This is a genomic window from Desulfoscipio geothermicus DSM 3669 (assembly GCF_900115975.1).
Classification (GTDB): domain Bacteria; phylum Bacillota; class Desulfotomaculia; order Desulfotomaculales; family Desulfallaceae; genus Desulfoscipio; species Desulfoscipio geothermicus.
Genome location: NZ_FOYM01000001.1, coordinates 57,672 through 173,014, shown reverse-complemented (window position 1 = coordinate 173,014; position 115,343 = coordinate 57,672). Strand labels below are relative to the sequence as shown.

General features: G+C 52.9%; 110 protein-coding genes, 1 pseudogene, 4 riboswitches and 1 other annotated feature (2 of these 116 cut by a window edge). Of the genes and pseudogenes, 70 read left to right on the top strand and 41 right to left on the bottom strand.

Going from position 1 to position 115,343, the window contains the following annotated elements; all coding sequences use genetic code 11:
- From BM299_RS00815 to BM299_RS00785, 7 genes are all read left to right on the top strand, one after another.
- Window positions 1–465, top strand: partial view of an ArsB/NhaD family transporter gene (locus tag BM299_RS00815; RefSeq protein WP_092481561.1) — the 3' end only. 936 nt of this gene lie to the left of the window's left edge; only the last 465 of its 1,401 coding nucleotides appear in the window; its start codon lies off the left edge, out of view; it ends in the stop codon at window positions 463–465.
- 83 nt (window positions 466–548) lie between these two features.
- A riboswitch (TPP riboswitch) is annotated at window positions 549–657 on the top strand.
- A 57-nt stretch (window positions 658–714) separates the two neighbouring features.
- Window positions 715–915, top strand: a complete 201-nt coding sequence (gene thiS, locus BM299_RS00810) for a sulfur carrier protein ThiS (protein WP_092481560.1) — start codon at window positions 715–717, stop codon at window positions 913–915.
- A gap of 4 nt (window positions 916–919) precedes the next feature.
- Entirely contained in the window at window positions 920–1,696 is a 777-nt protein-coding gene (locus BM299_RS00805; protein WP_092481559.1) for a thiazole synthase, read from the top strand.
- Between the two features lie 36 nt (window positions 1,697–1,732).
- Entirely contained in the window at window positions 1,733–2,836 is a 1,104-nt protein-coding gene (gene thiH / locus BM299_RS00800; RefSeq protein ID WP_092481558.1) for a 2-iminoacetate synthase ThiH, read from the top strand.
- 163 nt (window positions 2,837–2,999) lie between these two features.
- Window positions 3,000–3,662, top strand: coding sequence for a thiamine phosphate synthase (thiE, locus tag BM299_RS00795; RefSeq protein WP_092481557.1), 663 nt, complete (start codon window positions 3,000–3,002; stop codon window positions 3,660–3,662).
- Entirely contained in the window at window positions 3,659–4,942 is a 1,284-nt protein-coding gene (gene thiC / locus BM299_RS00790; protein ID WP_092481556.1) for a phosphomethylpyrimidine synthase ThiC, read from the top strand. The genes thiE and thiC (BM299_RS00790) overlap by 4 nt, the downstream gene beginning before the upstream one ends.
- Before the next feature lie 47 nt (window positions 4,943–4,989).
- Entirely contained in the window at window positions 4,990–5,412 is a 423-nt protein-coding gene (locus BM299_RS00785) for a hypothetical protein (RefSeq protein WP_245779597.1), read from the top strand.
- An 88-nt stretch (window positions 5,413–5,500) separates the two neighbouring features.
- Here the strand turns inward: BM299_RS00785 and BM299_RS00780 are convergent, their stop codons facing one another.
- The 5 genes from BM299_RS00780 to BM299_RS00760 all read right to left on the bottom strand — a co-directional run bounded on the left by BM299_RS00780 (window position 5,501) and on the right by BM299_RS00760 (window position 9,873).
- Entirely contained in the window at window positions 5,501–7,483 is a 1,983-nt protein-coding gene (locus BM299_RS00780; protein ID WP_092481554.1) for a CoB--CoM heterodisulfide reductase iron-sulfur subunit A family protein, read from the bottom strand.
- 24 nt (window positions 7,484–7,507) lie between these two features.
- Window positions 7,508–8,368, bottom strand: a complete 861-nt coding sequence (locus BM299_RS00775; protein WP_092481553.1) for a CoB--CoM heterodisulfide reductase iron-sulfur subunit B family protein — start codon at window positions 8,366–8,368, stop codon at window positions 7,508–7,510.
- Complete coding sequence (locus tag BM299_RS00770; RefSeq protein WP_092481552.1) at window positions 8,365–8,946, bottom strand: 4Fe-4S dicluster domain-containing protein; 582 nt, start codon at window positions 8,944–8,946, stop codon at window positions 8,365–8,367. The genes BM299_RS00775 and BM299_RS00770 overlap by 4 nt, the downstream gene beginning before the upstream one ends.
- 310 nt (window positions 8,947–9,256) lie before the next feature.
- Window positions 9,257–9,363, top strand: a riboswitch (TPP riboswitch).
- A gap of 47 nt (window positions 9,364–9,410) precedes the next feature.
- Complete coding sequence (locus tag BM299_RS00765; RefSeq protein ID WP_092481551.1) at window positions 9,411–9,605, bottom strand: spore coat protein; 195 nt, start codon at window positions 9,603–9,605, stop codon at window positions 9,411–9,413.
- 7 nt (window positions 9,606–9,612) lie between these two features.
- A complete protein-coding gene (locus BM299_RS00760) occupies window positions 9,613–9,873 on the bottom strand; it encodes a hypothetical protein (protein WP_245779582.1) in 261 nt (86 codons plus the stop codon).
- Window positions 9,874–9,969: 96 nt separating this feature from the next.
- Here BM299_RS00760 and BM299_RS00755 point away from each other — a divergent pair, with 96 nt between their 5' ends.
- The 5 genes from BM299_RS00755 to BM299_RS00735 are packed head-to-tail and all read left to right on the top strand — an operon-like array spanning window position 9,970 to window position 13,483.
- The gene (locus tag BM299_RS00755; RefSeq protein ID WP_092481550.1) at window positions 9,970–10,623 is read left to right on the top strand and encodes a thiamine diphosphokinase; all 654 of its coding nucleotides are present in this window, start codon (window positions 9,970–9,972) and stop codon (window positions 10,621–10,623) included.
- A complete protein-coding gene (locus BM299_RS00750) occupies window positions 10,624–10,923 on the top strand; it encodes a thiamine-binding protein (RefSeq protein WP_092481549.1) in 300 nt (99 codons plus the stop codon). It abuts the gene before it with no gap.
- Window positions 10,910–11,671, top strand: coding sequence for an ABC transporter permease (locus tag BM299_RS00745; protein ID WP_092481548.1), 762 nt, complete (start codon window positions 10,910–10,912; stop codon window positions 11,669–11,671). Before BM299_RS00750 ends, BM299_RS00745 begins: the two co-directional genes overlap by 14 nt.
- On the top strand, window positions 11,672–12,667 hold the full coding sequence (locus BM299_RS00740; protein ID WP_092481547.1) for an ABC transporter substrate-binding protein: 996 nt from the start codon (window positions 11,672–11,674) through the stop codon (window positions 12,665–12,667). It begins immediately after the preceding gene.
- Window positions 12,668–12,718: 51 nt separating this feature from the next.
- Window positions 12,719–13,483 carry an ABC transporter ATP-binding protein gene (locus BM299_RS00735; protein WP_092481546.1) on the top strand — a complete coding sequence of 255 codons (765 nt, stop codon included), beginning with the start codon at window positions 12,719–12,721 and terminating at the stop codon, window positions 13,481–13,483.
- Here the strand turns inward: BM299_RS00735 and BM299_RS00730 are convergent.
- From BM299_RS00730 to BM299_RS00720, 3 genes are all read right to left on the bottom strand, one after another.
- A complete protein-coding gene (locus tag BM299_RS00730; RefSeq protein ID WP_092481545.1) occupies window positions 13,463–13,921 on the bottom strand; it encodes a DUF188 domain-containing protein in 459 nt (152 codons plus the stop codon). The two genes, BM299_RS00735 and BM299_RS00730, sit on opposite strands and share 21 nt — an antisense overlap.
- Before the next feature lie 37 nt (window positions 13,922–13,958).
- Complete coding sequence (locus tag BM299_RS00725; protein ID WP_092481544.1) at window positions 13,959–14,813, bottom strand: DegV family protein; 855 nt, start codon at window positions 14,811–14,813, stop codon at window positions 13,959–13,961.
- A gap of 260 nt (window positions 14,814–15,073) precedes the next feature.
- Complete coding sequence (locus BM299_RS00720) at window positions 15,074–16,618, bottom strand: phosphoenolpyruvate carboxykinase (ATP) (protein ID WP_092481543.1); 1,545 nt, start codon at window positions 16,616–16,618, stop codon at window positions 15,074–15,076.
- A gap of 205 nt (window positions 16,619–16,823) precedes the next feature.
- Here BM299_RS00720 and BM299_RS00715 point away from each other — a divergent pair, with 205 nt between their 5' ends.
- The 5 genes from BM299_RS00715 (at window position 16,824) to BM299_RS00695 (ending at window position 22,529) form a co-directional block, all read left to right on the top strand.
- Window positions 16,824–17,363, top strand: coding sequence for a hypothetical protein (locus tag BM299_RS00715; RefSeq protein WP_092481542.1), 540 nt, complete (start codon window positions 16,824–16,826; stop codon window positions 17,361–17,363).
- 169 nt (window positions 17,364–17,532) lie between these two features.
- Entirely contained in the window at window positions 17,533–17,841 is a 309-nt protein-coding gene (locus BM299_RS00710; RefSeq protein ID WP_092481672.1) for a zinc-ribbon domain containing protein, read from the top strand.
- Window positions 17,842–18,105: 264 nt separating this feature from the next.
- Entirely contained in the window at window positions 18,106–20,652 is a 2,547-nt protein-coding gene (glgP, locus tag BM299_RS00705) for an alpha-glucan family phosphorylase (protein ID WP_092481541.1), read from the top strand.
- 123 nt (window positions 20,653–20,775) lie between these two features.
- The gene (locus tag BM299_RS00700; RefSeq protein ID WP_092481540.1) at window positions 20,776–21,753 is read left to right on the top strand and encodes an ATP-binding cassette domain-containing protein; all 978 of its coding nucleotides are present in this window, start codon (window positions 20,776–20,778) and stop codon (window positions 21,751–21,753) included.
- Window positions 21,750–22,529, top strand: coding sequence for an ABC transporter permease (locus tag BM299_RS00695; RefSeq protein WP_092481539.1), 780 nt, complete (start codon window positions 21,750–21,752; stop codon window positions 22,527–22,529). Before BM299_RS00700 ends, BM299_RS00695 begins: the two co-directional genes overlap by 4 nt.
- A 343-nt stretch (window positions 22,530–22,872) precedes the next feature.
- On the opposite strand, the gene BM299_RS00690 is transcribed toward BM299_RS00695, so the two are convergent.
- Both BM299_RS00690 and BM299_RS20365 read right to left on the bottom strand, forming a co-directional pair.
- Window positions 22,873–24,966 carry a RecQ family ATP-dependent DNA helicase gene (locus BM299_RS00690; protein WP_092481538.1) on the bottom strand — a complete coding sequence of 698 codons (2,094 nt, stop codon included), beginning with the start codon at window positions 24,964–24,966 and terminating at the stop codon, window positions 22,873–22,875.
- A 79-nt stretch (window positions 24,967–25,045) separates the two neighbouring features.
- Window positions 25,046–25,201 (bottom strand): hypothetical protein, encoded by a 156-nt coding sequence (locus tag BM299_RS20365; protein ID WP_425429451.1) that lies wholly within the window; start codon window positions 25,199–25,201, stop codon window positions 25,046–25,048.
- A gap of 311 nt (window positions 25,202–25,512) precedes the next feature.
- Between BM299_RS20365 and BM299_RS00680 the strand changes: the two genes are divergently transcribed.
- The 6 genes and pseudogenes from BM299_RS00680 to BM299_RS00655 all read left to right on the top strand — a co-directional run bounded on the left by BM299_RS00680 (window position 25,513) and on the right by BM299_RS00655 (window position 33,736).
- Entirely contained in the window at window positions 25,513–26,307 is a 795-nt protein-coding gene (locus BM299_RS00680; protein WP_092481536.1) for an REP-associated tyrosine transposase, read from the top strand.
- A 200-nt stretch (window positions 26,308–26,507) separates the two neighbouring features.
- Window positions 26,508–28,136 (top strand): annotated as a pseudogene (gene hcp, locus BM299_RS00675) (hydroxylamine reductase); the annotation flags it as partial.
- 584 nt (window positions 28,137–28,720) lie between these two features.
- Entirely contained in the window at window positions 28,721–29,434 is a 714-nt protein-coding gene (locus BM299_RS00670) for a GntR family transcriptional regulator (RefSeq protein ID WP_092481534.1), read from the top strand.
- Between the two features lie 11 nt (window positions 29,435–29,445).
- Window positions 29,446–31,359, top strand: coding sequence for an aconitate hydratase (locus BM299_RS00665; protein ID WP_092481533.1), 1,914 nt, complete (start codon window positions 29,446–29,448; stop codon window positions 31,357–31,359).
- 401 nt (window positions 31,360–31,760) lie between these two features.
- Window positions 31,761–33,188, top strand: coding sequence for a sigma-54 interaction domain-containing protein (locus BM299_RS00660; RefSeq protein ID WP_245779596.1), 1,428 nt, complete (start codon window positions 31,761–31,763; stop codon window positions 33,186–33,188).
- A gap of 191 nt (window positions 33,189–33,379) precedes the next feature.
- A complete protein-coding gene (locus BM299_RS00655; RefSeq protein ID WP_092481531.1) occupies window positions 33,380–33,736 on the top strand; it encodes a hypothetical protein in 357 nt (118 codons plus the stop codon).
- Window positions 33,737–33,898: 162 nt separating this feature from the next.
- Here BM299_RS00655 and BM299_RS00650 read toward each other — a convergent pair whose 3' ends face one another.
- Complete coding sequence (locus BM299_RS00650; RefSeq protein WP_092481530.1) at window positions 33,899–35,527, bottom strand: NAD+ synthase; 1,629 nt, start codon at window positions 35,525–35,527, stop codon at window positions 33,899–33,901.
- Between the two features lie 630 nt (window positions 35,528–36,157).
- Between BM299_RS00650 and BM299_RS00645 the strand changes: the two genes are divergently transcribed.
- The 12 genes from BM299_RS00645 to bioA all read left to right on the top strand — a co-directional run bounded on the left by BM299_RS00645 (window position 36,158) and on the right by bioA (window position 48,364).
- On the top strand, window positions 36,158–37,441 hold the full coding sequence (locus tag BM299_RS00645) for an ammonium transporter (RefSeq protein WP_092481529.1): 1,284 nt from the start codon (window positions 36,158–36,160) through the stop codon (window positions 37,439–37,441).
- 48 nt (window positions 37,442–37,489) lie between these two features.
- A complete protein-coding gene (locus BM299_RS00640) occupies window positions 37,490–37,828 on the top strand; it encodes a P-II family nitrogen regulator (RefSeq protein WP_092481528.1) in 339 nt (112 codons plus the stop codon).
- Window positions 37,829–38,811: 983 nt separating this feature from the next.
- Window positions 38,812–39,807, top strand: coding sequence for an ABC transporter substrate-binding protein (locus BM299_RS00635; protein ID WP_092481527.1), 996 nt, complete (start codon window positions 38,812–38,814; stop codon window positions 39,805–39,807).
- A gap of 27 nt (window positions 39,808–39,834) precedes the next feature.
- Window positions 39,835–40,746, top strand: coding sequence for an ABC transporter permease (locus tag BM299_RS00630; RefSeq protein ID WP_092481526.1), 912 nt, complete (start codon window positions 39,835–39,837; stop codon window positions 40,744–40,746).
- Window positions 40,733–41,527 carry an ABC transporter ATP-binding protein gene (locus BM299_RS00625; protein WP_092481525.1) on the top strand — a complete coding sequence of 265 codons (795 nt, stop codon included), beginning with the start codon at window positions 40,733–40,735 and terminating at the stop codon, window positions 41,525–41,527. Before BM299_RS00630 ends, BM299_RS00625 begins: the two co-directional genes overlap by 14 nt.
- 222 nt (window positions 41,528–41,749) lie before the next feature.
- Window positions 41,750–42,601 (top strand): 6-carboxyhexanoate--CoA ligase, encoded by an 852-nt coding sequence (locus BM299_RS00620; protein WP_092481524.1) that lies wholly within the window; start codon window positions 41,750–41,752, stop codon window positions 42,599–42,601.
- On the top strand, window positions 42,598–43,764 hold the full coding sequence (gene bioF / locus BM299_RS00615) for an 8-amino-7-oxononanoate synthase (protein ID WP_092481523.1): 1,167 nt from the start codon (window positions 42,598–42,600) through the stop codon (window positions 43,762–43,764). The genes BM299_RS00620 and bioF overlap by 4 nt, the downstream gene beginning before the upstream one ends.
- A 19-nt stretch (window positions 43,765–43,783) precedes the next feature.
- Window positions 43,784–44,548 (top strand): dethiobiotin synthase, encoded by a 765-nt coding sequence (bioD, locus tag BM299_RS00610; RefSeq protein ID WP_245779581.1) that lies wholly within the window; start codon window positions 43,784–43,786, stop codon window positions 44,546–44,548.
- Window positions 44,535–44,954: a 3-hydroxyacyl-ACP dehydratase FabZ gene (gene fabZ / locus BM299_RS00605; protein ID WP_092481522.1), complete on the top strand. Its 420-nt coding sequence runs from the start codon at window positions 44,535–44,537 to the stop codon at window positions 44,952–44,954. Before bioD ends, fabZ begins: the two co-directional genes overlap by 14 nt.
- A gap of 22 nt (window positions 44,955–44,976) precedes the next feature.
- Window positions 44,977–45,720 carry a 3-oxoacyl-[acyl-carrier-protein] reductase gene (gene fabG, locus BM299_RS00600; RefSeq protein WP_092481521.1) on the top strand — a complete coding sequence of 248 codons (744 nt, stop codon included), beginning with the start codon at window positions 44,977–44,979 and terminating at the stop codon, window positions 45,718–45,720.
- 9 nt (window positions 45,721–45,729) lie between these two features.
- Window positions 45,730–46,971, top strand: a complete 1,242-nt coding sequence (gene fabF / locus BM299_RS00595; protein ID WP_092481520.1) for a beta-ketoacyl-ACP synthase II — start codon at window positions 45,730–45,732, stop codon at window positions 46,969–46,971.
- 19 nt (window positions 46,972–46,990) lie between these two features.
- Entirely contained in the window at window positions 46,991–48,364 is a 1,374-nt protein-coding gene (bioA, locus tag BM299_RS00590) for an adenosylmethionine--8-amino-7-oxononanoate transaminase (RefSeq protein WP_092481519.1), read from the top strand.
- Between the two features lie 123 nt (window positions 48,365–48,487).
- Here bioA and BM299_RS00585 read toward each other — a convergent pair whose 3' ends face one another.
- The 8 genes from BM299_RS00585 to BM299_RS20145 all read right to left on the bottom strand — a co-directional run bounded on the left by BM299_RS00585 (window position 48,488) and on the right by BM299_RS20145 (window position 57,579).
- Window positions 48,488–49,990: a B12-binding domain-containing radical SAM protein gene (locus BM299_RS00585; RefSeq protein ID WP_092481518.1), complete on the bottom strand. Its 1,503-nt coding sequence runs from the start codon at window positions 49,988–49,990 to the stop codon at window positions 48,488–48,490.
- 4 nt (window positions 49,991–49,994) lie between these two features.
- Window positions 49,995–51,317, bottom strand: coding sequence for a B12 lower ligand biosynthesis radical SAM protein BzaD (gene bzaD, locus BM299_RS00580; RefSeq protein WP_092481517.1), 1,323 nt, complete (start codon window positions 51,315–51,317; stop codon window positions 49,995–49,997).
- Between the two features lie 5 nt (window positions 51,318–51,322).
- The gene (locus tag BM299_RS00575) at window positions 51,323–52,876 is read right to left on the bottom strand and encodes a DUF2284 domain-containing protein (RefSeq protein WP_092481516.1); all 1,554 of its coding nucleotides are present in this window, start codon (window positions 52,874–52,876) and stop codon (window positions 51,323–51,325) included.
- Complete coding sequence (cobT, locus tag BM299_RS00570; protein WP_092481515.1) at window positions 52,873–53,952, bottom strand: nicotinate-nucleotide--dimethylbenzimidazole phosphoribosyltransferase; 1,080 nt, start codon at window positions 53,950–53,952, stop codon at window positions 52,873–52,875. The genes BM299_RS00575 and cobT overlap by 4 nt, the downstream gene beginning before the upstream one ends.
- Before the next feature lie 17 nt (window positions 53,953–53,969).
- On the bottom strand, window positions 53,970–54,725 hold the full coding sequence (cobS, locus tag BM299_RS00565) for an adenosylcobinamide-GDP ribazoletransferase (RefSeq protein ID WP_092481514.1): 756 nt from the start codon (window positions 54,723–54,725) through the stop codon (window positions 53,970–53,972).
- Window positions 54,726–54,742: 17 nt separating this feature from the next.
- Window positions 54,743–56,023, bottom strand: a complete 1,281-nt coding sequence (bzaB, locus tag BM299_RS00560; protein ID WP_092481513.1) for a B12 lower ligand biosynthesis ThiC-like protein BzaB — start codon at window positions 56,021–56,023, stop codon at window positions 54,743–54,745.
- 26 nt (window positions 56,024–56,049) lie between these two features.
- Window positions 56,050–57,348 (bottom strand): phosphomethylpyrimidine synthase ThiC, encoded by a 1,299-nt coding sequence (gene thiC, locus BM299_RS00555; protein ID WP_092481512.1) that lies wholly within the window; start codon window positions 57,346–57,348, stop codon window positions 56,050–56,052.
- Between the two features lie 96 nt (window positions 57,349–57,444).
- On the bottom strand, window positions 57,445–57,579 hold the full coding sequence (locus BM299_RS20145) for a hypothetical protein (protein ID WP_281246345.1): 135 nt from the start codon (window positions 57,577–57,579) through the stop codon (window positions 57,445–57,447).
- Between the two features lie 31 nt (window positions 57,580–57,610).
- Window positions 57,611–57,801: riboswitch (cobalamin riboswitch) on the bottom strand.
- Window positions 57,802–57,941: 140 nt separating this feature from the next.
- On the opposite strand from BM299_RS20145, the gene BM299_RS00550 reads away from it, so the two are divergent.
- Together BM299_RS00550 and BM299_RS00545 are read left to right on the top strand one after the other, a co-directional pair.
- Complete coding sequence (locus tag BM299_RS00550; RefSeq protein ID WP_092481511.1) at window positions 57,942–58,634, top strand: YetF domain-containing protein; 693 nt, start codon at window positions 57,942–57,944, stop codon at window positions 58,632–58,634.
- Window positions 58,631–59,011, top strand: a complete 381-nt coding sequence (locus tag BM299_RS00545) for a DUF4363 family protein (protein WP_092481510.1) — start codon at window positions 58,631–58,633, stop codon at window positions 59,009–59,011. The genes BM299_RS00550 and BM299_RS00545 overlap by 4 nt, the downstream gene beginning before the upstream one ends.
- A gap of 226 nt (window positions 59,012–59,237) precedes the next feature.
- On the opposite strand, the gene BM299_RS00540 is transcribed toward BM299_RS00545, so the two are convergent.
- The 3 genes from BM299_RS00540 to trkA form a co-directional block, all read right to left on the bottom strand.
- Window positions 59,238–60,482: an L-lactate MFS transporter gene (locus tag BM299_RS00540; protein WP_092481509.1), complete on the bottom strand. Its 1,245-nt coding sequence runs from the start codon at window positions 60,480–60,482 to the stop codon at window positions 59,238–59,240.
- A 245-nt stretch (window positions 60,483–60,727) separates the two neighbouring features.
- Window positions 60,728–62,170 (bottom strand): TrkH family potassium uptake protein, encoded by a 1,443-nt coding sequence (locus BM299_RS00535; protein WP_092481508.1) that lies wholly within the window; start codon window positions 62,168–62,170, stop codon window positions 60,728–60,730.
- Between the two features lie 37 nt (window positions 62,171–62,207).
- Window positions 62,208–63,554, bottom strand: a complete 1,347-nt coding sequence (trkA, locus tag BM299_RS00530) for a Trk system potassium transporter TrkA (RefSeq protein ID WP_092481507.1) — start codon at window positions 63,552–63,554, stop codon at window positions 62,208–62,210.
- A 214-nt stretch (window positions 63,555–63,768) separates the two neighbouring features.
- On the opposite strand from trkA, the gene BM299_RS00525 reads away from it, so the two are divergent.
- From BM299_RS00525 to BM299_RS00515, 3 genes are all read left to right on the top strand, one after another.
- Entirely contained in the window at window positions 63,769–64,119 is a 351-nt protein-coding gene (locus BM299_RS00525) for a hypothetical protein (RefSeq protein ID WP_092481506.1), read from the top strand.
- A 47-nt stretch (window positions 64,120–64,166) separates the two neighbouring features.
- Window positions 64,167–64,754, top strand: a complete 588-nt coding sequence (locus tag BM299_RS00520; RefSeq protein ID WP_165608112.1) for a stage II sporulation protein M — start codon at window positions 64,167–64,169, stop codon at window positions 64,752–64,754.
- A gap of 97 nt (window positions 64,755–64,851) precedes the next feature.
- Window positions 64,852–65,748 carry an SDR family oxidoreductase gene (locus tag BM299_RS00515; protein WP_092481504.1) on the top strand — a complete coding sequence of 299 codons (897 nt, stop codon included), beginning with the start codon at window positions 64,852–64,854 and terminating at the stop codon, window positions 65,746–65,748.
- A 7-nt stretch (window positions 65,749–65,755) separates the two neighbouring features.
- On the opposite strand, the gene BM299_RS00510 is transcribed toward BM299_RS00515, so the two are convergent.
- Window positions 65,756–66,520: an alpha/beta hydrolase gene (locus BM299_RS00510; protein ID WP_092481503.1), complete on the bottom strand. Its 765-nt coding sequence runs from the start codon at window positions 66,518–66,520 to the stop codon at window positions 65,756–65,758.
- Window positions 66,521–66,543: 23 nt separating this feature from the next.
- Window positions 66,544–67,296 carry a tetratricopeptide repeat protein gene (locus BM299_RS00505; RefSeq protein WP_092481502.1) on the bottom strand — a complete coding sequence of 251 codons (753 nt, stop codon included), beginning with the start codon at window positions 67,294–67,296 and terminating at the stop codon, window positions 66,544–66,546.
- A gap of 204 nt (window positions 67,297–67,500) precedes the next feature.
- Between BM299_RS00505 and BM299_RS00500 the strand changes: the two genes are divergently transcribed.
- Window positions 67,501–67,920 (top strand): nucleoside recognition domain-containing protein, encoded by a 420-nt coding sequence (locus BM299_RS00500; protein ID WP_092481501.1) that lies wholly within the window; start codon window positions 67,501–67,503, stop codon window positions 67,918–67,920.
- A gap of 95 nt (window positions 67,921–68,015) precedes the next feature.
- On the top strand, window positions 68,016–68,525 hold the full coding sequence (locus BM299_RS00495; protein WP_207545086.1) for a nucleoside recognition domain-containing protein: 510 nt from the start codon (window positions 68,016–68,018) through the stop codon (window positions 68,523–68,525).
- 61 nt (window positions 68,526–68,586) lie between these two features.
- Here BM299_RS00495 and BM299_RS00490 read toward each other — a convergent pair whose 3' ends face one another.
- The 3 genes from BM299_RS00490 to BM299_RS00480 all read right to left on the bottom strand — a co-directional run bounded on the left by BM299_RS00490 (window position 68,587) and on the right by BM299_RS00480 (window position 73,714).
- Window positions 68,587–70,173, bottom strand: coding sequence for a methyl-accepting chemotaxis protein (locus tag BM299_RS00490; protein ID WP_092481500.1), 1,587 nt, complete (start codon window positions 70,171–70,173; stop codon window positions 68,587–68,589).
- Window positions 70,174–70,334: 161 nt separating this feature from the next.
- A complete protein-coding gene (locus tag BM299_RS00485; RefSeq protein ID WP_245779580.1) occupies window positions 70,335–72,449 on the bottom strand; it encodes an acetate--CoA ligase family protein in 2,115 nt (704 codons plus the stop codon).
- An 83-nt stretch (window positions 72,450–72,532) separates the two neighbouring features.
- A complete protein-coding gene (locus BM299_RS00480) occupies window positions 72,533–73,714 on the bottom strand; it encodes an MFS transporter (protein WP_092481498.1) in 1,182 nt (393 codons plus the stop codon).
- Window positions 73,715–73,921: 207 nt separating this feature from the next.
- Window positions 73,922–74,197, top strand: a binding site (T-box leader).
- A 177-nt stretch (window positions 74,198–74,374) separates the two neighbouring features.
- Between BM299_RS00480 and aroF the strand changes: the two genes are divergently transcribed.
- From aroF to BM299_RS00465, 3 genes are all read left to right on the top strand, one after another.
- On the top strand, window positions 74,375–75,388 hold the full coding sequence (gene aroF, locus BM299_RS00475; RefSeq protein WP_092481497.1) for a 3-deoxy-7-phosphoheptulonate synthase: 1,014 nt from the start codon (window positions 74,375–74,377) through the stop codon (window positions 75,386–75,388).
- Between the two features lie 21 nt (window positions 75,389–75,409).
- Window positions 75,410–76,570 (top strand): prephenate dehydratase, encoded by a 1,161-nt coding sequence (gene pheA, locus BM299_RS00470; protein WP_092481496.1) that lies wholly within the window; start codon window positions 75,410–75,412, stop codon window positions 76,568–76,570.
- Between the two features lie 349 nt (window positions 76,571–76,919).
- Window positions 76,920–78,212 carry a sensor histidine kinase gene (locus BM299_RS00465; protein WP_165608111.1) on the top strand — a complete coding sequence of 431 codons (1,293 nt, stop codon included), beginning with the start codon at window positions 76,920–76,922 and terminating at the stop codon, window positions 78,210–78,212.
- A 65-nt stretch (window positions 78,213–78,277) separates the two neighbouring features.
- On the opposite strand, the gene BM299_RS00460 is transcribed toward BM299_RS00465, so the two are convergent.
- Entirely contained in the window at window positions 78,278–78,751 is a 474-nt protein-coding gene (locus tag BM299_RS00460; protein WP_092481494.1) for a bifunctional nuclease family protein, read from the bottom strand.
- 145 nt (window positions 78,752–78,896) lie between these two features.
- Window positions 78,897–79,241, bottom strand: a complete 345-nt coding sequence (locus tag BM299_RS00455; protein ID WP_092481493.1) for a phage holin family protein — start codon at window positions 79,239–79,241, stop codon at window positions 78,897–78,899.
- 141 nt (window positions 79,242–79,382) lie between these two features.
- Here BM299_RS00455 and BM299_RS00450 point away from each other — a divergent pair, with 141 nt between their 5' ends.
- Window positions 79,383–79,679 (top strand): carbohydrate-binding protein, encoded by a 297-nt coding sequence (locus BM299_RS00450; protein ID WP_092481492.1) that lies wholly within the window; start codon window positions 79,383–79,385, stop codon window positions 79,677–79,679.
- 56 nt (window positions 79,680–79,735) lie between these two features.
- On the opposite strand, the gene BM299_RS00445 is transcribed toward BM299_RS00450, so the two are convergent.
- Window positions 79,736–80,416: a polysaccharide deacetylase family protein gene (locus BM299_RS00445; RefSeq protein ID WP_092481491.1), complete on the bottom strand. Its 681-nt coding sequence runs from the start codon at window positions 80,414–80,416 to the stop codon at window positions 79,736–79,738.
- A gap of 94 nt (window positions 80,417–80,510) precedes the next feature.
- Here BM299_RS00445 and BM299_RS00440 point away from each other — a divergent pair, with 94 nt between their 5' ends.
- The 4 genes from BM299_RS00440 to BM299_RS00425 all read left to right on the top strand — a co-directional run bounded on the left by BM299_RS00440 (window position 80,511) and on the right by BM299_RS00425 (window position 83,096).
- Window positions 80,511–81,323 (top strand): tRNA lysidine(34) synthetase, encoded by an 813-nt coding sequence (locus BM299_RS00440; RefSeq protein ID WP_342741309.1) that lies wholly within the window; start codon window positions 80,511–80,513, stop codon window positions 81,321–81,323.
- Window positions 81,320–81,754, top strand: coding sequence for a hypothetical protein (locus BM299_RS00435; RefSeq protein ID WP_092481489.1), 435 nt, complete (start codon window positions 81,320–81,322; stop codon window positions 81,752–81,754). Before BM299_RS00440 ends, BM299_RS00435 begins: the two co-directional genes overlap by 4 nt.
- 64 nt (window positions 81,755–81,818) lie before the next feature.
- Complete coding sequence (locus BM299_RS00430) at window positions 81,819–82,511, top strand: hypothetical protein (RefSeq protein ID WP_131820590.1); 693 nt, start codon at window positions 81,819–81,821, stop codon at window positions 82,509–82,511.
- Window positions 82,512–82,601: 90 nt separating this feature from the next.
- Window positions 82,602–83,096 (top strand): hypothetical protein, encoded by a 495-nt coding sequence (locus tag BM299_RS00425; protein ID WP_092481487.1) that lies wholly within the window; start codon window positions 82,602–82,604, stop codon window positions 83,094–83,096.
- Between the two features lie 112 nt (window positions 83,097–83,208).
- Here the strand turns inward: BM299_RS00425 and BM299_RS00420 are convergent, their stop codons facing one another.
- From BM299_RS00420 to BM299_RS00405, 4 genes are all read right to left on the bottom strand, one after another.
- Window positions 83,209–83,853, bottom strand: coding sequence for a 2Fe-2S iron-sulfur cluster-binding protein (locus tag BM299_RS00420; RefSeq protein ID WP_092481486.1), 645 nt, complete (start codon window positions 83,851–83,853; stop codon window positions 83,209–83,211).
- Complete coding sequence (locus tag BM299_RS00415) at window positions 83,838–85,778, bottom strand: NADH-quinone oxidoreductase subunit NuoF (protein WP_092481485.1); 1,941 nt, start codon at window positions 85,776–85,778, stop codon at window positions 83,838–83,840. The genes BM299_RS00420 and BM299_RS00415 overlap by 16 nt, the downstream gene beginning before the upstream one ends.
- The gene (gene nuoE, locus BM299_RS00410) at window positions 85,771–86,304 is read right to left on the bottom strand and encodes an NADH-quinone oxidoreductase subunit NuoE (protein WP_092481484.1); all 534 of its coding nucleotides are present in this window, start codon (window positions 86,302–86,304) and stop codon (window positions 85,771–85,773) included. The genes BM299_RS00415 and nuoE overlap by 8 nt, the downstream gene beginning before the upstream one ends.
- 120 nt (window positions 86,305–86,424) lie before the next feature.
- Complete coding sequence (locus BM299_RS00405; protein ID WP_092481483.1) at window positions 86,425–86,727, bottom strand: DVU0772 family protein; 303 nt, start codon at window positions 86,725–86,727, stop codon at window positions 86,425–86,427.
- A gap of 468 nt (window positions 86,728–87,195) precedes the next feature.
- Here BM299_RS00405 and BM299_RS00400 point away from each other — a divergent pair, with 468 nt between their 5' ends.
- The 9 genes from BM299_RS00400 (at window position 87,196) to BM299_RS00360 (ending at window position 95,914) form a co-directional block, all read left to right on the top strand.
- Window positions 87,196–88,182 carry an ABC transporter substrate-binding protein gene (locus BM299_RS00400; RefSeq protein WP_092481482.1) on the top strand — a complete coding sequence of 329 codons (987 nt, stop codon included), beginning with the start codon at window positions 87,196–87,198 and terminating at the stop codon, window positions 88,180–88,182.
- A 23-nt stretch (window positions 88,183–88,205) separates the two neighbouring features.
- The gene (locus BM299_RS00395) at window positions 88,206–88,946 is read left to right on the top strand and encodes an ABC transporter ATP-binding protein (protein WP_092481670.1); all 741 of its coding nucleotides are present in this window, start codon (window positions 88,206–88,208) and stop codon (window positions 88,944–88,946) included.
- 109 nt (window positions 88,947–89,055) lie between these two features.
- Window positions 89,056–89,811: an ABC transporter permease gene (locus tag BM299_RS00390; RefSeq protein ID WP_092481481.1), complete on the top strand. Its 756-nt coding sequence runs from the start codon at window positions 89,056–89,058 to the stop codon at window positions 89,809–89,811.
- A 640-nt stretch (window positions 89,812–90,451) separates the two neighbouring features.
- Window positions 90,452–90,537, top strand: a riboswitch (cyclic di-GMP riboswitch).
- Window positions 90,538–90,668: 131 nt separating this feature from the next.
- The gene (locus tag BM299_RS00385; RefSeq protein WP_131820589.1) at window positions 90,669–91,421 is read left to right on the top strand and encodes an HD domain-containing phosphohydrolase; all 753 of its coding nucleotides are present in this window, start codon (window positions 90,669–90,671) and stop codon (window positions 91,419–91,421) included.
- Between the two features lie 4 nt (window positions 91,422–91,425).
- Window positions 91,426–92,682 (top strand): ATP-binding protein, encoded by a 1,257-nt coding sequence (locus BM299_RS00380; RefSeq protein ID WP_092481479.1) that lies wholly within the window; start codon window positions 91,426–91,428, stop codon window positions 92,680–92,682.
- Between the two features lie 15 nt (window positions 92,683–92,697).
- On the top strand, window positions 92,698–93,018 hold the full coding sequence (locus BM299_RS00375) for an STAS domain-containing protein (protein WP_092481669.1): 321 nt from the start codon (window positions 92,698–92,700) through the stop codon (window positions 93,016–93,018).
- Window positions 93,019–93,025: 7 nt separating this feature from the next.
- Window positions 93,026–93,751 (top strand): PP2C family protein-serine/threonine phosphatase, encoded by a 726-nt coding sequence (locus tag BM299_RS00370; RefSeq protein ID WP_092481478.1) that lies wholly within the window; start codon window positions 93,026–93,028, stop codon window positions 93,749–93,751.
- Window positions 93,741–94,052, top strand: a complete 312-nt coding sequence (locus tag BM299_RS00365) for an STAS domain-containing protein (RefSeq protein WP_245779579.1) — start codon at window positions 93,741–93,743, stop codon at window positions 94,050–94,052. The genes BM299_RS00370 and BM299_RS00365 overlap by 11 nt, the downstream gene beginning before the upstream one ends.
- 17 nt (window positions 94,053–94,069) lie before the next feature.
- Entirely contained in the window at window positions 94,070–95,914 is a 1,845-nt protein-coding gene (locus BM299_RS00360) for a FapA family protein (protein ID WP_092481476.1), read from the top strand.
- A 343-nt stretch (window positions 95,915–96,257) separates the two neighbouring features.
- On the opposite strand, the gene menG is transcribed toward BM299_RS00360, so the two are convergent.
- The 3 genes from menG to BM299_RS00345 form a co-directional block, all read right to left on the bottom strand.
- On the bottom strand, window positions 96,258–96,965 hold the full coding sequence (menG, locus tag BM299_RS00355) for a demethylmenaquinone methyltransferase (protein ID WP_092481475.1): 708 nt from the start codon (window positions 96,963–96,965) through the stop codon (window positions 96,258–96,260).
- A gap of 29 nt (window positions 96,966–96,994) precedes the next feature.
- A complete protein-coding gene (locus tag BM299_RS00350; RefSeq protein WP_092481474.1) occupies window positions 96,995–97,582 on the bottom strand; it encodes a 4Fe-4S binding protein in 588 nt (195 codons plus the stop codon).
- A gap of 114 nt (window positions 97,583–97,696) precedes the next feature.
- Window positions 97,697–98,143 (bottom strand): PPC domain-containing DNA-binding protein, encoded by a 447-nt coding sequence (locus BM299_RS00345; RefSeq protein ID WP_092481473.1) that lies wholly within the window; start codon window positions 98,141–98,143, stop codon window positions 97,697–97,699.
- A 308-nt stretch (window positions 98,144–98,451) separates the two neighbouring features.
- Between BM299_RS00345 and BM299_RS20140 the strand changes: the two genes are divergently transcribed.
- The 9 genes from BM299_RS20140 to BM299_RS00300 all read left to right on the top strand — a co-directional run bounded on the left by BM299_RS20140 (window position 98,452) and on the right by BM299_RS00300 (window position 108,305).
- Window positions 98,452–99,273 (top strand): stalk domain-containing protein, encoded by an 822-nt coding sequence (locus tag BM299_RS20140; protein ID WP_281246344.1) that lies wholly within the window; start codon window positions 98,452–98,454, stop codon window positions 99,271–99,273.
- A gap of 210 nt (window positions 99,274–99,483) precedes the next feature.
- A complete protein-coding gene (locus BM299_RS00335) occupies window positions 99,484–100,044 on the top strand; it encodes an ANTAR domain-containing response regulator (protein WP_092481472.1) in 561 nt (186 codons plus the stop codon).
- Window positions 100,045–100,349: 305 nt separating this feature from the next.
- On the top strand, window positions 100,350–101,786 hold the full coding sequence (locus BM299_RS00330) for a sensor histidine kinase (RefSeq protein ID WP_245779578.1): 1,437 nt from the start codon (window positions 100,350–100,352) through the stop codon (window positions 101,784–101,786).
- Window positions 101,787–101,799: 13 nt separating this feature from the next.
- A complete protein-coding gene (locus BM299_RS00325; protein ID WP_092481471.1) occupies window positions 101,800–102,276 on the top strand; it encodes an ANTAR domain-containing response regulator in 477 nt (158 codons plus the stop codon).
- A gap of 152 nt (window positions 102,277–102,428) precedes the next feature.
- Window positions 102,429–103,835 (top strand): ethanolamine permease, encoded by a 1,407-nt coding sequence (eat, locus tag BM299_RS00320; protein ID WP_245779577.1) that lies wholly within the window; start codon window positions 102,429–102,431, stop codon window positions 103,833–103,835.
- Between the two features lie 90 nt (window positions 103,836–103,925).
- Window positions 103,926–105,311 carry an ethanolamine ammonia-lyase subunit EutB gene (locus BM299_RS00315; RefSeq protein ID WP_092481470.1) on the top strand — a complete coding sequence of 462 codons (1,386 nt, stop codon included), beginning with the start codon at window positions 103,926–103,928 and terminating at the stop codon, window positions 105,309–105,311.
- A complete protein-coding gene (gene eutC / locus BM299_RS00310; RefSeq protein ID WP_092481469.1) occupies window positions 105,304–106,248 on the top strand; it encodes an ethanolamine ammonia-lyase subunit EutC in 945 nt (314 codons plus the stop codon). The genes BM299_RS00315 and eutC overlap by 8 nt, the downstream gene beginning before the upstream one ends.
- 18 nt (window positions 106,249–106,266) lie before the next feature.
- Window positions 106,267–107,724: an ethanolamine ammonia-lyase reactivating factor EutA gene (locus BM299_RS00305; protein ID WP_092481468.1), complete on the top strand. Its 1,458-nt coding sequence runs from the start codon at window positions 106,267–106,269 to the stop codon at window positions 107,722–107,724.
- 221 nt (window positions 107,725–107,945) lie between these two features.
- Entirely contained in the window at window positions 107,946–108,305 is a 360-nt protein-coding gene (locus BM299_RS00300) for an ArsR/SmtB family transcription factor (protein WP_220427517.1), read from the top strand.
- 17 nt (window positions 108,306–108,322) lie between these two features.
- Here the strand turns inward: BM299_RS00300 and BM299_RS00295 are convergent, their stop codons facing one another.
- The 4 genes from BM299_RS00295 to BM299_RS00280 form a co-directional block, all read right to left on the bottom strand.
- Window positions 108,323–108,940 (bottom strand): cyclase family protein, encoded by a 618-nt coding sequence (locus BM299_RS00295; protein WP_092481467.1) that lies wholly within the window; start codon window positions 108,938–108,940, stop codon window positions 108,323–108,325.
- Window positions 108,937–110,484, bottom strand: a complete 1,548-nt coding sequence (gene zwf, locus BM299_RS00290) for a glucose-6-phosphate dehydrogenase (RefSeq protein WP_245779576.1) — start codon at window positions 110,482–110,484, stop codon at window positions 108,937–108,939. Before zwf ends, BM299_RS00295 begins: the two co-directional genes overlap by 4 nt.
- Window positions 110,462–111,367: a phosphogluconate dehydrogenase (NAD(+)-dependent, decarboxylating) gene (gene gnd / locus BM299_RS00285; protein ID WP_092481664.1), complete on the bottom strand. Its 906-nt coding sequence runs from the start codon at window positions 111,365–111,367 to the stop codon at window positions 110,462–110,464. The genes zwf and gnd overlap by 23 nt, the downstream gene beginning before the upstream one ends.
- A gap of 238 nt (window positions 111,368–111,605) precedes the next feature.
- A complete protein-coding gene (locus BM299_RS00280; protein ID WP_092481465.1) occupies window positions 111,606–112,364 on the bottom strand; it encodes a glutaredoxin domain-containing protein in 759 nt (252 codons plus the stop codon).
- Window positions 112,365–112,999: 635 nt separating this feature from the next.
- On the opposite strand from BM299_RS00280, the gene BM299_RS00275 reads away from it, so the two are divergent.
- The gene (locus tag BM299_RS00275) at window positions 113,000–114,577 is read left to right on the top strand and encodes an ABC transporter substrate-binding protein (RefSeq protein WP_092481464.1); all 1,578 of its coding nucleotides are present in this window, start codon (window positions 113,000–113,002) and stop codon (window positions 114,575–114,577) included.
- 400 nt (window positions 114,578–114,977) lie between these two features.
- A protein-coding gene (locus tag BM299_RS00270; protein ID WP_092481463.1) for an ABC transporter permease crosses the window boundary here: on the top strand, window positions 114,978–115,343 show its start. It continues 639 nt past the right edge of the window; only the first 366 of its 1,005 coding nucleotides appear in the window; its start codon is at window positions 114,978–114,980; its stop codon lies off the right edge, out of view.

The following is a 115,343-nucleotide window of genomic DNA, read 5'->3' as shown; positions in this document are numbered from 1 at the left end:
GGGGAGCCAATACCAGCTGCTATGCTTATTTTATGGATTGCTGCACTGGCTTCGGCTTTTGTGGATAATATCCCCTTTGTGGCTACCATGATTCCCCTCATTCAAGATATGGGCCGCCTGGGCGGGATGGCGAACCTGGATCTGCTGTGGTGGTCATTATCGCTGGGTGCGTGCCTTGGAGGTAACGGTACAATTATTGGCGCTTCGGCTAACGTGGTAGTTATTGGTATGGCAGAGAAGAGAGGTAGCCCTATTTCTTTTATTGGTTTTATGAAAATAGCCTTTCCTTTGATGATTATGTCCATTGTATTGGCCATGGTTTATCTACTTTTCTGGTATTATTATCACGGGCTGGTTACCTTATATGCAACTCTAATGGTTGGTATTGGGCTATGGTTTTTACTAATGTTAATAAGCAAAGCGATTTTTAGCACAAAGCAAGGAATTAACACAATAACTGATTGAAAATTCTAGAAACATTTAGTAGAAAAAAAGCTTTTTTTCTGCTATAATTGTATAAAGTTAACAACGACAAAAAGTGTGTTCATTATTGTTTCTGGGGGAGCTCATGTTATGGGCTGAGAAAGGGCTAACAAGCACCTGACCCTTAAACCTGATCAGGGTAATGCCTGCGTAGGTAAGGTAAAGATTAGCGCGCACCTAGCCTATGGGGTGCGCGCTTTAATTTTATATTTATAGAAGGGAGGTGAGATAATGAAAATTTTTTTAAACGGCAAAATAGCTGATTTTGTTGAAGGTTCCAGTATTGCTGATCTGGTAGTGTTGAAAAAGTTAAACTCGAATTACGTTATTGTAGAGTATAATAATCAAATTGTTCAAAAGGATAGTTGGCCTGAAATTCAGCTTAAAAATGAGGACAAGATAGAAATCTTTCAATTAGTTGGAGGAGGTTAATGCAATGTCTGACCCATTGATAATCGGCGGCCAGAAACTATTCAGCCGTCTTTTCTTGGGAACCGGGAAATTCCCTAACAATAAAATGATTCCCGAGGCGGTAACGGCCTCGGGGGCCCAGGTGGTCACAATTGCCCTGCGGCGTGTGGACCCTGAATTTCCGGAAGAAAACATTGTTAATTTTGTTCCTAAGGGCTGTATCCTGATGCCCAACACTTCCGGGGCCCGCAACGCCCGGGAAGCGGTGCGGATAGCTAGGATGGCCCGGGCTGCGGGCTGCGGCAACTGGGTAAAAATAGAAGTTATTGCGGATAACCGGTATTTGCTGCCCGACAATTATGAAACCATTAAGGCCACCGAAGAACTGGCTGCTGATGGTTTTGTAGTGCTGCCGTATGTGAGCCCGGACCTGATGGTGGCCAGGAAGCTGGCAGAGGTGGGCGCGGCGGCGGTGATGCCCCTGGGTGCGCCCATTGGGAGCAACAGAGGTTTGCAAACCAGGGAACTGATCAGGATATTGATCGAAGAAATTTCCCTCCCTGTCATCGTGGATGCCGGAATCGGGCGTCCCTCCCAGGCGGCGGAAGCCATGGAGATGGGCGCCGCTGCGGTGCTGGTGAATACCGCCATTGCCACGGCCGGCGACCCGGTGGCCATGGCCCGGGCCTTCGGCCGGGCCGTGGAAGCGGGGCGGGCCGCATTCCTGGCCGGCCCCGGCGAGGTGCAGCGGTACGCCAGGGCATCCTCACCGCTGACCGGCTTTTTGCGGGACGAAGATTAACTATTTTTAATTTCAATTAAGAAAGGCCTGACCCCGATGAGTTTTTACAAACAATACCAGCGTTTTAAGGATTTTGATTATGCCTCTTTTTTCAACCGGCTGACTGACCAAGACATCCGGAGAATTATAAACAAAAACCGCCTGTCTGAACTGGACTACCTGGCCCTGCTGTCGCCCCGGGCCGAGAAGTGCCTGGAAGAGATGGCGCAGAAAGCTCACCGCCTTACGATACAACATTTCGGGCGGGTGATCTTGCTCTACACCCCACTGTATCTGGCCGACTACTGCATAAACAGCTGTGTGTATTGCGGTTTTCGGGTGCAAAACAAATTTGCCAGGAAAAAACTATCCCTTGATGAATTGGAATCCGAGGCAAGGGTTATCGCAGGCACGGGCTTGAAGCACATTTTAATCCTCACGGGAGAATCCCGGAAGCACTCACCGGTAAGTTACATTAAGGAATGCGTGGAGATACTGAAAAAATATTTTACTTCCATCGGCATTGAAATTTACCCCCTGGAAGAGGCGGAGTACGCCGAACTGGTTTTCGCGGGGGTGGACGGCCTGACTATCTACCAGGAAGTGTATGATGAGCAGGTTTACAGCGAGGTGCACCCGGCCGGGCCGAAGCGGGATTACCGTTTCCGGCTGGATGCCCCGGAGCGGGCCTGCCGGGCGGGCATCAGGTCGGTAAACGTCGGCGCACTGCTCGGATTGTATGACTGGCGCACCGAGGCTTTTTTCACCGGCCTGCATGCCAACTATTTGCAAAACAGCTATCCCGACGTGGAAGTCAGCATTTCCCCGCCGCGCATGCGCCCGTACCCCGGGGGCGCAGCCCCGAGGGTGATGGTAAACGACAAAAACTTGGTACAATATATGCTGGCCTTTCGGCTGTTCGTGCCCCGGGGAGGGATTAGCATTTCTACCCGGGAAAGGCCGGAACTGCGGGAGTATTTGATTAAACTGGGGACCACCAGGATGTCTGCGGGTTCCTGCACGGCGGTGGGCGGGCGAAGCGGCGCCGATAAGTCAACCGGGCAGTTTGAAATATCGGACGAGCGGGACGTGGCGACCATGGCCCGGGTGATTTACAGCCACGGCTACCAGCCCGTTTACAAGGACTGGCAAACTATTTAACCACTGCGTTTTGGGGATAGTGGTTCATATTGTGCTAATTCGGCTGGCAGAAGACTGAAAATAGATATGGGTCCGGTGGTCCCCGCAAGTGATGCATCGGAGCGCCGGTAACGGGACTTGGCGAAGCTGAGGATGCTATTTTATAAGACAGGTGGTGGCGGCCATGACATGTAAACCCGGATTGGCCGGGCTGCTGCAGGCGGACATTTACGGTATTACCGCCGAGGAATACTCCCGGGGCAGAAACAACATCGAAGTGGTCCGGCAAATGATCGCTGCCGGGATCAAGGTAATCCAGTACCGGGAAAAAGAAAAAACCTTGCGGGAAAAATACCGCGAATGCCTGCAAATCCGGGAAATGACCCGGGAAGCCGGGGTTACCTTTATTGTCAACGACCATGTGGATTTAGCCGTATTGGTGGGCGCGGACGGCGTGCACATCGGCCAGGACGATCTGCCGCCGGAACAAATTCGCCGGCTGGTGGGGGACGAAATGATAATCGGCCTGTCCACCCATTCCCCCGCCCAGGCCCGGGCCGCTGAAAAAAGCGGCGTGGACTATATCGGCGTGGGGCCCGTTTTTGCCACCAAAACAAAGAAGGACGTCTGCGCCCCGGTGGGATTCGAGTATCTTGATTTTGTAGTGAACAACATCCAATTGCCGTTTGTGGCTATCGGGGGCATCAAGGAACATAACATAAACGAGGTGGCCCGGCGGGGTGCTCGCTGTATAGCTCTGGTGACGGAAATTGTCGGGGCCGCTGATATTGCGGCCAAAATACATGCTTTAAGGACCGCCATGGGCCGGAAGGAGGACAAAAATTGAATTTTACCACTCAAATGGATGCCGCCCGCAAGGGCGTTATAACCCGGGAACTGGAAACGGTGGCCCGCAAGGAAAACATGGATGTGGCTGCATTGCAGCAATTGGTGGCCGAAGGCAAGGTGGTCATCCCGGCCAACAAGAACCACGTCTCCCTGGAACCCTGCGGCATCGGCCGGGGACTTAGGACCAAAATAAATGTCAATCTGGGTGTTTCCCAGGATTGTTGCAATGTGGAGTCCGAGATGGCCAAAGCCCGTTATGCCGTGGAACTGCAGGCCGACGCCATCATGGATTTGAGCTGTTACGGCAAAACCGCTGAATTCAGGCGACGCCTGGTGGAAATATCGCCGGTGCCCATCGGTACTGTGCCGGTTTATGATGCCGTGGGCTATTACGATAAGGAGTTGGAGGAAATTACAGCGCAGGAATTTCTGGACGTGGTGGAGACCCACGCCCGGGACGGGGTGGACTTCATGACCATCCACGCCGGTATTAACCGTGAAACGGCGGTTACCTTCAAAAAAAATCCACGCCTGACCAACATTGTTTCCCGGGGTGGTTCCCTGTTATATACTTGGATGGAATTGAATGACCGGGAAAATCCTTTCTACGAGTATTACGACGATTTGCTGGAGATATGCCGCCGCTACGACGTGACCGTCAGCCTGGGTGATGCCTGTCGCCCGGGGAGTCTCAAGGATGCCACCGACGCGTCCCAGGTGCATGAGCTGATTATCCTGGGCGAGTTGACCCGCCGGGCCTGGGAACGCGATGTACAGGTGATGATCGAAGGGCCCGGCCATATGCCCCTGAATGAAATTACGGCCAACATGGTGATGGAAAAGAAGTTGTGCCACGGCGCCCCGTTTTACGTGCTCGGCCCGCTGGTCACGGATGTTGCGCCGGGTTATGACCACATCACCAGTGCCATCGGCGGGGCCGTCGCCGCCGCCGCGGGGGCGGATTTCCTCTGTTACGTAACACCGGCCGAACACCTCCGCCTGCCCACGCTGGAAGACATGAAAGAGGGGATTATAGCGTCCCGGATCGCCGCCCACGCGGCGGATATAGCCAAGGGGGTAACCGGAGCCAGACAGTGGGACGATGACATGAGCGAGGCCAGGCGCAATCTGGATTGGCCCGAAATGTTCCGGCTGGCTGTCGACCCGGATAAAGCCAAAAGGTACCGGGCCGAATCACAGCCCGAACACGAAGATTCCTGCACCATGTGCGGCAAGATGTGCGCGGTGCGGAATATGAACCGGGTGCTGCGGGGTTAAAAATTCCATACCGGCAATGTTGTGAGGAGGAATTTTACTTGGACGGGGTGCTGCGGATCATTGACGCCAACCTGAACCGGTTGCGGGAGGGCCTGCGGGTGATTGAAGATACCATACGGTTTATTAACGATGACAGGGAATCGACACTGGTTTTGAAAGATGCCAGGCATACCCTGGAGAACTTGGTCAACGAACTGCCCGGCGGGTACATGGCTTTGTTGAAGTCCAGGGATAGTGCCGGGGACGTGGGTGCCGGGTTAAATACCGATTCGGAAATGACCCGCCGGACGCATGGCGAAATACTGACGGCCAACTTTAAAAGGGCCCAGGAAGCGGCCAGGGTGCTGGAGGAATACGGAAAAATTTTTTCTGTTGAACAGGCGGTGGAGATTAAAAAAATACGGTTTTTGCTTTACGGGCTTGAGAAAGAACTAATACCGGCACATGATAATAATACATCAAGTCAATAAAACCGGGCGTGTTGGTATTATAAGTTTTCAGATGAATGAAGGCCACCCGGCCGGGGTTTGTCCTCGCAACCGGGTGACCTTAAAAAGTTTAACAGCAAAGAAATGCCTTGACCGCGGAGGCTATTTGCTCATTGGAGAAGCCTTTTAAATCAATCGCTCCCGAGCGGCAGGATGCCGTACAGCTGCCGCAACCCTGGCACAGACCGGCGTTTACCCGGGCCACCGGGCGCGTTTTGACCGTACCGTGTGCTTTGTCGGAAATTGTTTTTGCTTCAATGGCTTTAAACGGACATACATCCCGGCACAACAGGCAGCCCTGGCAGTGCGTCTCGTTAACCTCCGCAATCATGGGGTTGGTGGCGATTTCCTGTTTGGCAAACAATGCGCAGACTTTAACCGCCGCCGCGCTGGCCTGGGCCACAGTATCTGGAATATCCTTGGGGCCCTGGCAGGTGCCGGCCAAAAAGATTCCCGCCGTGTTGGCCTCCACCGGGCGAAGTTTGGGGTGGGCCTCCTGGAAAAAGCCGTCTTGATCCGTGGTAAAACCTATTGTTCTGGCAAGTTCCCGGGAATTTTCAGCCGGTACCATCGCTGTGGCCAGGACAACCAGGTCCGCTTCAATTTCCACCTGGCTGCCCAGCAGGGTGTCCGCACCCCTTACCAACAATTTGTCGCCCAGCCGGGAGATCTTGGATACCCGTCCCCGGATGTACCGGGCCCCCTCATTGACGGTGCGCTGGTAAAATTCTTCGTATGCTTTGCCCGGCGTCCGGACATCCATGTAAAACACAAAAGCCCGGGAGCCCGGAATTTTCTCCAGGACTTGGTGGGCATGCTTGGCGGTATACAGGCAGCAGGCCCTTGAACAGTAAGCTTTGCCCTTGGCTTCGTCCCGGGAGCCCACGCACTTGATAAAGACTACGTTTTGGGGTTCCTTGCCATCGGAGGGCCGGACAATTTTCCCGCCGGTGGGGCCGGAGGCGTTGACCAGGCGCTCAAATTGCAAGCCCGTGATCACGTCGGGAAATTTTCCGTAACCGTATTCGCCGTAGGCCTGTGCCCAGTTAAAAAGGTCATAACCCGTAGCCATGACGATGGCGCCTACTTCCACCTGCCGGTATTCATCTTTTTGTTCATAATCGATTGCCCCCGCGGGGCATACTTTGGCGCAAACACCGCACTTTTGCCCGTTCAAAAGGCGGCAATTGGCCGCGTCTATGCAAGGTTTGTTGGGGACCGCCTGTGGGAAGGGAATGTATATGGCCTTGCGGTTGTCTAAATATTGATTGAACTCGCCGGGCACTTTTTTCGGGCATTTTTCCCAGCAGGTGCCGCACCCGGTGCAGCTGGCATGATCGACATAACGGGCTTTTTGTTTGATCGTCACCGAAAAGTTGCCGATATACCCGCTTACCGCGGTAACTTCGGCATAAGTCACAAGCTCGATGTTGGGGTGCTGCGCCACCGCCACCATCTTGGGCGTGCTGATACATGCCGAGCAGTCCAGGGTGGGAAAAGTTTTATCCAGCATGACCATTTTGCCGCCGATGGTCGGTTCCCTTTCCACCAGGATTACCTTGTGCCCGGCATCCGCGATGTCCAGCGCCGCCTGGATGCCGGCAATGCCGCCGCCGACCACCAGCGCCTTTTTAGTTACGGGAATGGCGCCCTCAAAAAGGGGTTCCAAAAGGGCCGCTTTGGCAACGGCCATTCTTACCAGGTCAATGGCTTTGGCGGTGGCTTTATCGGGCTCCTTGGCATGCACCCAGGAGCATTGTTCGCGAATGTTGACCATTTCCAGCAAATAAGGGTTTAACCCCGCCCGGGCGATGGTCTGGCGAAAGGTGGGCTCATGCAGGCGGGGTGAGCAGGATGCCACCACCACCCGGTCCAGTTTATGTTCTTTGATGGCGTCGACGATCATTTTTTGCCCCGGCTCGGAACAGGTATATTTGTAATCTACGCTGTGTGCGACATGGGGGAAACGGGCGGCTTCCACGGCCACCCGGGGTACGTCCACGACCCCGCCGATGTTTGACCCGCACCAGCAAACGAAAACTCCGATCCGCATATGCATCGCTCCTATTACTGTCTATTAACCAACCAATTCAAGTACTTTGCGCGTATCTACAAAATGGGTGTTAAAGCTCAAATCATCTGGTGAAATCCCGATGGCCAATCCGATCAACTGAGTGAAATAAAACACGGGCAGCCGGTAACCGGTGCCGAAAACCTGGTTAATCTTTTTCTGGCGCATGTCCAGATTGAAGTGACACAAGGGACAGGCCGTGACAATGCAGTCGGCTCCGGCCCGGGTGGCTTCGGCAAGTATTTTGCCGGTCAGTTTTAAAACTACGTCCTCGTTGGATATGGCCAGGGACGCGCCGCAGCATTCGGTTTTGCTGCACCAATCAATGGTTTCGGCTCCGGCGGCCTGCAGCAGGTGGTCCATTACCAGGGGGTTTTCAGGGTCATCTACCTGCACCGCTTTGGGTCTGACCATCAGGCAGCCGTAATATACCGCCGTTTTTAAATTATCAAGCGGTTTGACCAGCCGGCTTGATATCTGCTCCGGTTGTAAACCGGAAATTATTTCGAGTATTGATTTAACCCGGACGCCGCCGTGATACGGCTTGCCTGTCACCCAATTGACCTTATCGCAGAGCTTTTTATTGCTTTGCATTTCCACATTGGCCATGGCCAGGCGCTGGTAGCAGGCCGCGCAGGAAGCGGTGCATTCTTCCAGCCCCATTTCCGCCACCAGGGCCAGGTTGCGGGCCGCCAGGGCCACACCCAGCAAATGGCTGGTGCTGTGGCCGGGTGTTGAACCACAGCAGTTCCAGTCGGGTATTTCCACCAGTTCAATACCCAGTTCCCGGCAAACCGCCCTGGTTGATATGTCGTACTCCCTGGCGCTGGTATGATCACAGCACCCCGGAAAATAAGCGTATTTCATTTGGTTTTCTCCTCCAATTCCTTAACCCGCTGGAAAATCTGCCTTACGTCCCGGTGATTCTTGTTTTTGGCGGGCAAGAATTTGATCTTGCTTCTGGTAAACATGGCCAGGCCGGTATCGGCATTCTTGAAGAATTGCCGGGTTTTTAAATTGTAGTTGAGCATCATGCCCAGCTCGTACAGTTTGCCGTTGTCCTTTACGGTATTTAAAAAGCAATCGTAAAACATGGCGATGTCCCTGGCCCGGTCCTCCAGCGGGATGCCCTCCCGCCTGGCCAGGCCGCGCAAACAATCCATGACCTGCGCCAGGTCGACATTGCGGGGACACCTTGAGGTGCATGTGGAGCAACAGGCGCAGAGCCAGATGGCTTGGCTTTGCAGCACGCGTTCCTTTAAGCCCAGTTGAACCATGCGGAGCACGCGGTGGGGAGAGAAATCCATGGCAAAGGCAATCGGACACCCGGCGGTGCACTTGCCGCACTGGTAACATTGCTCCACCGGCTGCCCGCTTTCCTTGCTGACATGCATGATAAAATCAAAATTGTCATTTAGACTGGCAGTTAAATTGATTGCCGGCATTGTGCAGGACCCCTTTGTTGATTGATTTAGTATAAAAAATTTCGCTGTGATTACGCTTGAATTTCGCTATTGTTTTACCGGTTAATTATCTGATAATAAGTAAATTACGGATTATGTATCAAAAGCTATAGTTTAACTAAATATAATAATAAATATAATTGGGTTTAGGCAAGATGTCAAGGTTTGACAAATAGTGACAAAAGTTTGAAAATTTTAAAAACAGCACTGCCGTTTGTTAATAAAAGTCAGTTTCGTAAGGTGCATTGACTTGATGTTATGTAGGTTATATAATCTATTTATTGTAAAATAAACCTGCCAAATGGGGAGCTCATGTCATGGGCTGAGAAAGGGCTGCCGAGCACCTGACCCACGGACCTGATCGGGGTAATGCCCGCGTAGGGAAGGTATTCAAAATGTATGCGCACCTACCTGCCGGGGTGCGCTTTTTACGTTGATGTCGCAATTTACGGGCGGTCTCCCTTTTTGATTATTAAATCCGCAAATTTTTGCTGCGATTTGGCTGCGGCGCCGGCTGCCTTAGCAATAATTTTGCGCAAATCGGGATCTATTATTTCCGTTTCAATTATAGCGTAGGCCATGGCCGCCATTCTGGCATCTTTTTCGTAATCCTGCAGCATATCCATGTCCGTGAATTTCATCTGTTTATCACTCCATAGTCATAGCTTCATAATACTGTTGTAAGGGGCGAAGGCCTTGTTTCAATAACTTGGCCTCGTCTGCAAAGGCATTTCTAACTTCCTGGTCAACGGCGTTGCCGGCATAAAAATCGCATTTGCGGGCGGCCACCTGGGTTTCGGAAATTATTTTTACCAGGTAAGCTCCTTCTTTGATTCTTTGAATGGTGGCGGGGTCAAATTCCCGCAATTGAGGTTTGTTGGCGTTCATTGCTTTAAATATGCCCAGCACACGCGACACCTCCTTTGTAAATATTTTTTCCCGGCGTAAAATAATTATGTGCCGGCTTATTAAAGTAATGAAGTAATTTGAAATGAAGGTGATTGAATGCGTACCGCTATATTGACCGGAGGCGCCGTGGATAATTTTCAGTGGTTGGCCGGGGTTATAAAAAAAGACGACCGCATTATTTGCGTGGACGGGGGAGCAGGATACGCCGCCGCGCTGGGTTTGGTTCCCGATGTGATCATCGGCGACATGGATTCCATTGACCGGGCGGACCTGGAGCGGTTTGCCGGGCAGGGGGCGCTTATCAAGGAGTATTCCGTTGAAAAGGATGATACCGATACCGCCCTGGCCCTGGCCGAAGCTCTGGCCGGCGGCCCGGAGGAAATTATCATCCTGGGGGCCATCGGCACCCGGTTTGACCACTCCCTGGCCAATGTACATTTGCTGCGGGTGGCCCATGACCGGGGTGTAAAGGCCCGGATTATGAATGAATACAATGAGATCACCCTGGTGGCACCCGGACAACGGGTAGTGCTGGCGGGGGACCCCGGGGATGCGTTTTCCCTGCTGCCCCTGACCGAGCAAGTCACCGGGGTTAACGTCACCGGCGCCCGCTGGCCTTTGCAGGACGCCACTTTCTGTATCGGCAACCCGTACGGTGTCAGCAACCGGCTGGCCGCCGGCAGGGCTGAGATTTCGATTAAGACGGGTCTGCTGTTATTGATCAGACCTTCAGATAGAGGTGAATTATAAATGCCTACTATAAACGTGAGTTTTCAAGTACTGCCCCAGGTGCCCGGCGGGGACACCTATCCCGTAGTGGACCGGGCTATTGCGGTTGTACAGCAATCGGGCGTCAAGTACGAAGTGGGCCCCATGGAAACCACCATGGAGGGCGAACTGGATGAACTGCTGGAAATAGTCAAACGGGCCCAGCAGGCCTGTATTGATGCCGGAGCGAAGCGGGTGATGACGCTGGTCAAAATAGACTATGCTCCACAAGGGGTGACCATGGAAGAGAAGGTGGGCAAATACAGGCATGCTGCGAAATAAATTAATGGCGCCGTTGGGGTTTATACTGGCGTTTCTGTTAACGTGGGAGGCCGGCGTGCGCCTGACGGGCATCCAGCCGTGGCTGCTTCCGGCGCCCGGACGGGTGGCCGTAACCCTGTGGGACATGCTGCCGCTGTTGGCCCGGCACTCCCAAAACACCTTGCTGGCGGCGGCAGCGGGCCTTTTGGCGGCTGTGCTGGTGGCGCTGGCCTTGGCGGCGCTGATGGATTTTTCCCCCTGGGTCAGGCAGGGCATATACCCGCTGCTGGTCATATCGCAAACCGTGCCGATTATTTCCGTCGCGCCTTTGTTTATGATCTGGTTCGGGCTGGGCATTTTGCCCAAGGTGGTCGTGGTGGCGCTGGTCTGCTTTTTCCCCGTAGCCGTGAGCATGGTGGAGGGCATGGAGGCCGCGGACCCCGACATGGTCAACCTGCTGCGGGTGATGGGTTTTTCCCGCTGGCAAATCATCAGGCTGGTCCGGTTTCCCGCCGCCATGCCCTCCTTTTTCGCCGGCCTCAAAATAGCGGGCACCTATGCCGTAATGGGCGCGGTAATCGGCGAGTGGCTGGGGGCCAGAAGCGGCCTGGGGGTGTTTATGACCAGGGCCACCCATGCTTACCAGCTGGACCGGGTTTTTGCCGCTATTGTTATTATTTCGCTGGTCAGTTTATTGATTTACGCTTTGATTGAATTTTTTGCCCGGCTGGCCATGCCGTGGTATTTTAACGAAAGGGGAAATGATTGAATGCGCAAAAAAATTTTGGCAGCGGTTCTTATGCTGGTCCTGGTGGCGCTGGCGGGCTGTGCGTCCGGCGGCGGGTCGCCCGAGGAGGTAAAGCGGGATTTGCAGCCCGTCACCGTGATGCTGGACTGGGTGCCCAACACCAACCATACCGGTCTTTATGTTGCGCTGGAGAAAGGCTGGTATAAGGATGAGGGGCTGCAGGTGGAAATTGTGGAACCCACCCAGGGAGGCACTACGCAGCTGGTGGCCACCGGGCAGGCCCAATTCGGCGTGGGGTACCAGGAAGACGTGACCCAGGCCCGGGCCGGCGATGTGCCGGTGGTATCCATAGCCGCGGTGATTCAACACAACACTTCGGGATTTGCCTCCAAAAAGGAAGCGGGGATAACCCGCCCCCGCGATATGGAAGGCAAGCGCTACGGCGGCTGGGGTTCGCCCACCGAGGAAGCCGTGCTGAAGGCGGTGGTGGAAAACGACGGTGGAGATTTTAACAAAGTGGAAATATTGAATATCGGCACGTCCGACTTTTTCACCGCCATTGAGCGGGACGTGGACTTTGCCTGGATTTATTACGGCTGGACCGGCATAGAGGCCGAGCAAAGGGGACTGGATTTAAACTATATCGAACTGCGCGAATTGGACCGGGCGCTGGATTATTACACGCCGGTTTTGATCACCGGTGAAAAGCTGATAAAGGAAAACCCGGAGCTGGTGCAAAAATTCATGCGGGCCACAACCAGGGGATATGAGTTTGCCATTGCGCATCCCGATGAAGCGGCCCGGATACTGCTCAAACACGCGCCGGAGTTAAACGAGGAACTGGTGCTGGCCAGCCAGCGGTACCTGAGCCCCCGCTACCGGGATGACGCGGACCGCTGGGGCGAGCAAAAGGCGGAGGTTTGGGAACGCTACGCCCGCTGGATGTACGACCACAAGCTGTTGCCCGGAATGATTGAGGCAGATAAGGCTTTCACCAATCAATTTCTTCCAAATTAAATACCGGGATTTTTATCGGGGATTTACGCCGGGAGGCTAACGGGAGAGAATATGACGTTGGAAATTTTGTTGGAGGACGTAGCCAAATCATATAGGATGAACGGTGTGTCGCTGCCCGTGCTGGACGGCGTTTCGCTGCAGGTGGAGGAAAAGGAGTTTGTCAGTCTCATCGGGCCCAGCGGCTGCGGTAAAAGCACCCTGTTTAACATTATTTGCGGGCTGACCGAGCCCGACCGGGGCCGGGTGCTGCTGGGCGGGCGGGCCGGAGTGCGGGCCGGGGAAGCGGTATCCTACATGCCCCAGAAGGACCTGCTGCTGCCGTGGCGCACCGTGCTGGATAATGTTGTCCTGGCCAGGCGGGCCACCCGGGAAGACAGCCGCGCGGTGAAAAAGGAAGCGATGGAACTGATGCCCCTGTTTGGGCTGTCAGGTTTTGAAAACAGTTACCCGGCGGAACTTTCCGGCGGGATGCGGCAGCGGGCCGCCCTGATGCGCACCGTGCTGGCCCGCCGGCGGGTGCTGCTGTTGGACGAGCCCTTCGGAGCGCTGGACGCCATCACCAGGAACCGCATGCAGCAGTGGTTGCTCCAGGTGTGGGATAATTTCCGGCAGGCCGTGCTTTTCGTGACGCATGACATAGACGAAGCCATATTCCTGGCTGACCGGGTGTACGTGCTTACGCCGCGCCCCGCCAGGGTGTGCCTGCACCTCAACATTGATTTGCCCAGGCCGCGGCAGGTGGAAATGGTTACAACAGAACGGTTTTTGGCATTAAAGAAACAAATCATGCGGGCATTACAATACGGGGCGGGTTGAGTGCAGGCGCTCCTTGATCAACCGGCGCAGGCCGGCGGCGAAACGACCGTCGTCCTGCGCCGTGCGTTTGCGCGGCCCCCTGGTTCGACCGCCGCCCCGGCGCAGCCGGGCCTTGACTTCCCGCTCTTCCAGCAGAAAATCAATGGTGTCTTGCTTAAAAATTCTTCCGCCCGGGGAAATGGCCGCCGCACCCTTGCCCAGCGCCAGGGCGGCCAGCCCCCAGTCCTGGGTGACCACTATATCGCCGCCGGCCGTCATGTTGACGACGGCCAGATCCGTTTCCTGGGGCCCGTTCCCCACCGTGGTATGATGGTCGGAAACTATATTATGGTTGAAACTGGCTACGGTATGCAGGGGGACGGTAAACTCCCGGGCTGTTTGGGAGCATATTTGCAGCACATTTTTCGGACACGCGTCGGCGTCAACAATTATTTTCATAAGCACCCCCGTATAATTTTCGGTGCATTGGTAGCGGTTACACCTCATAAAAAGCTACGCCGATCAGGCCCGGCCCGGTGTGCACCACCATCACGGGGCCCAGTTGAGTTAGCATGCTTTCCTTTATATTAACCCCCTTCATATTTAATATATTTTGCAGCAACGATTCCGCTTCTTCCCCGGCGTCACCGTGGGCGACGGCCAATTTAATATTCTTGCCGGCAGCCTGTTCTTTCAAAATATCCAGCAATTTGTAGATTGATTTTTTTCGTCCTCTAACTTTGCAGACGCTGTAGTATTTACCTTCCTCATTTATGGAAATGATGGGCTTGATATCAAGTATCTGGCCCACGGTTCCTTCCACGTAACCGATACGCCCGCCTTTTTTCAGGTATTCCAGGGTTTTGACTACGAAATAAACCTTGATTTTTTTCTGCAGTTCTCTCATCCGGGAAACCACTTTTTCAAAATTTAGGCCGTTTTGGATGCATTTGCCGGCTTCCTGAACCAGAAAGCCCAGGGCCAGGGAAAGGGCCTTGGAATCAATTACTTCCACCTTCATTTTGCCAAACTGCCGGGCGACCATTTTTACGTTCTCGTAAGTTCCGCTGAGCCCGCTGGAAATGTGTATGGCCACGGCGTGGGTAAAACCTTCCGCACAGAGTTTTTCCAGTAAAGACCGGGTATCTTCCGGAGTAGGCATGGAAGTGGTGGGCACTTCCCCGGGCATTTTATCGTATACTTCCTGGGGCTGTATTTCCACCCTGTCGTTATAGGATCTATCGTTGTAAACAACCTTTAAAGGCAGCATCCAGGCGTTCAGCTTTTGCAAAACTTCATCGGGCAGGTCACAGGTGCTGTCGGTTATCAGGGCGATCTTTTCCGCGGGCATTTCCAAACCTCCGTCGGTAACTGTATTTAACTCAACAAATTTCGCTGTGCACCCGGGTTATACCTTTATCAATTCGTCGATAAATTTTATATTTTAACAAATGAATATTATTGCCATTTAGAATATTATATAACAAATGCTTGATAATATGGGAATGATCCCAGACCGGATGGGCCATGGGGTTATTTAGCAACAAAGCCCTTGATCGCACAAGAATGCGATATCAAGGGCTTTGTAGTATAAAGTCCGGATCCCGTTAATTAATCTGAAACCTGCGCCTTATCTATAGTCCGGGCGATTTCGGGCTTCAGGCCGGGGTATTTGGCCAGCCACTGTTTTCTTTCCGCCCGCAGGTTTTCTACCATGTCCCGGTACTCATCCTCGCTGTAATAGGATGCCGGCTCGTAAACGGAAATGTCCATTTCCGGGATGGCCGCCGGTACCTGGTAACCCCAGTCGGGATCGGTTTTCCACTCAATATCACCTTTGGCGATATGTTTTAAAACAGTGGTGGAGGCGCCGATGCTTATTTTCACCCCCGGTCGGCTGCCGCCCACACCTACGCTGCCCGTGTTGAGCAAGTAACACTCGATGTCCGGGTTGGCCTGTAATATTTCCAGCAGGCGGTTGCCTTCCTCTTCTTCCGGCCCCACGATGAACGGGTTGGTGCCCACTTCACGCTTGGCCTGCCCGGCTTTGGCGGGGTCGCCGGCCGAAGTTTCAATGGACTCGCCCAGCATGAAAAACGCCGCTGCCTGGGCCGGGTTCAGTTTGGCCACGGGGGGGATGATTTTGTCGTTCCGGGTGATGAAAATCAGGCGGTGGGCTTTTTCCAGGTCAATGTTGTTGTCCACGCCCTCCACGTCTTCCCGGCGGATGACCCCGCGTCCGTTGGAGGTAAGTTCGCTGTTATCAAAATCAATGGTGCCGTCGTCGCGGACCATAACGTTCTCAAAAACAGCCTCCGGGCTCCGGGCTGCGTGATAAAGCACCCTTTGCGATTCGTCCAGGCCCTCGGTTTTGATATAAAAGCCGTTTTCCGTACCGTAACAGTAGCCCTGTGGAGTCATCATCACCACGTCGTCCTGCCGGATAATGGCCTTCTCCGGCTTTGCCAGGTTGTGGTCGTGCATGGTCAGGGTGGTTTTGCCGGTACCGCTCAGACCGAAAAGGAGGAATCCCACGTCCTTTAGTTCCCCGGCCCCGTTCTGTACCCGTAAAACCTTGCTGCCGGCGTGAAAGCCCAGGCCGCCCGCCTGCTTGGCGCGAAACATGGCCATGCGCAGGAAGGATTTTTTGGCCTCCCCGAAATAATCCGTACCCAGGATATAGGTAACGCCGGCCAAAGGATGGCAGAAAATGATGCGCTCCGGCCATTCCGGCACGTAGATGCTGACCAAGTCGGGCTCGGCTTCGGGGTTGACGGGTGGGAACAACATCAAGTTCCACTTCAGGGGAATCCGGGCGTACCGGGAGGTTATGTAAAGGCGGCAGTGCAGGCTGAAATCAGGGTGCAGGCCCATGCGCCGGTCCAGGCGGATGACCTCTTGCTGCTTCAGGTACTCATGCACCTCGTTGGCTATTTTAATGGCGTCCTGAACGGGAATGCCCTGCTGGTCCACACCCAGGGGAACCCCGTCCTCGACGATGTAGGTTTTTTTGGCGCTGCGGTTGCGCACGTCGGAAATGAAGCTGGCGCTGTTATAAACGGTAGTTTTATTCCCCTGCGCCAGTTTTTTCAATTCCTGATGGCCGGGGTTGTTAATGATTTTTCCGGTTGTTACAGGTTGTCGGGAAAAGTTCACTGCATTTCACCTCGATGTTATATTAATTAATAATCAAATTCTGCATTGGTTTACCCTTTCCTGCTTGTTTAGGTAAATTTGTATACACTATTCAATATGCTGGATTATCTATATTGGATGAATGAAATTTTTTAATTTCATGGAAGGAAAATCCATTTTAAGCTGGAATAAGTAAAATATAAAAACAAAAATGGAGGGTAAGGCTGTGCTGATCGAGGGTGTGGTGATTTTAACCTGGTTAGGTGCAGGCGCATCGGTGGGCTCACTGCTGACCTACCGGCTGGTGAATGGGATCAAGGACCAGGAAATGGAGGAAAAGCTGCGGGCCAACATGGTGGAAAACGAGGCTTTGAGCAGAACCAACAGCATTTACCGGGAACGCATCGAACAGTTGGAAAATGCCCTGTTCAGCAACGAAAAGTATCTGGAAATGGCCGGTGAAATTGAGCGCCTGAGCGCCGACAATTTTAAACTGCGCAGTCGGATGCGGGATCTGGCCTGCCTGGTGGAAGCGGAAAAGAAAAAAAGCACCTGGGAGCGCGTGGAACGACTGGAAAAAACCGTCCATGAATTGCGAAACCGCCTGGAAAGGGAGCAACAGCGGTTCGATAGCGCCTGCGTCGTGGAAATGCTGCCGCCGGGGGTGGAGGTTGCAGCGGCGGCGGACCGGGTGCAGGATGAGTGCGACGGTAACGGAAACAGGCAAAAGAAATGGGCTACCATTTTGCGCGCCAGGCGGGTGTAAAAAATTTTAACGGGTTATTGTATTTTCAAAAAATATTTCATATTATAATAGTGTAATTACTCGTGGAATTGTTTGCGGGTGCTTCCCTGTCTTTCTTATGAAGGGGTGAATCATCAGTCAAAGGTTCCATAGGGTAGAATAATTCATAAGGAGGACATTGGATAAGCTAATGGTTTTTACGGACAAGAACTTGGTATGCAAGGACTGCGGTGAGGAATTTACCTTTACGGCCGGTGAGCAAGAGTTCTTTTTTGAAAAAGGCTTTGAGAACGCACCCGCCCGTTGCCCCCAATGCCGCAAGGCGCGTCGCCAGCAAAACAATATGCGCGCCGGCGGTTCCAGGGAAAGACAAATGTATGAAGTGGTCTGCGATGAATGCGGTGCCATGACCAGCGTACCCTTCAAACCAAACGGCACCAGACCGGTTTATTGCAAAGATTGTTATCAGGCCAGACGGTCAAACAGCGCCTGGGCTTAAATAAAAATCGCCGGTTACCCGGTTGGCGGTCTTTTACCCGTTGCCGGGTTTTTTATTGTTATGGAAAGTGTGCGCAAAAAGGGGACAGGCACCTTTTTCAACAGGCACCTTTTTCAAAAAACGAAAAAGCAAGAATAAAAAGGGGACAGGCACCTTTTTCAAAAAACGAAAAAGGAGCCAGTCCCCTTTTTATTCTTGGGTGCATTGTTGTCTCGTCAAGAGGATAAAATAAAATAGCCTAAAAGAGATAACGGAGGGTACTATATGTTTTATTTTCGCACTGTTTCAGTTAACCCGCCACTGCCTGAACGGATCAGCCGCCTGCGGGAGCTGTCTTACAACCTGTGGTTCAGCTGGCATAACCCGGCTCGGGAATTGTTCAAAGAAATAAATCACCAGCTTTGGGAGCGGGTGGAACACAATCCGGTTAAATTTCTGCTGCAGGTGCGCCAGGCGGATTTGGAGCGGGCGGCGGCAGACGGGGAGTTTTTGCAAAAATATGATGCCGTTATGGCTGAATATGATTGCTACATGAGCCAAGAAAAATGGTTTCAGCAAAAGTACCCCCAGCACAGGGATAAGGTGATTGCTTATTTTTCCGCCGAATTCGGGTTGCATGAATCATGTCCTATTTATTCCGGCGGGCTGGGCGTGCTGGCCGGCGATCATACCAAGTCGGCCAGCGACCTGGGTATGCCCTTCGTGGGAGTGGGGCTCCTGTACAAGCATGGTTATTTTTACCAGCGCATCAACCGTTCGGGCTGGCAGGAAGCCTATTACCCGGATATTAATTTTAATGAGTTGCCCATGACGCCGGTGGTGGGGGCCAGCGGCCTGGATACCACCGTATCGCTGGAACTGCCGGGGCGCAATGTTTTTGCCCGGCTCTGGGAGATCAAAGTGGGGTTATCGCGGTTGATTTTACTGGATACAGACTTGCCCCTGAATATGGAAGAGGACAGGAAAATCACCGGACGGCTGTACGGCGGCGGGCGGGAAATGCGTATCACCCAGGAAATGCTGCTGGGGGTGGGTGGTGTCAGGGCGCTGCGGGCGCTGGGGATCACGCCCTTTGTCTGGCATATCAATGAGGGGCACGCCGCCTTTTTAAACCTGGAAAGGCTGCGGGAAATGGTCAGCGAGGGTATTTCCGCCGCCACGGCCAGGGAGGCCATCCGGGCCAATACCATATTCACCACCCATACCCCTGTGCCGGCCGGCCATGATGTTTTTGACCGGCACCTGGCGGAAAAATATTTAAAGGGGCTGTGCCGGGATACGGGTCTGGACTGCGATGCCTTCATGGACCTGGGCTGGGATGCGGAGAATAACGAGTTCAACATGACCCTTTTGGCCATGCGCATGGCTGCTTTTTGCAACGGTGTGAGCAAGCTGCACGGGGAAGTGACCCGCCAGATGTTTCACCGCTTTTACCCGGGGATTCCTGTAGAGGAGGTGCCCGTAACTTCGGTGACCAACGGGGTCCATACCAGGTCCTGGATTGCCGAGGAGTGGAAAAATGTTTTTAGCAGGTACCTGGGCGCCGGCTGGGTGGAACAGGTCACCGATGAAGCCATGTGGCAGCGGGTCGACGAAATCCCGGACCGGGAAATTTGGGATACGCACAGGATCCTGAAGGATAGGGCTATCAAATACGTCAGGGAAAAGGTAAAGGAAAGGCGGCGGCGCAACCATGAACCGGAAGGGCTGATCATGGAAGCCGATGACATTATGCTGCCCCACGCCCTTACCATTGGTTTTGCCCGGCGGTTTGCCACCTACAAGAGGGCGACCTTGCTTTTCAGCGACCCGGACAGGCTGGCGGCCATGCTGAACAACTTGGACAGGCCGGTGCAAATTATTTTTGCCGGCAAGGCGCATCCCAATGACCGGGCCGGCCAGGAATTAATCAAAAAAATTCTGGATTATTCCCGGGAGGAACCTTTCAGGGGCAAGATAGTTTTCCTGGAAAACTTTGATATCAATGCCGCACGCCACCTGGTGCACGGTGTGGACATTTGGCTGAACAACCCCCGCTGGCCCATGGAAGCCAGCGGCACCAGCGGCATGAAAGCGGCCATGAACGGGGTGTTGCACTGTAGCGTGCTGGACGGATGGTGGCCCGAGGCCTACAACGGACAAAACGGGTTTGCCATCGGTCACCCGGGTAATCTGCACTTGAATGAAGAAGATCAGGACTTGGACGACAGCTATTACCTATACAAGGTTCTGGAGGAAAAGGTCATACCGCTGTATTATGAACGCCGGGACGGGCTTCCCTTCCGGTGGATCAACATAATCCGCAATGCGTTACGCACGATCATCCCTCGCTTTAGTTCCGCCCGTATGCTGAAAGAATACACGGAAAAATTGTATATACCGGCCATTAACCGGGGAATTGCTTTCATGGAATCAAATTTTTCCGAGGCCGAGCGCGCCTGCCGGTTCAAACGGTTTATGCAGGAAAATTGGCACCATGTCAAGGTGGAGCGCACCGAGACCAACGGTCGGTGGGACATGCAGGCCGGCGAGGAATTGACGGTGGAATCGGTGGTGAAGTTGGGGCCCATCTCCCCGGAGGAAGTGGTGGTGGAAATCGCTTTCGGCAATGACCGGGGGCCATACCTCAGTGATCTGAATACGATAGTCATGGAGCTTAAAGAACGGGTGGGGGATGGGCTATACCGCTATGCAGGCAGGTTGCCGTTATGTCAGGGGACGTACGGCTACACCGTCAGGGTCAGGCCCAGTTACCGTTTTCTGGCGGATAAATTCGAACTGCCTCTGGTGCGCTGGGCGGAAAATTTTTAAACTGTAAATTCTTTGTCAGCATGGGTGTCCTGCCGGACACCCATTATTTTTGGGCGTATGGTATGGAAATAATAGCCTGGATTGTGTATTTTAGTAGAGGGAGAATTGTTTTGAGGTGATTTGATGAGTGATGCAGTAATCCAGGTGGAAAACCTGGTGCGCAAGTTTAAAGACTTGACTGCGGTGCGGGGCGTCAGTTTCCAGGTGGCCCGGGGTGAAGTCTTTGGATTTCTGGGGCCCAACGGCGCCGGCAAATCTACCACCATTAAAATGCTGGCCACCTTGCTCAAGCCCACCGCGGGCCGGGCACTGATAAACGGTTACGATGTGGTGCGCCAGCAGGACCGGGTGCGCCGTTCTATCGGGCTTGTTTTTCAGGACCCTTCCCTGGATGAGCGGCTCACCGCCCGGGAAAATCTGTTCTTTCACGCTATGCTTTATAACGTGGAAAGCCGCGTATTCAAACGCCGGATGCAGGAAATGGTGGAAATGGTGGAGTTGACCGACCGGTTAAACGATCCGGTCAAGTATTTTTCGGGCGGGATGAAACGGCGTCTGGAAATTGCCCGGGGCTTTTTGCATTACCCGCAGGTGCTCTTTCTGGATGAGCCCACCGTGGGGCTGGACCCCCAGACCAGAAGCAAAATATGGGAATATATCCATGCCCTGCGACAACGGGAGAACATTACCATTTTTATGACCACCCATTATATGGAGGAAGCGGAAAACTGCCATCGCATCGCCATTATAGATCATGGCGAAATAGTGGCCATGGATACCCCCGCCAATTTAAAAAAGCTGGTGGGGGGCGACATAATCACCATCTTAACTACCCGTGCCGGGGAAATGGCGGATCGCCTTGCGGAGCGGTTCGGATTGCGGGCAGCCGGGCAGGGGAATATTTTGCGGGTGGAAGTGGAACAGGGCGAGGCGTTTATACCCCTGCTGGTCAGAGAAATGGGGGAAGACATCAAGTCCGTCACCCTGCATAAACCTTCTCTGGACGATGTCTTTCTCAAATTGACCGGCCGGGAGATCCGGGAAGAAAGCGTTTCCGCGGTGGACCGTATACGGGTGTTTAGAAGGGGGCGCAGGCGTTGAGATATTTACGTGGTATATACATCATCTGGCTGCGGGAAGTGATCCGGTTTTTCCGGGAAAAAACCCGGATAGTGGGTATGCTGGGCCAGCCGCTGTTGTACCTGCTGATAGTGGGTAACGGGCTGGCGGCCACTTTTAAGGTTCCCGATGCGCCACCGGGATTTAGCTACGTGCAGTTCATGTACCCTGGGATCCTCGGTATGGCGGTGCTCTTTACTTCCATTTACTCGGCCATCTCCATCGTGTGGGACCGGGAATTCGGTTTCCTGAAAGAAGTGCTGGTGGCGCCGGTGCCCCGCTGGACCGTGGCCGTGGGCAAAGCGCTGGGGGGCAGCACCGTGGCCGTCATGCAGGGGACCATATTTATACTGCTGGCCCCGCTGATTGGGGTAGCCCTCTCTCCGCTTATGGTTCTAAAATTAATGGGGGTGCTGCTGGTCATGGCCTTTGCCATCACTTCCCTGGGTATTACCATTGCTTCCCGTATGGAAACTATGGAAGGATTCCAGATGATCATGAACTTTTTAATCATGCCCCTGTTTTTCTTGAGCGGCGCCATGTTTCCGCTGCGGGGGGTGGCTCCCTGGATGGAAACGCTGATGCGCCTTGATCCGCTGACCTACGGGGTGGATGCGTTGCGAAACATCATGTACGGCGACACACCCTTGCGTGATTTTCTGGTCCAATTTTCCCTGGGCCTGGACCTGCTGGTGGTGGCAGCCATGGCTTTGCTGTTCGTTGGAACGGGCGCCCTGGCCTTCAACCGGCAGGATTAGGAAAACAAAATAAGCTACTGAGCGTATAATCTGGGTAGTCAGAACTAAATACCCTGAATATACAACAAGACATGGTTCGGTTACTGATGCTGATGTTACCGAACTTTGGGATGCTGAAACAGGAGAGCTTGACGGGTTTGAAGTAAAAAGTAAAGGAGGGGCTTGCTGGAATAGACTCTGGACTGGGTAATGGAGGGCATGCTTACCAGAGCCGGTTTCATAATAGAAAATGTATACCAGCCGGGATACTGCAACAAAGCTTATCTTTGCGTAAAATCTAATTGAGCATCAAGTGGACATTTTTTTTTTGAACAAACTTTCCTGGTGTCAAAAAACACCTGTTTTATAACAAGTTATTAGGAAAACTCTCAATAATGGACAGGATTTCTTTTCCATAGGCAGAAACCTTTTTCTCTCCCAGCCCCTTTATATCCCGTAGTTCTGCCAGGGTACGAGGCCGGACCCTGGCTATTTCCATGAGCACGCTGTCGTGGAAGAAAATATAAGCCGGCTTTTGCTCTTGCCTGGCCAGGCTGCTGCGAAATTCTTTCAGCGCAGACAGCAGCTCCCTCTCATCCGGTGCCGATGCACTTATTTTTGCATCAGCCTTTACAAGCCGGTCGGCTGATTTTTTTACTTCCACCTTGTTTTTGTTAATCATTACCGGCAGGGGCTCACCCTTCTTCAATGTTTTCCTGCCTTGCGCAGTCAAAACCACCACTGGATACTCCGCGCCCTTTAAGGCAAGGTAGCCGTCCGCCAGGAGCCGGTCGATCACTGCCAGGATCGCTTTTCCGCTTTTGCCCACCAGGCTGCGGTAGTAGATCAGGCTGTCATACCCAAAGGCAGACATGTTAGCGGACACGGCGCCCCGGAGAATGTCCGCCAGTTTCTTGCGGCCCACCCCCCGCTGCAGCTCCGCCACACAGGCCAGCACCACCAGCGGCTCTTTTGAAAACTCCAGATCGCCTGTCGCAGCAGCCAGGCAGTTGTCACAGCAAGGCTCCGCCCTGCCTTCCGGTTCTTCTCCAAAATACTCCAGCAGCATTGCTCTTCTGCAGCGGGTGGTATTGGCCCAGTTCACCACGGCAGAGAGCTTATTCTTGCGGTGGGCCAGCCGGTTTTCCACCTCCTGCAGGGCGGCCTGCACCGCCCCGGGCGCCGGGCGCTTCCCCGGTTCCACATAAAGGTATTCTTCGTCCCGGTCGGACAATCTGACAGCCTGCAGCCGCTCAAGCATGCTTACAACCAGTCGCAGCTTGGTTTCGCCCAGGCCGGCCCGCTCCAGTTCAACCAGCGGTACGGCAGACCTCCCGCCGTCCGCATGCCTGGCGCAGGCCCGCCAGAAAAGAGCCAGATCATCGCGGGTGACGGCATCGTTGTCAATGATCCATTCCTGCAGCCTCTTGTCTTTTAAAGAAAACAGCAGCTGGCACCGGGCCGGCAAGCCGTCCCGCCCGGCCCTGCCGATCTCCTGGTAATAGGCCTCCAGGGAGGCCGGCAGGCTGTAATGGACCACAAAGCGAATATTGGCCTTGTCGATACCCATTCCGAAGGCGTTGGTGGCCACAACCACCCTGATTTCTTCCCTGATGAAAGCCTCCTGCACCCCGGCGCGCTCGTTGGGAGCCAGACCGGCATGGTAGCAACCCGTGGGAATCCCCAAAGATTCTCTTACCCAGACGGCCACTGCCTCGCTCTCTTTCCTGGTGACGGCGTATATAATGCCGCTGCCCCGTTGCCCGTCGAGGAACTCTCGCAGTGCCGCCTGTTTCTCCCTCTCGCCGTCAACCCTTTGGGCGGAAATATACAGGTTGGGCCGGTCGCTGCTTGCCGCCACCTTTCTGGCGCCGGGAATACCCAGCTGCTTCAAGATGTCCCGCTGGACAGCCGGCGTGGCCGTGGCAGTGAGGGCCATGATCCGCGGACGCCGCGGAAGTTGTTCATAAAAATCCCTGATCCAGAGGTAGTCCGGCCGGAAATCGTGACCCCACTGGGAGATACAGTGGGCTTCGTCTACCACCAGCAGATCCACACCCAGTTCATTGATCAATTCGTTAAAATACCTGTTACGTAACCGCTCCGGCGCAACGTAAACAAGTTTATACTCGCCGCTGCGGATACCGCGCATCCTCAGCCGGTACTCTTCCGGATTAAGCTGGCTGTTGAGCGTGGTGGCCTGAGAGAAATCCTTTTTATGCAGGTTGTCCACCTGGTCCTTCATCAAAGCCACCAGGGGAGAAATCACCAGGGTAAGGCCGGGAAGCAACAGGGCCGGAAGCTGGTAGCAAAGGGATTTCCCGCTGCCGGTGGGCATAACCGCCAGTACATCATCCCCGGCCAGGGCCGCTTCAATCACCTCTTTTTGCCCCGGGCGGAAGCGTTCAAAATGAAAGTGCCTGGACAAAGCTTCATCTAAAGCCGGACCCGTTCTCATAAAATTACCTCCAGCGCATCTTACGCAAAAATATTAGCTTTGAGGTTAAGAATGGCTTTCATAAATATATACAGAATGTTCACTTGTATCTAATTCCATTTCCCTCGCACCATTCAATGGCGATTCGTTTTATTGCTTCATCCCGATACTTGTACCAATTCTTTGCAATTTGATATCTGTGTATATTATCTTTAAACCTTCTAAAAGCGCCGCTTCCTTTTATTGAACTATACATAATATTACTGAGACGATCATCTTCAATTGACAAGCAAAAATTTTTCCATTATGTAACATTCATGAATGTTAAATTTCGAGGGTAACTGAATAAAATAATCTTCTTTCAGTATTTTTCGGGCTGTTTTTAAACTTTCCTGTTGCCATGCAGGAAAATTCCCAAACGGTTCATCGTTCTCTACGGCCCTGAACTCTTCATCAGTAACTGAGACCACTTCCCCAGTTTTCAGGTTTAAAAATGAGACAGGGGACGGTTCCTTGTCCCATTTTTCTTGTTATGGTATAATTATGTAAAAAAAGTGGTGAAAAAATATGCCAAGGCAGGTTAGAAAGCTTAGCGAAAGTGGGATATATCATATTATGATCAGAGGGAATGAGCGGAAGGATATTTTCCTGGATGAAGAAGACAAGCAAAGATTTTGTGATATCTTGAAGGAGAAGATGAGGAATGGAGAATTTACGGTATATGCGTTGTGTATTATGGATAACCATGCACATTTGCTTTTAAAAGTAGAAAACGACCGACTGGCGAATATAATGAAAAGGATAAATACCAGCTATGCCTATTACTATAACAAAAAATACCAGCGTGTGGGACATGTATTCCAGGATAGGTTTAAGAGTGAGGCAATAGAAAATGAAAGCTACCTTCTTGCTGCGATACGCTATATACATAACAACCCTGTCAAAGCAGGCATGGTAAAGGCACCACGGCATTATAAATGGAGCAGTTACGGCTCTTATACAGGCAGGGGCAGCCTTGAAGACGATATAATAGAAAAGAATATGGTGCTGGAGATGTTTTCTTCCGAAAAAGGCAAGGCTGTAGAACTTTTCGTAGAATACATGAACCAATTGAACAATGACACGTTTATTGAATGTGAAGAGGAAGAAAAAAACAAAACCATTCTCTGTGAAAAGGATGCCAGGGAGTTTGTTGACACATATTTAAAGGGAAAAGGACTACATTGGGGAATGCTAAATGTCAGGGCGAACTATGAAATAAGAAATGAGATTATTAAGGAATTGAAGGAAAAATCAAATCTTTCAATCCGACAAATTGCCGGATTACTGGGAATAAATAAGAATACGGTTCTGAAAGTATAGCTAAGACAAAGAACCGTTCCCTGCCCCACCCTAAAAGGCGCAACAAGGAAAGTTTGTACTTATCCTATCCCACCAGAGGATTATGCTGGAAAACCCATAACTTGTAAATACTTTTTTATTTGAGATTCTCAACTCCTGGAATTATTGGGCTTGGGGCTCTCAAATTGGAGCAAAGTTAATTTTATACGAGCATTCCTGTAATGTTTTGCAATCAGTGTGAACAAACCGCCAAAGGAGTGGGCTGCACTGTCATGGGTGTCTGTGGCAAGAAGCCCGAAGTATCGGCCCTGCAGGATCTCCTGCTCCATGCCGTAAAGGGATTGTCCCTCTATGCCTGCGAAGGACGTAAGGCCGGCGTGGTCGATGCTGAAGTTAATATATTTACTGTTGAAGCCGTGTTCTCCACCCTCACCAACGTGGATTTCGACCCGGCCCGCTTCCAGTTGCTAATCAATCGCTGCGTCGAACTCAGGGAAGCACTGAAAGAAAAAGTAGCAAAGGCAGGCGGAAATATCGATTTCTCCGACCCGAGTGCAGTCTTCCAACCCGCTGCTGATCTGAAGGGCCTGATGAAACAAGGTGAGGCTGTAGGTATGGTGAACGACCACGACGCCGACACTGACATCCAGTCCCTCCAGCAGATTACCGTATACGGCATCAAGGGCATTGCGGCCTACGCCGACCACGCCAGGATCCTGGGCCAGGAGGACGATAGAGTCTATGCCTTCATCCATGAGGGAATGGCCGCACTGACCAACAAGAACTTGTCTTTGAACGACTGGGTGGGCCTGGCGCTCAAGTGTGGCGAGGTCAACCTCCGGACCATGGAACTCCTGGATGCCGCTAACACCGGCGCCTATGGCCACCCGGTACCCACCGAGGTTCCCCTTGGTCACAAGAAGGGCAAGTGCATCCTGATTTCCGGCCACGACCTCAAAGATCTGGAAGAACTCCTCAAGCAGACCGAGGGCAAAGGAATCTACGTTTACACTCACGGCGAGATGCTCCCGACACACGGCTACCCGGAGCTAAAGAAGTACAAACACTTCTACGGTCACTTCGGCACCGCCTGGCAGAACCAGAGGAAGGAGTTTGCCGAGTTCCCTGGCGCCATCCTTATGACCACCAACTGCATTCAGGAACCCCAGCAGTCTTACGCCGGCAACATCTTTACCACCGGCCTGGTGGGCTGGCCCGGTGTCAGGCACGTCAAGAACGGCGACTTCGGCCCGGTTATTGAAAAGGCCCTGGAAATGCCCGGCTTCCCTTCTGATGAAGACATGGGCAGCGTGATGGTGGGCTTCGCCCGGAATGCCCTCATGAGCGTGGCTGACAAGGTCATTGACGCGGTGAAGAGCGGCGCCATCAAGCACTTCTTCCTCGTGGCCGGCTGCGACGGCGCTAAAACAGGCCGAAATTACTACACCGAGTTTGTGGAGAAGACGCCCAAGGATACAGTTGTTCTGACCCTGGCCTGCGGCAAGTTCCGCTTCTTTGATAAAAAGCTGGGCGACATCGGCGGCATCCCTCGGCTGTTGGACATTGGCCAGTGCAACGACGCCTACTCGGCCATCCAGATTGCCGTGGCGCTATCCAAGGCTTTCAATTGCAGCGTAAACGACCTGCCGCTCTCCCTGGTGCTTTCCTGGTACGAGCAAAAGGCGGTGGCCATCCTGCTCACGCTTTTGCACCTGGGCATCAAGAATATCCGTCTGGGCCCGAGCCTGCCGGCCTTCGTGACGCCCAATGTGCTGGATGTGCTGGTTAAAAACTTCGACATCAAGCCCATCACCACTCCAGATGAGGATCTGGCCGCCATCCTGGGCAAGAATAAAACAGAGCCGGCCAAATCCGGCTCCGGCTTCAGAAATTTTATTAAAAGACTTCTCTTTAAGCAGTGCAGTTAAGAAGATCAATCGTTTATAATTATGAACATGCATTTAAATCCCGGGTGATGTTGTTGAAAAACATTAATCTCCCAATGATGTTTTTAGTTGCAATTAAAAAGTTAATCAAAGAGGAACTGAAATAAAATACAGCCTGCGGTTGCCGGGAGAATTTCCTAATCAACCGTGGGCTTTTTTACGGTTTTTAAACAAGATACGGTTCTCAAAGTATATATAACTAAGACAAAGAACCGTCCCCTGTCCCGGTCCCCTTTCCTTAAACGGAGGTGTCCCCTTAACGGGAGCGGCTAATTCGCTGTGTCTCAATTGGGTTAATATGCAGGAAAGGATCCATGCTTGTTCCGTTAACACGCTGCAGTCCATCAGACTGTATCGGGGGTGGGGAGCCGGTCCGTTATGTTTTTGAAAAAAAACTTGCGGGTGAAAGGTTTTGCCCGGCTTCTTGGCGAAACTAAATTGTCAGTAAAGTATACCGCGATACATCCCGGGGCACGGGGGGTGATAGCATGGAAAAGTTTATAGAGAAATTTAACGCCGCCGAAGCGCGGACGGTGCGGGATATGGTTTACGAAACCCTCAGGCAGGCTATTTTCGAGGGCGTGTTCAGGCACGGCGAGCGCATAGTGGAAAAAGAGCTGGCCGAAAAGCTGCGGGTTAGCCGGACGCCTGTCCGCGAGGCTTTCCGGAGGTTGGAGATGGAAGGCCTGATCAAACATTACCCGCGCAAGGGGGTGCTGGTGCGCGGCATCACCGCCGAGGACATCATCGAGATCTATGCCATCCGCGAGGCCCTGGAGACCATGGCCATTTCGTTCGTGGTGGAGAACATCACCGAAGGCGAAAAGCAAAAGCTATACAAGCTGATCGAAAGGATGAAGGTGCTTATCGAAGTGGGTGACGATGAGGAACTGCTGCAGACGTCCCGGCTTTTCAACGATTTGCTGCTGCGGGCTTCCCGGATGCCAAGGCTGGTGAGCCTGATTAACAATTACCAGGAATACATCGCCAGGTTCAGAAAAGCCACCCTGTCCAAGCCTTCGCGTAAAGTTGATGCTTTAAAAGACCACGAGGAAATACTGCGGTCCATCGACCAGATGGACGTATCCCGGGCCAAAGAGCTGACCGTCAGGCACCTGAAAAGCGCCTGCCGGGAATGCCTGCAAGCCATTACCGGCATCGGAGTCGCCGAACCGGACAGCAATATGCCAGGAAAGGAGTAACTGCATAAATTATGAATATTACCCAGAAAATCTTATCCTCCCACCTGGTGGAGGGCAACATGATACCGGGAGAGGAGATTGCCGTCAGGATAGACCAGACCCTTACCCAGGACGCCACGGGCACCATGGCCTACCTGGAGTTCGAGGCCATCGGGCTGCCGCGCGTCAGGACCGAGCTTTCGGTCAGCTACGTGGACCATAATACCCTGCAGGTGGGCTTTGAGAACGCCGACGACCACCGCTTCCTGCAAAGCGCCGCCGCCAGATTCGGAGTTTACTTTTCCCGTATGGGAAACGGGATCTGCCACCAGGTACACCTGGAACGCTTCGGCAAGCCGGGCAAAACCTTGCTGGGCTCGGACAGCCACACCCCCACCTGCGGCGGGCTGGGCATGCTGGCCATCGGCGCCGGCGGGCTGGACGTGGCCACCGCCATGGCTGGGTACCCCTTTTATGTTAAAATGCCGGGAGTGGTGAACATCCGGCTGCACGGCAGGCCGGCCCCCTGGGTGGCCGCCAAGGACATCATTTTAGAAGTGCTGCGGCGCCTTTCCGTTAAGGGCGGCTTGGGCAAGGTGATGGAGTACACCGGCGAGGGGATCGCATACCTCAGCGTACCGGAGCGGGCCACTATCACCAACATGGGGGCCGAACTGGGGGCCACAACGTCAGTTTTCCCCAGCGATGAGGTCACCAGGCGGTTTCTGGCCGCCCAGGGCCGGGAGCAGGATTTCGTGAAACTGCTGCCCGATCCCGGCGCGGAATATGACGAAGTGGTGGACATTGACTTAAGCGCGCTGGAACCCCTGATCGCCCTGCCGCATATGCCTGATAACGTGGTAAAAGTATCCGAGGTGGCGGGCCGCCGGGTGAACCAGGTGTTCATCGGTAGCTGCACCAATTCCTCGTACACCGACTTAATGAAAGTGGCCGCCATCCTTAAAGGTAAAATTGTGCATCCCGGGGTTAGCCTGGTGATCGCCCCCGGTTCCCGGCAGGTGCTGACCGCCCTGGCATCCAACGGTGCGCTGGCCGACCTGGTGGGCGCCGGGGCCAGGATCCTGGAATGCGCCTGCGGCCCCTGCGTGGGCGTGGGACAGTCGCCCCCATCCGGCGGGATATCCCTGCGCACCTCCAACCGCAACTTCGAGGGGCGCAGCGGCACCGCCGACGCTGAGATTTACCTGGTCAGCTGCGAGACGGCGGCGGCCTCGGCCCTGGCCGGTGTAATTACCGACCCGCGTGACCTGGGCGAACCTGTTCAGGTTTCCATGCCGGAGCGGTTTCCGGTGGACGACCGGATGATCATCCCGCCGCCGGAGCCCGGCGCGGACCTGCCGCTGGTGATGGGCCCCAATATCAAGCCCCTGCCCGTGGCCGCCCCGCTAGCTGAACAAATCGAAGGCGAAGTGCTGCTCAAAGTGGGTGACAACATCACCACCGACCATATCATGCCGGCGGGGGCTAAAATACTGGCCCTGCGCTCCAACATCCCGGCCATCTCCATGCACGTCTTCAGCCGGGTGGACCCCACCTTCGCCGAACGGGCTCTGGTTGCCGGCGGTATCGTGGTGGGCGGCCTGAACTACGGGCAGGGCTCCAGCCGGGAGCACGCCGCCCTGGCTCCGCTGTTCCTTGGGATTAAGGCGGTGCTGGCCAAGTCATTCGCCCGTATCCACATGCAGAACCTGGTCAATTTCGGCCTGCTGCCGCTGGTGTTCGCCAACGAAGCCGACTACGACGATATTCGGCAGGGCGACCGGCTGGTAATCGAGGGCCTGCGGGAAAACCTGGCCGCCAACACTGTGCGGGTGCGCAACACCCGGAGCGGTAAAGTATACCCTGTAAAGCACACCCTTTCCGGGCGGCAAATCGATATCCTGATGGCCGGTGGCCTGTTAAAATACGTCAAGCAGAACGTCTGAAACCGTCATTCCGGCCTGGCCTCCTGTACCGGGGGCCGGGCCGGTTTCGCGCCGGAACAGATTTCGATGGTTTAAGTTTAAGAGATAATAAGACAAAACGCAACATATGGCGATAATGCAAAAATATATATAAAATATGCATTGGATTAATCATTGACAATTAATTTAAAATGATATATAAATTAAACATAATAAATACAAAGTTGTGTTTACGGCGAAGGCGCCTTGAGGTTATGTATTACCTGTGAGGCGTTTTATGTTTTAGACTAAGGTTATCTGCAGCATTTGACAACATATTGGTCCGACGCTGGACTATATGGGCATTGGAGCCGCAACCGGTGTAGTATCCGGCGGCTCTTTTTGTTTAATGAGGTAATCGGGAGGGTATAACCTTGCAGGATATGATTAATTTATTTGTTTGCCTGGCACAGAGACTGGCGAGCGTGCAACAAGTAAACCGCGAGCTGGATGCAGTCCTGGATTCCTTTTGTGATGGAATCTGGATCACGGACGGTGCGTGCATGACCGTACGCGTCAATAGGGCGGTGGAAAGAATAACCGGTCTCAACCCGGACTCCTTGCTGGGCAAAAACATATATAGTCTGGTGCAAGATGGCATAACAGACAGCTGCGTTGCCTTTGAGGTGTTAAAAAAGAAAGAACCGGTTATCGCCGAGCAAAGCTTTGCAGGCGGTGTAAAGGCTATAGTCACGGGTTACCCGATATTTGACGATGAAGAAAACATTACCGGCGTGGTTATGAGGTTGCGTGAACCAAACGAACTGAACGAACTGAAAAGCAAGCTGGAACAAGCCCGTTTAACCACGGAGAGGCTTAACAGCGAGATTAATGAACTCCATACCTATCAACTGGGCGCGGACCATCTGGTGGCCAACAGTAAGGTCATGCGGGATGTGCTGGACGCCGTGCATAGGGTAGCCCGGCTTAAATCCAGTGTTCTGTTGTTTGGCAGGGCCGGTGTGGGAAAAGAGATGGTGGCTAGAATTACCCATATATCGGGCGGCCGGGAAGGCTCTTTTATAAACGCCAATTGTCGGGCCATCCCGCCCGGCATGCTGGAGTCTATACTGTTCGGTCGGGAACAATCGGGGGTAGTCTCTCAGACCGGGCTGTTTGAAATGGCCGACAGAGGCACGCTATTCATCACGGAAGTGGCAGACATACCCACAGATCTACAGAAAAAAGTGTTGGCGGTGGTGCAGGAAGGACAGTTCACCAGGGTTGGGGGTGTAATACCGGTCAAGGTAGATGTGCGGGTTATTGCAGCCTCGGAAAAAAACCTTAAAAAATTAGTTAATAACGGTAAATTTCTTCGTGACTTGAGTAAAGAGTTGGAAAAAACGACCATAGCAATCCCGCCGCTACACAAGCGCAGTGATGACATCCCACTGTTGCTGCAGCGGTATACACAGCTGTTTAATGAAAAATATAGCACAAATAAGAGGTTTTCCGTCAGGGCGGTGGAACTGCTGGTGGATTACGAGTGGCCGGAAAATGTCCGGGAACTGGTCAACCTGGTGGAAAGGTTGGTCGTCACCGTAGAAAACAAATTAATCCTGCCCAAGCACTTGCCGTCGTATATCTTAAAGAGTATAGGCAACAAGGGAACCGATAGCTTTAAACCGCTTAAAGAGGCCGTGGCCGAGCTTGAATTTGAGTTGATAAAAAATGCAGTTGATATATACGGCAGTACCTATAAGGCGGCTAATATTCTGGGCGTGAGCCAGCCAACGGTAGTGCGTAAACTGCAGAAATACTCCAAGAAGTCGCTTGAGGTATCCGGCGTTTCTGCCGCCAATGGAGGTTAAAAATTGTAATAATTTTTACTTCTAAAGTATAAATTATAGTGATTAATAAATATTGATAAATGTTATATTAAAGTTGAGATTGGTAAGACGCCGGTGAAGATGCCGGTATTTTTAAGTTTAAATTCGTATTACAATTCTGGACGCCGTCCGGGTGAGGACCGGCGAGCGGGGCGAGGCGGCGATATAAAGGAATGGGGACACACCTGCTGAAGCTGGGGTATTCCTTTGGGGACATGAATGTCCCCAAAAATGAAAGGGGACATATCTCAAATAGGATAGACGCCCTTACCGCTAATGCGGCAACGGTAGAGGAAGAGAAGCCTCGTGGTTATACCTGTCCCGGGCAGCAATTTGCGGGAGCGCCGGTAACGGCACCGGCGCAGCGAGGTGCGAAACCGGACGAGCGAATACCCATTCTTGGCACAAGCAGGACGTTCGCGAGAGCCATAACCGATATACCCGTGCCGGGCACAGGCAGGAATGAGTTTATGGCGGTCCGGTTGAGCCCCGAAGCAAGCCGTTGGTGCCGTCGGTGCGGGAGCCTGTGAGTGAGCCGGAACAGGTGTAACCACACAAAGATTAAGTGAAAATTATTACCCTGATTGAGCTGTCTAAATCAATTAAAGCTTAATAGTTGTTAAAGAAAGACCCTGCTTTTGGGAGCAGGGTCTTTCTTTATTATGGTTAGGTGGGGGCTTGTCTGACCTTCACTATTCCAGGTGCCAGCGGTGGGCTATGGGCATGCGGCGGCCGGGGCCAAAGGCGCGGGAAGTTACCCGCAGCCCGGGGGGCGCCTGCTGCCGCTTGTACTCGGCCCTGTCCACCCGGCGGGCGATGTCCACCACCAGGTCCCTGTCATAGCCCAGGGATACTATTTCATCAATGGACTTTATTTCCTCAATGTAAGCTTTCAGAATGGCGTCGAGTATTTCATAGGGAGGCAGGCTGTCCTCGTCTTTTTGTCCGGGCCGCAGTTCGGCGGAAGGCGGCTTGGTAATCACGCTGCGGGGGATGATCTCCCGCTCCCGGTTAATGTACTCAGCCAATTCATAAACAATTACCTTGGGCACGTCCGCCAGCACGGCCAGTCCGCCGGACATGTCACCGTAAAGGGTGCTGTAACCCATGGCCATTTCCGACTTGTTGCCGGTGGCCAGTACCATAGGGCCTTCCCGGTTGGAAATGTACATTAATATGTTACCCCTGATACGTGCCTGCACGTTTTCCTCCGCCAGGTCCACAAGAGGTGTTCCGTCGGGATTCAGTACCTGTACGTAAGCGTTGAACATGTTCTCAATGGGTACCACCCGGTACTCGATGCCCAGGTTGCGGGCCAGGTCCCGGGCGTCGTTCTTGCTGCCCTGAGATGAATAGCGGGACGGCATGGATACGCCGATTACGTTGTCCGGTCCCAAGGCATCCGCCGCCACGGCTGCGGTTATCGATGAATCGATTCCTCCACTGAGGCCCACAGCAGCTCTGTGGAAACCGTTTTTGTGCAGGTAATCACGGGTACCTATTACCAGGGCCTTATATATCCAGCTTATATCTTCCACGCTGCAACTGTCTGAGGTTTTTTCCTGCAGGGTTCGGGTATCAATGAAGGCGAAGTCCTCGGCAAAGTTCTCCAACTGCAGGCATACTGTGCCGTTACGGGTTACCGCGCAACTTGACCCGTCAAACAACAGGTGATCGTTTCCACCCACCTGGTTGACATAGATAATCCCAACCCCGTGCTTGGCGGCGGCTTTGCCCAGCATGTCGCAGCGCAGGCGGTGCTTGCCGTAGCTGTAGGGGGATGCGGACAGGTTGACGATCAGCTGCGCCCCCTTCTGCACCTGTTCTTCAACCGGGTCTAGATCATAACGGCGCTGGTTCCAGTAATCCTTGTCGTTCCATATGTCTTCGCAAACCGTAACTCCCAGTTTAATACCCTTGAAGTCGATACAGTTCCTTTCCCTGGCCGGGGTGAAATACCTTTGTTCATCAAAAACGTCGTAGAAAGGGATCAGGCTCTTGTACTGCTTGCCGGTAACCTTGCCGCCGTGAAGCAGCAGTGCCGCGTTATACAGTTTACCGGCGTCCCGGCAGGGGGCGCCGATCAGGATCCCGATATCCCGGCTGGCGGGCAGCAGTTTTTCCACCCCGGCTTCCACCGCGTCCAGAAACTTGTTGCAGAACAGCAAATCCCTGGGCGGATAACCGGTCAGAGTGAGTTCGGGAAACACCACCAGCTCGGCTCCGGCCGACTTGGCCTTTTCCGTATAGGTGAGGATCTTTTCCGTATTGTAATGCAAATCTCCCACTACCGGGTTAATCTGGGCCAGCGCTATATACATTTCTTCACCCCGTTATTTGATAATGGCAATAAGACAGAACGCTTAACCAATATAACTAAGCGAACCCTACGTTAATAAAATTATATGATAATTTCACGGGCGAGTCGAGCCGGTGGGGAGAAAACTTGCCAACCCAATGTACGGTAGTATGTCATTTTGTTTAGGCGGTTTATTTTTTTAATACAAAAACAAATTAAAATTAATAAATTAGCTATTGACAATTTGTAATCACCCAATGTATAATTCCTTTAAGATTTTATACAGTGCAGTATAGATATGGCAACGATGCCTTTTGAGGTTTAACAAATATGCCTCAAAAGGTGTTTTTGTTTTTAATTTAATAATTGTCCAACGTTGGACGGCAGGCAGAGGGGCCTTTTCGGTTGATATTATACCGGAAGCCCCTTTTTTATGTAAAAAAGCGAAGGCGCTTTATTCAGGGCATTGATGCCCTGGTGAAGTGCCTTTATTTATTCTTAAGGGGAGGTGGAGCCTTATTGAAAGGTAAACATAAGGATTACCCGGCAGGTGAGTGAATGATACATGCCGGGTAGGGGTCGGATAAACGGTTGGTTTCAAAAGAAGCGATTTACAAAATGGTAACTTGAATTTGCGTGGGAGGTTTAAATTATGAAAAAAAGGTTGGGTGTAATTGCATCACTTGCACTAATCATGATATTTATATTTCCCGTGTTTGCTTTTGCAGCAGAGGAAGGAATAGATACCGGTGATACTGCGTGGATTATCGTTTCAACGGCACTGGTGTTCCTGATGGTGCCCGGCCTGGCCCTGTTTTACGGCGGCATGGTGCGCCAGAAAAACGTGCTCAACACCATGATGATGTCCTTTATTTGCCTGGGCGTCATTACTATCCAGTGGGTACTTTGGGGCTACAGTCTTTCATTCGGCCCCGATATCAACAAAATTATCGGCGACCTTAGTTACTTTGGTCTTAGCGGTGTCGGCATGGAACCCAATGGCACTATTCCGCACTTACTGTTCATGGTATTCCAAATGATGTTCGCCATCCTGACCCCGGCGCTGATTACCGGCGCCATGGTGGAACGGATGCGTTTTCCGGCCTACATGTTGTTTCTGGTCCTTTGGGCTACCCTGGTTTATGACCCCATTTGTCACTGGGTCTGGGGCGGCGGCTGGCTGGGCGAACTGGGCGCCCTGGACTTCGCCGGCGGCACCGTGGTGCACATCTCATCCGGTATTTCGGCTCTGGTGGCAGCCTTGGTGCTGGGTAAAAGGAAAGGTTACGGCACCGAGCCCATGGTTCCCCATAACGTTCCCTATGTCGTGTTAGGCGCCGCTATGCTGTGGTTTGGCTGGTTCGGTTTCAACGCGGGCAGCGAACTCGCAGCAGATGGAGTAGCAGCCGCTGTATTCGTGAACACTCAGATTGCCACCGGCGCCGCGGTAATCTCCTGGGTGCTGGCTGAATGGCTGCGGCACGGCAAGCCCACCATGCTGGGCGCGGCCTCCGGTGCTATCGCCGGCCTGGTGGCCATCACTCCGGCCTGTGCTTTTGTTACTCCCATGGGGTCGCTGGTTATTGGTCTCGTTGCCGGTGCGCTCTGCTACTTCGCGGTAAGTACGCTTAAGGTTAAACTGGGTTACGATGATTCTCTCGACGTGTTCGGTATTCACGGTATTGGCGGCATCTGGGGCGCCCTGGCTACCGGGTTGTTATCGGTTGAAGCGGGCTCTGAAGGCCTATTCTACGGCAACCCTGCTCAGTTTGGCATTCAGGCTGTCGGTGTAGGTGCCACAATCGTGCTGGCTTCCGTGGCGACGTTTGTAATCCTTAAGGTTGTTGGTGCAATTACCGCGCTGCGCGTTAACGGCGAAGCCGAGGCAATGGGTCTTGACGTTATCGAACACAGCGAAAAAGCTTACTCGGTTTAATAAAATTGTGGTAATATATTTACAACTCATAAGGAAAGGATGCTGAACATGGTTAAAATAGAAGCTATCGTCAGGCCTGGTGTTCTGGAGGACATCAAGGACGGCCTGTCCAAGTTTGGAATCCACGGCATGACGGTATCGCAGGTCATGGGTTGCGGGTTGCAGAAAGGAAGAAAGGAAGTATACCGCGGCACGGAATACAGCATCAACCTGCTGCCCAAGGTAAAAGTAGAAATCGTACTCACAGACAAAGATATTGAAGGAGTTATTGACGTGATTACCAAGGCGGCCAGAACCGGTGAGATTGGAGACGGAAAAATCTTTATTACCAAGATTGAGGACGCTATCCGCATTCGTACCGGTGAAAAGGGAGACGCCGCTCTATAGGCAGCGAACCTGTAAGTTGTTTGATACCCGGTGCTCTGGACCAAGAACACCGGGTATTTCGCATTAATGCCAGGTAATCTGTTATAATTCATTTAACTCAATCGAAAGGAGCATTTAAATGCCTGCAAAAAATGTTGCCAAGGCTTCCAAAGAGGGCTGCCTGGGCGTGGTGGACGGTAAAACCCCAAAAACCAAAAGTTTAAGCCCCCCGATTAATTGAAACGGGAGGCTTTGAATTAACCAAAGAACTCGGCTTCAGGCCCCCAGAAACTGGCGTCGGCGATGCCGGTGGATTTAAATTACATTTGTAAATTTAAAATGAAAGCGGAGTTTAGATAAAGCGTCCTCCTTTCGTCCGGTATAAAAAACAAAAAGCCTCAAGCCGACCGTTGCAGGCCGGTATGAGGCATCATCACCTTACTAATCTTAGATATGGAAACGCCATTATTACCAAGGTATTTGGTTTTTTTATACTTGATTAATTATACACTTATCACATGTACGGCAAGGTCTAAGCATGAAGTATGAAAAGCACGTTAAGAGAAGCTGCTTAAAACCCACTTTTATATTAATTATACAAGAATATAGCATAAAATCAATACCCGATTGTAATTAAACTTTGATTGCACCGGGCGTAATGGTCGTTTGTGTAATGCTGTATTGAATGACCACGGGCGGACGCCAGGTGTTAGAATCACTTTCCCTTTCTTTTAGTTGTGATTCCCATTATAGCATTCGAATAATATCTTATGTCCCGATTGCGCCCTTTAAGAACCGTACCCCTGTCGCACGCCGTTCCCTTGTCGCACGTAAACTATGATAATTGACAGAATGATGATGCTGGGTTAGCATAAGAGAAGCAGGACGGCAGCATGGCACGGATTGTAACCTGTAATATATATTTAATTAGTTTCTGCACTGCATAAACCGGCAAAACGTGCTGTGCCGTCTATAAATTAATGCAATTTATAGGAGGTGCGGTTTTGAAAAGAATACTTTTGGGACTGATGATTCTCGGCCTGTTTGTAACCCTCACGGGGTGCGGAGGCGGAGGAAAATCAGAAAGCTCAGAACAGCAGGGGGACAAGCAGGTGCAGCTGGGCATTATCCAGATCGCCGAACACCCGGCGCTTGACGCCGCCAGGCAGGGTTTTTTGGATACCCTGGCCAAGAACGGCTACGAGGACGGTAAAAATTTAGTAGTTGATTATCAAAATGCCCAGGGGGACCAGCCCACCCTGCAGTCCATCGCCAACAAGTTCGCCCAGGACAAAAAAGACCTGGTGCTGGCTATAGCCACCCCTTCGGCCATGGCCATGGCCAATGAAACCAAGGAAATACCCATACTGATTACCGCGGTCACGGACCCGGTGGCAGCCAAGCTGGTAAACAGCCTGGAAAAACCGGGCACAAACGTCACCGGTACCACTGATATGAACCCGGTGGAGAAACAGCTGGAACTGATCAAGGACTTTGTGCCGGATGTCAAAAACGTGGGCATTATTTATAATTCCAGCGAAATTAACTCCGATGTGCAGGTAAAAATCGCCCGGGAGGCCGCTCCCAAACTGGGCATCGAGCTGCAGGAGGCCACCGTTACCGCCAGCAGCGAGGTAATGCAGGCGGCTCAGTCCCTGGTGGGAAAAGTTGACGCCATTTACCTGCCCACCGATAACATGGTTATATCCTCCCTGGCAGCGGTACTCCAGGTGGCGGAGGAAAATAAGATTCCCGTGATTGCCGGCGAAAGCAATTCAGTCGAACAGGGAGCGCTGGCAACCATCGGTCTGGATTATTATAAGCTCGGGAGCCAAACTGCTGAAATAGCCTTGAGAGTATTAAACGGTGAAAAACCGCAGGATATCGCGGTGGAATCGCAAAAGGATAGTAATATCGTAATTAACCTGCAAGCCGCCGAAAGAATGGGCGTCACCGTTTCAGACGAGGTTAAGACTAAAGCAGTTCGCGTTATTGAATAAAGAAAAGAAGTTTATACGGAGGAAGGAATGTCGGCAAGTATTTTTGTAGGGGTTTTGGAACTGGGTTTACTCTGGGGTATCATGGTTTTGGGGGTGTACCTCACCTTTCGCATTTTGGATTTCCCGGATTTGACCGTTGACGGCAGTTTTACCTTGGGGGCGGCAATAGCCGCCCATACGATTATCATTGGCTACGACCCCTGGCTGGGTACCGCCCTGGCATTGGTGGGCGGGGCGCTGGCCGGCCTGGTTACCGGTTTTCTGCATACCCAACTGCGTATTACGCCGCTGCTGGCGGGGATTCTTTCCATGATTGCCCTGTACTCCATTAACCTCAGGATTATGGGCAAGTCAATGATCTCCCTGCTAAGGATGGATACCATTTATACGGATATTATCAGTTGGGGGATAAGTGAATATTTTAGCGTGCTGATCCTGGGCCTGACCGCAACGGCTGTTGTTATTTTGCTCCTTTACCTGTTCTTGGAAACGGAGGTGGGCCTGGCTTTGCGGGCCACCGGAGACAACGAGCAGATGATTCGCAGTCTGGGCGTAAACACCAACACTATGAAAATGATCGGCCTTAGTCTGAGCAACACCCTGATTGCCTTTTCCGGCGCCCTGATTGCCCAGAAGCAGGGGTTTGCCGATGTCGGCATGGGCATAGGCATGATTATAGTAGGCCTGGCTTCGGTGATTATTGGTGAGGTTCTAATTGGCAACCTCACCCTGCTTAGGGCCCTGGTGGCCGTGGTCATGGGATCAATTATTTACCGGCTGGTTATCGCCATAGTACTGCAGCTGGAGTTGGTTGCCCCAACCGACCTGAAACTTTTTACGGCAATCATTGTGACCCTGGCCCTGTCATCGCCTGTAATTAAGGAATTTGTGGCCGGCCGCGGCGCACGGGAGAAAGGTGAAAAGAATGCTGGCTGTTGAGACTATCAGTAAAACCTTCAACCCGGGAGGGGTAAATGAACGTGTGGCTCTGCAGGAAATAACCCTGCATTTGAAACCCGGCGAAGTGGTAACCATAATTGGGGGCAACGGGGCCGGGAAATCCACCCTGCTTAATTGCATCGCCGGAGTTTACCCGGTGGACCGGGGCCGGATCGTGCTGGACGGTAAAGAAATTCACTGCCAGCAGGAGCATACCCGGGCGGGAAGCATCGGCCGGGTCTTTCAGGATCCCATGCTGGGAACCGCGGCATCCATGACCATCGAGGAAAACTTGGTCCTGGCATTGAGGCGGGGCCGGTCCAAAAAGCTGCGCCGGGGGGTTACCCGCAAGGAGCGCGAACTTTTCCGGGAGCGGCTGGAGTTATTGGGTCTTGGACTGGAAAACCGCCTGTCCACCAAGGTGGGCTTGTTATCCGGAGGGCAGCGTCAGGCCCTGACCCTGCTTATGGCCACCATTGCCATGCCGCGCTTGTTACTACTCGATGAGCATACGGCAGCCCTGGATCCCAAAACCGCTACAAAAGTCTTGCAGCTTACCAGGACAATAGTGGAAGAGAATAAGCTGACAACCATGATGGTCACCCATAATATGGAACAGGCGCTTTCTTTCGGCACCAGAACCTTGATGCTGCACGAGGGCAGAATTCTCCTTGATATCGACGGCCCCCAAAGGGAAAAAACCCGGGTACCCGACCTGCTGGCCATGTTTGAAAAGGCCAGCGGCAAGGCTCTAGGCAACGACCGGATGCTGCTGGCATAGAGGTCAGACCTATACTAACTATATTTTGATACGCAAGCGCCGTGTAATTCTACCGGCGCTTTTTCACCACCTGGCAAGCTCCAATTGTTAACCAAATATGGCCCCGGGGTTTACAATTCATTATTGGTTTGCTAAAATTTATGCAAGGGTTGGCAATTTTTTTACTCCTATTGTTAACCACCATATCGAGCCGGGTTAACGTTATCGAGGGGGATTTTTTATATGTATCAAAATTTATACAGTATCAGGATGCGCGCAGCCCGGGGCGGGCCGCATGAACGCGGCGGGAGACACATTTCCGGTGCGGAAAGGATTGTTTCAGAGGCAGAAATTCCGAACATCATGAATAAACTCTTCTTCCGGGCCCAAAAACATGAGCTGGGCCGCCCTGATTTTATCAACATCAATATTGAACTTCTTCCCGCTAAAGACATACAAACGGTGACTTCCCTCCCGGTTTATACTATACGGTCCGGGGATCACCGGGAAGGCCGGGAACTGGCCAAAAAGGTTTTGCAGCTATTCGGAATCCAACACCATGTAATTGAACAAGGGTTTAATTTACTTTTGGGGGATCCTTCCGAGAACGAAACCGGCATGCGCGGGGCCATCCTGATGGATGTTAATACCGGGCACCGGCTGGAACCTGACCCTAACCGCGGAATAAGAGCTTCACGCATGGATTATGACCCTGAGACGAAAAAAACTTTATCTCAAAAATTGGAGGAGTTCGGGTTAAACAATAACCACGTTCGTGAGGCCCTTTGCCTGGCCACCAAGGTGGCCCACATGCCCGGTATAGCAGCGGAGTTATGCTGGTCCGACGACCCCGGTTACACAGCGGGTTATGTTGCTGCGGCAAACCTCGGTTACATTCGCTTCAACCATTTAAAAGAAAAGGGCAGCCGGCGCGGCGGCAGGGTTTTTTTCTTCGACCCTGCCCTGGGAACACGGGAAGAAGTCATCAAAAAATTGGAGCAAGAACCTTACGTGATTACAAAGTTAGGTCCCGTTTACGGTGAATTGACCTTTGACGAATTTAAAAAATTAATTGAGGGGATACCGGGTAAATGAAGTTATTAGAACGGGAATTAACTTATCTGCAAGAGAATCACCTTTACCGCCGGCTCAATAGGATGGACGATTCCCAGGCCGCCCGGACGGTAGTCAACGGGAAAGAATGCCTTTTGCTTTCTTCCAATAACTACCTGGGCCTTACCGAACACCCCGAGCTGAAAGCAGCGGCCTGCGAAGCTGTAACCCGGTGGGGTACCGGCGCGGGAGGCTCGCGTTTAACCACCGGCAATTTACAACTGCACGAAGAGCTGGAAAAAACTATTGCCCGCTTTAAAAAAGCCGAAGCGGCCATTGTTTTTAATACCGGTTACATGGCTAACCTGGGGGGCATAACCGCCCTGGCCGGAAAAAACGATGTAATTTTGAGCGATGAGCTCAACCACGCCAGTATAATTGACGGGTGCCGGCTCAGCCGGGCGGAAACAAAAATTTTCCCCCATAAAGATACCCTGGCCCTGGAAAAGTTATTACAACAAACTCAAGGGTATCGCCGTCGCCTCATTGTGACCGACGGAGTTTTCAGCATGGACGGCGACCTTGCCCCGTTGCCCCGGCTGGTGGAACTGGCCGAAAAGTACCGGGCTCTGTTAATGGTAGACGATGCTCACGCCACCGGAGTGCTGGGCCGCCGGGGTGCGGGTACGGCAGACCATTTCAACCTGGAAGGTAAAATCCATGTTCAAATGGGGACCTTGAGCAAGGCGGTGGGTAGTGCCGGCGGCTATATTGCAGGCTCCCGCAAATTAATTGATTATCTGAGAAACAGGGCCCGGAGTTTTATTTTCTCCACTGCCCTCCCCCCGGCGGTAATTGCAGCGGCCATTGCGGCTTTTCGGGTTATTGAACAAGAACCGCAAATCAGGGAAAATCTTTGGGCCAACGCCCATTATTTAAAGTCCGGGCTTAAGCAAACGGGATTTACCATCCTGGCCGAAGAGTCACCTATAATTCCAATATTTATCGGCGATTCCGGCAAAACCATGCAAATGGCCGAAAGGTTATTTGCCCGGGGTGTGTTCGCTCCGGGTATCAGACCACCCACAGTACCGCCGGGCACCAGCAGAATCAGGGTCACGGTAATGGCCACGCACACCCGTGAACACCTGGACAGGGCGCTTTCTGCCTTCAAACAATCCGGTGAAGAACTGGGAATTATTTAATTATTTAAAGGAGAGAAAAATGTATAAACCCCTTAATTTGTTGCAAGGATACTTTGTCACCGGCACCGATACCGGCATCGGGAAAACGGTTGTCACAGCCGGGCTGGCGGCAAACCTGAGACAAAAAGGAATAAACGCGGGGATAATGAAACCGGTGCAAACCGGGAGTAAAAATTTAAACGGCAGCCTGGTTTCGGTGGACGCCCTGTTTGCCATGACAGTGGCGGGAATTAAAGACGAAATGGAACTGGTCAGCCCGTATCGCCTGGAACCGCCCCTGGCCCCGCGGGTAGCCGCCGAGCTCACCGGCATCACCATTGACCTGTTCAAGATAAACCGGGCCTACCAAGAATTACTCAATAGACATGATTTTATGCTGGTGGAAGGGGCCGGCGGCATCATGGTGCCCATAGCGGGCCGGTTTTTAATGGCCGACCTGATTAAAATGTTGAACCTGCCGGCCCTCATCGTGGCAAGGCCCGGACTGGGCACGGTAAATCACACCCTGCTCACCGTTGAGTACGCAAAATCCAAAGGCATTCACGTTGCCGGTATCATTATCAACGGGTTAAAGGAAAGTGAGGCCGGCACGGCGGAAAAAACAAACCCCGGCCTGATTGCTGAATTGTCGGGAGTTCCCGTTATGGGAATTATACCTCACGATGCCGGCGTGGACGTGGACACTTGTAAGCCGGGCCGGGTTGTTGAATTGGTTGGAGCCGCAGTTGACTGGGAGATGATTTCCCTACCGGGTACAGGGGGTATGGCCGGTGAATATCAGTGAGATTGAGGCCATCATTCCTCATCGCCACCCTTTTCTCTTGATAGATAGTATAACCGAACTGGTCCCGGGTAAATGGGCTGTTGGTCAAAAGAAAGTTACTATGGACTATATTTTCCTGCAGGCCGGGCCCGGCGGAAAGCATGTACTGCCCCCGGTACTTGTTTTGGAAGCCATGGCCCAGGTAGGGGCAGTGGCCGTTTTGAGTTGCCCCCAATACCGCAATAAAATTACCCTGCTGGCCGGAATAAACGGGGCCCGTTTCTTCAGGGATGTATTACCCGGGGATGAACTTCGTTTAGAAGCTGAAATCACGCGGCTTAAAGGAAAAGTAGGCCGGAGAAATTGCCGGGCACTGGTAGGAGACACAGTTGTGGCAAAAGCCGATATTTTATTTGCCTTAGTTTGAAAAGTGATCGAGGTGACAAACCATGGAATGTCCCCCAAAAGTGGCGCTAATTACCGGCGGGTCCCGGGGCATAGGGGCCGCCATTGTTCAAAAATTGGCTGCCAACCAGTTTAACGTCGTTATAAATTATAAAAATAACCGCCACGCTGCCGGCAAGCTGGCCCGGGCCGTCAGTTCACATTTTATGGTGGAAGCTTTACCCGTTCAAGCCGATGTTTCCATTTATCATCAAGTTGCGGACATGATTTGCCAGGTCCAAGAAAAATTCGGACGTATCGATATCCTTGTCAACAATGCTGGTATAACCCGTGACGCCCTGCTTATCAGGATGACCGAAGAGGATTGGGACCGGGTGATAAACACTAACCTGAAAGGCGTTTTTAATTGCAGCAAGGCCGTTCTTAAAACCATGCAAAAACAACGCCGGGGTCGCATAATTAACCTATCTTCCGTAGTAGGGCTAAGGGGACAAATAGGGCAGGCTAATTATGCCGCAGCCAAAGCCGGCGTTATTGCCTTCAGCAAATCTCTGGCTCTGGAACTGGCACGCTGGAATATCAAAGTTAACGTGGTAATTCCCGGTTTCACCGAGACGGATATGACTTTGCAATTACCCATCAAGGCCAGGGAAAAAATCCTGGAACAAATACCCCTGGGCCGCCCCGGTAGCCCCGAAGATGTGGCCGGTATGGTAAATTATCTCGCTTCCGATGCAGCAGACTATATTTCCGGGCAGGTCTTTAATGTTGATTGCCGGGTGGTGTAGGGATTAATTATGCAGAACCGGGTGGTAGTTACCGGAATGGGAGTTGTATCCCCCGTCGGCATTGGAAAAAAAGATTTCTGGGCAGCATTAAGGGCCGGTATTGTCGGAATTGATGAGATTTCCCTGTTTGATGCCTCGGATTACCCCACCAGAATAGCGGCGGAAGTTAAAGGGTTTGAAGCCAGTGCATTTATTGGCCGGGAACTGGCGGAACAAACGGCCAGATTCGCTCAATTTGCACTGGTTGCAGCAGCGGAGGCCATTTCCGATGCCGAATTGAAAATGGATCGGGAGAACCGGCAGAAAGTGGGTATTTTCCTGGGAACCAGCAGGGGTGGTATAACAAACCTGGAAAAATTTCATGAAGTACTGCAAAACAAAGGTTCCAAGCATATCAATCCGTCCCTTTTCGGGCAGTGTTTTCCCCATGCTGCAACCTCCCTTGTGGCAAACATGGCGGGTGCCCGGGGGCCGACCGGTACCGTTATGGCTGCCTGCGCTTCCGGCACCGCAGCCATCGGCAACGCGTTTCGCGCCCTGCAGAGAGGAGATGCCGATATTATTATAACCGGTGGAACCGAAGCTCCCCTCACCCCGTTAATGTTTGCAGGTACCTGTGCCAGCAGGGTCATGTCCACCTCCAACGACAGGCCCCGGCAGGCCTGCCGTCCTTTTGATAAAAACCGGGACGGTTTTGTGATGGGAGAAGGGGCGGGCATGGTGGTACTGGAAACGCTAAACCATGCTTTGCAACGGAATGCAAGAATATACGGTGAAATTATCGGGTACGGGTTGACCTGTGACGCCTACCATATTACCGCCCCCCACCCAAAGGGCAGTGGAATTGCCATGGCCATGAGCCTTGCTTTGTCTGAAGGCAAAGTTTCACCGGGAGAAGTGGATTACTTAAATGCCCATGGCACTTCCACCATTTTAAACGACCGGTGCGAAACCCTGGGCATCAAGCAGGTTTTTGGCCCTTATGCCTATTCCCTTCCGGTAAGCTCGACCAAGTCAATGACCGGGCACCTGATGGGCGCCGCCGGGGCGGTGGAATTTATAGCTTGTTTACTGGCAATGGAAAATAACCTGATCCCCCCCACCGTTAATTATGAAACTCCTGACCCTGATTGCGATTTGGATTATGTGCCAAACCTGGCCAGAAAAAGCAGATTAAACCTGGTGATGTCCGATTCCCTGGGCTTTGGCGGACATAATGCCAGCTTGCTGGTCAAAAGATTCACCGAATGACTAAAAGGAGGGAAAAACCGTGGATATTCTTCAACCGGAACAGCTCGAGCATTGGGACAAGGAATACGTATGGCACCCGTTTACGCAAATGCGCGAATACAGGAAGGAAAAGCCTTTAATTGTTGAGCGGGGAGAAGGCAGCTATCTTTTTGATGTGGAGGGCAATAAATATTTGGACGGCATTTCTTCCCTGTGGGTAACAGTGCACGGTCACGGGAAAGAGGCGATCAACCGGGCCATTATAGAACAACTGGATAAAGTGGCCCACAGTACATTACTGGGTGAGGCCAACATACCGTCAATCCTGCTGGCCAAAAAATTAGTAGAAATAACCCCTCCCGGACTGGATTATGTGTTTTATTCGGAAAGCGGCTCCACCGCGGTGGAAATCGCCCTTAAGATAGCATACCAGTACTGGCAACAACAAGGTGATGAAAAATACAAGTCCAAGCGTAAATTCGTGTCCCTGGTAAATGCGTATCATGGTGATACCATCGGTTCGGTAAGCGTGGGCGGCATCGACCTGTTCCATAAAATATTCTCGCACCTGCTATTTGAAACCTTAAGTGTCCCCGCCCCCTATTGTTACCGTTGTCCTTTGGATTTAAGCAAGGACACCTGCTCCATGCAGTGCGTGGGCGAAATGGAAATCCTTCTGGCCCGCCACCACCGGGAAATAGCGGGGGTAATTGTGGAACCCCTGGTACAGGGCGCCGCAGGCATGATAGTGGCGCCGGAAGGTTACCTGGGAAAGGTCCGGGAACTGTGCACCAAGTATAATATTTTGCTGATTGCCGACGAAGTGGCCGTAGGCTTTGGCCGTACCGGCAAGCTGTTCGCCTGTGAGCATGAAAATGTCAAGCCGGACTTGATGTGCCTCGCCAAAGGCATTACCGGCGGCTACCTGCCGTTGGCGGCCACCATGGCCACCGGTGAAATATATAATGCCTTTCTGGGAGGAATTGAGGAATGCAAAACCTTCTACCACGGCCATACCTATACCGGCAACCCCCTGGGCTGCGCCGCCGCACTGGCCAACCTGGAGCTCTTTGAAAAGGATAAGCTGATTGAAACTCTGGAAGAAAAGATTTCTTTCCTGACACATGGTTTGGAAAGATTCAAGGAACTCAAACACGTCGGAGATGTACGGCAAAAGGGCATGATGGTGGGAATTGAGCTGGTAGAAAACAAGGAAACCAAAGAACCCTTCCCCGTAAGGGCAAATATACCTCACCGGGTAATCCTGGAGGCCAGAAAAAACGGCTTAATTATCAGGCCCTTGGGCAATGTAATCGTACTAATGCCTATTCTCTCCATGAGCCTGTCCGAACTAAAAGATGTTCTCGACATTACCTGCGCAGCCATCAAAAAAGTGACCGAGGGGGAGGCCTAATCCGGGCAACCTTGAAAAAATCACCAGGAAGTCCTCAAGCCATTGCACACTTCCCAATTGTTTTAAGTAATAATGAAGAGTAAGGAAGATAATTTAAGATGTTCCTTACTCTTTTTTACTTTTTCAAACTTCTAACATGTGATCAATATTTTTTTTGGCCTCCTGGACCACTAAATGCTTCTCTTCATCCGTAAATAATTTGCCGTTTTCGAGAGCGCGCAAATTGGCCTCAAACAAATCCACCAGCATTTCATTTATTTGTTCATATTTCAATTCCGCGTCCCGGGGTTCTTGCTCTTTTCCACTCCAAATCCCCGACATGCGGCGGAAAAGAAAGTTGGTAATTTGCCTCATTATGTCGGCCAGGACAGCCACCCGGGGGTTGACAAAAGTCGTGCTTCCTTCATAAGTAGCGCCGGGTGGCAATTCCAGCCGGCCCTCCCCTTGCAGCATTTTAAATGCCGGGGTTCCTTTCAGGATAATCTGGTGGTGGTACAGAACATTGGCGGTCACCGGAAGATTGTTCAACAGGTCGTTGCGCCGGAGGAACTCAAAGTTGGCCCGGATATCTTCCAGGGAGGAACAGGGCTCAAACATAATAAACCCGATATTGGGTTCGATGCCGTGTTTGCGGAGAATTTTGACAGCCTGTTCATTCCGGGCCACAGTGGTCATTTTGTTCAGCCGCTTCAGGGAATCGTCTTTTCCGCTTTCAAGCCCGATCAAAATATGGCGCAGACCTGCCTCAACCAGGGCCGCGATGGTTTCATCATGAATGTCGTCGACCCTGGCCTCAATGCCAAAGCGAATGTTCCGTTCTCTCAAAAGGGAAGCCAGGTGCAGCGCCCTGCTTTGCCCCTGCCGCCCCGGACCGAAAAAGTTGGGGTCGGTAAAATAAAAATCCTTTACCCCCCGTTCCGCCATTATCATATCGATCTCGGCCGCAATATTCTCCGGGCTTCTGCCACGCCACCGGGAACCGTGACCGTAAAACGGGTTGATATAGCAAAAAGTGCACTGCCCGTAACACCCCCGGCTCCCTTGCAGGTTTACTTCAGGCAAGCGATACATGGCCTCGGTGCGCACCGGAAAAGGAAGGCTGTCCAGGTCCTCCACGAGTTCCCGCGGGGTATGGCTGATATTGCCCGTCCCGTCCGACCGGGCCAGGCCGGGGATGTTCGATCGCCCGGCCCGGCCGGACAACGCGTCCGCCAGTTCGGAAAAAGTTGCTTCCGGCTCGCCGGTGATCACCGCGTCAATGGCGGAGCACTCCCGTAAAATTTCCGCAAAGTTGAAGGTGGGATAAAACCCGTAAGCCGCGATATATGGGCAAAGTTTTTCCCGCTTGATTTCTTCTAAAAAACTGAAAAGGTCAACATCAGTCCGCCAGTGGTAAACCATGTGCACGCCCAGTAAATCCGGTTTCAGGTCGCTGACCTGCTGTTTGATCACAGCGTATGAAAGATTATCCAGATACCCTTCCGTAATTTCCACCTGGTGGCCTTGACTTTGGAGCATTCCCGCCGCGTACCCGGTAAGCAGGCTGGAAGAGAGAGGGGTGTTGGCTATATCGTTGCAGCGTTCCGGGATAAATACCCGGGGGTGCTCCAGCAGAAGAATTTTCATTTTTTCACCTCACTTCATGCCACATAAAAACATTTTGCTGCAATTGCAGGGTTTCCATCCGGTACCTTAAAGTATCAAAGGGCTTTGGATTATAATATACCGGGTAAAGGAGATCGGTATCGGGCCCGATCACCCCTTCTTCCCTGGCTATCCTCTCAATGGCCGTTCCCGGCAGTATCCGGATATTATTCAGCACCACGGTTCCCAGGTTCTTTTTTCCGCCGTGCAAATTATAAATCCGCTCCAGAAGGCGCATTCCTTTGGTACAGGTGTCTTCGGTTTCACCGGGCACGTTGACCATGAAGTGATAAACGCTGATTACATCGCTTTGGGCGGCCAGGCCGGCTGCTTTTAAAATATCCGCCTCATCAAGTCCTTTGTTCAGCACGTTCAGGGATTCCTGGCAAAAACCGTCAGCGGAGAAGAAAAAACATTCGCACCCCGCCTTTTCAAAAAGGGCGATATTTTGTGCATTTAAATGATCTTCCCGCATAAAGCCGCTCCAGCGGACCTTGAGTTTTCTCCGGAGCATTTCCCGGCAAATTTCTTCCAGGTGACCGTGGGGAATGTTCAGCACCGGGTCGGTGAAATGAAAACCGGTCACACCGTAATCCTTGTGCAGCGCCTCCATTTCATCCACCACGTCCACCGGCGGGCGGCAGCGGAGATGATGCCCCTGGAGCTTGGGGTAGACGCAGTAAGCGCAGTTGTACGGGCACCCCCGTTTGGTCTCAATCCCGATGGAAGGAACATAGCTGTTTATATCCAGGTAGGGGGCAGGGTCCAGCAGGTGCCTCGCGGGTGGGACATACCGGGCCAGATTGAATTCCTTGGAGGGCGGCATAACCTTTATGTCCTGCTTGTCACGGTAGCACAACCCCTTTACCGGCGGCGGGTTGTCCAGCGAGGCGAGTAAAGCCGGGAAAGAGATTTCGGCCTCGCCCACGATGCCGTAATCAATCTCCGGCAGCTCACGCATCAACCGCCCGGGGAACAGGGAAAAGCCGGTGCCGCCCACAACAATCCGGGCCTTCGGCAGGAGTGCGGAAACCAGCCGGACCGTCACCGTGAAAGGCGGTATGAGCGAACTGGTTTTATTGGCCAGGGGGTCGATATTGCGCAGGGATAAACCAACTACCTCCGGTTGAAAGTCCAACAGCCTCTCCTTCAAGGCACCGAAGGGGTTACCGCCCATGTTCATGTCCAAAAGGCTGACGGTGTGGCCTTGAGCCGCCAGGTGCCCGGCCAGGGAAACAATCCCGATGGGGTAAACCCTTTCGGGAGCCGGAGTATCCATGGATAAAGCCTGTACCAGTAAAACGTGCATAATAATCACTCCAATAGCAGCAAAGCAAAATATTTGACATAATCATCCCGGCGGCTCAGTGTGCGTAATGAAAACCCCGCCCGCCGCACCGTCTCAAACACATCGATGCCCGACCCTTCCATGGAAGGCCTGGCGTCACGCTGGTTGTGACAAATCCCGCCCGTGGCGCGACACGGTTCGCAGAGGGAACAGGGGCCGGCCCAGAAGGCCAGCGCCTTGTGAAATCCGGCCTTGAAAGCCTCTCTTTCAGCCCGCAGGACGTTGCGCTGGAATTCCCCGGTAGGCGGCTCCCCTTCCAGAAGCAGGGCCCGGGCGTAGTCCTTCAGCACTTCCCTGGTTCTGGCGGGGGAAGGACTGTTGGGCGGGCAGTGGGGCTTTCCGTATTCGCCGCACCCGAACCGGCAGCGCAGGTCCGCCCATTCCGGGACATGCACGGTATCCACGGAAATGGAGCAGACCTTGCCGAATCCCAGGTCTTTAATTTTAGCCGCCAAAAGGGAGACGGGGTTCAGGCAAAGCCCGGCCAGCTGTTCTTGTTCGGGGGAGGCCACGATAATAGCGGTGTCCGAGCCCAGGGGCACGAGGCCGGTGGCAAAAAGACCCTCGCCGGCAAGCCGGCTGCGGACCCATTTCCCGGTAAAGACCTTTCCGTTATAGGTGTTGATTAACATGTTCAAATCAAAAAGAGAAGCCTTTTCGGGACAATGCTCCATGAAAAAATCGTGGATCAATAAAAAACCACCGGGTTTAAGGCATTTTCCGGCTTCGGCCAGGATGTGGGCGGCCTCGTTTTCCGAGTAGGCATGGAGCACATTGGAAATAATTATCAGGTCAAATGTTCCTTTGTGCACCGGCCAGGGTTCCAAAATATTGGCGGGGAGAAGAGTGACCCTGTCTTCGAGTCCCCTGTGCCGCAGCAATTCGGCAGCGTGTTCCAGCACGCCGGGCAGGTCGACCAGCGTTGCTTTCGTTTCGTTGAAACGCTCGAGAAAACCGGCGGAAACAGCTCCGGAACCCGCTCCCACATCCAGAATGTTTCCTTTAATTGAAAGGTTGCTGAAAACCGGCAGCATCTCCCGGGTTTTCACCCCGGCTATATCGTCCATGGCGTGGATATAGCTGCGGATGCGGTCAGTCAATTGTTCGGATTCCTCCGGGGCCGGCTGAAAAACCCTGCCCCCGGCCTTCAGACAGCTCTTGAGGTCCCGCCAGGGGGCGGAAAGGTACCGGCGCCAGAGGACGGAACGGCCCTGGTAATTTTCTTTGCTCTTGACCAGGTAATCGGAGGCGATTTTGGTATTGTAATAATACCGCCCGCTGCGGGTCAGCAGCCCCAGGGAGCAGAGTGCTTGCAAAAAACGCTCTGTCGCCCGGGTATCCGTATCCAGTGTCTTTGCAATTTCTTCAACGCTTTTGCCCGCTTGGTCAAGGTGAGAAAAAACATCAAGCTCCACCGCCGTGAAGAGAACTTCCGAAAACCAGTACCCCGTGGCCAAATTTTCCAGGTATTGCGGTCCGGTTTCCTGCGGGTCATGGTTTAAAAAAGGCAGCGGCTTCATGCCGGCGCTCCGGGTGTATTCCTGGATACCCCGGCATCCTCAAAGGTAAGCATTTTATTGATCACCTGCGCGGCGGATTCCACCAGGTTCATGGCCAGGGCCGCCCCGGTGCCTTCTCCCAGCCGCAGGTTCAAGTTCAACAAAGGCTTCAGTCCCAATTCCTCCAGCATGTACCGGTGCCCGGACTCCATGGAACGGTGCCCGGCGATCATGTAATCCACGGAAGCGGGAGCCAGGCTTTTGGCCAGCAAGGCCCCGGCGGAAGAGATAAAACCGTCCACCACCACGGGCACCCGGTGGTAAGCCGCGCCCAGAATAAGCCCGGCAATGCCCCCGATCTCGAATCCGCCCACCTTGGCCAGGACATCCACGGGGTCCTTCGGGTCGGGGTTGTTTACCTCCAGCGCTTTTTGGATTACGCGAATTTTGTTTTCCAGGTCGTCGCCGGTGACTCCGGTTCCCCGACCGGTCACTTCCCGGGCGGAGCGCCCCGTAATGGCGGCCAGAATGGCGCTGCTGGGAGTTGTATTGCCGATGCCCATATCCCCGGTGGCCAGCAGCTCTACTCCTTCGCCGGCCAGCCGACCGGCGATTTCGATGCCGGTCTCCAGGGACTGCACGGCCTGCTCGCGGGTCATGGCCGGACCCGCGGCCATGTTGCGTGTTCCGTAGTCCACTTTGCAGGAGAGAATTTTTTCCTTTATCGAATTGTCGAGATCGGCGGCGACACCCATATCCACCACCAGCACCCGGGCTCCCGCCACCCCGGCGAGAACATTAATGGCCGCCCCGCCGGCGACGAAGTTGGCCACCATTTGCAGAGTAACCTCCCGGGGAAAGGCACTGACCCCCTCGCCGGTCACCCCGTGGTCACCGGCCATGGTTACCACCGTTTTTTTGCGGACGGATGGTTTAAGGCTCTGCTTTACGGCCGCCAGCTGTTCAGCCAGATCAAGCAGATCGCCCAGGCTGCCCGGGGGAATGGCCAGGTTGTCCAGGTGCTCCCTGGCCCTTTCGCGCCATTTCCGGCGCACCGGTTCGACACCGTCGATTGTCGCCTGTAATGTCTTTCCCATATTTATACCTCCGGTTTTTAGAATTTCAACAATTCAACACCCGGCACCAAAGCCAGGGCAAACAGCCCCAACACCTCGGCGCATTCATTCATGGCGCCTAAAACATCCCCTGTGATGCCGCCGATCCGCCTGCGGGAAAAGCGGGCCAGGGCGGCCGTTCCCGCGAGGATCGCGCCGGCCAGGACAATTCCCGGCAGGGGGCCCAGTAAAAGCATCGTCGCGCCCAGGGTAAATACCGAAGCCGCGATCAATTCCCGTGTACCCACGTAACTGGCAAAAGAACCCGTCCCGGTGCTCCTGCTGACATAGGGATACAGGGCTGCGGCGTACACTTGGGCCCACCGGCCCAAAACGGGAACCAGGACCAGGGCCGCGCTTTTCAGAGGAGCCGGTACTTGCCCCAGCAGTACAAATTTTGCCAGCAACAATAAGCTCCCGGCCATCACCCCGTGTGCTCCCACGCGGCTGTCATGCATGATTTCCAGGACCTTTTCGCGCGGCTTGCCGCTGAAAAAACCGTCCACGGTATCCATCAGACCGTCGCCGTGCATGTTTCCGGTAACAATAATCAAAAAAGCCAGGGCGATCAGGTCGCATACGGAACCGGCCAGGACAAAGGACAGTAAGTGGTGGATGCCCGCCGCCAGGCCCCCGATTAAGAGGCCGACCGGCGGAAAATAAGCCATGGAGCGGGCGATGTTTTTACTGCCCACATTGCTTTTGACAGACACGGGTATTCTGGTGAGAAATTGCAATGCTATCAGAAATTCCAAGATCGCTCAGCCCCGGTTCAGTCAATGCCAAAATATTTAGCCGCAACCTGCGCGGCACAGTCGGGTCCGCAAACAGCACAGTGCCGGCTGTCATCTCCACCCTCACGCGCCGCCTTTATTTTCCCGGGATCAATGGAAAGGCTGATTTGCCTGTCCAGGTCCAGCGCGACCCTGGCGCGGGCCATTTGCAAATCCCGGGCCAGGGCCTGTTTATTGCCCCTGGCCAGGTCCGCCGCGTGGGCGGCAATCCGGGCGGCGACAACCCCTTCCTTGACGTCCTGTTCCGTGGGCAGCCCGAGATGCTCCGCCGGGGTTACATAGCAGATAAAATCGGCGCCGGCCGCCCCGGCTATGGCCCCGCCGATGGCCGAGGTTATGTGATCGTAACCCGGCGCCACGTCGGTGGCCAGGGTGCCCAGGATAAAATAGGGGGCGCCGTGGCATAAACGTTTCTGCAGCAGCATCGTCGATTTCACATGGTGCATGGGAACGTGTCCGGGACCTTCCACCATCACCTGCACCCCGGCCGCGTGGGCCCTGGCCACCAGTTCGCCGGCTATGATCATCCCCTGCAGCTGCGCCCCGTCCAGCGAATCGGCGGTGGAGCCGGGCCGGATGGCGTCTCCCAGGCTCAACGTCACGTCATATTTTTTCAAAATCTCTAACAGGCGATCAAACTGTTCGTAAAGAGGGTTTTCCCTGTTGTTGTGCAGCATCCACCCCGTCAGAAAAGCGCCGCCCCTACTGACCACGTCCGTAACCCGCCCGGTATTTTTGAGGCGCTTGATGACATCAAAATTCAGGGCGCAGTGGATGGCCATGAAATCCAAGCCTTCCGCCGCTTGTTTTTCCACGGCGGCAAACATGTCATCTTCGGTCATGGCCACCACGCTGCCCCGTTTTTCAATGGCTTCAATGGCGCACTGGTAAATGGGCACGCCGCCCACCGGCACATTGGCCAGGGCCAGTGTCTGCCGGCGCATCCCGTCGATGTCCCCGCCGGTGCTCAAATCCATAACGGCGTCACACCCGGCTTCCTGGGCGATGGCCAGCTTGCGCTCTTCCATCTCTATCTGGTCCCGGTCGCTGGATGTGCCGATCAGGGCGTTCACTTTTATCCTGAGGCCCTGTCCGATGCCGCAGCAATTAAACTCTTTGCGGTTAATGTTCTTGGGAATCACAATTTTACCCGATGCCACTCCCTCCCGGATGAACTCGACGTCCAATTGCTCCCGGGAAGCCACCATTTCCATCTCCGGAGTGATTTTGCCCGCGCGGGCCGCCAATACCTGAGTCATTCCAGTCACCCTTTCTTTTTCGACTTTTAACAACTTTGCCTGGCGGTGCCCAGGTATTCGGACACCACTTTCATGGCGCAGTACTTGCCGCACATGGCGCAGGCCGCCGAGGATTCCCCGGTGCGGTCTTTTCTCAATTGCCCGGCCCGCTCCGGGTCTACGGCCAGGGTGATTTGTCTCTCCCAGTCCAGTTCCTTCCTGGCCCGGGACAATTGCAGGTCCCAATCTTCGGCTCCCTTCAGACCTTTGGCCAAGTCAGCGGCGTGGGCGGCGATCCGTGCCGCAATCACCCCTTCATGCACCTGATCCGCATCGGGAAGCCCGATGTGTTCGGCAGCCGTCACGTAGCAGATGAACTCGGCCCCCGCCCAGGCCGCTATGGCGCCTCCGATGGCGGCGCTGATATGGTCATAACCGGCGGCTATGTCGGTTACCACTGGGCCGAAGACAAAGTAGGGCGCGCCTTTGCAAAGGCTTTTTTGCAGCGCAACGGTTGCCTCAATCCGGTTTAAAGGTACGTGGCCCGGCCCCTTGACCATTATTTGCACCCCTGCTTCCCTGGCCCGTCTGACCAGTTCGCCCAAAATCACCAGCTCTTCCACCTGGGCGCCGTCCAGGGAATCGGCCAGACACCCCGGCCGCATGCCGTCGGCCAGGCTGATTGTCGCATCGTACTTGCGGGCAATTTCCAGTACCCGGTCATAATGTTCATACAACGGGTTTTCCGACTGGTTGTAAATCATCCACCCGATCAGATGGGAACCGCCGTAACTTACCAGGGGATCTATTCTGCCTTCTTGCCTGGCCCGTTCCACCACACTCATGGTAGTGCCGCAGTGCAGGGCCAGAAAATCAACCCCGTCGGCCGCCTGGCGTTCAATTACGGCGAATAAATCTTCAACCGTCATCTTTACCGGCGCGTTATATTTTTCTGCCGCTTCCGCCAGGGCTTGGTACAGGGGCAGTGTTCCCACCGGCTTGGGGGTGGCGGCGAGGGTTTCACGGCGCATGGCATCGATATCTCCGCAAACGCTGAGATCCATGATGGCATCCGTACCTGCGGCCAGGGCGGCCTTGACTTTTTTCAATTCAAGGCCGATGTCCGGGTCGTTTCCGTACAGGCCCACGCTGGCGCTCACCTTGGTTCGCAGGCCTGCGCCTATTCCCACCGGGACGCTGTTAATGCGTTTGATATTGCAGGGAATGACAACGGTACCCTCAGCTATCCCCTGCCGGATAAATTCCGGTGTAACTTGCTCCGCTAGCGCCACCTGTTCCATTTCCGGGGTGATTTCCCCCTTCAGGGCGCTGTTTAATTGACTCATTAAAAACCCTCCTTTTGGTAGTAATCTTTGGGTCAAAACCGACGCAATCCGCTTTGGCCGCCTATCGGGCCGGTATAAAAGCCGGTTGCTGGATGATCATGAAAGAGCGAAAAAGGGGACAGGCACCTTTTTCAAAAAGCGAAAAAGGAGCCAGTCCCCTTTTTCGCTGGTCGCTGGATGATCATGAAAAAAGTCCATGCCGTAAACGGCATGGACTTTTCCATCATCCATGTAACCCGGACACCGCCCTTATCCACGAGGCTGTGCGAGACATTTCCAGGCAGGTCTCCTGGCTTCCGGGATAGCGCCCGTACCTTCCTTCCCGCCTGCCTTGCCAAACGGACGACAAACGGTGGTTTTATAGGTGGGCTACCGGTTACAGTGGCGGGACCGCCCGGGATTCTCACCCGGTTCCCTATTCTCCCTTGCGGGCACCTGGAATGTATGATTTTTTACTTTGTGACTTTCATTTTACAGTACTTTTGCGCATTGTCAAGGGGATATTTGTCAAATTCAAAATGAATCCCCGGTATAAATATTACAAGAACGTGGTATTTTTAAAATAAAATATAATGACCATACAGGTGATGACATTGCTGCTGGTAATTATCAGAACCCTTATCCTTTACCTTGCCGTGGTTGTGGTTATGCGCATCATGGGCAAGCGGGAGATCGGTCAGCTGCAGCCCTTTGAACTGGTGGTGGCGCTGATGGTAGCCGACCTGGCGGCCATTCCCATGGAAGATACGGGCATACCGCTGCTGAGCGGGATAATTCCCATCATCATATTAATGGCGGCCCAGGTTACTATTTCTTACATTTCCATGAAAAGCGAAAAAGCCCGGGGGATTATATGCGGCAAACCCAGTGTGCTGGTGGCCAACGGCAAGCTGGTGGAATCCGAACTGGAGTGTCTGCGCTACAATATCAATGACTTGCTGGAGCAACTCCGGGCTAAAAACTACCCCAACCTGGCGGATGTGGAATTCGCCATCCTGGAAACCAACGGTCAACTCAGTGTGATACCTAAATCGCAAAAGCGGGCGTTGCAGCCGGAAGATTTGCAGATTAATACCAAATATGAGGGGATGCCCATGACGCTGGTTATCGACGGTAGAGTGAACAAAGAAAACTTACGCAAGGTTAACCTTAGCGAAGAATGGCTGCGGACGGAACTGAGCAAGTTTGGCGTTCAAGACCTGAAAAAAGTATTCTTTGCCAGTCTGGATACGGCGGGAAAACTGTTTTACCAGCTTAAGGCGGAACCGGGCGGTGGTCGGGCATGAGAATTTACATAGGCGTGGCTGTCGTATTGGCGCTGGTGCTGGCGCTGGGCCTGTTTACGCTGGACGGCCTTAAAGAATCCGCGGAAAAAATGGTGGCCGGCTTTGACGGGCTGGAAAACGCTATCGACTCGGGCAACTGGGACGAGGCCGGAGAGGGTATCGGGAAGATGCAAAACATGTGGTCCGGTTACAAGGGGTGGTGGGCCATGGTGGTGGACCACCAGGAAATAGATAACATTGACATGGCCCTGGTGCGCGTGAGCAGGTACGTCAGCATGCATGACCGGGCCATGGCCGCCGGTGAACTGGCGGTGCTCCGGCAGATGCTGGAGCATATACCGGACAAGGAGCGGGTTAATTTGAAGAACATTTTTTAGTAAAAACCAAAAGGGCAAAAAAGGGGACTGCAGTAAAAGGGGACTGGCTCCGATTCGTTTTGTGAATCGGTACCTGTCCCCCTTTTACCGGAGGCAGGGCAAAAAAGGGGACAGGCACTTTTTTCAAAAAGCGAAAAAAGAGCCAGTCCCCTTTTTGCCCGGTCTCCTTTGGGATATACGGTTTAACAAAAAAAGCCCCGCCGGGAGGACGGGGCTGTAAATTTGCTTACGTTTCCAGCGCTTTTGGGGCGGGTACGGACTGGGGCGCTTTGGTGAAGAAGGTGATTATCGCGGCAATGACGAGCAGTATACCGGAAATCATATAACTGGCGCCGTAACCGCCGGTGGCGTCGGCCACCCGCCCGGCGATGATCGGGCCGATCAGCGCGGCGGCACCCCAGGCGGTAAATACCAGGCCATAGTTTATGCCGGAGTTTTTCAGGCCGAAGAAGTCAAAGGTAGCGGACGGGAACAGCGAGAGCAGCGAACCGTAAGCCAGACCGGTCAACACCGACCCCAGCAGAAGCAGGGGCGCTGTGCTGTAGTGAGAGAAGGCAAACATATTTATCGCTTGCAGGGTGAACACCAGCAGCATGGTGTTGGTGCGGCCCAGGCGGTCGGAAAAAAATCCCGCCAGGATCCGGCCGCTGGCGTTGGCCACGGCCAGCACGGCCACCAGGGCAAATCCCCAGTTGATACCCCCCTGAATTTGCGATATTTTAGCCAGGTGTCCGATAATCAACAGGCCGGCCGATGCGGCGAAACAGTACATGAGCCAGAGCTGATAAAACTGCGGAGTTTTGATCATTTCCCCAGGCGTGTAGTCGCGCTTGGAATAAGTGGCGGCTGCCTTGGCAGTGCTCGCCGGCGGCGGTCCGCCAAACGGTACGAAATTTTGCGCCGGCGGAAAAGAAAGAAATTGGGCCAGCGCCAGGATAATGACAAAGAACATGATGCCTTCAATGTAGAATGTTTGCTGCACGCCGTATGTGCGCATGAAGTAGTTGGTCATGGGAGCGATATACACCGAGGCCAGGCCGAAGCCCGCAACCACAAGGCCGGCGATTTGCCCTTTCTTGTGGGGTTGGAACCATTTAACGGCCGCCGGGGTGGGGGCGGCGTAACCAAACCCCATGGCGGCGCCGACGAGTAGACCGAACCCCACCGCCACCATGCCTACTGAATGTGATGATCCTGCCACAAACATTCCGATACCGCATAAAAATGCTCCCACAGTCGCTACCACCCGCGGGCCTGATTTGTCGAGCCATCGTCCCGCCGGTATCATGCACAGCGCAAAAACCACGCAGGCCAGGGTGTAAGGTATGGATGATTCCGTTTTTGTCCAGCCATACTGGTCAATCAGCGCCTTGGCAAAGACGCTCCAGGAATAAAGCACACCCAGGGCCAAATTGATCCCCGTTCCGGCGAAAGTCACCGTCCAGGCCCTGGAGACACTTGGTTGAGACATATAGCGCACCTCCCAATAATAATTTGTACTTATATAATAATCTATAAAATGCTGAAAATTAATAAAATTCAGTCTAATTGCCCCATTATTATTTTGAGGTGCTGTATTGATCAAATGAATGGTAGGCAACGGTCCGGTGTAAGACCCAAAACCACTGCCTGCAATATATGGCCGGTTAGCCGGGTATGGGGACAGGTTAATGCAGTGCTTGTGGACGCGGCGGGGACCGGCCAGACTATCCACTGTTAAGAACGCCACAGCCGGGCGGAAAATACCACCAGAACGGTATAAATTTCCAGGCGCCCCACCAGCATGCAAAAGGCCAGCAACAGCTTGCCCGTCGCCGGGATGGCGGCGTAATTACTGGCCGGGCTCACAATCCCGAAACCGGGCCCGATGTTGCCCAGGGAGGCAGCCACGGCGGTGAGGGAACTGAGCAGGTCAATCCCCATGGCGGCAATAACCAGCGTGGAGGTGAGCAAGAGCATAAAGTACAAAAAGAAAAAGTTTTGCACGCTTTCCACCAGTTCTTCGGGAATGACATCCCGGCCAAGGCGGACGGGAATGATCGCCTTGGGGTGAAAAAGTTTGGCGAATTGCCGGGCGGCGCTTTTAAATAAAATAAGATAGCGCACGTTTTTAATGCCGCCGCCGGTGGAACCGGCGCAGCCGCCTATAAACATGAGCAGTAAAATGACGGCCTGGCTCAAAACGGGCCAGCCGGTATAGTCGGCGGTGGCGAATCCCGTGGTGGTCAGTATGGACGTTACTTGGAAGGCGGATTGGCGGAAAGCCTTTTCCACCCCGTAATTCATGGTGGTTATCAGATTGACGGTGATTATAAGGCAAGCGGTCATAGTGACAAAAAAATACAGGCGGGTTTCCGGGTCACGCCACAGCGGGCGAAAATTCCCCCGCAGAGCGTAAAAATGCAGCGCAAAATTTATGCCGCAGATAAACATGAAAAATATGATGATGTAATGGACAACCGGGCTGTCAAAGGCGGCGATGCTGGCGTTATAATTGGAAAAACCGCCGGTGGCCACGGTGCCGAAGGTCTGGATGAACGAATCGAACCAGTTTAGGCCGGCCAGTTTTAAAGCGGCAATTTCCGCCACCGTGATAATCAGATACAGCTTGTATAATTCCCGGGAGGTTTGAGCCACCCGGGGCAACACCTTGCTTTTGGCCGGGCCGGGCACCTCGGCCCGAAACAATTTCATCCCGGCGATTTTCAGCGACGGGATGAGGGCCAGGGTTAATACAATAATCCCCATCCCGCCCAGCCAGTGAGTCAAGCTGCGCCAGAAAAGAATGCTTTTGGAAAGGCTTTCAATGTCCGTGAGCACGGAAGCTCCGGTGGTGGTGAAACCGGACATGGTCTCGAAAAACGCGTTGATAAAACCCGGTATGGTCCCGGAGATGGTGAAGGGCAGCGCCCCGAACAGGGCCAGAAAAAACCAGCCGGCGGTGGCGATGATAAACCCTTCCCGGTACCCCACGTCTTTGGTGTCAAGCCGGGTGCGGGCCAGGGAAAAACCTGTTACAGCAACTATGGCAATGGTAATGGCAAAAGCCATATAATCCGACTCATTTAAATAGAGGGCAATCCCCAAGGAGGGCAGCATTGCTCCCGCTTCAACCAATAGAACCAAACCCAGGGTGCGCAGTATCAGGGCCCTATTCATGCCGAAACCTCCAAAAACCGCTGAGCAAAGATTAATATTATGTTTGTTCCTCTCCACAAAGCGATTCTACGATGTGCACGTTGTGTCCGAGGGCAAAAACCACCAGCCGGTCGTTTTGTAGTATTACGTCGTTGCCCTGGGGAATGATTATCTTATTCCCCCGCTGGATGGCTCCGACAATGGTTCCCCGGGGCAGGCCGGACCTGTGCAGGGGGCGTCCGGCGATTTTGCTGTCGGGCTGCACTATGAGCTCAATTACTTCGGCCTGCTCGTTGAGCAGTAATATAAGGGATAAAATGCGGCCGCCCTTGATGAACCGCAGTATCTCACTGGCGGTTATCAGGCGCGGGCTGATGGCGGCGTCCACCCCCAGTTTTTCCACCAGGGGAGCGTATCCGGGCCGGCTGATTTTGGCCAGTACCCTTTTGGCGCCCATTTGCTTGGCCAGCAGAGCCAGCAGCAAGTTTTCCTCGTCGAGGCCGGTGACGGTGACAAAGGCATCGATTTCCTTGATCCCTTCCCGGCGCAGCAACTCCAAATCCGAGCCGTCGGCGCACAGAATCAGCGCATTGGGTAATTTTTCAGCCAGTTCCCGGCACTTTTCCTTGTTTTGTTCAATTATTTTAACCTTCATTCCCTGGGCGCACAGTCTTTCCGCCAGGTAAAAGCCGATTCTGCCTCCGCCCAGGATAATTACGCTTTGTACCTTTTGCCGCTGCTTTTTAACTTTGCCGCAAATTTTATTGACGACATCGGAATGGCCCAGGAGATATATGATATCTCCTGGCAGCACCATATCCTGCCCGCCGGGGACCAGCATTTCACCGTTGCGGGAAATGGCTACGATCAATAAAGACCGGGGGATATCCATGTCCATCAACTTTTTATTGGCAAACATTTGCATGTCTTCGTCCACGGCGATGTCGGCCAGTTTGACTCTGCCCCGGGCGAAGGGTTCCATGTGCACCGGGAGGGACAGGGTCAGGAAACGGCTGATCTCCAAAGCTGCAGAGTAATCGGGGTTGATGATCAGGTCAATCCCCAGGTCTTCCTTGCTGATAATTAAATTTTGAGAGTAATCCGGGTCCCTGATCCGGGCAACGGTGCGTGGAATGCCGATGCGCTTAGCTGTCATGCAGGCGATCATGTTTACTTCATCGCTGTTGGTTACGGCGATCAGCAAATCGCTCTGGGTTACGGCCGGGGAATTGAGGGTTTTGGCGGCGGCACCGCTGCCTTTAATGCACAGGCAGTCAAAGTCTTCCTCAATCTTTTCCAGCTTGGCTTCATTTTTTTCTATAACAACCAGGTCATGACCTTCCTGCAGCAGGCGCGAGGCAATCTCTTTGCCCACTTTACCTGCGCCGATAATGGTAGTTTTCAATTATATTACCTCACATTTTTCGGCAGGTTTTCGATACAATTAATTAGTATAAGTTAACCAAGCACTTTTTGCAATTGTTTTATACAACACTCTCATGTCAAATTCCTTTGGCAAAATTTTAAATTTATGTAAATTTAAAGAAATTAAGTGGTTTTAACCGGCAGGAATAACGGTTTCTTTGATAGTATTAGTATTCTATCGTGAGGTGACAATTATGAATGATATCTGGTATCTTGGCGAAGGGACCTGGATGGTTTACGTGGAGAATATACAAACGGCCCTTGATTTTGCTTCCATTCCCGAGATGAAATGCATAACTACCTACTATGACGCGCAGGGTAAAAAAAAGGCTATGCAATTCAGGTTTTTTCAGGGGCACGACCTGAGACCGGGCTTTTGCCTGTTGCATTATGTTTGCCGGCATCTGGGTTTGGATTACCATAAAGTGCTTGACGGGGTGAAAAGCACTCCCGGAGTGCCGTATCGCGAGCTTTATGGCAACTACAGCTACCAGCCCGACTTGTTTATGCTGTACGATTATTATGAGCCGGCAAGGAAAAAATAAGTCGGGAAGGCAGATAATTTTAAATATTAGGAGAGGTAATGTTGTTATTGACATTGTTTAAAAAAGAACTGTACAGCGTACGGCATTATGATCGACAAATTGCTATTTGTTTCGCTATATTCGCCGTCGCTGTTTATGTCGGCTATATACTGGCCGTTTTGTTGCAGGACCGGGCGGAGGATTATTACAGCACGGTACGGGAAATTATTTTGAGCAACCCCTTCGGCCAGGGGCTGCCGGAAAATATTTTTTTGTTTATTCTGGGGCGCAACGCCCTGGTCAGTTTTACCGCCCTGGTGCTGGGTATTTTTACTTATAACATCTGGCCCGTGACTATTTTATTGTTAAACGGCGCCATGAGCGGTTTTGCAGCGAAAATGCAGGCCGTGCTTTTTCACCATTATACTTTTCAAATCTGGCTGTTCGGGCTTTTGCCGCACGGGGTTATAGAATTGGGGGCGCTTTTTCTGGCCTGCGGCGCCAGTTTTTATTTCGGGGGGCTGCGCCGCCAGGGGGAATTTATCTGGGGAAGACTGCTGGGGACATATTTTATGCTGGTGCTGCCCCTGCTGGTGCTGGCGGCGGCGGTGGAGAGCTTCATCACGCCCCTTTTGATTCATCGGTTCTTGCTTTAGATTAAGTATCTAAAATTAATTAAAGGAATTTAACGGTTAAAAAACAAATATATGAGTTAGCTGATTAAATCGACTCGCCCTGGACGGGAGGGGTTTTATGATTCTGGTAACCGGAGGTACGGGGCTGGTGGGGAAACACCTGGTGCCGGCTTTGAAGGAAAAAGGCTATGCCGTGCGCTGCCTGGTTCGGGCGCCCCAAAAGGCGGAAGAAATACTGCCCGGGGGTGTTGAACTGGTCCGGGGTGATATCAACGATCCGAAAGCGGCCCAAAAGGCATGCGCCGGCGTGGATAAGGTCATCCATCTGGTGGCTGTTATCAGGGAACATGGAGAAAATACATTTGAACATATTAATGTTGAAGGCACTTTGAACATGGTGATCGCCGCCGGCCAGGCCGGTGTCAAGCACTTTATTCATATGAGTGCGCTGGGGGCCTGCGATAATCCCAGGTATAAGTATGTTTATTCCAAGTGGCGCGGGGAAGAGGCGGTCAGGCAGAGCGGACTGGCCTGGACGATTTTGCGGCCGTCCGTGATCTATGGCCGGGGATTCAACTTTTTTGACCGGATGGTGCAGTCGCTGAAGATGTTTCCCCGCCCCTTTGTCCCCGTGCCGGGCAAGGGAACCACCCTGTTTCAGCCCATCGCGGTGGAGGACGTGGTGCGCTGTCTGCTGCGCATGTGCGAGAATCCGAGCATGGTGGGGCGGGTTATAGAAATCGGCGGGCCGGAACACCTGAGTTATGCTCAAATGCTGGACCGCCTGTTGGAACAACTGGGGGAAAAAAGATACAAGTTGTACATTCCCATTCCGCTGATGCGCCTGGTGGTACCGCTCATGGACAGTGTGTTGCGGGATCCGCCGGTTTCCTCCGTAGAACTGAAACAGATGGCCATAGACAATATAACTGAACCGGATGCCGTCGAAAGGAATTTCGGCTTCAAGCCCAGGGCTTTGCACAACGGTTTGAAATATTTATTGCCGCCGGGCTGATAACGTGTTACGTGTTATTTCCCAGCCAGTTAAAATAAATGTCCCACACTACCCGGTGATGCCGGGAAAACTGGTGGTCTGCGCCGGGCACTTTTACCAGTTTTTTCGGTGCGCCGGCGCCCGCGATAATTAGATCCGCGTCTTCGGGCGGTACCACCTCATCGCTTTCACCATGGATGACCAGGAGCGGGCGGGGCGCAATTTTCCCGGCCAGTACGGGCACGTCAAACCCTGCCAGGTCATCGAAAAACGACTTGCGCAGGTAAATGATGCCCTCTTCGCCCGCCAGGGCGTACAGGTCGCCGTCGTCATCCACCGGGCCTTCGGCAAATTCAGTGAACAGCTCCACCAGCCGGGCCGGCGCCGCCCAGGTGCATACCCCGGCTACCCGCGGGTCCTCCGCCGCATGACAGATCACCGTGGTGCCCCCGAAACTGCGGCCCAGGGTGAATACCGGGCCCATTCCCGCCGCGCTGCACCAGTCCACCGCGCTTTTCAGGTCGTCAATTTGGCCGGAAAGAGTCAGGTTCTCAAACAAACCTTCACTTTCCCCGTTGCCCCGAAAATCGAACAGGAGCACATTGTAGCCCCGGGCGCCCAGTTCCTCGCCCATGGCTTGCGCCATACCTCCGCCTTCCTTGCTGCCGGTAAACCCGTGGCAGATAATTACCACCGGCCCCGGCTTGTTTTCCGTGGCGTATAAAAGACCGGCCAGGTTCAGACCGGCGGAATTTTTGAATTTTACCCTCTGCCAGGCTGTTTGGTTGGACATTGTTACACCTCCTATGGTTGTGGTTATTCATCTTGGGGCACCGTTCCTTTCCTTATATCTTCCAGTATAGTGCGTACTCCCATATGATCGTCCGGGTCCAGTTTAATAACCCACTCCAACAGTTCCTTGGCGGCCCGGGAATCGCCCTGGCGCAACTTTACCAGGGCCAGCCCGTGCAGGGTGCGCAGGAAAGGCCGGTTATCCACCCAGCCCCAGGGCAGTTTTCCCCGGAAATGCGGAGGCAGCACCGACCGGCCTATTTCGTAGGCCTGCAGGTAAAAACCATGGGCGCCGGCTAAATTTCCCACATCCCACTCAATTACCGCCAGGTGGTTCAGGGCATCTATAAAGTAGGGGCATTCCTTTAAGATACTGTTAAAAATGAAACGGGCTTTATTTATATTGCCTGCTTCCAGGTGCTCGCACCCCAGGTCGAACTTGCTCATCAAGCTGAGTACTTCGCTGGGCCAGGCGAATTCCCACTCATTGCGTCCTCTTTTTTCCAGCCTGATGGGGTAAGACAGCTCCCGCGTTTTTTTGCGCGTTCGGCCCTTGCGCTGTTGCCCGTAGCCCGCGGGCCCGGCGCTGCTGGATAGCAGCCAGTAACGGTATTGCTCCCAGGCCATTTGCAGACATTCTTCATGCCAGTCCATCTGCCTGGACCGGTACGAGCGCCGCAGCAATTCATACAGGGCCATGGTATCCCTTTCCCCTTTGGCATTGTGGGTTATCAGGAACACGTCAGCCAGCACGTGTTTGACCACATTTTTCTCCATACCAGTCACATCCTTGCTGGAGACACGAAGTTATGGTTTATATTATACTGCCGAGTCAAAATTTCCTGCTTATTAATATAATACCTGCAGGGCAGGGTGAATGCCGCAACTTTTTTAAGCGCTGTCGGAAGGTTTCAAAGGTTTGTTAGCGAAACCTTACCTGTTATCTATCATAAAGATTAACTGTTAACCGGGAGATGCGGCATGATTACTGCGGCTACATGGAAAAGGGGACTGCAAAAAGGGATATTGACCACCTGGCATTTGGCCCGGGTAATCGTACCCGTTTACCTGGTGGTTACTCTTTTAAAGTACACCCCGGTAATGGGCTGGATCGCCGGCCTGTTCGCCCCGGTGATGCGTTTTTTCGGTCTGCCGGGCGAGGCTTCGCTGGTGTTGGTACTGGGTAAGCTGCTCAACATTTATGCCGCCCTGGGGGCCATTTCTTCCCTGGACCTGACCGGCAGGGAAATAACCATTATAGCCGCCATATTGCTTTTGTCCCACAGCCTGCCGGTGGAATCGGCGGTATCCGGCAGAACGGGTGTAAGTGGCCTGTTGATGACGGCGCTGCGGTTAATCATGGGGGTATTGGCGGGGTTGACGGTCAACTTGTTTTGGTAAAGCTGTTTTAGCGCGGTCGGCTAAGCGCATTTAGGGTATAAATAACGCACTTGCGGGGAGCAACCGGACCCGCAGGGTATGAAGAAGGTGTTTTTTTGGACTGGAACGGATTTGTCCGCGAAGCGTTGCTGGGGGTGGGCAAAAACCTCTACATAATGGCCGTTATTGTAATTCCGGTGATGGTGGTGCTGGAGTTGGCCAGGGACCTGCAGGTGCTGGACCGGGTTGCCGGCTGGCTGGCCCCGGCGGTGGGCATATTCCGCCTGTCCCGGGAGGCGGCCTTTCCGCTGCTGGTGGGAATAATCTTCGGTATCGCTTACGGGGCCGGGGTGCTGATCGAAGAGGCCCGCAGCGGGCGCCTGAGCTGGCGGGACCTGTTTTTAATCAATGTTTTTCTGTCGGTTTGTCATGCCGTGGTGGAAGATACCGCTTTGTTCATGGCCGTTGGCGCCGACGGCCTGGTTATATTGTTGGGACGCTTTATTGCCGCCATCCTGATAACTTATATAATCAGCCGCTCAGCCTGGTTGGAACGGGAAAGTGTAAAGCGGGGCTTGCCTGACCTGGCCGGTGCCGCCGGGAACTCTCCAGGCAAATGCTGTTGAAAAAGAGTTACAGGGAAAACGCCGCAGCTAAATTGCTGCGGCGTTTCTCAATACTTATGCTTTAGACTGCGGAATCGCTGTCAACCTTAAATTTTTCCACCGTTTTTTGCAACGCAGTAGCGATATTGGCCAGTTGCTGGGCGGCGCCGGACACCTGCTCAATAGTGGACGCGATTTGCTCGCCGGCCTCGGTGAGTTGCTGGGTGCCCTCGTTGGCCTGTCTGGCCCCCGCGGCCACATTCTGGATGACGGATGTATTATTTTCCACGGCTTGGCTGATTCTTTCTATTGCGTCGCCGGCGTTGCCGGCCACCTGCACCCCTTCATTGACCTCTGCGGTCCCATGTTTCATGGCCGCAATGGCCTCGCCCACGCCGATTTGTATTTCCTTGATCAAGTCAGTAATTTCACTGGCCGCCCCGGCCGACTGCTCGGCCAGTTTGCGCACTTCTTCCGCCACCACTGCAAACCCCCGGCCGTGCTCCCCGGCCCGGGCGGCTTCAATGGCGGCGTTCAGGGCCAGCAGGTTGGTCTGATCCGCGATATTGGTAATGGTATTGATAATTTCCCCGATCTGACTGGATTGTTCGCCCAGTCTTTGAACGGCTACGGAAACATTTTGGGAAGACGAGGCAATGGCATTAATCTTGGCAATGGTGTCCCGGACGGCCCGGCTGCCGTCAATGGCCACCTGCCGCATCTGTTCGGATTCCCTGGCGGCTTCTTCAGCGTTTTCCGCTTCCTGGGCCGAGGCGACCGCCACTTCGTTGGTGGTGCTGGCTACCTCTTCTACCGTGGCGCTCACTTCTTCGCTGGCGGAGGCCAGTTCCTGGCTGTGGGTGGCCACGGATTCGGCCTGCTGCTTGACATTGGTGATCAGTGCTTTTAAATTAATCTTCATGTCGTTCAGGCTTTGGGCCAGCTGGCCAATTTCATCATTACTCCTGATATTGATGGTGCGGGTGAAGTCCCCGCCGGCCATCTCCCGGCAGCTTTGCTCCAGTTCTTTCATGGGGTCGGCGATTCTTCTGGCGAACCAAACAGCCAGACCCGCACAGACCAGGGCGACAATTACCGCGGGTATGGCCACGCTCCGTAAAATTTTTGCTCTCATAGCCAGTATTTCACCGGCATTAAAGTCAATGGCCATAACGCCCACAACCTGCCCGGCATTGTTTCTTATAGGCGCGTAAGCGGTTTTAAATGTCCCGTACTGGTCGGTATAAAAACCCTCTGTACTGGATGGCTGGCCGGCAAAGGCCTCTTTCATCCCTGACTGCCAGCTGTACTCCTTGCCCGGCGGAGATTCCGTGGCGATGATAAAATATACTTTATCATTCCTGGTTACCAGTGTGTAAGCGTAGGGAACGCCAAGCTGTTTTTTGATTTCTTCGCAATATGCTCTGATTTCCTGGTATTCCCTGGTTTGCATGTCTGCTTTGGATTTTATTTTACTGTGTTTGTCACCGTCGATATTGATGGCCGCGGTGACGGCGGTATCCATTATGTTCCGGCTGAAGTTGGCTTCAAATTGCCTGTAGGCCGCACGGTAGGCAAAGATGACCACAGTGGCGGTGGCCAGCGCCACCACCAGCAAAAACATAATAACAAGTTTTTGCCTGAGACTAATTTTCAGTCTTCCGTTCAATGCTTCTCCCCCCAAGTGTAACTTTAAAATGCTCAAGAAAATTTTGATAAAATAAGACAATTTTATATATTAGATATACAGGTAAAAGAATCCTTCTAATTTTTAAAATAATTAATAAATAAAAAGAGCCCGAACAGGGCTCTTTCAATTCGGCTCATCTTTTAAACAGGGATTATGCGGGCATCCAGGGCAAGGCAGCCATCCGGCCCGACCAGGAGCGGGTTGATATCCACTTCCCCGATTTCCGGGTGGTCTTGCAGCAGGGTTCCCAGCCTGACCAGGCAATCAACCAGCCCGTCAATATCCCCGGGCGCCCGACCGCGGGCGCCGGAAAGGATTTTGTAGGATTTGGTTTGTTTAATCATATCCAGGGCTTCTACGGGAGTTACCGGCGCCACCCGGAAGGCCACGTCACGCATCAGTTCGGTAAATATGCCGCCCAGGCCGTAAACCAGCACCGGCCCGAATTGGGGATCGCGCCGCCCGCCCAGGATGACCTCGGTGCCGCCGGAAGCCTGGTTTTGCAGCAGCACGCCCTCAATGCGGGCCTCGGGCTTACGGCGCCGGACGTTGTCCATCATTTCCCCGTAAGCCAGGGCGAGGGCTTCCGGGGAATTTATGTTCAGTTGAACACCGCTGGCGTCTGATTTGTGGGTGATGTCGGGGGAGGCGATTTTCATCACCACGGGATAGCCCAGTTTTTCCGCCAGGCGCAGGGCTTCCTCCCGGTTTTCGGCCAGGCCCCGCCGCACCACCGGGATGCCGTATGCTTCCATGATGTCCAGGGCTTGCTCGTTTAATGCCGGCAGGCCGGCCCGCCGCCCGGCGGCCAAAACGATGCCTGCTTTACCCCGGTCAATATCTTGCGGTGGCCGGAAGGCCGGGTATGTTTTGCCTTTGATTTCGTTATGGTACCGGTACAGCCGGGCCAGGCAGTACATGGCATCGTCCGGCGAGCTGTAAACCACCACCGCGCCCGTTTCCCGGAACCTTTCCGCATACCGCTCCTTGTGGGGGCCGAACACCCAGAGGGCGGTGGGTTTGTGCGGGTAGCGCGCGGCGATTTCGTTGACCGGGCCGACGATATTGAGTGGGTCTTCGTCCGGGTGTACGTAGGCCGGGGTTATGCCCAGCACCGCGTCCACCCCGTCGTCGGCCAGTATTGTTTCCAGGGCCAGGGCGGCAATTTTGCCATATCCCTTGGCCATGCCGGCGGGCCAGATATCTGCGGGGTTGCCGGCATGCATCCAGTCGGGGAAAACACTCTCCAACACCTCCCGGGTTTTGGGGGCCAGGCCGGCTGTTTTCAGTCCGTATTTGCTGCAGGCGTCCACAGCCATGATGCCGGCGCCGCCGCTGATGGTCATCACCCCGATACGTTTGCCGGCCATATGTCGGTATGTTGCAAAGGTGCGGTTCAGTTCGGCCAGGCGGGCGGAGTCTTCCACCCGGATTATGCCGCACTGGGCAAAGGCGGCGGAGAATACTGCGTCCTCGCCAGCCAGGGAACCGCTGTGCGAACCGGCGGCCCGGGCGCCTTCCTCGCTGCTGCCCGTTTTCAGCACCAGCACAGGCTTTTGGGGGGTGACCCGGCGTGCCGCTTGTAAAAACCGGCGGCCGTCCTGCAAGCCTTCCATGTGCAGGTTGATTACCTTGATACGGTCATCGCCGGCCAGGTATTCCATGCACTCGGTGAAACCAATGTCGGAAGTGTTGCCGATGTCAATGCCGATGCCGATACCGCCGGTGAAATCCTGGGCTGCGGCCAGAAAGATGCCCGACTGGCAAATTACCCCCACCGGGCTGTTGGTGACATCAAACTTCAGAAATGATGTGCTGAAGTTGTTAAACGTATTGATGACACCCAGCGTATTGGGTCCTACAACCCTGATGCCGGTACTCCGGACGGTCTCGACTATTTCCCGGTGCATCCGCGCCCCGGCCTCGTCATCGGCATCGGAAAATCCCTGGGTGATAATAACCACCGATTTTATACCCTTTTCCGCACACTGCCTGACCAGCCCGGGAACGGCAGTGCGCGGGGTGGATATGACGGCCAGGTCTACGGGAGCGTCAATGTCCGCCACCGACCGGTAGGCCGGCACGCCCAGTATGGTGCCGCCCCGGGGATTGACGGGGTATACCCGGCCCCGGTAGCCGCGGCTGAGCATTTGTTCCAGAACATTGAAGGTGCCGGGGCCGGTGCGGGAGGAAACGCCGATCAGGGCCACCGACTGTGGGTTGACGAAAGGTTCCAAATCGTGTTTTTGGGTCAAATGCAATCCCTCCATAGATGTAAAATAATACAGACCACTGGGGTTGTAGTCACCGTAGCGTCCAGGCATGGAAATGCCGGGGGCTACATGTGTTTCACCTGCACCTTGTTTTGCCTGCTCAAATAATAATGGGCGAACAACCAGGCGCCCAGCAGCGGCGTCAGGCCGGAGGCGGCCAGGCTGAGACGCAGCCCCGCCACATCGGCCAACAAACCGATAAAAACGGGGCCCAGGAAGTTGCCCAGATCCACCGAAGCGGAAAAAATACCCAGGGAAGCCCCCCGCCGGTGTGCCGGTACGTGTTCCACCACCAGGGCGTTAAGGCTGGGGTAGGCCAGCGAATAACCCGTGGCGAACACAATGGCCGCTATGGCAAGGGTTAAGGCGTTGTGGCTGCGGGCCAGCAATAACATGGCCACCGCAACCAGGCACAGGCAGGGCACCACCACCCGCTCATGTCCCAGGCGGTCGGGAACGCTGCCGGCCACCAGGCGCATGATGACCATGACGGCGGAATAGACGACGAAGAACAGGGCGGGGTTGTTATATTCCCAGTTAATCACGAGCAGCGGCAAAAAGGCGGTAATGGCACCAAGCGTTAAAATGGTGCCGGCAAAAACCAGTGACGGCACCAGCACATGGCGGTCCGTCAGGGTTCCGATGAAATCGTGCTTTTCGCGGCGCAGGTGAGGTCGGGCCGCCGGTTCTCGGACAAGCAGCACCAGCGCCGCGGCCACGGCGGAAGCTATGCTGGGCACCATAAATAGTTCCGGCAGGTCCAGGAAATTTTTTAAGTGCGTGGCCACTATGGGGGCTATGCCGGTGACCAGGCTAACCGAGGTGACAAAAATGCCCGTGGCCTGGCTGAGCCTTTTACGGGGCGCAATTTGGGCGACGAAGGTGATGGAGCCTACGGCATAGGCGGCCAGGCCCATCCCGTGCGCAATCCGGATCAGGGTCAGCCAGGCCGCTGATGTGGTGGTTAAATAAAGTAAAGGCGAAACAATAAAAATTGCCGTGCCGGCCAGCATTAATCTCCTTTTGGGAATACTGTCCGCCAGGCAGCCCATCAGGGGGCGCAGGAAGATGGCTGAAAAGGAAAAAGCGCCGATAATTACGCCGATGGAGGTATTGTTGTTGCCCAGTTCCTTGAGATATACCGGTAAAATGGGAATCAGGTAAAAATTGGTGCCAAAAAACAAAAAGTTGGCCCAAAAGCACAACATGAAATCCCGGGTCAATATTTTTTCATTATCACCCGACATGATGCAATCACCCCTTGGTAACTAAGTTTATTGTAACACAATCTCCAGAATTTTCACGTGCAATTGTTCAGGAGCCGGGGCAATAACCTATGGCTGAAGATGTATGGCATTAATTTACAGCCCAATGCCCTTTATTCCGGATAAAAAAAACTTGCCAAGTGGCCATAGAGGTGTTATATTATATGACAACATAATCAATAAAGCGCATCAAATCCAGTGAAGGAGAAAAGTAGGCTGGAAACAGGCCCCCAGGGAGGGGACGTCGTTGACTGGAAGCGTTCCCGGGTCATGACCATCTGAAGTTCTCTCCGGAGGAGCCGGCTGAAACCACATTGCAGGTAAGTAGGCCAGGACGTATGCTTCCCACGTTATAGGGAAGGGGGTATCGGAAGTTTTTCCCGTACTCTTATCAAGTGGGCCTGTTTTGAATAAGAACGGGTCAACTAGGGTGGTAACGCGGTGGCACAGCCTCTCGTCCCTTGGGGATGAGAGGCTTTTTAAATTGCACGCGATTGCCGCCGGGGAATTCTTTCCCGTACCTTGCAAGAGTGGACCCGCTGCCACAGCGGGTCAACCAGGGTGGTACCGCGGAAGTAGCCCGTCGCTTTCGTCCCTGTGGGGCGTGCGGCGGGCTTATATATATTTTATGGAGGGATTGCCATGGTGGTAGTCATGAAATTGCATTCCAGCATGGAGCAAATTGAAAATGTAAACAGCCGGTTGCGGCTCTGCGGTTTTCAAACGCACATGATCAGGGGGGTCAAGCGTATAGTTATCGGTGCTGTCGGGGACTGGCAGGCTGTCAATGCATCCGGCCTGGAAAACATGCCCGGCGTGGAAAAAGTGATGCGCATCATGAAGCCTTACAAACTGGTCAGCCGGGAAGTCAAGGAGGAAAACACCGTGGTGCGGGTTGGCAATGTGGAGGTAGGCGGGCCGGGATTGACCGTTATCGCCGGGCCTTGCGCGGTGGAGAGCGAGGAGCAGCTGCTGACCGTGGCCCGCGCCGTGCGCCGGTCCGGCGCCAATGTGCTGCGGGGCGGGGCCTACAAGCCCAGAACGTCCCCTTACAGCTTCCAGGGGCTTGAGGAAGAGGGGTTGCGGTTGTTGCAGGAAGCCGCCGTCCAAACCGGGTTGGCCACCGTAACCGAAGTGGTGGACGAGGAAAGTTTGGAAAAGGCCTGCCGGTACGTGGATATACTGCAAATCGGCGCGCGGAATATGCAAAACTTCCGTTTGCTGCGCCTGGTCGGACAGGCGGGGAAACCCGTGTTGCTTAAGAGAGGCCTGTCGGCAACGGTGGAGGAATGGCTGATGGCGGCGGAATACATTGTGTCCGCCGGCAACGAGGACGTCATCCTGTGCGAGCGCGGCATTCGCACCTTTGAAAACAGTACCAGAAACACGTTGGACCTTAGCGCGGTGGCGCTGGCCAAAACCTTGACCCACCTGCCGGTAATTGTCGATCCCAGCCATGCCACCGGTAAACGTGAACTGGTGGGTGCCATGTCCAGAGCGGCGGTGGCGGCGGGGGCCGACGGTTTGATTGTCGAAGTGCACCCCGACCCGGCCACGGCGCTTTGTGACGGGCCGCAGTCGCTGGACCCCGGGGAATTCGATGTTTTAATGGGCAGCCTGCGTTACCTGGCCGAAGCGGTAGGGCGTGAAATATAACCGCCGGACGGTGGGATAAAGATGAATACGGTAGGTGGGATGATCATGCACAAACTTGGTTATTTGGGTCCCCAGGGTACATTTTCGCATACCGCGGCCCTGTGCTGGGCCCGTGATCACTGGTATACGCCGGTATGCTGCGCGAGCCTGGACGCTATATTTGAACAAGTTGCAGACGGCAGGCTGGCCGCAGGCCTGGTGCCGGTGGAAAATTCCCTGGGCGGCCCGGTGGGGGAAACTTTAGATTTGCTGTCGACTGTGCAAAGTATATACATTACCGGTGAACTAATGTTGCCGGTACGGCAGCATTTGCTGGCGCGCCCGGGGGTGGCGCTTTCGGCAATTGAAAAAGTGTATTCCCATCCCCAGGCTCTGGCCCAGTGCCGTAAATTTATAAAAAACAATATGCCGGGTGCAACCGTGGTGGAAACAGTGAGTACCGCGGCGGCGGCCCTGACGGTGGCGGGCAGCGAAGAGCCCTGGGCGGCGGTGGGCTCCGAAAGCGCGGCGCACGCTTACGGGCTGGAAATATTAGTCGAGAATAGTCACGACAACCCCGACAATGTGACCAGGTTCCTGATGTTGGGAAAAGAAAGGGCGTTCACAGGCAGCCCGGCCAAAACTTCGCTGGTGCTGTCCGTAAAGGACCGCCCGGGCGCGCTGTACCGGATTTTAAGGGAATTTGCCCTGCGACAGGTAAACTTGACCCGCATTGAATCCAGGCCCGCCGGTCGCAAACTGGGCGATTACATTTTCTTTATCGACCTGGCGGGGGGGGAGGATGAACCCAAAGTTGCCGACGCCTTGCGGTCGGTGAAGGAAAATACTTTATGGTTAAAGATTTTGGGTTGTTACGAGGCCGCCGCGGACAACAAGGCGCCGGATGCCGCAACAACCTGTGGTCTGGATGATCTGGCCTTTTTACGGCGTGAAATAGACCTGGTGGACAGTGAGATTTTACAGTTGCTGGCCATGCGCCAGTCCGTGGTGGACCGGGTGGCCGCCGTCAAAAAAGGCCGCCGGTTGGTGATCGACCACGACCGGGAGCGGGAAATCATTTGCCGGGCCAGGGAATCGGCGCGGCAAAACAACCTGGATCCGGAGATGGTAGAAAACATCTACCGCCTGATATTGCGGGGCTCGGTACACAGACAGGAACAACTGCTGGCGGCACTCCGGTGAGGATTGAAAAACCTTTTGCCGCGCCATGCGACATGGTAAAAAGGGGTAAAAAGGGGACTGGCTCTTTTTTCGTTTTTTGAAAAAAGTGCCTGTCCCCTTTTTACCGTGGTGCCGCGTTAGCGGCCTGGGGGTCTACCCTGAAAAATATCCACCTTAATTTAGGGCGGAACTAACCAGCGCGACCACTGGACACGCAAGAGAAAAAAGCGCGCTTTATCCCCGTTAATCACCGCAGGGATAATGTATGTGACCGTTCACAGGCGTTTTGTTGACCTTTTACCGGTATAGTGCAATGATATATTCAGTATACCTCATTGTACACATATCAACATCGGTAAGGGTGATTAAATTGCCTGCTCTCCAGGAGAAAGTCAACGGCGACGGGCTTTCACCCCGGGAATTTGCCGTGCTGCTGGAAATTAGCCGGGTGATTACTTCCAGGTTGCCGTTAAAAAATATGTTTGAAGTAGTCCATGCCTACTTGGAACAAATCATGCATTACCAGATAGGCGGTCTTTATGTCAAAGAAAAAGGCCGCTTGAATCTTAAAGTGGGTGTGGGCGGTGATGATCAATTTCACACGTCACTGGGCAAGCGGGCGGGTAATAACTTTTTGCTGAAAAAAATCAAGGCTACCGGCAGACCGTGGCGCTCCACACAAATCTTGGACCAGGAACGGGTTAAAAAACATCCATTTTATTTGCAGGTCCTTGCGCCGCTGGGTATATTGTATACAGCAGGGGCCCCCATTAAAGACGGCCATTATGTGCTGGGCAGTATTCACTTGGGGCGAACGGAAAAAGAAGGTGACTTCACCAAAAAGGATATGCAGGTGCTGGAAATGGTGGCCAATTTGCTTGCTCCCGCCATTAAAAACATTAGGATCAGGCAAACCAGCTGGCAACTGGATGGAGTGATTGTACCCGGCAACAGAAAAAATGGAGATCACCAATCTCCGGGCGATAACGGTAAAGAAACCCAGCGCATGGAGCTTTTGGGCTCGGTTTCCTCGGTGATGGCCAGGGAACTGCGCAATCCGCTTTCCAACTTGAAAATGTCATTTTATTCACTGGCGCGGAATTATACTTCCGGGGTGATGGCCCAGCAGGACCTTGAGCAGATGGACCGCTCGATTAAAAACATGGATAAAACCATTAGTTTTTTGTACAATTTGTCCAAGGACTTGAACCTGAAGAAAGAATGGCTGGATATAAACGAATTGCTTGACGAAGTAGTGGAAACGCTGGGTCCGATAATGGACCCGGACGTGGTGGTGGTCAAAGATTACGCCGCCCTACCGAAATTAAACCTGGATCGGGAAAAAATGCATGCCGTATTCGGGAACATCCTGGAAAACGCCCTGGACGCCATGCCCGGCGGAGGTCGGCTGCGCATCATCACCACGGAAAACCAGGGTCGTGTCTACATTATAGTGGAAGACAACGGCCTGGGGGTAGACAGGGAAATCCGGGAAAAAATTTTTGAACCCTTTGTCACCGCCAAGCCAAGCGGAGTCGGTCTGGGGCTGACGGTATGCAAAAAAATTGTGGAGTCCCACAGCGGCAGGATCAAACTGCGCAGCAACATCGGCAAGGGTACGGCGGTGTGTATAGATATACCTGTTACAGAAGAAATAATTTAATCACAAAAAGGGGACTGGTTCCTTTTTCGCTTTTTGAAAAAGGTGCCTGTCCCCTTTTTGCTTTTTTAGTGGAGTGACTTTTTATATTCCTGTAACAAGTTATTGGATAATTCCTCCAGGGCTTCCCGGGCTTCTTCATCCAGAATCTCCTCAATATCCAGCATTTGTCCTTGCAGGGCTTTGGATATGGAGATGGGTGTTTGGGTTCGGATAGCCAGGGCTATGGCGTCGCTGGGTCGGATGTCAAACATATACTTATCATCGCCCGACAGCAGGTATAATTCGGCAAAATAGGTGCTATCCTTCAACTGGGTGATTTCCACGCCGGTTATCCTGGCGCCCAGGGTGTCGCAAATGGTAATGGTTATGTCATGGGTCATGGGGCGAGGCGGCGGGGTGCCTTCCATGGCCAGGGCGATGGAATGGGCCTCAAGCAGCCCTACCCAGATGGGCAACACTTTTTTTTCCGTAGGGTCGGTAAGCAGAATTATCGGGCTGCCCGAAATATCATAGGCAATTCCCTTTACTTTAACGATCATGGGACCAAACCTCCCGAATAATGGATTGTTGGAGTTTGCTGGCCCGATACATTGCGGCTTGTTGTAAGAACATATACTGATTGTTTTATGGTTATTCTATAAAGTATTTAACTAAATGTCAAACGTGTAAAAGTATGGTTAAACATCAACGGTGTTCTTGAAAAATCATATTTAACAGCCAGCTGATAATCCCGGTGATTATTGCCCCCCAAAAAGCGCCGCCGAAATTAAGCACATCAAAACCCGGCACCAGCCAGGAAGCGACTGTAAAGGTGATGGCGTTCACGATAAATATGAACAGTCCCATAGTTAACATGGTCAGCGGCAGCGTAAATAACAGCAATACCGGGCGCAAAAAAGTATTGACAATACCCAGTGCGGCACCCGCCATGAGTGCCGGCAATATACCTGCAATGCGTACACCTTCCAGTAAACGGTCGGTGAGTACAACGGCCAGCGCGTTCAGCAAAAAAGTAAGCAACCAGTTCATCGCGTGCTCCTAAAAGTTATATAGAATCCAGTTAATAATAATATAACATTTTTCCACGCATAAATGAATCAAAAAGCAGCACTATAATTAATGGTTTCGTCTCATCAATCGTCAAAGGTAAAAAATGATGGAGGTGTTATTTTGCAAAGTTGGAAAGACTTTGAAAAAGGTGTTGAGGTGCGGCCGGCATTTGGCAACCAGATTAATATTTGTTACACCGGGTTGCTGAGTAAATCCGGTGCCGACCAGGTTTTTCTGCATTGCGGATATAGCGATCCCCAGAACTGGCGGGATACTACCACCATGTCCATGGAGCGCACGCCCCGGGGGTGGGAGAAAAACGTGCCGATGAAAGACCATACGATGGCGTTTTGTTTCAAGGACAGCGCTAATAATTGGGACAACAACAGCGGTTATAACTGGATTGCCAGGATTTAACAGAAAAAGGGGACAGGCACCATTTTCGTTCTTTGAAAATGGTGCCTGTCCCCTTTTTAAAGTTCTACCTGCCTTAATTTGGAACTGTCCCGGGGGTCGGCAAAACCGTAACCGCTTTCCCGCAACCGCTCAATCAACAGCGGCAATGATTGCATGGTGGCAGTGCGGTCGTGGTAATGGGCGGGGTCGCCGTCGTGCAATAAAATAACGGGGTTCGGTATATGACGTATTCGTTTAATTAAGTCGTTGACCAGTTGCTCCGGCTTATCAACTCCTCTTTTTTCCAGGCAGCCGTGCCATTTGACAGGGACGTAGCTCATGTTGTAGATTAAATCCAGTTGCGCCCGGTTGTGTTTTCCCCGGGGCGGGCGGAAATAAACGGGATTTTGCCCCGTTATCCGGTTGATTAACTCGGCAGTTGCTTGAATTTCCCGCCGGAGTTCAGCGTGCGTCATTTCAGTGATATTTCGGTGCGAAAAGGTATGTACGCCGATGAGGTGCCCGTGCCGGTCGATTTCAGCCAGTAAATCGGGGTGTTTGAGGACTTCCTGCCCGACCACGAAAAAAACGGCTTGAATATTGTTTTCATGCAATGTTTGCAGAACCTGCGGGGTATAAAGCGGATTGGGGCCGTCATCAAAGGTAAATAATACATTTTGCCCTGCCGGGTAAGTGCCGCCTGAAATCAGCAAAAAAGGTATTATGGCAATAAACATTGAAATTAATAATTTCTTCATGTTTAAATTCACCTGATTATTATAAAATAATTCTAAGGTTCTTGGCCCGGGTACGCATTCCTGCAATAAATTTTCGTAAATTACATTATTAAAGGTGATACAGTTGAAAAATGCTTATTTGAAATGGTTCAAGGGCAAGGTTAAAAAAGCGATTACCAATTATGGTATGATCGAAAACGGGGACAGGCTGGCCGTGGGCCTGTCCGGCGGCAAGGACAGTATGGCTTTGCTGCATGTTTTGTATTTAATTCGCCGGGAAGTGCCGGTGCATTTCCACCTGCATGCCATTTTCGTCAACCCCGGCTGGCCCATGGATGTGGACACCATGGAAGATTTCTGCCGGCAGAGGGATATTCCCTTTACCAACAAGATAACGGATATTGGCGAGGTGGTTTTTGAGCACCGGGAGGAAAAAAGCCCCTGCGCGCTGTGCGCCAACTTGCGCCGGGGGGCGATCAACAATACCGCCCGGGCCCTGGGATTGAACAAACTGGCGCTGGGTCATCACCTGGACGACGCCATAGAAACATTCCTCATGAGCTTGGTGTATACCGGGCAGTTCAGGACTTTTTCGCCGGTGACGTACATGGACCGCAGCGACATAACATTAATTCGCCCCATGATTTACATTACGGGCAAGACCGTGGAAACGTTCGTGCAGCGCCAGGAAATTCCCGTGGTCAAAAGCCTGTGCCCGGTTAACGGCAAAACCAAAAGGGAAGAAATGAAGGAACTGGTGACCATGCTCAGCGACCGGTACCCGGAACTGCGCACCAGGTTTTTAACGGCCTTTCAGACGCTGGACCCCGAAAATTTATGGCCGCCCATGGTTTGCCGCAACTGGCAGCAGTATAAGAAAGCAACTGCGGGAAACACACCGGATAATTCGGAGCGTGGTGCAAATTGAAAAAAAAAGACCGTTATGTGTTAGGCCAGGCGTTTCTCGGCGTTGCTGTTTTTTTGCTGATCTATACTTACTTTTTTCACAGCAAATTTCAACCGGTGTCCGGGACGGTGGGGGATTGGGGCACCGCCCTGATGCTGTCAACCACCGCAGTGCTGGCGGGGATGTTGATCGAGCTGGGCCGCTTTTGGGGCTGGGTCATTGAAGTAAAGATTGACGCGGATTTGCTGGTTATGCAAGGTATACCGGCCGCCGTACTGAGCCTGGTGCCGGGGCCTTTTTGGCTGCAGTACGGCGGCAAAACCTACCCGTACATTTTTTTCGCCGACCCGGTGGTGACCGGTATTGCCGGGGTATGGCTGGGTGTGATTTTATTCCGTTCTATGTTTAATAATAAAAAGATCAAAGAGGAAATGGAAGATAAAAACCAATAAATTTTTTTACTCCCCTGAAGGAAAATTATGGAATATATGCAATTTTTTATAATGGAGGTGTTTATTGTTGATGTTTAAAAGGTATGAAGACGTAGTGTTGCGCTTGGAGGAACTGGGCGCCCGGGTCGGAAAATTAAACAACAGCGAGCGGCAGGAATTGCAAAGTTTGCTGGAAGAACAAGCGTGGCTGAGCGCTACGGTGGTAAAAAAGGCCCGGTCTGTGCTGGAAGATATTGATCAAAGTTTTGAAAGATTATTTGACTGGATGATTTATAATTCCGATTTAATTGAGCGCGCCGCCGGCGAAAAAGGTACGCCGGAAGACGTGCTGCAACTGGAAAGAATGATGGACGAGGCCGTCAAGCTAAGGGACCGGCTCTGGCAGCTCAAACTGGAACCCCGGGCCGATTCCGCTCCGGACAAGGAAAATTTAACAGCCTCGCGGACCCTGGAAGCCCGTTTGGAAGCAGCGCCGGCGGTCGCCCCGGCCCTGGTGGAGGTTAATCCGCTGCCGGCAGCGCCGAAAACGGTTCGCCGGCCGGTTAAGAAAAAGTTACGCAAAAAAAAAGTAAACCAAGATAATAAAATAAATAACGGCCGGCAATACACCCCCCCGCAGGAATTGCTGCAGCATTTGGCCGAAAAGATGACTCCGGCACCGCAGCGGCGGTACATTAATGTTATGGAAAATGGTAGTAGTCAGGGCGCCTTCATCAATACCCTGGGCATGTACTGGCCGGATGGTAAAATTAATTAGCTTGTTTTTGTGAAATTGCTTGCTTTGATGGATAAGATAGCGTAAGATGGTAAACATGATTAAATAGTAGATGCTGCGGGGTGGATATTTTTGCAAAACTTAAACGATGCCGTGTACGCCCGGAGCGGGGCGGACATGGTGGGCGCTTTTCTGAAAGCGATTAAAGACGGCGATACGCTGACTTTCTGGCGTTTGCTGGATAACAGGGGACAGGGTTATTTTATGGGCATGTGGTTTTATGCCCTGGGTAACGCGGACCTGACGGGCGTTGCTCTGCTGGCGGAAGATGAGAACTTTTTGCGGGACGCGCTGGGTGGGATAGTCGGGGATTTAAGAACCAACCTGGAGGCATTGCTGGATAACCCGCAAATTGGTGAACTACAGAACATAGACAGTCATCACGCGCGGGTGCCGGTAACCACCGCCGGGCATGCGGCGCCCGATGAACCCCTTACCGAGTATATTCCGCTGGTGCTGGAACTGGCCCCGGCGGGCGCTGCCTCCGCCGTGGAGACGGATGGCAGTGTGGGTATGACGTGCTGGAAAATTGATACGCTGAAATGTTTCCGGATGCAAAAAACGTGATGAAAAAGGGGACAGGATTAAAAAGGGGACAGGCTACTTTTCCTGGTTAAAATTGCCAAGAAAAATAGCCTGTCTTTTACTTTTTAACTATAATATATAACCGGCCGATTTCCTAATCGGTTTGGGACAAAGCCCCGACGGGACATGCCCGGGCGCATTCTTTGCAGCCGGTGCAGCCGCTTTCCGCCAGGGTTGAGTCGCCGAAGGTGGTGACCACGCGCTGGTAACCGCGCCGGGTGAAGCCCAACACGCCGCTGCCGCTGCGCCGGCAGGCCCGTACGCACCGGCCGCACAGCACGCACTTGTTGGGGTCGTATATTATGCCCGGTACACTGTCGTCCACCGGGAGGTTCTTATCCAGCACCGGCAGGTTTTTGGGTTTCAGGCGCAGTTTGCGGGCCTTGGCGATGCGCTGCAGTTCGCAGCTGCCGTTGGCCGGGCAGTTTTTGCAGTCCAGGCGGTGATTGGACATGAGCAGCTCAAAGCCCGCGGCAACCAGGCCGTCCACCCGTTCGCTGCGGGTTTGGATTACCAGACCCTCGGTAACCGGCAGGGTGCAGGCGGGCACCGGGGCGGGGCGGCCCTCCACCTCCACGAAGCACAGGCGGCACGATGCCGGGGGATGCCCCGTTTCTTCCCCGCCGGCGCACAGGTGGGGAATGTAAATGCCGTTGTCCAGGGCTGCCCGGAGCAGCATTTCTCCGGCCGTGGCGCTGATCTTTTGGCCGTCTATGATGATGGTTACTTTTTCTGCCATTTCTTTTTCCCCTCCCTGTATTCCTTTTCCTTTTCCTCCACCAGGTGAGGCGGCGACAGTTTGACCACGGCCTTGTACTGGGGCGGGCAGGCCACCATACAGCTGTCACACTTGACGCATTTCTCCTGATTGATTACCTTGATGCGGTCTTCGTTGTCGTAAATGGCCTCGGTCGGGCAACTGCCTACACAGGCGTCACAGGAGCGTTCGCATTTTTCCGGCAGAATGTAATAGGCTGTCAGATCCTTGCACATTTTAGCCGGGCAGCGTCCCTCATTGATGTGGGCCTCGTATTCTTCCCGGAAATATTTGATGGTACTGAGCACCGGGTTGGGCGCAGTTTTGCCCAGGCTGCAGAGGGAACCGGCTTTGACTTTATCGGCCAGTTCCAGAAGAACGTCGATGTCTTCGGGGCGGCCTTGCCCCTTGGTGATGCGCTCCAGAATATCCAGCATGTGCTTGGTGCCCAGGCGGCAGAAGGTGCATTTGCCGCAGGACTCCTTCTGGGTGAAGTCCAGGAAGAACCGGGCGATTTCCACCATGCAGTCGTCTTCGTCCAGCACCACCATGCCCCCGGAACCCATCATGGCCCCGGCCCGGGTAAGGGAGTCGAAATCAATGGGAGTGTCCATGGCCGATTCCGGCAGGCAGCCCCCGGAAGGCCCGCCGATTTGCACCGCTTTGAACTGTTTGCCCTTGGCGATACCGCTGCCCACATCAAAAATCAGCTCGTTCAGCGTGGTGCTCATGGGCACCTCTGCCAGGCCGGTGTTCACCACCTTGCCGGCCAGGGCAAAAATGGCCGTGCCCGGGTTTTTCTCCGTACCGGTCTTCTTGAACCAATCAGCACCGTTTTTAACAATATGCGGAACATAGGACAGGGTCTTGACGTTGTTGATTATAGTGGGTTTGCCCCACAGACCGGCCACCGCCGGGAAGGGCGGGCGATACCGGGGGAGGCCGGGTTGGCCCTCCATGGAGGCGATCAGCGCCGTTTCCTCGCCGCATACGAAAGCGCCCGAGCCCTGGAAAATCTCTATTTCAAAATTGAATTCGCTGCCCAAAATTCCGTCGCCCAGTAAACCTTTCTCCCGGGCTTGCTGCACAGCCAGGGTCACCCGCTGTACCGCCAGGGGGTACTCGGCCCGGATGTAGACATAACCCTTTTGGGCGCCCACCGCCCGGGCGGCAATGATCAGCCCTTCCACCATCAAGTGCGGGTTGGATTCCAGGATGGTCCGGTCCATGAACGCGCCGGGGTCGCCTTCGTCAGCGTTGCAGATAACGTATTTGGTATCACCGGGAGCGTTATGGCAGGTTTCCCACTTGACGCCGGTGGGGAACCCGGCCCCGCCGCGCCCGCGCAAACCGGAAGACTTGACGGTATCGATAATTTCCTCAGGTGTCATGGCCAGCGATTTGACCAGGGCGCCGTAGCCCCCGGTGGCGATATAATGGTTAATGTCTGTGGGATCTATAAAGCCGCACTGCTCCATTACGATTTTATTTTCGTGGATGCCCCGGGGAAAATCGGCGAAGGTGGGAAACATGTCGTTGGGCTCCAGGGCCGCCAGGGCGAATTCAATACCCGGGTCACCCTCGGTTAAAAAGTCGCGTACAATGCGCGCGCCCACGCCCTCGTTTACATATCCGTAACAAATGGGCGGGAAACCCTCGTTATAAATAACCATAATGGGCTCGGCGTAACAGTGGCCCATGCACCCCACTTCCAGCACATTGGCGTCCAGTTGCAGGCGGGCCAGTTCATTTTTTACTTCCTCCAGCAGGTTGAGCGCCCCCGCCGCCCGCCCGCAGGTGGCGGCGCCGATTAAAATCAGAGGCTTTTCCCGCAACCCGGCCCAGTTTTGCTGCGCGGTTTCCTGTAACGCGGCAAATGCCGCGGCGGCTGCACTTTCTTTACTCACTGGTTGCGTCACCTTCTTTCGTATTCTGCTGCTCCTTCTTCTTATCCAATTGGTGTGAGAATATCAGCCCGTCCACCCTGGTGGGGGTTATTTTACCGTGCACCTCTTCATTGATAACCACCACCGGAGCCATGGTGCAGCAGCCCACGCAGGCCACCCGCTCCAGGCTGTATTCCCGGTCTTCGGTGGTTTCACCCACCTTTATGTTCAGGCGGCGTTCCCAGGAGTCCTGGATGATGTGTGCGCCCCGCATATGGCAGGCTGTGCCCATGCAGATTTTAACTTGCCTTTTGCCCGGCGGGGTCAAACGAAACTGGTTGTAAAATGTTATCACCCCGTAAACGTCCACGGGCGGCACCTGGAAGTGGGCGGCCACTTCCTCCATGGCCACCGGCGGCACGTAGCCCAGTTTGTCCTGCACCCGCTGCAGTACGGGGATCAAATTACCCCGGCTATCATTACACTGGAATAAAATTTGCCGGGTGGTTTCGGCGGCTATTCTTTTTTCTTCTTCCGTTAACTTCATATCATCGCCCCATTGTAAAATTATTGATAATTCGGAAATTATCAAATAAAAATTAACAGGTTAATTGATTATATCATAAAGCAATCATAAAATCTATATGTTGCGATATATGCCCACATGTTAATTAAAGATATGTTGTTCCAGCCAGTGGCGTATTTCTTCGTTAATATCGTATATATTGTCATATTTTAAGTTAACGTTTTGCTCTTCCAGCGCCTTGAGCAGCATTTCCCTGGGGGGCTGGTGTTCTTCCTGCATGGTTTGGGTTTTGCTCAAATGCTTTTTAACGATATACAGGGCCAACCGAGGGGTTTGTTCAAATACGTCGATAACAAAGGCATAACCCAGCCGCCGGTCTTTGTTTTCATTTTCCAGCCGGAAATCCCACAAAATCTGCTCTCTTATTTCCTGAAAAAAATTCATTTAACAACACCCGCCTGTCGCTTGTAGTGATCAAAAAAATTGTAGCACAGTTAATGAAAATAAGCAAAAAAGAGGGTCAGACTTAAACTGAATTAAACTAACCACATTAACCTGATATTAAGATAATGCAGTTAGTTTAAAGAAGTTTAAGTCTGACCCCGCTGGTTAGCCGCGTTCGGGGTCGACTATTTTGGTGTAGCCCCGGACGCGATTTAGTTCTTCTTTTCTGGTCAGACCCTGGTTAATGGTTCGGCTTTCTTTTTTGGCCTTTTTATCTCGCGGCATAATACAACCTCCTGTTGTTCAGTATGCAGTTATTTTGGCTTTTTTGCAGGCTGATTATGATAACCGGGCACACCGTGCTTAAAAGCCGGGGCGCAGCAATCTCGGGGCAGGATTTGGCCTGCGGGAAGTAGAAATTTTGAAAAAAATCAGCATGATGCACAAATAATTAACAGGAGGCGAAATATGTTGGGTTTGCGTCGAAAAATATTTGTTTTGCTGGTTGTGACCGGCTTGCTGCTGGTGCTGAGCGGATGCGGCGGTGGAAAACAGCCCGCTGCGGAAAATGATAAACCGGCCCCCATCAAAGTGGGCATGATGCCCATTACGGATAATTTGCCTTTCTGGCTGGCTGAGCAAAAGGGCTACTTCCGGGATGAGGGCATTGAAGTGGAACTCGTGCCCTTTCCCAGCGCCCTGGAGCGGGACAGCGCCTTTGCGGCGGGGAAGATAGACGCCGGCATCGGTGACATGCTGGCCGTCGCCGCCATGAACAACGGCGGCACTGTCGTTAAAGCCGTTTCCGTGGGCCAGGGGGCGGTGCCGGGGGAGAACCGGTTTGCTATTTTGTCAGCGCCGGATTCGAGCATTACGTCCCCGGAACAATTAAAGAACGTGCCCATTGCCTTGTCCCTGAACACCATCAATGAATATATCACCGATAACCTGCTGGTTGCCGGAGGTCTGAAGCCGGAGGAAATCAAGAAAAATAACATGGTCAAGCTGCCCATCCGCTTTGAGGCCTTGCTGAACGGCAATGTGCAGGCGGCCACCCTGCCCGACCCGTTTGCCACCCTGGCGGAAATAAAAGGAGCCCACCTGGTGGTGGACAACACGGAAAACACCGTGGCCCAGACGGTGGTGATTGTGCGCCGGGAAACGCTGGACGCCAACCTGGCCGGGGTACAAAAAATGATGCGCGCCTACGCCAGGGCGGTGGAAGATTTGCAGGCCGATCCCCGGCAGTATGATGAACTTATTGCCGAAAAGGCACGGGTGCCGGAGGAAGTATTAGCCAGCCAAGCACACCCTTTAAGGCTGCACTTCTCCGCTCCCCGGCTGCCGGACAAACAGGGCGTGGAAAAAACAATTGCTTGGATGAAAGACCACGGCTTGTTGCAGAAGGATTTTGAATATAATGATCTCGTGGACGGGCGGGTAATCGGTGAGTGATCAATTTAGCGGGTAATAAACTGATGGTCAATGTAGAAAATCTTTCGGTCAGCTACCGGCAGCAACGAAAAGAGGTGCCGGCCTTGCGGGGTGTTTCCTTTGCGATTCCCCGGGGTGGCACCTGCGCCCTCATTGGCCCCTCGGGGTGTGGCAAATCCACGCTGCTCTACGTGCTGTCCGGTTTGCTGGGGTCATTTTCGGGCCGGGTGCTGGTTGATGATGAGCCGGTGCAACCGCTGCGCCGGCAAACGGCGCTGATTTTACAGGATTACGGCCTGCTTCCCTGGAAAAAGGTGTTTGACAATGTGGGGCTGGGTCTGGATATCAGGGGGATAAACGGGCGGGAAAGAACGGCTCGGGTGCAGCGGGTGCTTCTTGAGGTGGGCCTGTGGGAAATGCGGGATCGCTACCCCTCACAGCTTAGCGGCGGCCAGCGGCAGCGCGTCGCCATTGCCCGCGCCCTGGCCCTGGAGCCCGACCTGCTGTTGATGGACGAGCCCTTTTCTTCCCTGGATGCCCTGACCCGGGAAAAGCTGCAGAAACAGCTGCTGGATATATGGCAAAAAAAGCGCATGACCGTTGTGCTGGTGACACACAGCATTGAAGAGGCCATATTTCTGGGGCAAATAATTATCGTGTTGTCCGAACACCCCGGGCGGGTGGTGGACATCGTGGAAAACCCGCGGGTGGGCGAGCCCGGCTACCGCAAAACCCCGGAGTTCCACGCGCTGACCACCGTCCTGCGGGAAAAACTGATACCGTGACAGGCGCGGTTTATAAACCGGTGTGTCTGGAATGGCAACAATTCAACACCCGGCACCGGAGTTGCGGAGTTAAAGCGGCACCAAAGTTGAATTAGGATGGTTTCGACACATGCACGAACGAGGCTATATAAAAAAAACAGCGGCCACAGCCGCTTCCATCGCTTTCCTGCTGCTGGGCTGGGAACTGCTGGCCGTGATGCTGGCCAGTCCCGCCCTGCCCCGTCCGCTGCCGGCCTTTATTACTTTTGTCAGGGAAATCCCGGCCGGTTTGTGGCGGCATTTCTTGATCAGCAGCTACCGGGTGGTGTTGAGCATACTGCTCTCCCTGGCGCTGGCCCTGCCCTGCGGTATGGTGCTGGGTAGGGAGGAAAGGTTCGATCGCTTGGCGGCGCCCCTGGTTTACCTGGTTTACCCGGTGCCCAAGATTGTGTTTCTGCCTGTATTAATGGTGCTGCTGGGTATTGGAGATATATCCAAGATAGCATTGATCACGCTGGTGATTTTCTTTCAAATTCTGGTGCCGATAAGGGACGCCGCCCGGGGAATTAATGCCGGTGTTATAAACTCCGTTAAATCCCTGGGGGCCGGTCGGTGGGATATTTACAAGCACGTGGTGTGGCCGGCGGTGCTGCCCGAGATGCTCACCGCGCTGCGCGTAGCCTCGGGGACGGCCATTGCCGTTTTATTTTTCTCGGAAACCATCGTCAGCCAGGAAGGGCTGGGGTATTACCTGCTGGACGCCTGGTCGCGGTACGCCTACCGGGAGATGTTCGCCGGCATCATCGCCATGGGCCTGCTGGGCTTTATCATTTACATGGCCCTGGATTACCTGGAACGCAGATTATGCCCGTGGAAGTTTGTTTAGTGCCCACGGGAGATACCTGAAAACCGACAAGAAAAGGCCATCCCAAGCTGGATCAGGCCAAGATAAAAGACGAAGAAAAGTTGCTGTCGAACGCGGTTTTATTGTCGCTACAAATTCTAACGGCTTCTGACAATCATTATGCAGTATGGATGCCATTTTAGGCAATAAAGAAGATGAGCGGCTGCATAATGTATAATTTAGTCGATTTTTTTAGAGGAAATTTAAAAACTAGATGTAATTATATTACTAAATATACAGGAGTGAAGGTTGATATTATGAAACAAAGGATCCATAATAAACATATGTTCGGGGGGGGGGGGGGGTAATTTATGTAATAATTACCAAAATTTTCCATTGCTGTATTCTTTCCATTTTGGTTGTTAGAGCTTCTGAGCTTTCTAGGAAATTCCATTATTCACCCACCCTTTTAAATTGCCTACCCAGATTGTCTATTCGCTCCTTTCAGTTGCTAACGAGGCGCATCATAATAGTTTTTACTCACGGACTTGTTAGCTTATTTTTCTCCTCTTTATTTTTCCCATGAACAATACACTTTAACGGCTGAACGTTTTACCCTTCCAGGAAATCTTCTGGGTTCTAGCCGTAATATGACCTCAAACTTTTATAATTTAAAACTTTATTGTGCCAAAGGCAAACCACTCGAAAGGGTGGGGCGCAAAGCCATGGGTCTGTAGCCCTTGAGGGTATGACTGCCAGGTTGCCGCGATAAAGGTTTTGTTATTGTTTTAAAGTATTCTTTATTGCGGCAGCTAGTAGGCTGCCGTTTTTTCTTACAAGTATATCTACCTATATTCAGGTGTAAATGAAGGGAAAAAGTTAAAAAAGGGGCGGTTCCTGTGGATACAACGGGAGTTAACAACCTGTTAAGAACGATGAAAAAATCCTGGCCGGGATTATTTCTTCACAGTGCCAACGTTGCAAATCTCTCTTTGAGAATATGCACTTTACTTCGCCTGGACGAACAAGATCGGGAAACCGTGATAGCCGGGGCACTCCTCCACGATGTGGGAAAGATGTTTGTTAAACGCGAAATTATCGATAAGCCAGGACCCCTTACAAAGGGGGAATGGACTGAATTAAAGGAACACCCCTTGCGGGGTGCCTCCATAATAGAAGGAATGGGAGTGGACACGTCCCTGGTGGAAATGGTCCGCTATCATCACGAAAGGTGGGATGGAAAGGGATATGAGGGGCTGAGGGGAGAACGGATCCCCTGGCGCGCACGGGTCATTGTCCTGGCCGATGCCATGGATGCCATGATTTCCTTACGTCCTTACCGCTTGCCTTTAAAAATATATGAAGCGCTGGAAGAAGTCTATCAGGGTGCTGGTTCCCAGTTCGACCCGAAGCTGGTGGCGGCTCTGGCGGAAGAGCCCTTTTGGCAGACCGCCACCTATCGCGACCCGGCCAGGCTGGAAAGGCAGATAGACAATGAAAAACAATGGCTTGCTCAATTGGCGGATTCATATATCACGTTGTCACATCCGCTGGTATACGCCCAGAGCCAATGGCTGGACCGTTTGCTGGTAATATTGTGGCAATTTAAAGGAAATGCAGCCGGGAGGGGCCGACAGGCAGAAAGGGGGTGAAAAAATGCGACGGTGTCTTGAATGCGCGAAGAAAGAACCAGGCCGTCCTTGTGTAGATTGCAAGTACTTTATTCAGCAGGGCCCCCTCCGCCGGGTGCTTTCACCGCCTGTCCGGGTATTACTGGAAGATGAGCATGGCAAGCAGTATCCGGCACACATTCTGGTGTTTAATACCACGGGATTTGGGCTGGAAACGGAAGCTCCAGTTCCGGGCCGGTATGTAATCAGGCTGCAGGAAAGTTTGTGGGTCGAGGTAGCCGGAGTACCTTTCAGGGGTAAAAATAACGTCCGCCTGTTTGACATCATATGTGTCCACCGGAGGCAGGGGACTGCCAGCCGGCTTAACAGCGATGAGTACCAGTTGCTGGCCGGAAGCGCCGGCGAGCTGGTACAGGAGATTACCAGGCACTTACCGGAGCACCTTCAGGACCTAGTCAGGGAAAAACTGCTGGCTGAAGTGGAGAAATCCGAACTAATTAACGCTCTCAGGGTGGGGAAGGTGATGAAATATGAAGGGGGGCGCTTCCGCTACCTTTCAGGTCAGGCTGACCTGGATCTGCCCATGGAAGAAGCGGAAAAACTGATGCGCCAGGCTACCCGCCAGGCCGAACACCGGCGCGAGGTGATCATTAGCGCTGACGGGCAAAAGGTGTTTGACCTTCACGGGGTTCCTTTCGATTACAGGAGCGGTGGACTGTTGGCCTTTGACATCACCGAGGTGATTGAAAAGGAGAGAAGGATGCACCGGCAGGAGATGCAGGCTTACCGGGATGCCATAGCGGCGGTAACGGGGGGCCGGTTATACCTGGCGAATGGTAAAGAGATGGAGAAAGTGGTCTCAGAAGGGGCAGAGCTGGCCAAGGGTGAAGTCCGGCAGACCCATGACCTTCCGGAAGCCCGCCGAGCAATACGGGAAGCTTTACCTGCTCTCGACAGCCGCAAGCGGCATGCTATTGCCTTGTGCTTGTCAGAGGCGCTGACAAATACTCTTAAGCATGCGGGGGGCGGTTGCTGGCAAGCCAGACAGTCAGGGGATGCAGTCAGGATTATTGTGCGGGACCGGGGTCCGGGAATTAAAACCAGCGAATTAGCCCGGGCAACGCTGATGCAACATTATTCAACCAAGAATTCCATGGGGTGTGGATTTACCCTGATGCTCTACTATGCGGACTACCTCTACCTTAATACAGCACCGTCAGGTACCGCCCTGGCCCTGGACTTTGGCATTGGGCCTGCAGATAGGTTAAAACAATACCAATGAAGGAAGGTAATGTTATTGCTGAAAGTAGATGTTTACGTTGCCCGTGGAGTGTGCCGGGTTGTGCTAAACGGCGAATTAGACATGGAAACGATAGCGCAATTGCAAGAGGTTGTTGGGAAAGTGGGGGAACACACGCTGGAAGTTGACCTGTCAGGCGTTTCTTTCGTTGATTCCACCGGTTTGAAAAGTTTGCTGGACATTAATAACGACTGGCGGCAAAAAGGAGGCCGGATGCTGATTTTAAGGCCGCAACCTGATGTGGCGGAGGTGATGCAGTTGGTAGGGTTGGACAGGCTCCTGGCGCAAAACACCGCTCCGGCCGGAGAAGAGAGGTAGGAGCAGGATGAGAGAAGTGATCACAGGGAATGGGAAAATAATAAAGGCTTGCGGGTTGGAAGGTAGTGGGTGTAGCCTGCCTGCCGGACAGGTAGGTGGAGATTTTTTTGAGTTTATCTCCTGCGACAAGAGAACCGTGTTTGCCGCCATCGGAGATGTAATGGGTAAAGGATTCCATGCGGCCCGGCTGATGGAAACAATCTGCCATATGCTCCGGGAGTGTGCCAGGATTAATCCCCATCCTCTGGAGGTGGTGCGCCGGTTAAACAAGGTGGGAGGGTATGAACTGCGGAAATGCGGGGCTTTTGCCACCCTATGCCTGCTGTGTTACGACGGGATAGCTGGACGCCTCACCTGTGTCAATGCGGGGCACCACCCTCCCCTCCTTCTATCTAACGGTAGGGTGAGAGTGGCCCAGTGCCGGGGAGTTGCCTTGGGCCTGTTGGAGGATTACCTTGGGTCGGGGGCGGAGGAATTTTTTCTTGCCGCCGGAGATGCGGTGGTGCTATATACCGATGGACTTGTGGAAGCATCTGGCCTAGGCGGGCAGAGGTACGGGCAGGAACGATTGAAGGAGATAGTTCGCCTTCAGAATGGCGCTGATGCAGACAGGATGAAACAAAATATTTTATCTGACCTGGAGACATTTACCCGCGGTTTTTCTCAAAAGGATGACGTGACACTGGTTGTGATGAAGGTGACAGGAAAGGCAGGTGAAAGGAGTGGAGATTAGAATCCGGCAACAGAAAGGAATGGTAACACTGGAGCTGGAAGGAGAACTGGATTTCAGCAACGTGGAGCAGTTGCAACAGGAAATTCAGCGACATCCGGAGGAAGTGGTGGAGATAGATCTGCAGGGACTTCTGTTCATAGACTCTTCCGGGGCGGGAATGCTCCTGAGCCAGGCCAGATACCTGTACAGGCAGGGGCGCACCCTGAGAATTGTTAACATCCCCGATTTTATTCGAGAAGACCTGGAAATGATAGGTTTTTTTAAAGTACTGGAAATATTGGAGTCTAATCCCAATGCTTAGCAGGAGGTGAGTTCCTAATGAAAGAGGAGATTACCCGGGGTTCCCCCGCAGCAACAGCGAGTGGAGCGGACAATGCTTTTTCGGACGGAGAAGCGGTGGGTCCATATGCTTTTGTGAAACAGGGGCGCCTTGTTGTCCGGCACCGACCGGAGGGACCCTATCCGTTAGTGATACCTTGCCCGGGGATCAGGTTGATTGTCAACGGCGAGGAACGCACTCAACTCACCCCCGTATGCATGAAGGATGTGGTTCGGGTGGAAACGGTGAATGAGCGAAGAGAAGGCGAATGGTCTGTGACTGTTTCCCCCGATGGCCTACAGGCAATATTGCGTATCCGCCCTGCTATGGTAGTTTACCGGGAATTGGCGGACCTCCCCCCTGCCCAAAAACTACAACTGGCGGTAGTGGAGCGGGAAGAACGACTTCCGGTACTTGCATGGGACGAACTATTACAAGAATTATCCCGGCTGGGGATTAATCATGGCGTAAACTGGGAAGCATGCTTGCGCAGTGTTACATCCTGCGCTGAAGAGGAGGTGGTTATCGCTCAAGGTGTTCCGGCGATACCAGGGAAAGACGGCCGGTTGGAATTGCTTTTTTCTTCTAAACCCAAGGTACCTGTGCCGAAAGAGGAAACCGAAACGCTGGATTTTCGGGAACAGTATGTTTTTACTTCGGTGGAGGCGGGGGAAATCCTGGCTGTCAAACACCCGCCTACGCCGGGGCGTCCTGGTACCAGCGTCAAGGGTGACGTAATTGTACCGGTATCGCCTCGGGACTTTAGCCTTTCTGCAGGTGAAGGAGCGGTGCTAACAGGAGATGGTGAACGGGTCGTGGCGGCCCGGGCCGGGCGTCCCGTGGCCTCTCGCCGGCGTAATTTGGTGAAGGTAAGTGTATTACCTCAATTGGTTCATAATGGTAATGTAGACCTTGCTTCCGGTAATATTGTCTTTAAAGGAGATATCCAAATTACCGGTAATGTGGAAGAAGGGATGAAGGTAGAAGCGGATGGAAATGTAAATGTGGCGGGGCTGGTTTCCGGGGCGAGGGTTCAAGCCACGGGTTCCATCCTGATCAGGGGAAATATTTTTTCATCAGTAATAGCCGCAGGAGGGACTTCTGCCTTTCTACAAGGTATTTTGCCGGAGATTCATGCCCTGGCAAACGGCTTGCAAAAGATGGTCATGGCTATTCGGCAGCTGCTGAGTCACCCTGCGTTCAAGCAGGGCGATCTTAAACGCGGAATCGGTCCGCTGGTAAAGTTGCTGTTGGAGGGAAAATTTCGTCATCTTCCCGCTGTGGTTAATACCTTTAAGAGTCAAGTTAAAATTATGCCCCCGGAATTGGCCGGTGAAAGCCTGGACGAGTTTATTCGGGAAGTTGAACGGGTAGTGGTTCATACCCCTTTAGCCGCACATGACCTTCGGGAGGTGGAAACACTGGCCAAACGGGCTGTGGAATGGAAACAGGCCTTTACGTGTCTGCCATCTTCAGAAAGTGACGTAGTGGCGTCAAGCATTCTCAATTCTACTATTATAGCAACCGGCGATGTGCGGGTGGTGGGCAGTGGTTGTTACAATTCACGAATCCAGGCTGGTAAGGAGGTAACTATATCCGGTTTATTTCGTGGGGGTGAGATCCAGGCCGGTGGAGATGTGCATCTGGGGAAAGTAGGCTCTAAAGTTGGGACACCTACCAGGGTGGTGGCCGGCCCGGCAGCCGTGGTTACCGTGGGTTATGTCTTTGAGAACGCTTCCATAGCGGTAGGTGGTCGAATTTACCGTTTTGACAGGGACGAAAAAGGCATCCGCCTGTGGTTGGATAAAGAAGGGAATCTCCGGTCTAGAGGAAACCCAACTTAACAACCCCAGGCAGATATTAGGCGGACGGCTGCCCTGTCCCGGAAAATTTTCCGCCGTATACTCTCCCGCTTTACCCATGTGGCCCGCCTGGCTCTTGGCGGCAGGTTCATACCACGGGAACCGGAAGAAGCCGCCTGGTTAGCCATTGCACAAGCTGCACCGGAGAAAAAACTACTCCCCTTGCTGGAAGAACCGGGTGTTCCCGCACTTTAAGCCAATAAAGGGAGAACGACATGTAAGAAATTAGCATATTTGCATAAAAATATAGGGCCACTTTAGCCAGATTATACCAGTTGATTTGGCCTATATTTTTTATGCAACGCTAGTGGCCTGTCCCCTTTTTCTATTGCGGTTTAGTGCCCATGTGCATGGCGGCCACCCCGCCATCGTAAGATTTTACTTCAACGTTTACCAGCCCGGCCTGCCGGAACATTTCCGCCAGTTCCCGGCGGCCGGGGAAATCCCTGGCCGACTCCTGCAGCCAGGAGTATTGGTTGTAGCTTTTGGCCAGCAGTTTGCCCAGTACCGGCATAACGAAGCGAAAATACGCGAAGTAAAGCTGCCGGAATCCCGGGGTGGTGGGCTGGGAGGTTTCCAGACAGACCACCTTGCCGCCCGGCCTGGCCACCCGTCGCATTTCCCGCAGCACCTGCAGGTAGTCCGGCACGTTGCGCAAACCGAAACCTATGGTCACGTAATCAAAGGAATTATCCTCAAATGGCAGGTCCATGGCGTTGCCATAAACCAATTGCACCTGTTTCAACCCTTTCGCGTTCACTTTGTTTTGCCCGATTTTCAGCATGTTTTGGCTGAAATCCAGCCCGTAAACCTTGCCGCCCGGCCCGACTGTCTCGGCCAGGGCGATGGTCCAGTCCGCGGTGCCGCAGCACACGTCCAGGGCCGTCTGACCCTTTTGCACCCGCATGCGTCGCATGGTGTCTTTGCGCCAGACCTTATGCCGCTGGAAACTGATCACCGAATTCATGAAATCATATTTATGGTAGATGGTTTCAAATACCTCGTGTACGCGCTCTTCCTTGGATTGCTGCATTTATTTACCCTTCTTTGATTATTTATGCATTACAAATTTATTCTTTCTATTATACTACCAAACCTTTCGCCCGGGCGGCCCTCAGTCAAAAAAATATCAACGCAGCGGGCCAGGCAAGCGGCCACCTCGTCTTCATTCGCCAGGGGAAGCAGTTCCGTGGCCAGGCGGGGGTGGCGCCCCAGCTTACCGCCCACCAGTACAGTAAAACCCGACCGTTCAACATGCATGGCGCCGGTGGGACAGGCCCGCACGCACTGGCCGCAGTTCAGGCAGGCGTCCCGGTCAATAACCGCTTTTTCCCCGGTCAGAACGATGGCCGCTTCCCGGCAGACTCCGGCGCAGGCCCCGCAATTATTGCATCCTTCGCCCGCTTCCGGAACGGCCTGTCCCTGCACGCCGAAATCCTTGATCTGGGGTTGGCTGCAGGAATTGGGGCAGCCGGCCAGGGCGATGTGAAACATCTGGTGGTGCAGCGGCCGTTTGGTATTTACCCGGGCGCCCCGGCGCTCGTTGAACCGGCAGTCTGCCAGTACCCGCTGTAGTTTGCCGGCCAGGTTGTCCAGGTCTGTTACCCGGTTGGGGCAATCAAAGCATTTCTTTATGGTGAACAAATCCATGTTTATCTACCTCCTGCTTGTTTTATATCAACGCCGGTTAAAACAGACGGCTGCAGTATAACGAAACCAGGAGGCTTTGGCAGTTAACTTGCCCGGCTTACGGTGTGCGAAATATCACACCGGCAGAAAGTTCAACATTTTAAGCCCACTGGCCGGGTCAAATTCTTTAACGGCGCCGCTGTCGGTTATTTCCAGGATAATTACCTCCGCCACCAGGTACACTTCGGATTCACCCCGGAGGCAGCCCATGAGGGTCAGGTCGCCCTTGCCCGTGACTCCATGCAGGTGGAATACCGGTTCTCCGCCGTCGCCGGGGAACAGGGTGCCTGTGCCGATAAGCTCCCGACAATCACTGAACTCACGCCAAACCGGCACCGGAGGGCGGGTGCATTCTTCCGGTCCCGCCACCAGGGCGGCTTCTTTCAGGGCGCCGATGACGAAAAAAACCCCTGCGGAGATTTGTTCTTTTTCCACCAGTTGATTTAATTCAGCCAGCAGGTCGTCGCCATGTTCCACCCGGGCCACAAAAACCCGGCCCGTTTTTCCCTGCGTGTATCTCACTTCGCATTCCCTCCCAATTATTAACAATACATTGGTGTTAATATGTTCTCGACACAAGTATAACATGCCGGGTATTAACTTGACAGGCCTTCAGTGTGGCAACATTTACCTGAGAATTGCTGTGGTTTTTTTCAGGTAATAGACAGGAAACCAGCTAAATGTTGTCAAATATATTAGGGCTAACCGCCAATCTTAATCAGCATATCAAGTTGTAAAACGGTGGCCATTCTTTGGCGGTGTTCATATATATAGAAACAGATTAAACATTTTAACTGTATTATATGTGAATGACTTGTGGAGGGGTTGATGTGACTGTGAAAAAGCTGTTTATCGTAATGTTGGCCCTGGCGGCTTTTTTTAGTGCCGCTTTGGCCGCCGCAGCCCAAACTGCTTCAACGACGGGTGGTATAAGGGTTTTTGTTGACGGACGGCCCGTTACCACCGGTGCGGCGCCGTTCAATGAGGATGGCCGGTTGATGGTGCCGGCGAGGCCCGTAGCTGAGGCGTTGGGTGGTTCGATGCGCTGGATACATCCCGGCGAAATACAAATTACGCGGGAGGACAGGGTAATATCCATGTTTGTGGGCCGGCGGGCATACACGATAAACTTGATGCAGAAAACCATGGATGTGGCACCCGTTGTAAAAGATAACCGCACCTATGTGCCGGCCAGGCCTCTGGCTGAAGCTCTTGACTATAAAGTAAGGTGGGTACAACAGGGCCGGTTGCATTTTTACCGGGCGGGTAACGAGAACCTGGTGGACCGGGTGGAAACCGAAATGAGATTTGCACCGGTCGCCGGTAACGCCCGGAACCGGGGTGTTATGCAAACCGTTTCTCGAAGCGGTCAGGTAATCAGGTACCTCAGGGAATTTGTCATGGAATCCACCGCTTATACTTATACGGGAAACAATACTTATACCGGCATAGCCCCCCACCGGGGGATAGTGGCGGTGGACCCGTCGGTAATACCGTTGGGCAGCAGGCTGTATGTGGAGGGTTACGGTTTTTGCCGGGCCATGGACATCGGGAGTAAAATCAAGGGTAACCGGATTGATGTATTTATGGAAACCAGGGGCGGGGCGCTGAATTGGGGCCGTAAGAACGTCAAAGTATACCTGCTCCCTTGAACCGGGAAAATCACAGCCAGGGGTGTTTCGAGCAACATTAAACGCACTGTGGCATTAAACAGGGTAGACTCTTTTTTGCGGGCTGGGTGGAATTGGCAGCAGGAATATATATATAGTTAATAGAAAAATAATTTTATAGAAAATATTATTTATTGGGTGGACGGGGTATCGGGTATCCTGGTCTGTCCGTGTTTTTTCGGGGGTGGAAATATGCGAGTTGTACTGGCGGAAGACGAGCCGATCATTCGTATGGACATTAAACGAATGCTGGAGGAAATCGGGTGCCGGGTTTTGGGGGAATGCCGTGACGGGGCGACAGCCATAGAATTAGTTAAAAAATATCATCCTGATATTGTGTTGATGGACATTAAAATGCCGGGCACCAACGGTTTGGCTGCAACAAGGATGATTTCCGGGGAAATGTTGGCTCCGGTGGTGCTGCTTACGTCCTACAGCGATCCCCGGACCATCGAGAAGGCAATGGCCAGTGGAGCCCTAGGTTATTTGGTAAAACCGGTGGAAAAGAAAAAATTAAAACCGGCATTTGAAGTTGCCCGCCAGAGGTTTTTGGAAATGCGGAAACTTCGCACGGATATCAAAGGCTTATCCGCTGCGGTGGCTGACAGGTCGTTAATCGCCCAAACCAAATCCATGTTACAAAAAAAGACTGGTTGCAGCGAGGAGGAGGCCTACAGGATGTTGCGCAGGACAAGTATGAACCAGCAGCGCAAAATAAGCGAAGTGGCCAAGGATTTTTTATTAACAAACTGATAAAGTCAAAAACTATAAAATTTTTTTGACCGGCGAGAAGGATTAACAAAAATTTTGTAGAATTATGTAGAATCGTGATTATATAAAAAAAGAATAAGCCGGCACAGCCGGTACAGCAAAGAAGCCTGAGTACGGCAAAGAAGCCTGAATGGGTGCGAAAGAACATTTCGTGCCTAAGCGGGCTTTTATTTGTTTTTAAAGGGGATTTTCTGTGGAAAGGATGTGGCCACCAAGGCGGCAGCGGTTTGACGGAACTAAAGCAGTGTATACGCATTTGACCGAAAATCTTGGGTGGGTGAAGTGCTTTGTCAGTCGATGTAATGGATTCCGCGCAAGTTCTGAGGGATCTTTGCCGGGAGAGAAGCAGCATAAGCGATGAAGATATTGCAATTCTCGAAAATCTCCGCTATAACCTGCAGTATTTTGCAGACCTGGCCGGGGCCGATATTTTTATTGATGTATTGACGAAGGACTCCAGGGCCGCCATAGTGGTGGCCGAGGCCAAGCCCGGCACTGCGCCGTCCCTGTATCAAGGCAGCGTGGTGGGTGAATATGCTTTTAGCTGTAATGAGCCGGCGGTGTTCCAAACCTTCAAAACAGGCGAGCCCACACCTGGTGTACAGGGTTTGAGCCAGGAGGGCGTTCCCATAATTCAGACGGTAACTCCGATTAAAAATGCCAAGAACCGGCTAATTGCCGTGTTGATCATGGAAAGGGATAATTCGTACCAGGTATACCAGCAAAAAACCGTGGAGTTTCTCTCTCAAACCACCCAGAAACTTACCGATACCCTGTTGAACCTGGCCAATGTGGAGGAAGTGCTGCCTACTCTTATTCACGATGCACTTTTTATAGCAGATGCGGGCGGCAGAATCTCCTATGCCAACCGCGTTGCCCACGATCTGTTGCGGGAGTACTCCAAGGATGTGAATTTTGTCGGTATAACCGTCAGACAGCTTACCGAACGGGTACCGGGCCTGAGCCAGTTGTTTGACAATGACTCCGATGCCGATGAAGTGCGGGTCAAAAACCGCGTCTTGCTGGTTAGAACATTGCCGATTTTGGCTGAAGGCGAGTTGCGCGGCAAAGTATACCTTTTAAGAGATATAACGGAGCTGCGCAAAAAAGACCGCCAACTCATGGCCAAATCCGCGGTAATCAAGGAAATACATCACAGGGTTAAAAACAACCTCCAGACAATTGCCAGTTTGATGCGGCTGCAGATGAGACGGGTGCGGTCAGAGGAAACCAGAGTGGCCTTTCAAGAAAGTATTAATCGTATTCGTTGCATTGCCCTGGTGCACGAAATGTTTTCCAGAGAGTCTCCGGAGGTTGTAGGCTTACGGGAGTGCATCCGCCGTATCGGGCAAATACTAATGGAGAACATGCTGCTGCCCGGGCAGGAAATAGCGGTGGAAGTCAGCGGTGAAGAAATCTTCATCCACTCGGACCAGGCGACACCCACAGCCATAATAGTTAATGAAATTATGCAAAATTCAATTAAGTATGCTTTTCCGGAAAACTCTGCCGGTAAGATATCAGTGTTTATAGAAAACCATATGTCCAACGTAAAGATAGTAATCAGGGATAACGGTAGGGGGTTCCCGCCGGATTTCGACCAGGAGACAAGCGCTAATTTGGGGTTGCAAATCACCCGGGCACTGGTTACCGAAACGCTTGAGGGAAACATATTGATGTATAACGATGACGGTGCCGTGGTGGAAATTGAATTCCCAAAATAGGGGGCCGTATAAGATGAAGTCTCTGCGTGTTATAGTGGCGGATGATGAAATCCTTACCCGCATGGACCTTAAGGAAATGCTTGCCGAGCAGGGTCATAAAGTGGTCGGGGAAGCCAATAACGGGGCAACGGCGCTGGAACTCGTTCAAAAGCTGCGGCCGGATTTGGCCATCCTTGATATAAAGATGGATAAAATGGATGGCATAAAAGTGGCCAAACTGGTAACCGGGCAAAAAATCTGCGGAGTTTTATTGTTGACGGCATATAACGAGGACGAACTGGTAAAAAGGGCGCTGGATGCCGGTGTAATGGCTTACCTTACCAAGCCGGTGACCGAAAGGGAACTGGAACCGGCTATACGCGTTGCCTGGGCACGCTTTCAAGATATTATTTCATTAAAAAGCAAAAAGGCGGAGCTCAAAGAAACCCTGAACCGGGATATCAGGCAGGCAAAACTCAAAAACACCAATGGCGCCGGTTTTAAAAAATAGAATATCTTACGGCGGTGAAGCCTTATGATGCGGCAGTTTGATTGATTGCCGCGCGTAAGGCTTTTTTTATTACGTTTTTCGGGGGGTGGTTTCCAAAAGCAATATAAAAGTTTACCCGGTAAAAACTAATAAATATTTGTGGAGGTGTTTAAATGAGTAATATGACCAACGGCAACGGTGAAAATTATTTAGAGAAGCGGCAGTTGAAAAGATTTGCGGGACCACTTCTTTTATGGGGATTGGGTGTGGGTTATGTTATTTCCGGCGACTACTTCGGGTGGAACTTCGGAATAGGCGCGGGCGGTTTCTGGGGTCTGTTCATTGCCACCATCTTAATGGCTATCATGTACACTACCATGTGTCTTACAATCGCGGAATTATCAACCGCCATACCCTTTTCAGGCGGGGCTTACGCTTTCGCAAGGAAAGCCATGGGACCATGGGGCGGATACCTTGCCGGTATCGGAGTGGTGTTGGAATACATTTTGGCGCCGGCCGTTATTGCCAACGGCATAGCGGGCTATATTGCGTTTTTGATTCCGGGAACTCCCAAGTGGTTGGTGGTTGTGGGAATATTCTTGCTGTTCGTGATTATGAACACTCTGGGGGCAAAGTCAACCCTAACCTTTGAATTAACGGTTACAGTTATTGCTGTGATCGGTCTGATTATTTTTGCAATATATACCATTCCTCATTTTGACATCAGCAAGGTTTTGGAAATAGCGCCGGTCAACGGGAACAGTGAGTTCCTACCCTTTGGATTATTCGGCATCTGGGCCGCCATTCCCTATGCCATATGGTTTTTCCTGGCGATTGAAGGTCTTCCTTTGGTATCGGAGGAATGCAAAGACCCCGCAAAGGATATGCCCAAAGGTCTTATTACCTCCATTTCCACTCTGGTAATAACTGCGTTCGCAGTGCTGTTCCTGGCTGCGGGCACGGGCGGCGCCGTCGCCATGAGCACTTCCGACAGCCCGTTGCCCGAGGCTGTAGCCGCTGTTCTGGGACAGGGACACTGGGCCATTATGGGGCTGGGCATTATCGGCCTGGCAGGCCTGGTGGCCAGTTTCAACGGAATTATCTTTGGCGCGGGCAGGGCCGTATTTGCCCTGTCGAGGGCCGGTTACCTGCCCAAATGGCTCTCACTCACGTCACGCTTCCATACGCCGCACGTCGCAATTATCATCGGCGGTATTATCGGTGTAGTGTCAGCCATTATCGGTAACGGCGATATCCTGATTCAAATTGCGGTATTCGGAGCCGTGATTTCTTACATCATGATGATGCTTTCCGCCATCGTTTTAAGGAACAGGGAACCCAATATGAAAAGGCCGTACAAAGTACCCGGTTATCCCGTAACTCCTTACGTGGCGCTCATACTGGCGGTTATCGCGCTGTTTGCCGGTTTCTTCTACGCGCCCAACGTAATACTTTGGACGGCATTGGTTTATCTTGTGTTTGTTGCCTATTTTGCATTTTACAGCCGGCACCACCTGGTGGCGAAAGCCCCGGAAGAGGAATTTGCCATTGTCGCCAAGGCGGAAGAAGAACTGGCCTAGCTTTGGATTTCCTTCCGGCGGTTGTTTTTGCCGGAAGGAAATCAATTGATTAAATAATTGCCAATATAAAGGAGGGAGAGGGATCAGCGTATGAGGCTCAAGACAAAGCTCTTTGGCCAAGTGTTCTCGTTTCGGGATGTGCGGGAGGTAATGGCCAAGGCCAACGAGGAAAAATCAGGCGACATATTGGCGGGCATTGCCGCCCAATCCGCCGCCGAACGGGTGGCCGCCAAAATAGTATTGAGCGAATTGACCCTGGAAGACATCTATAATAACCCGGCTGTGCCGTATGAAAAAGACGAAGTTACCAGAATTATTTACGACAGCCTGAACCGGCCGGCCTATAACGAGATAAAGGGGTGGACCGTGGCCCAGTTGCGCGAGTACATCCTGAGTGATGAAACCGGCGAGGCGGACATCAGGAGAATAAGCAGGGGCCTGACCAGCGAGATGGTGGCCGCGGTAGCCAAAATAATGAGCAATATGGATCTTATTTGCGGCGCCAGGAAAATCCCGGTTACCGCGCACTGTAATACCACTATCGGACTGCCCGGTTGCCTGGCGGCGAGGCTGCAGCCGAACCACACCACCGACAGCCCGGAAGGCATCCTGAGTTCCATACGGGAAGGTTTGTCTTACGGTGTGGGCGATGCGGTGATAGGTTTGAACCCGGTTGAGGATAACGTGGTCGCAACGACCAGGTCGCTGGAGACCATCTATAACTTTGTGCAGGAATGGCAAATCCCCACCCAGGTGTGTGTGCTGGCGCATGTTACCACCCAGATGAAGGCGGTGGAGAAAGGCGCCCCCGCGGACTGTATTTTCCAGAGCCTGGCGGGCACCCAAAAGGGTAACGAAGCCTTCGGCATCGACGTGCCCATGCTCCGCGAGGCCAGGGAGGCAGCGCTTAAATTCGGCAGGGGAACAGGTCCCAATGTTATGTATTTTGAGACAGGCCAGGGTTCGGAACTTTCCTCCGACGCCCACCACGGGGTGGACCAGGTGACGCTGGAAGCCCGTTGTTACGGCTTGGCCAGGCAGTTTGAACCTTTCCTGGTTAATACGGTGGTAGGTTTTATCGGGCCCGAGTACCTGTACGACGCCAAGCAGGTGATACGCGCCGGGCTGGAAGACCATTTCATGGGCAAGTTGACCGGTGTTCCCATGGGGGTGGATGCCTGCTATACAAACCACATGAAGGCCGACCAAAACGACATAGAAAACCTGGCAGTGCTGTTAACTACCGCAGGAGTGAATTACTTCATGGGCATCCCCATGGGGGATGACGTAATGCTGAATTACCAGTGTACCAGCTTTCATGATATAGCCAGCTTGAGGCAAGTGACGGGGATGAGGCCGCTACCCGCTTTTGAAAAATGGTTGGAAAAAATGGGCCTGATGGAAAACGGCCGCCTGACTTCCCGCGCCGGAGACGCTTCTTTCTTTACCGGGAAAGGAGGTGCGGTCAATGCATGAAGACCAGATAAGGAAAATTGTGCAGGCTGTTATAAGTCAAATGACAGTTGGGGATAAGGAAGCGGAACAGGAAAAACCTGAAAGCAAACCGGAACCCGGTATTAAACAGCAAGCCAAACAGCAAGCCGTTTCACCTGAAAATGTATGTGCTCCTAATAATGAAGCAGGCGATGAAGATTTGGAAGACCTTTCGGCAGTGGACCTGCAAAAGGAAATCCTCGTGCCCGAGCCGTGCGATCGTGCCGCCCTGGAATACTTCAAACAATCCACGCCGGCGCGGATAGGGGTATGGCGCTGCGGCACGCGACCCCTCACCAGAACCCTGCTCCGGTTCAGAGCCGACCACGCCGCTGCGCAGGATGCGGTCTTTAAAGAAATCAGCGAGGATGCTCCGGCCGGGTTTGACCTGGTGCGGGTGCAGAGCGCGGTCAAGGACCAGGATGAATACCTGACGCGACCGGACCTTGGAAAAACACTTCCGGAGGAGGAGCTGGAGAAAATACGCCGGGAATGCCCCGCCAAACCCGATGTGCAAATCATCATCGCCGACGGCTTGAGCACCACGGCTGTGGAAGCCAACCTGGCGGATATTTTACCGGCCTTGAAACAGGGACTGGCCTCCTACAACCTGAAAACCGGCCGCGATATATTGGTTAAATTCGGCCGGGTTGACATCATGGACGTTATCGGCCGGGCTTTGGAAGCTGAAGTGGTTGTGCTCCTTGTCGGTGAAAGGCCCGGTTTGGGAACATCGGAAAGCATGAGCGCTTACATGGTATACAAGCCGGGGCCGGATACCGTTGTTGCCGATCATATGGTTGTTTCAAATATCCACAAAGGAGGAATGCCCCCGGCGGAGGCAGGCGCGCACCTGGCCACGGTGGTCAAGAAAATTTATGATGCTAAAGCTAGCGGGGTGAAGCTTACCCGGCAGTAAGTCAGGGGGGAAACTCCGGTGAAGAATAAAAACAGCAAAGAGATTACAAGCATAGGTATTGACGTGGGTACCACAACAACCCAAATGGTGGTCAGCAGGCTGACGGTATGCAATACAGCGCCGGGTTCGGCGGTCCCCCGGATGGCCATAACGGGCAAAGAGGTGATCTACCGCAGCGGTATTCACTTCACGCCGCTGGCAAGCCGCGAATTGATTGATACCCAGGCTGTTACCGAGATTATATCCCGGGAATATCACCAGGCGGGCATAACACCGGACCGGGTGGATACCGGCGCGGTTATAATCACGGGTGAAACCGCCAGAAAGGAAAACGCCAGGGGGCTGCTTAACGATCTGTCGGGATTTGCCGGCAATTTCGTGGTGGCTACCGCGGGGCCGCTGCTGGAATCCATAATTGCCGGCCGGGGAGCCGGGGCTGCGGCACTGTCCTCAGAACTGCACCGGAATGTTTTAAACATCGACGTGGGCGGGGGAACATCCAACCTGGCTGTTTTCGAGGAAGGGCGACCGGTTGACGCCACCTGTATAAATATCGGTGGACGGCTTATTGAAATCGAACCCGGGGGTGAAAGGTTGGCCTACATTACCCCGGCCGGCAGGGTTGTTCTGGAAGAGTCAGGGATGGAACTTGATACGGGCGACATAATTTCTGTGGATCAGGTCCGTGCCGTAACGAGCGTCATGGCCGGGGCAATCAAGTCTCTATTGAGCAGCCGCCCGTTGCCGCAGGTAAGCCGGTGTTTGATGATGGGGCCGCCGCTAAGGCTTGACTATCCAATACACATTGTTACCTTTTCAGGCGGGGTATCCGACTTCGTATATTCCGGCGAGGAAATCTGCAATGTGCGCGAGGGCAGCAGGTACGGAGATATCGGCCCGTTCCTGGGCGAGGCTTTAAGGGAAGCCTTTAGCGGGGAAAGCCGGCAGCTGGTAAAGCCCAGGGAAACTATTCGCGCAACTGTAATCGGAGCCGGCGCCCACACACTCAATCTCAGCGGCAGCACGATCAAAGTGTCCCGGGGCATTCTTCCGCTGCGTAACGTGCCTGTGGTTAAACCGTTCCCCGGCGCCATACCGCCACTACCCGGGGACCTGGCCGGTGGCCTGGCGAAGCAAATGCGCCCTTACTGGTTGGGAGGCTATAAGGAACCCGTTGCCATAGCATTGAGGGGTATGGACGGCGCGGGGTTTAAAAAGCTCCAGGGCATAGCCGCGGCCGTTGCCGCGGCAACCAGGAACTACGTAAAGTCAGGCCAGCCCCTGGTACTGATTTTGGAAGAGGATTGCGCCAAAGTAATGGGGCAAATGTTGGCTGCCATCCTGGGCGATGAAGCCGGCATTATATGTCTGGACCAGCTGAATGTTGCCGACGGCGACTACATTGATATAGGCGAGCCAATAATGGAAGACACGGTAGTGCCGGTGATCATTAAAACCATAGTGTTTGAGGGTTAAGCATCTAACGGTTATCGATACAGAACCAGGCGAAGGAAGGTCGGAACATGGACATAAAAAGGGGACAGGGACATAAAAAGGGGACAGGCTACTTTTCCTGGTTAAATTTTCCAGGAAAAGTAGCCTGTCCCCTTTTTATGCCTTTACATATTCTTTGCAAACAGTTATTATAACAATCAAGCTGGTATTTGAACAAAATCGGGGTGAAAATGACATCGGATATGAAAAACCATGTTTGTGAAACGTTTTACTTTGATGAGGAAAAGGTAAACCGTATCAAGCAGGAAGTGGTGGTTACAGAAGGTTTGGGGCGATTGTTCAAGGCCCTGGCCGACGAAACCAGGATAAAGATTATTTATGCCCTCTCCCGGGAGGAACTGTGCGTGTGCGATGTGGCCCAAATAATCGACGCCACTGTGGCGGCGGCCTCACACCACCTGCGGCTGCTGAAAAACCTGGGTTTGGCCAGGAGCAGGAAGCAGGGCAAGATGGTTTTTTATTCTTTAAATGACGATTGCATAGAAACCATTATCGATGCCGCTTTAAAACACTATAAAGGAGAACATGGCTTGAGAAAGTAACTATTGCCCCGCCGGTCTTATTCAACCAGCACGGCCCTGGCGGGGGCGCTCTCGGCACCCTGTATTTTCAGCGGCAGTGCGCAGAGAAAGTACCGCCCTTCCTCAACTTCCCCCAGACGCAGGCCTTCCAGAACAATTATCCCCGCGGCGAACAGTATTTTGTGGCTGTCGTGGCCGGGCTGGTTTCTTTCGATGCCCAGGGCGTCGATGCCCACGCCGGCTACCCCCCGGTCCCGCAAATAGGCCGCGCCGTCTTTATCAAGGTAAACAAACTCAAAGTCAAAGCGGTCAACAAAGGAGTTGCGGGTTTTCATCAACACAAAGTCCCCCGGCTCAATGTCTTTGACAGCCAGGTCCGACCGGGTAATTTTTTCTGCCGCCCCGGTTAAGTCAAGCACTTTGCAGCAGGTGACCACTTTACGCAAATCGATGTTTTCTATTGTACCGCCGCCGGGCAGCATATGCAGGGGCGCATCCACATGAGTGCCGGTGTGCATATCCATTTGTATCCGGGATTCGCAGCTGTTTGTGGTGGTGAAGTCGGATATAAAAGTCAAAACAGGTCTTTTCTCAGCTTTGTTTTTATAAACCGGCATTTCCGGGTGGATGGTCATGGAAATGTCGTAGATTTTCATGTCCGGATATCACCTTTGTACAGCCGGTTCCGGTTGTCCCCGGCCAGCAGCGCCGCGGCTTCCCGGGGGCCCCAGCTTCCCGCCGGGTAATTGGGAAAACCGGGTTGCCGGGTTTGCCAGGCTGCGGCTATATTGTCCACAAACTTCCAGGCGTATTCCACTTCATCCCACCGGGCGAACAAGGTGGACTCTCCGCGCATGACATCAAACAACAGTCTTTCATAAGCTGCGGGGGAATTGACGCCTTCCCGGCAGTTCTGGCAGTAATCCATCTGCACCGGGACGATATTGCATTCCGTGCCGGGCTTTTTGGCGTTAAATTGGAAAAAAACACCCTCCCGGGGCTGAATTTTAATAATTAATATATTGGGCTGCAAATGGCCGTATTCCCTGGCGTACAGAATCTTCGGCAGCGGTTTGAACTGGATGATGATTTCCGTGGTTTTGACCGGCATTCTTTTGCCCGTACGGATATAAAAGGGGACGCCCGCCCAGCGTAAGTTATCAATATGGGCTTTCAAGGCGATAAAGGTCTCGGTGTTGGAGGTGGGGGATACCCGTTCTTCCTGCCGGTAGCCGGGCACTTCTTCGTTATCTACAATGCCGGGGCCGTACTGACCCCGCACCACGTTTTGCTCAACCAGTTCCGGGGTGAATTGTTCCAGGGAACGGAGCACCTTTACTTTCTCGTCCCGGATGGATTTGGTGTCCAGGCCGGCCGGGGGCTCAATGGCGGTGAGGGTGAGCAATTGCAGCATGTGATTTTGCAGCATGTCCCGCAGGGCCCCGGCTTGCTCGTAATAGCCGCCCCGGCTGCCCACGCCCACCTTTTCGCAGGATAATATTTGAATGTTATCGATGAACCGGTTGTTCCAGACCGGTTCAAAAAGCATATTGGCGAACCGGATGACCATGATATTTTGCAGCATTTCCTTGCCCAGGTAGTGGTCGATACGGTAAATATTACTTTCGTCAAATACGGCGGTTATCTTTTCGTTTAACTGCCGGGCGGAATCCAGGTCCCTGCCAAAGGGTTTTTCAATGACCAGCCGCTGCCAGGAGCCGCTGTTTCGCGCCATGCCATGCAGATACAGTTTTTCCACTATCACGGCAAAATACTCCGGCGCCACCGCCAGGTAATAAATCCGGTTGCCCCTGGTCCGGTATTGTTCATCCAGTTTCTGTAAAAAGGTATTCAGCCGGATATAACCTATATCGTTGTTAAAGTCGAATTTTTGATAATAAATCCGCCGCCGCAGTTCGCTCCAGGTATGTTCATGCAATTTGAACCTGGCATAATTTTTGATGGAATCATATACCTCGTACCGGTATGTTTCATGATCTTTGTTACGCCTGCCGACGGCCACCACGGCAAAGTGCTTTGGCAGTCTTTTCTCATGTTGCAGGTTATATAAGGCCGGCATCAGCTTGCGATGCGTCAGGTCGCCGGTGCCGCCAAAGATAACCATAACGCAGGGGTCAGCGGCATCAATATTGTAGTTGAATACATTTTCCACATTGCTAATCAGGCTGCTTTTCTTCAACTGCATGGCCTCCAAACCGGTTTCGCAGCGCCGCCACCACTTTGCCGCTGAAAGTATCCTCCTGTTCCGAGCGATAACGCATGAACAGGGCCTGGGCGATCACCGGAACCGGCACCTGCAATTCCAGGGCCTCCTGCACCGTCCAGAGCCCCTCGCCCGACGAGTGTATAACCCCCTTGATCTTTTCCAACTTCGGGTCGCCGGCAAAAGCCTTCTCTGTCAGTTCCATGAGCCAGCTGCGGATTACCGAACCGTGGTTCCAAACCCGGGCAATCTCCCGGTAATTCAAGTCAAACAGGCTTTTTTCCAGGATTTCGAATCCCTCGCCGATGGCCTGCATCATGCCGTATTCCACGCCGTTGTGCACCATTTTTACAAAGTGTCCCGAACCGCTGGGACCGGTGTGCAGGTAGCCGCCCTCCACGCAAATGTCCCTGAAGAGGGGTTCCAGGTACGAAAATACCGAGTCTTCGGCCCCGATCATGGTGCAAGCGCCGTATCTGGCGCCCTCCGTGCCTCCGCTGGTGCCCACGTCAACAAAGTCAATGCCTTTTTCCCTGAGCTTCCGGTATCTGGCCAGGGTGTCTTTATAATTGGAGTTGCCCCCGTCGATGATGATGTCGTGTTCATCAAGCAGAGGGATTAATTTTTCTATTGTGTCATCAACGGGCTTTCCCGCCGGTACCATCAGCCACAGCACCCGCCGGGGCGCGAGCTTTTCCACCAGCTTATCCAGGCTGTAGACCCCCGCGATACCTTCCGCCTCCGCTTTTTTAACCGCGCCGGGGGACCGGTTGTAGCCAATTACCCGGTGCCCGTGGTCTTTCATGTTCAGGGCCAGGTTAAAGCCCATTTTACCTAGACCGATTAATCCTACTTGCATTTTCACTGACTCCTTTTATAAACGGGGCAGGCGGTTCCCGCAAGTAATATATCGGCGCGAAAACTTAGACGCAACGGGAACCGCCTGCTCCACGTAGCAAAGTTTAAATCATGATAATACCATACTTTGACTTATTTTCCCCGGTATGCCGGTCATTTATGTGAATGTTCATCCGGAACAAAATAAAATCGGGCCGAAAATCGCATTAACGATCGGCCCTTTTGAAAATAATACGCTTTTAGCCCGCCAGCCGTACATTTTCCGCCAGCTGTTTTTGCAGGTTATCGTCGCTCATATCCTTGATTAATTTGCCATCTACAACCAGGGCGGGGACGGCTGCGCTTCGGTGTCCGGCCACCAGGGCATCCCGGGCTGATTTGTTCCGGTCGATATTTATTTCCTGGAAGACAATCTTTAATCTTTGCAGCATTTCCTTTACCCTGTCACAGGCCGGGCAGTTTTCGCCGGTGTACAGGATAACTCCTTGCTTTTGGGCTTGCGATAACTCGGGCACCCGGCGGGGTTTTCTGATCAGGTTTCCGGCCTTGATGCCCAGGGTGGCCAGAAAGCCCATGGGGCAGAAACCGCACCAGGTTCGCTGGCTGTATATATAGCCCAGCACGATGGCGATGGCGGTGGTGAGGGATACCAGCCTGACAAAAACAAAACCTATGGCGGTTAGATCGCCCCGGGCGTTGACAATGCCCACAACCAGGTTGGCCATCAGGAAAATTAAGAACCCTGTTTTAAAGTAGTTTGAAGTCAGGATAGCCGGCACCTTTCGCCTGCGGCTGATTTTAGCCAGGATGACGTCATTGAAAATACCCCGGGGGCAAAACATGGCGCACCATTTTCTTTTACCGGAGACCAGGGCTACGGCTACCGGCGCTGTCATGCATATAATGGCCATAATACCCACCACGGGATATATCCAGCCTATTATTAAAAATAGCACCAGTATTGACCAGGCATATGACCTTGTTGTTTTTACTGCCATTGTTGCTCCTCCTCCGGGCTTTACATTCTATTATGTTCAAAAACAGCTTGATCTGTACTGTAATTAATTGTTATTGCCAAAACAATTTAAATGTATTTGCAATTCGCCCCGGAACATGCTGGATTGTGATAACGGGCAAATATATGACCGGGCTAAGGAAAAGAGTAAAGAAAGGCGCGCTGAATTAAGCACGCCTTTCTTTTTTTATATAAATATGCATCCAATTTCTTGTAACGGTTGATAATTATTAAGCTTAATTTTTAAATAAACATTGGCACTGTGGTTGGTTTTGTATCTATCTTTCAATGCATTATTGATTTAGTGAGTTAAAAAATATATTCTGCATATTATGCATATGGTTTCACCTTTATTTTGTGGTTTTTCTTAAACAAGCAGTTTGTTTATATATTGCTATAGATTTACAGCCGGTTTCTTTGTTAGTTTCTTTATTATTAAAAAGGATAATGACTTTTGACAGCGAATTTAATTTTTGGTTAACCGGTACTTAACGGAAAGGTAAAATTTTTCAGGGATGGCCCTGATTTTTTGAAATGCGCGTTAAATCAAGGGGAGGGGGGAGTATTGGTCGGTAGATCGGTTATCCGGTAAATAGATTTTAGGAGGACTTATTGCACATGGGTAAAAGAATGTTAACTGTTATACTGGCGGTAGCCTTGGTGGCTTTACTGCTGGCCGGCTGCAGCGGCGGGGAAAAACAACAGGCCGCCGATTCCGGCAAGGAAAAGGTGTTTGTGTTTGCCCAGGGTTCCGACCCCCGGGGTCTGGACCCCGCCTATGTTGACGACGGGGAATCCGCCAAGATCATGGTCAATATTTACGACAACCTGGTGCGCTATAAGCCGGACAGCACGGAAATCGAACCGGCCCTGGCCACCAGCTGGGAGACCAATGAAGATAAGACCGAATGGACTTTCCATTTGCGTGAGGGCGTAAAATTTCACGATGGCACTCCCTTCAACGCGGAGGCGGTGAAGTTCAGCATTGAGCGCCAGCTGCCGCCCAACCGCACCGACGACATGCCTTATGCTTCCTTCACCTTCGGCCCGGTGAAGAAAGTGGAAGTTGTCGACGAGTACACTGTAAAAATTATTCTAAATGCGCCTTATTCGCCCTTCCTGGCCAACATGGCCATGTGCATGGCGGCGCCCATCGTCAGCCCCGCGGCCGTGGAGAAGTACGGCGAGGATTATATCTCCCACCCGGTGGGCACCGGCCCGTTCAAGTTTGTCAAGTGGGACCGCGGCCAGGCCGTTGAGCTGGTGGCCAACGAGGATTACTGGGACGGCGCGCCCAAGCTGGACAAGCTGATTTTCAAATTTGTCAAGGAAAACTCCGTGCGGGCCAGCGAATTGATCAGCGGTTCCATTGATGCCATGGACGGGGTTGATCCCAACGACGTCAAGAAATTGGAAGAAAGCGGCGTTGTCGTGGCCAAGAGCCCCGGTATGAATATCAACTACCTGGCCTTCTTTACCAACAAGGAACCGTTCAACAATCCCAAGCTGCGCCAGGCGGTGAGTCACGCCATCAACCGAGAGGCCATTGTGGAGCACCTGTATCAGGGAATGGCCGAGCTGGCCAACGGACCGCTGCCGTCCTTTATGCCCGGCTATGACAAGGACCTGCAGCCTTATGCATACGACCCCGAAAAAGCCAAGGCGCTCTTAAAGGAAGCGGGCTATGAAAACGGCCTCAAGGTGACCCTGTTGTCCTACACCAACCCGCGCCCTTATAACACCGTGGGTCAGAAACTGGCCGAGGCCATTCAAAACGACCTGCAGAAGGTCGGGATTGAGGTGGAAATCAAGGCTTACCCGTGGAAAGAGTATAAGGAAGTTGTATCGCCCGTGACGGTGGAAGAAGGCGATATGATGATTTATGGCTGGATTGGTGACAACGGTGACCCGGATAACTTCCTGACCCTGCTGGACAGCAAGGAAATCGCCGGCAGCCTGAACAGCGCCAAGTATGCCAACCCGCAGGTAGATCAGCTGCTGGAGCAGGGACGCCGGGAATTTGACATGGCCAAGCGGGCGCAAATATATAGTGAACTGCAGCAAATCGTGGTCAAGGACGCCCCGTGGGTGTTTATTTCCCACGCCACGGCCATGACGGCCCAGTCCAAGAACGTTGAAAACTTCAGCCTGCACCCGACGGGGGTTATCTTCTTCCACAATGTGGATAAGAAATAACTTTCTTTCCCCGAAAATTTAACGCGCAAGCGGATATGGCCCAATCAATTTGGGCCATATCCGTGTTTAATACATTAGATTAACAGTAGCTAAGCGGTTTCGGTGGTCCCCGCAAGTGATATATCGGAGCGCCGGTAACGGGACTTGGCGAAGCTGAGGTTGCCGGCCCGGCGGGACGAATCGCGCCGATATCATCATCTTGGCAAGCCCAGCAAATGCGATAGTTAACAATAAACAAAGAATAACTAACCGTTGCGCGCATTATGCAGGACCGCCAGGGCCGGCCCGAAGCGAGCCTTAGTCCCGTCGGCGCGGAGATTTTGAACGCAGCGGGGACCACCGAAACCATACATCACCAGTACCAGTGTTATGCAAGCACTGGTGAGGGGGTTAAAAACAGATGCTCCGTTACGTAATCAAAAGAATATTGCTGTTAATACCGGTGCTGCTGGGCATCAGTTTCTTCGTATTCATGGTCCTGCACCTGTTCACCACCGACCCGGCTGCGCTGATGCTGGGCCAGCACGCCACCAACGAGCAGGTGGCGGCATTGCGGGAGGAACTGGGTTTGAACGACCCCGTGTGGGTGCAGTTTTTCCGGTTTCTTTCCGACCTTGTGCAGGGTGACTTCGGACGTTCTTTAATGACCCGCGCCCCGGTGCTGGATGAAATCTTTTCCCGTTTTCCGGCCACGGTGGAGCTGGCCCTGGCCGCCATTTTCATCGCCGCCATCGTGGGCATCACCGTGGGGGTCGTTTCGGCGGTC

What these genes read in the sequence shown, in the direction of transcription:
- thiS (WP_092481560.1), top strand. Translation starts at nt 715, where the DNA reads ATGAAAATTTTTTTAAACGGCAAAATAGCTGATTTTGTTGAAGGTTCC.
- BM299_RS00805 (WP_092481559.1), top strand. Translation starts at nt 920, where the DNA reads ATGTCTGACCCATTGATAATCGGCGGCCAGAAACTATTCAGCCGTCTT.
- thiH (WP_092481558.1), top strand. Translation starts at nt 1,733, where the DNA reads ATGAGTTTTTACAAACAATACCAGCGTTTTAAGGATTTTGATTATGCC.
- thiE (WP_092481557.1), top strand. Translation starts at nt 3,000, where the DNA reads ATGACATGTAAACCCGGATTGGCCGGGCTGCTGCAGGCGGACATTTAC.
- BM299_RS00780 (WP_092481554.1), bottom strand. Translation starts at nt 7,483, where the DNA reads ATGCGGATCGGAGTTTTCGTTTGCTGGTGCGGGTCAAACATCGGCGGG.
- BM299_RS00775 (WP_092481553.1), bottom strand. Translation starts at nt 8,368, where the DNA reads ATGAAATACGCTTATTTTCCGGGGTGCTGTGATCATACCAGCGCCAGG.
- BM299_RS00770 (WP_092481552.1), bottom strand. Translation starts at nt 8,946, where the DNA reads ATGCCGGCAATCAATTTAACTGCCAGTCTAAATGACAATTTTGATTTT.
- BM299_RS00765 (WP_092481551.1), bottom strand. Translation starts at nt 9,605, where the DNA reads ATGAAATTCACGGACATGGATATGCTGCAGGATTACGAAAAAGATGCC.
- BM299_RS00755 (WP_092481550.1), top strand. Translation starts at nt 9,970, where the DNA reads ATGCGTACCGCTATATTGACCGGAGGCGCCGTGGATAATTTTCAGTGG.
- BM299_RS00750 (WP_092481549.1), top strand. Translation starts at nt 10,624, where the DNA reads ATGCCTACTATAAACGTGAGTTTTCAAGTACTGCCCCAGGTGCCCGGC.
- BM299_RS00745 (WP_092481548.1), top strand. Translation starts at nt 10,910, where the DNA reads ATGCTGCGAAATAAATTAATGGCGCCGTTGGGGTTTATACTGGCGTTT.
- BM299_RS00740 (WP_092481547.1), top strand. Translation starts at nt 11,672, where the DNA reads ATGCGCAAAAAAATTTTGGCAGCGGTTCTTATGCTGGTCCTGGTGGCG.
- BM299_RS00735 (WP_092481546.1), top strand. Translation starts at nt 12,719, where the DNA reads ATGACGTTGGAAATTTTGTTGGAGGACGTAGCCAAATCATATAGGATG.
- BM299_RS00730 (WP_092481545.1), bottom strand. Translation starts at nt 13,921, where the DNA reads ATGAAAATAATTGTTGACGCCGACGCGTGTCCGAAAAATGTGCTGCAA.
- BM299_RS00725 (WP_092481544.1), bottom strand. Translation starts at nt 14,813, where the DNA reads ATGCCCGCGGAAAAGATCGCCCTGATAACCGACAGCACCTGTGACCTG.
- BM299_RS00710 (WP_092481672.1), top strand. Translation starts at nt 17,533, where the DNA reads ATGGTTTTTACGGACAAGAACTTGGTATGCAAGGACTGCGGTGAGGAA.
- glgP (WP_092481541.1), top strand. Translation starts at nt 18,106, where the DNA reads ATGTTTTATTTTCGCACTGTTTCAGTTAACCCGCCACTGCCTGAACGG.
- BM299_RS00700 (WP_092481540.1), top strand. Translation starts at nt 20,776, where the DNA reads ATGAGTGATGCAGTAATCCAGGTGGAAAACCTGGTGCGCAAGTTTAAA.
- BM299_RS00690 (WP_092481538.1), bottom strand. Translation starts at nt 24,966, where the DNA reads ATGAGAACGGGTCCGGCTTTAGATGAAGCTTTGTCCAGGCACTTTCAT.
- BM299_RS20365 (WP_425429451.1), bottom strand. Translation starts at nt 25,201, where the DNA reads ATGTATAGTTCAATAAAAGGAAGCGGCGCTTTTAGAAGGTTTAAAGAT.
- BM299_RS00680 (WP_092481536.1), top strand. Translation starts at nt 25,513, where the DNA reads ATGCCAAGGCAGGTTAGAAAGCTTAGCGAAAGTGGGATATATCATATT.
- BM299_RS00670 (WP_092481534.1), top strand. Translation starts at nt 28,721, where the DNA reads ATGGAAAAGTTTATAGAGAAATTTAACGCCGCCGAAGCGCGGACGGTG.
- BM299_RS00665 (WP_092481533.1), top strand. Translation starts at nt 29,446, where the DNA reads ATGAATATTACCCAGAAAATCTTATCCTCCCACCTGGTGGAGGGCAAC.
- BM299_RS00660 (WP_245779596.1), top strand. Translation starts at nt 31,761, where the DNA reads ATGATTAATTTATTTGTTTGCCTGGCACAGAGACTGGCGAGCGTGCAA.
- BM299_RS00655 (WP_092481531.1), top strand. Translation starts at nt 33,380, where the DNA reads ATGGGGACACACCTGCTGAAGCTGGGGTATTCCTTTGGGGACATGAAT.
- BM299_RS00650 (WP_092481530.1), bottom strand. Translation starts at nt 35,527, where the DNA reads ATGTATATAGCGCTGGCCCAGATTAACCCGGTAGTGGGAGATTTGCAT.
- BM299_RS00645 (WP_092481529.1), top strand. Translation starts at nt 36,158, where the DNA reads ATGAAAAAAAGGTTGGGTGTAATTGCATCACTTGCACTAATCATGATA.
- BM299_RS00640 (WP_092481528.1), top strand. Translation starts at nt 37,490, where the DNA reads ATGGTTAAAATAGAAGCTATCGTCAGGCCTGGTGTTCTGGAGGACATC.
- BM299_RS00630 (WP_092481526.1), top strand. Translation starts at nt 39,835, where the DNA reads ATGTCGGCAAGTATTTTTGTAGGGGTTTTGGAACTGGGTTTACTCTGG.
- BM299_RS00625 (WP_092481525.1), top strand. Translation starts at nt 40,733, where the DNA reads ATGCTGGCTGTTGAGACTATCAGTAAAACCTTCAACCCGGGAGGGGTA.
- BM299_RS00620 (WP_092481524.1), top strand. Translation starts at nt 41,750, where the DNA reads ATGTATCAAAATTTATACAGTATCAGGATGCGCGCAGCCCGGGGCGGG.
- bioF (WP_092481523.1), top strand. Translation starts at nt 42,598, where the DNA reads ATGAAGTTATTAGAACGGGAATTAACTTATCTGCAAGAGAATCACCTT.
- bioD (WP_245779581.1), top strand. Translation starts at nt 43,784, where the DNA reads ATGTATAAACCCCTTAATTTGTTGCAAGGATACTTTGTCACCGGCACC.
- fabG (WP_092481521.1), top strand. Translation starts at nt 44,977, where the DNA reads ATGGAATGTCCCCCAAAAGTGGCGCTAATTACCGGCGGGTCCCGGGGC.
- fabF (WP_092481520.1), top strand. Translation starts at nt 45,730, where the DNA reads ATGCAGAACCGGGTGGTAGTTACCGGAATGGGAGTTGTATCCCCCGTC.
- BM299_RS00585 (WP_092481518.1), bottom strand. Translation starts at nt 49,990, where the DNA reads ATGAAAATTCTTCTGCTGGAGCACCCCCGGGTATTTATCCCGGAACGC.
- bzaD (WP_092481517.1), bottom strand. Translation starts at nt 51,317, where the DNA reads ATGCACGTTTTACTGGTACAGGCTTTATCCATGGATACTCCGGCTCCC.
- BM299_RS00575 (WP_092481516.1), bottom strand. Translation starts at nt 52,876, where the DNA reads ATGAAGCCGCTGCCTTTTTTAAACCATGACCCGCAGGAAACCGGACCG.
- cobT (WP_092481515.1), bottom strand. Translation starts at nt 53,952, where the DNA reads ATGGGAAAGACATTACAGGCGACAATCGACGGTGTCGAACCGGTGCGC.
- bzaB (WP_092481513.1), bottom strand. Translation starts at nt 56,023, where the DNA reads ATGACTCAGGTATTGGCGGCCCGCGCGGGCAAAATCACTCCGGAGATG.
- thiC (WP_092481512.1), bottom strand. Translation starts at nt 57,348, where the DNA reads ATGAGTCAATTAAACAGCGCCCTGAAGGGGGAAATCACCCCGGAAATG.
- BM299_RS20145 (WP_281246345.1), bottom strand. Translation starts at nt 57,579, where the DNA reads ATGGATGATGGAAAAGTCCATGCCGTTTACGGCATGGACTTTTTTCAT.
- BM299_RS00545 (WP_092481510.1), top strand. Translation starts at nt 58,631, where the DNA reads ATGAGAATTTACATAGGCGTGGCTGTCGTATTGGCGCTGGTGCTGGCG.
- BM299_RS00540 (WP_092481509.1), bottom strand. Translation starts at nt 60,482, where the DNA reads ATGTCTCAACCAAGTGTCTCCAGGGCCTGGACGGTGACTTTCGCCGGA.
- BM299_RS00535 (WP_092481508.1), bottom strand. Translation starts at nt 62,170, where the DNA reads ATGAATAGGGCCCTGATACTGCGCACCCTGGGTTTGGTTCTATTGGTT.
- BM299_RS00525 (WP_092481506.1), top strand. Translation starts at nt 63,769, where the DNA reads ATGAATGATATCTGGTATCTTGGCGAAGGGACCTGGATGGTTTACGTG.
- BM299_RS00515 (WP_092481504.1), top strand. Translation starts at nt 64,852, where the DNA reads ATGATTCTGGTAACCGGAGGTACGGGGCTGGTGGGGAAACACCTGGTG.
- BM299_RS00510 (WP_092481503.1), bottom strand. Translation starts at nt 66,520, where the DNA reads ATGTCCAACCAAACAGCCTGGCAGAGGGTAAAATTCAAAAATTCCGCC.
- BM299_RS00505 (WP_092481502.1), bottom strand. Translation starts at nt 67,296, where the DNA reads ATGGAGAAAAATGTGGTCAAACACGTGCTGGCTGACGTGTTCCTGATA.
- BM299_RS00500 (WP_092481501.1), top strand. Translation starts at nt 67,501, where the DNA reads ATGATTACTGCGGCTACATGGAAAAGGGGACTGCAAAAAGGGATATTG.
- BM299_RS00480 (WP_092481498.1), bottom strand. Translation starts at nt 73,714, where the DNA reads ATGTCGGGTGATAATGAAAAAATATTGACCCGGGATTTCATGTTGTGC.
- aroF (WP_092481497.1), top strand. Translation starts at nt 74,375, where the DNA reads ATGGTGGTAGTCATGAAATTGCATTCCAGCATGGAGCAAATTGAAAAT.
- pheA (WP_092481496.1), top strand. Translation starts at nt 75,410, where the DNA reads ATGAATACGGTAGGTGGGATGATCATGCACAAACTTGGTTATTTGGGT.
- BM299_RS00460 (WP_092481494.1), bottom strand. Translation starts at nt 78,751, where the DNA reads ATGATCGTTAAAGTAAAGGGAATTGCCTATGATATTTCGGGCAGCCCG.
- BM299_RS00455 (WP_092481493.1), bottom strand. Translation starts at nt 79,241, where the DNA reads ATGAACTGGTTGCTTACTTTTTTGCTGAACGCGCTGGCCGTTGTACTC.
- BM299_RS00445 (WP_092481491.1), bottom strand. Translation starts at nt 80,416, where the DNA reads ATGAAGAAATTATTAATTTCAATGTTTATTGCCATAATACCTTTTTTG.
- BM299_RS00420 (WP_092481486.1), bottom strand. Translation starts at nt 83,853, where the DNA reads ATGGCAGAAAAAGTAACCATCATCATAGACGGCCAAAAGATCAGCGCC.
- nuoE (WP_092481484.1), bottom strand. Translation starts at nt 86,304, where the DNA reads ATGAAGTTAACGGAAGAAGAAAAAAGAATAGCCGCCGAAACCACCCGG.
- BM299_RS00405 (WP_092481483.1), bottom strand. Translation starts at nt 86,727, where the DNA reads ATGAATTTTTTTCAGGAAATAAGAGAGCAGATTTTGTGGGATTTCCGG.
- BM299_RS00400 (WP_092481482.1), top strand. Translation starts at nt 87,196, where the DNA reads ATGTTGGGTTTGCGTCGAAAAATATTTGTTTTGCTGGTTGTGACCGGC.
- BM299_RS00395 (WP_092481670.1), top strand. Translation starts at nt 88,206, where the DNA reads ATGGTCAATGTAGAAAATCTTTCGGTCAGCTACCGGCAGCAACGAAAA.
- BM299_RS00390 (WP_092481481.1), top strand. Translation starts at nt 89,056, where the DNA reads ATGCACGAACGAGGCTATATAAAAAAAACAGCGGCCACAGCCGCTTCC.
- BM299_RS00380 (WP_092481479.1), top strand. Translation starts at nt 91,426, where the DNA reads ATGCGACGGTGTCTTGAATGCGCGAAGAAAGAACCAGGCCGTCCTTGT.
- BM299_RS00370 (WP_092481478.1), top strand. Translation starts at nt 93,026, where the DNA reads ATGAGAGAAGTGATCACAGGGAATGGGAAAATAATAAAGGCTTGCGGG.
- BM299_RS00360 (WP_092481476.1), top strand. Translation starts at nt 94,070, where the DNA reads ATGAAAGAGGAGATTACCCGGGGTTCCCCCGCAGCAACAGCGAGTGGA.
- menG (WP_092481475.1), bottom strand. Translation starts at nt 96,965, where the DNA reads ATGCAGCAATCCAAGGAAGAGCGCGTACACGAGGTATTTGAAACCATC.
- BM299_RS00350 (WP_092481474.1), bottom strand. Translation starts at nt 97,582, where the DNA reads ATGGATTTGTTCACCATAAAGAAATGCTTTGATTGCCCCAACCGGGTA.
- BM299_RS00335 (WP_092481472.1), top strand. Translation starts at nt 99,484, where the DNA reads ATGCGAGTTGTACTGGCGGAAGACGAGCCGATCATTCGTATGGACATT.
- BM299_RS00325 (WP_092481471.1), top strand. Translation starts at nt 101,800, where the DNA reads ATGAAGTCTCTGCGTGTTATAGTGGCGGATGATGAAATCCTTACCCGC.
- eat (WP_245779577.1), top strand. Translation starts at nt 102,429, where the DNA reads ATGAGTAATATGACCAACGGCAACGGTGAAAATTATTTAGAGAAGCGG.
- BM299_RS00315 (WP_092481470.1), top strand. Translation starts at nt 103,926, where the DNA reads ATGAGGCTCAAGACAAAGCTCTTTGGCCAAGTGTTCTCGTTTCGGGAT.
- eutC (WP_092481469.1), top strand. Translation starts at nt 105,304, where the DNA reads ATGCATGAAGACCAGATAAGGAAAATTGTGCAGGCTGTTATAAGTCAA.
- BM299_RS00300 (WP_220427517.1), top strand. Translation starts at nt 107,946, where the DNA reads ATGAAAAACCATGTTTGTGAAACGTTTTACTTTGATGAGGAAAAGGTA.
- BM299_RS00295 (WP_092481467.1), bottom strand. Translation starts at nt 108,940, where the DNA reads ATGAAAATCTACGACATTTCCATGACCATCCACCCGGAAATGCCGGTT.
- gnd (WP_092481664.1), bottom strand. Translation starts at nt 111,367, where the DNA reads ATGCAAGTAGGATTAATCGGTCTAGGTAAAATGGGCTTTAACCTGGCC.
- BM299_RS00280 (WP_092481465.1), bottom strand. Translation starts at nt 112,364, where the DNA reads ATGGCAGTAAAAACAACAAGGTCATATGCCTGGTCAATACTGGTGCTA.
- BM299_RS00275 (WP_092481464.1), top strand. Translation starts at nt 113,000, where the DNA reads ATGGGTAAAAGAATGTTAACTGTTATACTGGCGGTAGCCTTGGTGGCT.